This window comes from Myxococcus qinghaiensis, assembly GCF_024198215.1.
GTDB classification, from domain to species: Bacteria; Myxococcota; Myxococcia; order Myxococcales; family Myxococcaceae; genus Myxococcus; species Myxococcus qinghaiensis.
In genome coordinates this window covers 344312-459654 of the sequence record NZ_JAKCFA010000002.1, presented here as the reverse complement: position 1 = coordinate 459654, position 115343 = coordinate 344312, and the positions used below count along the sequence as shown (strand labels likewise).

General features: G+C 69.1%; 95 protein-coding genes (2 of these 95 running past the window's edge). 61 read left to right on the top strand and 34 right to left on the bottom strand.

The genetic code is table 11. The features are described from left to right. Window positions 1-679: the beginning of a pyruvate carboxylase gene (locus tag LZ199_RS04385; RefSeq protein ID WP_253992371.1), read on the bottom strand. The gene continues 2825 nt to the left of window position 1, outside the view; 679 of the gene's 3504 nt are visible here — the first part of the coding sequence; it begins with the start codon at window positions 677-679; its stop codon lies beyond the left edge, outside the window. Between the two features lie 119 nt (window positions 680-798). Here LZ199_RS04385 and LZ199_RS04380 point away from each other — a divergent pair, with 119 nt between their 5' ends. Continuing rightward, the gene (locus tag LZ199_RS04380; RefSeq protein WP_253992370.1) at window positions 799-2169 is read left to right on the top strand and encodes a cytochrome P450; all 1371 of its coding nucleotides are present in this window, start codon (window positions 799-801) and stop codon (window positions 2167-2169) included. 12 nt (window positions 2170-2181) lie between these two features. Here LZ199_RS04380 and LZ199_RS04375 read toward each other — a convergent pair whose 3' ends face one another. After that, a complete protein-coding gene (locus LZ199_RS04375; RefSeq protein WP_253992369.1) occupies window positions 2182-3447 on the bottom strand; it encodes an MFS transporter in 1266 nt (421 codons plus the stop codon). A 280-nt stretch (window positions 3448-3727) separates the two neighbouring features. On the opposite strand from LZ199_RS04375, the gene LZ199_RS04370 reads away from it, so the two are divergent. Next, entirely contained in the window at window positions 3728-5575 is a 1848-nt protein-coding gene (locus tag LZ199_RS04370) for an SBBP repeat-containing protein (RefSeq protein ID WP_253992368.1), read from the top strand. Between the two features lie 43 nt (window positions 5576-5618). Here the strand turns inward: LZ199_RS04370 and LZ199_RS04365 are convergent, their stop codons facing one another. Together LZ199_RS04365 and LZ199_RS46615 are read right to left on the bottom strand one after the other, a co-directional pair. After that, window positions 5619-7055, bottom strand: a complete 1437-nt coding sequence (locus LZ199_RS04365; RefSeq protein ID WP_253992367.1) for a FlgO family outer membrane protein — start codon at window positions 7053-7055, stop codon at window positions 5619-5621. Next, on the bottom strand, window positions 7052-7783 hold the full coding sequence (locus LZ199_RS46615) for a CsgG/HfaB family protein (protein ID WP_253992366.1): 732 nt from the start codon (window positions 7781-7783) through the stop codon (window positions 7052-7054). The genes LZ199_RS04365 and LZ199_RS46615 overlap by 4 nt, the downstream gene beginning before the upstream one ends. Before the next feature lie 84 nt (window positions 7784-7867). On the opposite strand from LZ199_RS46615, the gene LZ199_RS04355 reads away from it, so the two are divergent. The 6 genes from LZ199_RS04355 (at window position 7868) to LZ199_RS04330 (ending at window position 15152) form a co-directional block, all read left to right on the top strand. After that, window positions 7868-9007, top strand: a complete 1140-nt coding sequence (locus LZ199_RS04355; protein ID WP_253992365.1) for a sensor histidine kinase — start codon at window positions 7868-7870, stop codon at window positions 9005-9007. 10 nt (window positions 9008-9017) lie between these two features. Continuing rightward, on the top strand, window positions 9018-9824 hold the full coding sequence (locus tag LZ199_RS04350) for a LytR/AlgR family response regulator transcription factor (RefSeq protein WP_253992364.1): 807 nt from the start codon (window positions 9018-9020) through the stop codon (window positions 9822-9824). A gap of 177 nt (window positions 9825-10001) precedes the next feature. Then, a complete protein-coding gene (locus tag LZ199_RS04345) occupies window positions 10002-10811 on the top strand; it encodes a hypothetical protein (protein WP_253992363.1) in 810 nt (269 codons plus the stop codon). A 77-nt stretch (window positions 10812-10888) separates the two neighbouring features. Then, the gene (locus LZ199_RS04340; RefSeq protein WP_323389231.1) at window positions 10889-11320 is read left to right on the top strand and encodes a WD40 repeat domain-containing protein; all 432 of its coding nucleotides are present in this window, start codon (window positions 10889-10891) and stop codon (window positions 11318-11320) included. Further along, window positions 11304-11531 carry a hypothetical protein gene (locus LZ199_RS04335; RefSeq protein WP_253992361.1) on the top strand — a complete coding sequence of 76 codons (228 nt, stop codon included), beginning with the start codon at window positions 11304-11306 and terminating at the stop codon, window positions 11529-11531. The genes LZ199_RS04340 and LZ199_RS04335 overlap by 17 nt, the downstream gene beginning before the upstream one ends. 126 nt (window positions 11532-11657) lie before the next feature. After that, a complete protein-coding gene (locus LZ199_RS04330; protein WP_253992360.1) occupies window positions 11658-15152 on the top strand; it encodes an Ig-like domain-containing protein in 3495 nt (1164 codons plus the stop codon). A gap of 160 nt (window positions 15153-15312) precedes the next feature. Here LZ199_RS04330 and LZ199_RS04325 read toward each other — a convergent pair whose 3' ends face one another. After that, window positions 15313-16209, bottom strand: coding sequence for a LysR family transcriptional regulator (locus tag LZ199_RS04325; protein ID WP_253992359.1), 897 nt, complete (start codon window positions 16207-16209; stop codon window positions 15313-15315). Window positions 16210-16458: 249 nt separating this feature from the next. Between LZ199_RS04325 and LZ199_RS04320 the strand changes: the two genes are divergently transcribed. Continuing rightward, the gene (locus LZ199_RS04320; protein WP_323389159.1) at window positions 16459-17682 is read left to right on the top strand and encodes an MFS transporter; all 1224 of its coding nucleotides are present in this window, start codon (window positions 16459-16461) and stop codon (window positions 17680-17682) included. A 198-nt stretch (window positions 17683-17880) separates the two neighbouring features. Here the strand turns inward: LZ199_RS04320 and LZ199_RS04315 are convergent, their stop codons facing one another. The 7 genes from LZ199_RS04315 to LZ199_RS04285 form a co-directional block, all read right to left on the bottom strand. Further along, the gene (locus LZ199_RS04315; RefSeq protein WP_253992357.1) at window positions 17881-19227 is read right to left on the bottom strand and encodes a hypothetical protein; all 1347 of its coding nucleotides are present in this window, start codon (window positions 19225-19227) and stop codon (window positions 17881-17883) included. Between the two features lie 266 nt (window positions 19228-19493). Then, complete coding sequence (locus LZ199_RS04310) at window positions 19494-21896, bottom strand: arylsulfatase (RefSeq protein ID WP_323389157.1); 2403 nt, start codon at window positions 21894-21896, stop codon at window positions 19494-19496. 622 nt (window positions 21897-22518) lie between these two features. Further along, window positions 22519-23625, bottom strand: coding sequence for an isopenicillin N synthase family dioxygenase (locus LZ199_RS04305; protein WP_253992356.1), 1107 nt, complete (start codon window positions 23623-23625; stop codon window positions 22519-22521). Between the two features lie 129 nt (window positions 23626-23754). Further along, window positions 23755-24915, bottom strand: a complete 1161-nt coding sequence (gene nrfD / locus LZ199_RS04300; RefSeq protein WP_253992355.1) for an NrfD/PsrC family molybdoenzyme membrane anchor subunit — start codon at window positions 24913-24915, stop codon at window positions 23755-23757. Continuing rightward, on the bottom strand, window positions 24912-25709 hold the full coding sequence (locus LZ199_RS04295; protein ID WP_253992354.1) for a 4Fe-4S dicluster domain-containing protein: 798 nt from the start codon (window positions 25707-25709) through the stop codon (window positions 24912-24914). Before LZ199_RS04295 ends, nrfD begins: the two co-directional genes overlap by 4 nt. Before the next feature lie 3 nt (window positions 25710-25712). Beyond that, window positions 25713-28985, bottom strand: coding sequence for a formate dehydrogenase (gene fdh / locus LZ199_RS04290; protein ID WP_407667163.1), 3273 nt, complete (start codon window positions 28983-28985; stop codon window positions 25713-25715). Between the two features lie 191 nt (window positions 28986-29176). After that, complete coding sequence (locus LZ199_RS04285; protein WP_253992353.1) at window positions 29177-32059, bottom strand: carboxypeptidase regulatory-like domain-containing protein; 2883 nt, start codon at window positions 32057-32059, stop codon at window positions 29177-29179. Window positions 32060-32213: 154 nt separating this feature from the next. Here LZ199_RS04285 and LZ199_RS04280 point away from each other — a divergent pair, with 154 nt between their 5' ends. The 4 genes from LZ199_RS04280 to LZ199_RS04265 all read left to right on the top strand — a co-directional run bounded on the left by LZ199_RS04280 (window position 32214) and on the right by LZ199_RS04265 (window position 36175). Next, the gene (locus tag LZ199_RS04280; protein ID WP_253992352.1) at window positions 32214-32885 is read left to right on the top strand and encodes a phosphoribosylanthranilate isomerase; all 672 of its coding nucleotides are present in this window, start codon (window positions 32214-32216) and stop codon (window positions 32883-32885) included. A gap of 152 nt (window positions 32886-33037) precedes the next feature. Further along, on the top strand, window positions 33038-33982 hold the full coding sequence (locus LZ199_RS04275) for a patatin-like phospholipase family protein (protein WP_253992351.1): 945 nt from the start codon (window positions 33038-33040) through the stop codon (window positions 33980-33982). Between the two features lie 95 nt (window positions 33983-34077). Next, complete coding sequence (locus LZ199_RS04270) at window positions 34078-34890, top strand: hypothetical protein (RefSeq protein WP_253992350.1); 813 nt, start codon at window positions 34078-34080, stop codon at window positions 34888-34890. A 73-nt stretch (window positions 34891-34963) separates the two neighbouring features. Continuing rightward, on the top strand, window positions 34964-36175 hold the full coding sequence (locus LZ199_RS04265) for a proprotein convertase P-domain-containing protein (protein ID WP_253992349.1): 1212 nt from the start codon (window positions 34964-34966) through the stop codon (window positions 36173-36175). A 66-nt stretch (window positions 36176-36241) separates the two neighbouring features. Here the strand turns inward: LZ199_RS04265 and LZ199_RS04260 are convergent, their stop codons facing one another. Then, window positions 36242-36892, bottom strand: a complete 651-nt coding sequence (locus tag LZ199_RS04260) for an NADPH-dependent F420 reductase (protein WP_253992348.1) — start codon at window positions 36890-36892, stop codon at window positions 36242-36244. Window positions 36893-36998: 106 nt separating this feature from the next. On the opposite strand from LZ199_RS04260, the gene LZ199_RS04255 reads away from it, so the two are divergent. Next, window positions 36999-37901 (top strand): LysR family transcriptional regulator, encoded by a 903-nt coding sequence (locus LZ199_RS04255; protein WP_253992347.1) that lies wholly within the window; start codon window positions 36999-37001, stop codon window positions 37899-37901. A 44-nt stretch (window positions 37902-37945) separates the two neighbouring features. Here the strand turns inward: LZ199_RS04255 and LZ199_RS04250 are convergent, their stop codons facing one another. Further along, window positions 37946-38719 (bottom strand): TVP38/TMEM64 family protein, encoded by a 774-nt coding sequence (locus LZ199_RS04250; protein WP_253992346.1) that lies wholly within the window; start codon window positions 38717-38719, stop codon window positions 37946-37948. Between the two features lie 314 nt (window positions 38720-39033). Here LZ199_RS04250 and LZ199_RS04245 point away from each other — a divergent pair, with 314 nt between their 5' ends. The 9 genes from LZ199_RS04245 to LZ199_RS04205 all read left to right on the top strand — a co-directional run bounded on the left by LZ199_RS04245 (window position 39034) and on the right by LZ199_RS04205 (window position 46489). Beyond that, window positions 39034-39498: a general stress protein gene (locus LZ199_RS04245; RefSeq protein ID WP_253992345.1), complete on the top strand. Its 465-nt coding sequence runs from the start codon at window positions 39034-39036 to the stop codon at window positions 39496-39498. Window positions 39499-39535: 37 nt separating this feature from the next. Further along, window positions 39536-39874, top strand: coding sequence for a hypothetical protein (locus LZ199_RS04240; protein ID WP_141648803.1), 339 nt, complete (start codon window positions 39536-39538; stop codon window positions 39872-39874). 32 nt (window positions 39875-39906) lie between these two features. After that, the gene (locus LZ199_RS04235; RefSeq protein WP_253992344.1) at window positions 39907-41127 is read left to right on the top strand and encodes a cation:proton antiporter domain-containing protein; all 1221 of its coding nucleotides are present in this window, start codon (window positions 39907-39909) and stop codon (window positions 41125-41127) included. Then, on the top strand, window positions 41124-42422 hold the full coding sequence (locus LZ199_RS04230) for a cation:proton antiporter (protein WP_253992343.1): 1299 nt from the start codon (window positions 41124-41126) through the stop codon (window positions 42420-42422). Before LZ199_RS04235 ends, LZ199_RS04230 begins: the two co-directional genes overlap by 4 nt. Before the next feature lie 34 nt (window positions 42423-42456). After that, a complete protein-coding gene (locus LZ199_RS04225) occupies window positions 42457-43068 on the top strand; it encodes an L-threonylcarbamoyladenylate synthase (RefSeq protein ID WP_253992342.1) in 612 nt (203 codons plus the stop codon). A 27-nt stretch (window positions 43069-43095) separates the two neighbouring features. After that, window positions 43096-44076 carry a hypothetical protein gene (locus LZ199_RS04220; RefSeq protein ID WP_407667162.1) on the top strand — a complete coding sequence of 327 codons (981 nt, stop codon included), beginning with the start codon at window positions 43096-43098 and terminating at the stop codon, window positions 44074-44076. A gap of 67 nt (window positions 44077-44143) precedes the next feature. Then, window positions 44144-45073, top strand: coding sequence for a site-specific tyrosine recombinase XerD (xerD, locus tag LZ199_RS04215; protein ID WP_253992340.1), 930 nt, complete (start codon window positions 44144-44146; stop codon window positions 45071-45073). A 135-nt stretch (window positions 45074-45208) separates the two neighbouring features. After that, the gene (locus LZ199_RS04210; protein ID WP_253992339.1) at window positions 45209-45829 is read left to right on the top strand and encodes a Uma2 family endonuclease; all 621 of its coding nucleotides are present in this window, start codon (window positions 45209-45211) and stop codon (window positions 45827-45829) included. 51 nt (window positions 45830-45880) lie between these two features. Continuing rightward, entirely contained in the window at window positions 45881-46489 is a 609-nt protein-coding gene (locus LZ199_RS04205; RefSeq protein ID WP_253992338.1) for a Uma2 family endonuclease, read from the top strand. An 11-nt stretch (window positions 46490-46500) separates the two neighbouring features. Here the strand turns inward: LZ199_RS04205 and LZ199_RS04200 are convergent, their stop codons facing one another. Next, window positions 46501-47685: a DUF4388 domain-containing protein gene (locus LZ199_RS04200; RefSeq protein WP_253992337.1), complete on the bottom strand. Its 1185-nt coding sequence runs from the start codon at window positions 47683-47685 to the stop codon at window positions 46501-46503. Window positions 47686-47975: 290 nt separating this feature from the next. On the opposite strand from LZ199_RS04200, the gene trpS reads away from it, so the two are divergent. From trpS to LZ199_RS04170, 6 genes are all read left to right on the top strand, one after another. Continuing rightward, entirely contained in the window at window positions 47976-49025 is a 1050-nt protein-coding gene (trpS, locus tag LZ199_RS04195) for a tryptophan--tRNA ligase (protein WP_253992336.1), read from the top strand. 162 nt (window positions 49026-49187) lie between these two features. Next, complete coding sequence (locus LZ199_RS04190) at window positions 49188-50057, top strand: segregation and condensation protein A (protein WP_253992335.1); 870 nt, start codon at window positions 49188-49190, stop codon at window positions 50055-50057. Then, on the top strand, window positions 50044-51030 hold the full coding sequence (scpB, locus tag LZ199_RS04185) for an SMC-Scp complex subunit ScpB (RefSeq protein WP_253992334.1): 987 nt from the start codon (window positions 50044-50046) through the stop codon (window positions 51028-51030). Before LZ199_RS04190 ends, scpB begins: the two co-directional genes overlap by 14 nt. A gap of 27 nt (window positions 51031-51057) precedes the next feature. Beyond that, the gene (locus tag LZ199_RS04180) at window positions 51058-53568 is read left to right on the top strand and encodes a pseudouridine synthase (protein ID WP_253992333.1); all 2511 of its coding nucleotides are present in this window, start codon (window positions 51058-51060) and stop codon (window positions 53566-53568) included. 84 nt (window positions 53569-53652) lie between these two features. After that, window positions 53653-55776, top strand: a complete 2124-nt coding sequence (locus LZ199_RS04175) for a HEAT repeat domain-containing protein (protein ID WP_253992332.1) — start codon at window positions 53653-53655, stop codon at window positions 55774-55776. Beyond that, a complete protein-coding gene (locus LZ199_RS04170) occupies window positions 55776-58064 on the top strand; it encodes a cyclic nucleotide-binding domain-containing protein (protein ID WP_253992331.1) in 2289 nt (762 codons plus the stop codon). Before LZ199_RS04175 ends, LZ199_RS04170 begins: the two co-directional genes overlap by 1 nt. Before the next feature lie 12 nt (window positions 58065-58076). On the opposite strand, the gene LZ199_RS04165 is transcribed toward LZ199_RS04170, so the two are convergent. Further along, a complete protein-coding gene (locus tag LZ199_RS04165) occupies window positions 58077-58778 on the bottom strand; it encodes a GspE/PulE/PilB domain-containing protein (protein WP_253992330.1) in 702 nt (233 codons plus the stop codon). Between the two features lie 168 nt (window positions 58779-58946). Here LZ199_RS04165 and LZ199_RS04160 point away from each other — a divergent pair, with 168 nt between their 5' ends. Then, a complete protein-coding gene (locus LZ199_RS04160) occupies window positions 58947-59780 on the top strand; it encodes a hypothetical protein (RefSeq protein ID WP_253992329.1) in 834 nt (277 codons plus the stop codon). A 30-nt stretch (window positions 59781-59810) separates the two neighbouring features. Here LZ199_RS04160 and LZ199_RS04155 read toward each other — a convergent pair whose 3' ends face one another. Further along, window positions 59811-61058, bottom strand: coding sequence for an ArsB/NhaD family transporter (locus tag LZ199_RS04155; RefSeq protein ID WP_253992328.1), 1248 nt, complete (start codon window positions 61056-61058; stop codon window positions 59811-59813). Between the two features lie 89 nt (window positions 61059-61147). Here LZ199_RS04155 and LZ199_RS04150 point away from each other — a divergent pair, with 89 nt between their 5' ends. The 3 genes from LZ199_RS04150 (at window position 61148) to LZ199_RS04140 (ending at window position 65797) form a co-directional block, all read left to right on the top strand. Continuing rightward, on the top strand, window positions 61148-63565 hold the full coding sequence (locus LZ199_RS04150; RefSeq protein ID WP_253992327.1) for a DEAD/DEAH box helicase: 2418 nt from the start codon (window positions 61148-61150) through the stop codon (window positions 63563-63565). A gap of 15 nt (window positions 63566-63580) precedes the next feature. Beyond that, a complete protein-coding gene (locus LZ199_RS04145) occupies window positions 63581-65206 on the top strand; it encodes a ribonuclease H-like domain-containing protein (protein ID WP_253992326.1) in 1626 nt (541 codons plus the stop codon). 108 nt (window positions 65207-65314) lie between these two features. Then, window positions 65315-65797, top strand: coding sequence for an FKBP-type peptidyl-prolyl cis-trans isomerase (locus tag LZ199_RS04140; protein ID WP_253992325.1), 483 nt, complete (start codon window positions 65315-65317; stop codon window positions 65795-65797). A 58-nt stretch (window positions 65798-65855) separates the two neighbouring features. Here LZ199_RS04140 and LZ199_RS04135 read toward each other — a convergent pair whose 3' ends face one another. The 3 genes from LZ199_RS04135 to LZ199_RS04125 all read right to left on the bottom strand — a co-directional run bounded on the left by LZ199_RS04135 (window position 65856) and on the right by LZ199_RS04125 (window position 69660). Continuing rightward, window positions 65856-66860: a hypothetical protein gene (locus LZ199_RS04135; RefSeq protein ID WP_253992324.1), complete on the bottom strand. Its 1005-nt coding sequence runs from the start codon at window positions 66858-66860 to the stop codon at window positions 65856-65858. Between the two features lie 59 nt (window positions 66861-66919). Then, window positions 66920-67822 (bottom strand): bile acid:sodium symporter family protein, encoded by a 903-nt coding sequence (locus LZ199_RS04130; RefSeq protein ID WP_253992323.1) that lies wholly within the window; start codon window positions 67820-67822, stop codon window positions 66920-66922. 212 nt (window positions 67823-68034) lie between these two features. Beyond that, window positions 68035-69660, bottom strand: a complete 1626-nt coding sequence (locus LZ199_RS04125) for a M20/M25/M40 family metallo-hydrolase (RefSeq protein WP_253992322.1) — start codon at window positions 69658-69660, stop codon at window positions 68035-68037. Window positions 69661-69806: 146 nt separating this feature from the next. On the opposite strand from LZ199_RS04125, the gene tesB reads away from it, so the two are divergent. The 5 genes from tesB to LZ199_RS04100 all read left to right on the top strand — a co-directional run bounded on the left by tesB (window position 69807) and on the right by LZ199_RS04100 (window position 76760). Next, the gene (tesB, locus tag LZ199_RS04120) at window positions 69807-70679 is read left to right on the top strand and encodes an acyl-CoA thioesterase II (protein ID WP_253992321.1); all 873 of its coding nucleotides are present in this window, start codon (window positions 69807-69809) and stop codon (window positions 70677-70679) included. An 84-nt stretch (window positions 70680-70763) separates the two neighbouring features. Further along, on the top strand, window positions 70764-71462 hold the full coding sequence (locus LZ199_RS04115; RefSeq protein ID WP_253992320.1) for a glutamine amidotransferase-related protein: 699 nt from the start codon (window positions 70764-70766) through the stop codon (window positions 71460-71462). A gap of 304 nt (window positions 71463-71766) precedes the next feature. Then, window positions 71767-72306 (top strand): PDC sensor domain-containing protein, encoded by a 540-nt coding sequence (locus tag LZ199_RS04110; protein WP_253992319.1) that lies wholly within the window; start codon window positions 71767-71769, stop codon window positions 72304-72306. Between the two features lie 20 nt (window positions 72307-72326). Continuing rightward, entirely contained in the window at window positions 72327-74219 is a 1893-nt protein-coding gene (locus LZ199_RS04105) for a methyl-accepting chemotaxis protein (protein ID WP_253992318.1), read from the top strand. 144 nt (window positions 74220-74363) lie between these two features. Continuing rightward, on the top strand, window positions 74364-76760 hold the full coding sequence (locus LZ199_RS04100; protein ID WP_253992317.1) for a gluzincin family metallopeptidase: 2397 nt from the start codon (window positions 74364-74366) through the stop codon (window positions 76758-76760). Between the two features lie 106 nt (window positions 76761-76866). On the opposite strand, the gene LZ199_RS04095 is transcribed toward LZ199_RS04100, so the two are convergent. From LZ199_RS04095 to LZ199_RS04080, 4 genes are all read right to left on the bottom strand, one after another. Further along, window positions 76867-77799, bottom strand: a complete 933-nt coding sequence (locus LZ199_RS04095) for a bifunctional helix-turn-helix transcriptional regulator/GNAT family N-acetyltransferase (protein WP_253992316.1) — start codon at window positions 77797-77799, stop codon at window positions 76867-76869. A gap of 78 nt (window positions 77800-77877) precedes the next feature. Then, the gene (locus tag LZ199_RS04090; RefSeq protein ID WP_253992315.1) at window positions 77878-78867 is read right to left on the bottom strand and encodes a bile acid:sodium symporter family protein; all 990 of its coding nucleotides are present in this window, start codon (window positions 78865-78867) and stop codon (window positions 77878-77880) included. 57 nt (window positions 78868-78924) lie between these two features. Further along, window positions 78925-80022 carry an endonuclease/exonuclease/phosphatase family protein gene (locus tag LZ199_RS04085; RefSeq protein WP_253992314.1) on the bottom strand — a complete coding sequence of 366 codons (1098 nt, stop codon included), beginning with the start codon at window positions 80020-80022 and terminating at the stop codon, window positions 78925-78927. Between the two features lie 115 nt (window positions 80023-80137). Next, on the bottom strand, window positions 80138-81919 hold the full coding sequence (locus tag LZ199_RS04080; RefSeq protein ID WP_253992313.1) for a hypothetical protein: 1782 nt from the start codon (window positions 81917-81919) through the stop codon (window positions 80138-80140). 117 nt (window positions 81920-82036) lie between these two features. Here LZ199_RS04080 and LZ199_RS04075 point away from each other — a divergent pair, with 117 nt between their 5' ends. After that, the gene (locus LZ199_RS04075) at window positions 82037-82807 is read left to right on the top strand and encodes a 3-hydroxybutyrate dehydrogenase (RefSeq protein WP_253992312.1); all 771 of its coding nucleotides are present in this window, start codon (window positions 82037-82039) and stop codon (window positions 82805-82807) included. On the opposite strand, the gene LZ199_RS04070 is transcribed toward LZ199_RS04075, so the two are convergent. The 3 genes from LZ199_RS04070 to LZ199_RS04060 form a co-directional block, all read right to left on the bottom strand. After that, entirely contained in the window at window positions 82761-84119 is a 1359-nt protein-coding gene (locus LZ199_RS04070) for an MFS transporter (RefSeq protein WP_253992311.1), read from the bottom strand. The genes LZ199_RS04075 and LZ199_RS04070 overlap by 47 nt on opposite strands. Before the next feature lie 58 nt (window positions 84120-84177). Next, window positions 84178-85629, bottom strand: a complete 1452-nt coding sequence (locus LZ199_RS04065; protein ID WP_253992310.1) for a hypothetical protein — start codon at window positions 85627-85629, stop codon at window positions 84178-84180. 89 nt (window positions 85630-85718) lie between these two features. Continuing rightward, window positions 85719-87155 (bottom strand): esterase/lipase family protein, encoded by a 1437-nt coding sequence (locus LZ199_RS04060; protein WP_253992309.1) that lies wholly within the window; start codon window positions 87153-87155, stop codon window positions 85719-85721. A 387-nt stretch (window positions 87156-87542) separates the two neighbouring features. On the opposite strand from LZ199_RS04060, the gene LZ199_RS04055 reads away from it, so the two are divergent. Continuing rightward, on the top strand, window positions 87543-88793 hold the full coding sequence (locus LZ199_RS04055) for a threonine aldolase family protein (RefSeq protein ID WP_253992308.1): 1251 nt from the start codon (window positions 87543-87545) through the stop codon (window positions 88791-88793). Window positions 88794-88877: 84 nt separating this feature from the next. After that, window positions 88878-89072, top strand: a complete 195-nt coding sequence (locus LZ199_RS04050; protein WP_253992307.1) for a hypothetical protein — start codon at window positions 88878-88880, stop codon at window positions 89070-89072. A 126-nt stretch (window positions 89073-89198) separates the two neighbouring features. Here the strand turns inward: LZ199_RS04050 and LZ199_RS04045 are convergent, their stop codons facing one another. From LZ199_RS04045 to LZ199_RS04020, 6 genes are all read right to left on the bottom strand, one after another. Further along, window positions 89199-90485, bottom strand: a complete 1287-nt coding sequence (locus LZ199_RS04045) for an MFS transporter (RefSeq protein WP_253992306.1) — start codon at window positions 90483-90485, stop codon at window positions 89199-89201. A 153-nt stretch (window positions 90486-90638) separates the two neighbouring features. Further along, the gene (locus LZ199_RS04040; RefSeq protein ID WP_253992305.1) at window positions 90639-91775 is read right to left on the bottom strand and encodes an ABC transporter permease; all 1137 of its coding nucleotides are present in this window, start codon (window positions 91773-91775) and stop codon (window positions 90639-90641) included. Between the two features lie 17 nt (window positions 91776-91792). Next, window positions 91793-92926, bottom strand: a complete 1134-nt coding sequence (locus LZ199_RS04035) for an ABC transporter permease (RefSeq protein ID WP_253992304.1) — start codon at window positions 92924-92926, stop codon at window positions 91793-91795. Between the two features lie 4 nt (window positions 92927-92930). Beyond that, window positions 92931-93869, bottom strand: coding sequence for an ABC transporter ATP-binding protein (locus LZ199_RS04030; protein ID WP_253992303.1), 939 nt, complete (start codon window positions 93867-93869; stop codon window positions 92931-92933). Continuing rightward, entirely contained in the window at window positions 93866-94627 is a 762-nt protein-coding gene (locus LZ199_RS04025; RefSeq protein WP_253992302.1) for an ABC transporter ATP-binding protein, read from the bottom strand. The genes LZ199_RS04030 and LZ199_RS04025 overlap by 4 nt, the downstream gene beginning before the upstream one ends. After that, window positions 94624-95688 (bottom strand): HlyD family secretion protein, encoded by a 1065-nt coding sequence (locus LZ199_RS04020; RefSeq protein WP_253992301.1) that lies wholly within the window; start codon window positions 95686-95688, stop codon window positions 94624-94626. Before LZ199_RS04020 ends, LZ199_RS04025 begins: the two co-directional genes overlap by 4 nt. 406 nt (window positions 95689-96094) lie before the next feature. Here LZ199_RS04020 and LZ199_RS04015 point away from each other — a divergent pair, with 406 nt between their 5' ends. From LZ199_RS04015 to rtcA, 8 genes are all read left to right on the top strand, one after another. Then, window positions 96095-96340 carry a hypothetical protein gene (locus LZ199_RS04015; protein ID WP_253992300.1) on the top strand — a complete coding sequence of 82 codons (246 nt, stop codon included), beginning with the start codon at window positions 96095-96097 and terminating at the stop codon, window positions 96338-96340. A gap of 73 nt (window positions 96341-96413) precedes the next feature. Further along, a complete protein-coding gene (locus LZ199_RS04010) occupies window positions 96414-97022 on the top strand; it encodes a TetR/AcrR family transcriptional regulator (protein WP_253992299.1) in 609 nt (202 codons plus the stop codon). A 38-nt stretch (window positions 97023-97060) separates the two neighbouring features. Continuing rightward, window positions 97061-98239 (top strand): MBL fold metallo-hydrolase, encoded by a 1179-nt coding sequence (locus LZ199_RS04005; RefSeq protein ID WP_253992298.1) that lies wholly within the window; start codon window positions 97061-97063, stop codon window positions 98237-98239. Continuing rightward, window positions 98236-98946 carry a Rossmann-fold NAD(P)-binding domain-containing protein gene (locus LZ199_RS04000; protein ID WP_253992297.1) on the top strand — a complete coding sequence of 237 codons (711 nt, stop codon included), beginning with the start codon at window positions 98236-98238 and terminating at the stop codon, window positions 98944-98946. Before LZ199_RS04005 ends, LZ199_RS04000 begins: the two co-directional genes overlap by 4 nt. Window positions 98947-98955: 9 nt before the next feature. Next, window positions 98956-100302: a sensor histidine kinase gene (locus LZ199_RS03995; RefSeq protein ID WP_253992296.1), complete on the top strand. Its 1347-nt coding sequence runs from the start codon at window positions 98956-98958 to the stop codon at window positions 100300-100302. Next, window positions 100292-101734, top strand: a complete 1443-nt coding sequence (locus LZ199_RS03990) for a sigma-54-dependent transcriptional regulator (RefSeq protein ID WP_253992295.1) — start codon at window positions 100292-100294, stop codon at window positions 101732-101734. The genes LZ199_RS03995 and LZ199_RS03990 overlap by 11 nt, the downstream gene beginning before the upstream one ends. A 93-nt stretch (window positions 101735-101827) precedes the next feature. After that, window positions 101828-103774, top strand: coding sequence for a CocE/NonD family hydrolase (locus LZ199_RS03985; protein ID WP_253992294.1), 1947 nt, complete (start codon window positions 101828-101830; stop codon window positions 103772-103774). A gap of 129 nt (window positions 103775-103903) precedes the next feature. Continuing rightward, a complete protein-coding gene (gene rtcA, locus LZ199_RS03980; protein ID WP_253992293.1) occupies window positions 103904-104968 on the top strand; it encodes an RNA 3'-terminal phosphate cyclase in 1065 nt (354 codons plus the stop codon). Window positions 104969-104987: 19 nt separating this feature from the next. Here rtcA and LZ199_RS03975 read toward each other — a convergent pair whose 3' ends face one another. Continuing rightward, window positions 104988-105344: a hypothetical protein gene (locus LZ199_RS03975; RefSeq protein ID WP_253992292.1), complete on the bottom strand. Its 357-nt coding sequence runs from the start codon at window positions 105342-105344 to the stop codon at window positions 104988-104990. Between the two features lie 102 nt (window positions 105345-105446). On the opposite strand from LZ199_RS03975, the gene sppA reads away from it, so the two are divergent. From sppA to LZ199_RS03915, 12 genes are all read left to right on the top strand, one after another. Next, window positions 105447-107237 carry a signal peptide peptidase SppA gene (gene sppA, locus LZ199_RS03970; RefSeq protein ID WP_253992291.1) on the top strand — a complete coding sequence of 597 codons (1791 nt, stop codon included), beginning with the start codon at window positions 105447-105449 and terminating at the stop codon, window positions 107235-107237. A gap of 187 nt (window positions 107238-107424) precedes the next feature. After that, complete coding sequence (locus tag LZ199_RS03965) at window positions 107425-107703, top strand: hypothetical protein (RefSeq protein WP_253992290.1); 279 nt, start codon at window positions 107425-107427, stop codon at window positions 107701-107703. A gap of 166 nt (window positions 107704-107869) precedes the next feature. Then, window positions 107870-108700: an ADP-ribosylglycohydrolase family protein gene (locus LZ199_RS03960; protein ID WP_253992289.1), complete on the top strand. Its 831-nt coding sequence runs from the start codon at window positions 107870-107872 to the stop codon at window positions 108698-108700. Between the two features lie 69 nt (window positions 108701-108769). Beyond that, window positions 108770-109372, top strand: coding sequence for a hypothetical protein (locus LZ199_RS03955; protein ID WP_253992288.1), 603 nt, complete (start codon window positions 108770-108772; stop codon window positions 109370-109372). Window positions 109373-109571: 199 nt separating this feature from the next. Next, a complete protein-coding gene (locus LZ199_RS03950) occupies window positions 109572-110660 on the top strand; it encodes an Mrp/NBP35 family ATP-binding protein (protein WP_163867297.1) in 1089 nt (362 codons plus the stop codon). 21 nt (window positions 110661-110681) lie between these two features. Further along, window positions 110682-111197, top strand: coding sequence for a hypothetical protein (locus LZ199_RS03945; RefSeq protein ID WP_253992287.1), 516 nt, complete (start codon window positions 110682-110684; stop codon window positions 111195-111197). A 2-nt stretch (window positions 111198-111199) separates the two neighbouring features. Further along, complete coding sequence (locus LZ199_RS03940; protein WP_253992286.1) at window positions 111200-111637, top strand: hypothetical protein; 438 nt, start codon at window positions 111200-111202, stop codon at window positions 111635-111637. A 69-nt stretch (window positions 111638-111706) separates the two neighbouring features. After that, window positions 111707-112555, top strand: coding sequence for a 3-hydroxyacyl-CoA dehydrogenase family protein (locus tag LZ199_RS03935; RefSeq protein WP_046713803.1), 849 nt, complete (start codon window positions 111707-111709; stop codon window positions 112553-112555). Between the two features lie 27 nt (window positions 112556-112582). Beyond that, a complete protein-coding gene (locus LZ199_RS03930) occupies window positions 112583-113359 on the top strand; it encodes an enoyl-CoA hydratase/isomerase family protein (RefSeq protein WP_253992285.1) in 777 nt (258 codons plus the stop codon). 1 nt (window position 113360) lies between these two features. Next, window positions 113361-114113: a hypothetical protein gene (locus LZ199_RS03925; RefSeq protein WP_253992284.1), complete on the top strand. Its 753-nt coding sequence runs from the start codon at window positions 113361-113363 to the stop codon at window positions 114111-114113. Then, on the top strand, window positions 114110-115252 hold the full coding sequence (locus LZ199_RS03920) for an acyl-CoA dehydrogenase (RefSeq protein ID WP_253992283.1): 1143 nt from the start codon (window positions 114110-114112) through the stop codon (window positions 115250-115252). The genes LZ199_RS03925 and LZ199_RS03920 overlap by 4 nt, the downstream gene beginning before the upstream one ends. Window positions 115253-115257: 5 nt before the next feature. Then, window positions 115258-115343 carry the 5' portion of an AgmX/PglI C-terminal domain-containing protein gene (locus tag LZ199_RS03915; protein ID WP_253992282.1) on the top strand. The gene runs 361 nt beyond the window's last position, so the window shows 86 of its 447 coding nt (coding positions 1-86); it begins with the start codon at window positions 115258-115260; the stop codon falls past the right edge of the window.

Sequence of the window (115343 nt, the reverse complement as noted above, 5' to 3'; positions counted from 1 at the left end):
CTCCCAGGAGCTGCACCTCGATATGGCGCACCCGCTCCAGGAACTTCTCCAGGAACACGGCCGAGGAGCCGAAGGCGCTCTTCGCCTCCGAGCGCGCCGAGTCGAGCGCCGCCGCCAGCTCCTTCTCCTCGCGCACCACGCGCATGCCGCGTCCGCCGCCGCCGTGCGCCGCCTTCACGAGCACCGGGCCGCCGTGCTCCGCGAAGAACTCCCGCGCGCGCTTCAGCACCTGGGCGTCGTCACCCTCCAGCGTCGTCCCCGGCACCGTGGGCACACCCACCTGCTTCGCCAGCGCCTTGGCGGCGACCTTGTCGCCCATGGTCCGCACGACGGCGGAGCTGGGGCCAATGAAGCGGATGCCCCGGCGCTCGCAGGCCTCGGCGAAGTCCGCGTTCTCCGACAGGAAGCCGTAGCCAGGGTGGATGGCGTCCACGCCGGCTCGCTCCGCCACGTCGAGGATTTCGTCGATGCCCAGGTAGGCCTCCACGGGGCGCTTGCCGTGGCCCACGCGGTAGGCCTCGTCGGCCTTGTGCCGGTGCTCGTGCGTCCGGTCCTCGTCGCTGTAGATGGCGACGGTGCGGATTCCAAGCTCGTTGCAGGCGCGAAACACGCGGATGGCGATCTCACCGCGGTTGGCGCACAGCACTTTCTGGATGGGTCTGAGGTCGGTGGAGGCCATGGCTTGGGGAAGGGGATAGGGCGCTTCGCCCTCCCGGCGCAACTGGCCCCTGGCGGGACGTCGGCTTCAAGTCAGTGCAGGGCTTGACGGTGGCAAGGCGACCGGAACAAATCGGGGTCATGGACACCTCTGTTCCCTCGCCCTCCGCGCGCCGCAAGGCCGGCCCTCGGGGATTGCCCGTGCTGGGAAGCTTCTTTCCCATGCTCCAGGAGCCGCTGGCCCTGGCCAACAAGCTCCACGCCGAATACGGCGACGTGTCCCTGGTTCGCGTCTACGGCTATCCGATTGCCTTCCTGAGAAATCCGGTGGACGTGAAGCGGGTGCTCATCGACGAGCCCCAGGCCTTCCCCAAGCCGCGCATCGTCAATCCCTTCAACGGCAACGGGCTCACCGTGAGCCAGGGGGAGCTGTGGAAGCGGCAGCGACACATGGTTCAGCCGATGTTTCACAAGGAGAAGGTCCGGCAGTGGTCGGGCATCTTCAGTGATGAGCTGGCCAAGGCGCTGCAGCGGTGGACGGCCCTGGGCGCCCAGGGCGAATCCTTCGACATGTACACGGAGGCCGCCCGCCTGATGTTCGCGGTGATGTGGCGCACGTGCTTCGACGAGGTCCCCCGCGAGGAGTTCTTCGCGGGCATCATGGACGCCATCGACGTGTTCGGTCGTCGGCGCGGCCCCTGGGGCACGCTGTACTACAAGGTGTTGCCCCGGTTGGATCCGAACATCGACCGCATCGGCATGGCGCTCTGGCTCGTCAACGGGTGGATCTACGCGCGGCTGGGACGGCGGCGCGAGCGCGGGGCGCAGGAGGGGGACATCACGCTCCTGTCCGCGCTGGTGGAGGCGCGGGCCCGGGACACGGGCGAGCCGATGGAAGACACGCAGGTGCGCGACGAAATCGTGAACCTCTTCGGCGCCAGCTTCGAGATGATCGCCACCTCGCTGACGTGGGCCGTGCACGCCTGCACGCAGCACCCGGAGGTGACGCGCGCCATCCGCGAGGAGGTGAGCGCTGTCTGTGGCAGCGAGCCGCCCAAGTACGAGGACGTGGCGAAGCTGCCGTACACGAACCGCGTCGTGCAGGAGATCAACCGGCTGAGCCCGCCCGCCTGGACCATCCTCCGGGAGACGGCGGACGAGGCGGAGGTGGGCGGGGTGCTGCTGCCCAAGGGCACCAACCTCCTCATGTGCCCGTACGCCATCCACCGGCACCCGGACCACTGGAAGGACGCCGACACGTTCGACCCGGACCGCTTCCTGCCGGAGCGCCTGGCGGGCATGCACAAGTGCGCCTACGTGCCCTTCGGGGCGGGCCAGCGCATCTGCGTGGGCCAGCACATGTCCCAGGTGGACACGGTGCAGACGCTGGCCACGCTGCTCCAGCAGTGCGACGTGGAGTACCTGGGGAAGAACCCCGTGGAGTGGCAGACGCGGCTGACCTTCGTGCCCAAGCGAGGCATGCCCATGCGGGTGCGCGCCCGCAAGGGCTGAAGGCCGGACACGTCAGGAGGGCTGGGAGCGCGCGCTGGCCTCGGTGGCCGCGTCCGGCGCGGTCTCCTCGAAGTCGAGGTCTCGGTGGAAGGTCTCCTCGATTCGCGTGAGTGCGAGCAGCGCGAGCCCGAAGCAGATGCTGCCCACGGTGATGGCCGCCATGGGCACGGAGATGTAGCCCTTGAGGACGGCGAAGCCGCTGGCGGCGATGGCCGCGGAGCCTCGCACGAAGTTGGGCACCGTCGTCGCCACCGTGCCGCGGATGTTGGTGCCGAACTGCTCGGCCGCCATCGTCACCAGCACCGCCCAGTAGCCCACCATGATGCCGATGAGGAAGCTCAGGATGTACACCGTGGTGCTGGTGAGCCCCGGGACGAGCCCGTAGACGAGCATCAGCAGGAACCCACCCACCAGGTTCAGCGCCACCGCGCGCTTGCGGCTCTTGAGCCACTGGCTGAACAAGCCCGCGAGCAGGTCGCCAATCGTCAGGCCGATGGAGCCATAGAGGATGGCGTTGCCCGCCGTCACCGTGCCCTGCACGTTGAGGCCTGCGGCCAGCTCCGGCGCGAAGGTGAAGAGGATGCCGGTGGTGAAGTAGATGGGCACGCCAATCAGGATGCAGCAGACGTACTTGAGGAACCGGCCTCCCTGGAGCAGTAGGAAGGGGTTGGCGCGCGACGGGTCCGTCTTCTTGGTGAAGAGCTCCGACTCGGAGACCTTGAAGCGGGCGAACAGCAGCGCCAGGCCCATGATGCCGCCGGTGAAGTAGGCCGTCTTCCAGTGCAGGTGCTGGCCCACGAAGGCCGCCGCCACGATTCCCAGCATGCCGAGCGTGGCGACGATGGTGGTGCCCAGGCCGCGCTTCTCCTTGGGGAGCGACTCGGCGACGAGCGTAATCGCCGCGCCCAGCTCGCCCGCCAGGCCCACGCCGCCCAGGAAGCGGAACACCGCGTAGCTCGTCACGTCCCAGGCGAACGCGTTCGCCAGGTTTGCGAACGAGTAGAGCAGGATGGAGCCGAACATCACCGACAGCCGGCCGCGCTTGTCGGCGAGCACGCCCCACAAGAGGCCGCCCACCATCATCCCCACCATCTGGCAGTTGTAGATGAGGATGCCCTTGGACAGCACCTCCTCCGGACTGGTGATGCCGATGTCCCGGAGCGACGCGGCACGCACCACGCCGAACAGCGTGATGTCGAAGAGGTCGACGAAGTAGCCGAGCCCGGCCACCAGCACCGTCAGGTTCAGGACCGAGCGCAGCTCACGCAGGAATTTCATGGGCGCGATTCAATGGGTTTGGTTCGTCGCGAGCAAGACCGATTCTTTCGACGCAGCGCGTGCAAAACGGGCCGGCTTGCAATGCGCCAGAAAATATGAACCGTGATTCAGGTCTCATCCCCGGGTGAGGCGGTTTCGTCCCTCGCCAGGGCGGTTTCGTCACATCCCGCGCCGGAGTCCGGCCTGGGGTCGGTATCTCCCGTTCCACCGGGGGCCTGGAGTCACGGGCCGCCGGAAGGCCGCGCGCACTTTCGCGCTCGCGGCGCGAGGAGGAGACACCATGAGATTCTTGAACGCGGTACGAGGAATGTTCCTGGCGAGCGCGCTGGCGCTCGTGGGCTGCCAGGGTGGGGAGCCGGGCGATGACGGCCCGACGGAGGCGCCGGGGAGCCAGGAGCAGCAGCTCAACAACTGCGTCAGCCTGGTGCCGGTGATGACCAGCAACGGCGCGCCGTCGGGCTTCGTCACCAGTTCGGGCGTGTACGGCTCGAATCCAGCCGCCTACGAGCCCTGGAAGGCGTTCGACAACGCCACCACCTTCTGGCTCTCCACGGCCAATGTGACGCCCGCGTGGCTGGGCTACGAGTTCGGCAGTGGCGTGATGAAGTCGGTGCGTCGCTACGCCATCAGCTACTCCAACGGCTCCATCACCACGCGCGCCCCGAAGAACTGGACGCTGGAGGGCTCCAACGGCAGCACCTGGGTGGTGGTGGACACGCGCACCAACGTGACGGGCTGGACCAACGAGCGTCGCGAGTACGACGTGGCGCATCCCGGCAACTACAAGAAGTACCGGCTGAATGTGTCGGACGACAACGACTCCCGCGCGGGCATCGTCGTCCTGTCCATTGGCAAGCTGGAGCTGTACCAGTGTGACGCGTTCCCCACGGTGGCGGACGTGTGGACGAAGACGTCCGGCGCTCCGGGGGGCTTCACCCGCATCCATGACCTGGCGGGCGACCCGGCGGGCCGCACCTACTCCACGGGCATGACGACGGTGGGCGTGGAGGGCCAGCCCATGGCGGGCTTGATGGACGGCTTCCTCACGGCGCGCGACTGGAACGGCAACATCAACTTCCACAAGCAGCTCGGCTCGCCGGGCACCGTCACCCTGGGCTACGGCGTCGCTCGCAACCGGACGTTCGAGGAGATCTACGTCGCGGGCTTCACGGACGGCGCGCTGCCTGGGGCCACCAGCAGCGGCGGGCGTGATGCGTTCATCACCCGGTACCGCTACACCGGCGTGTTCGGCTGGACGCGGCAGATTGGCCTTTCGGGGGCGCAGACGGAGGGCTACGGCGTGTCCATCGACTCGTCGGACAACGCCTTCCTGGTGGGCTCCACCAACGGCAACCTGGACGGCAACGTGCGCACCGGCAACTACGATGCGTTCGTCACCAAGTACAACGCCACGGGCGTGAAGCAGTGGACGCGTCTGCTGGGCGTGGCGGGGAAGACGACCCATGCGCGGCGGGCCTCCGCGGACACCTCCGGCAACGTCTACGTCTCCGGCTGGACGGACGGCAACCTGGACGGCCAGACGCTCACGGGCCCTCAGGATGCGTTCATCACCAAGTACGACGCGGATGGCGTGAAGCAGTGGACGCGGCTCGCGGGTGCTCCCGCCACGTCCGTGTGGCTCTACGGCTCCACGGTGGATGTGAACGGCAACGTGTACCTGACGGGCTACAGCGGCGGTGGCATGGACGGCGTGCCCAACGTCACTCCCGCCATCGACGTCTTCATCGCGCGGTTCAACCCGGCGGGCGTCAAGCAGTGGGTGTGGGAGCTGGACTCGGGCTCGGGCTCGTGGGGCATGGGCATCTTCGCCCATGACGACGGCATCTACGTGACGGGCGGCGCGGTGGCGGACGTGACGCTGACGTCCGACACCACGGGCGGCATGGTCCACAACTACGTGGCGAAGGTGAACTACTCCGGCGCGCTCCAGTGGATCAAGCAGCAGCCCACGGCGGTGCTCGGCGGCGTGGAGAAGGACGTGCGCAGCATGGGTGTCGTGGTGGACCAGGACGACAACATGTACGTCGGCGGCTACCTGGACGGGAACTTCGAGGGCAACACGCTGCAGGGTGCCCCCGACTCGTTCCTGACGAAGATCGCCCCGTAGTCAGGGGGCTGGAGGCGCGGCACGCGGTCCGGGTGCCGCGCCTTCATTCCTCGTCGCTTGGGCGGATGCTGAGCACCTGCTCTCGCGCGAAGCTGGCTTGTTCACCCTCGGGGTCGGCGGCGCGGTACGCGGCGAGCCGCTCGCGCGCCTCGGCATGGCGGCGCAGTCGGACGAGCGCGAAGATCTCCGACTCCCGGGCGCCCCGGGTGTGGTGCTTCTCGATGGCGGATGCGCCGTTGCCCCACAGCTCATAGTAGGCGCGGCAGGCCAGCAGGGCCTGGTGGTGGAGGTGACTGGTGCTGGGGGCGAAGCAGCGGTGGTAGTCGAGTTCCCGCCTCACCGTGTCGGTGGGCTTGCCTTGACGCTCGAGGTCCGCGATGCGCTGGGCCGCATGGAGCGCCTCCTTCGCCAGTCGCTCGCGCAGATCCTTGAGGGCTCGCTCCTCGGAGGCTCGCACCAGGGCGGAGGCGCGCATCATGGCGTCGACGGCTTCGGCCAGGACGCTCTGGGGATAGGTCCGCAGGAAGGTGTCTCCGGCGTCCCGCTCGGCTTCCCACTGTTCGAGCTTGCCGAACGCGATGAAGCGAAACCACAAGGCCGTCTCGGCTGGGAGGCGAAGTTGATACAGGGGAAGTCCCAACGGGAGGACTCGCTCGGTGTCCCGGACCAGCGTGCGCCAGCGCCCTCGGGCGTAGTTCGCGTCCAACAACCGCAACGCGGCCGAGGCGCGCTCCTCCGAGGGACGCTTGGGGTCCTGCATCGTGGCCCGCAGCTCCGCGTCGGCAGCCTCGCGGGCGGGGGTGGCGCGCAGGGCGTGCTCGGCCAGCCGCTTCTCCAGACGGGAGAGCTCCTCGCGGGCGTACTCGAAGCCAGGGGAGCCCGCCAGCGTCGCGCGCAGGAGCCACGCGCGCTCGTCCTCGGTGGGGGCCGCGAGCGCCCGTCCATAGGTCTCCAAGGCGAGCACCGCTTCTCGCCCCGAGGGCCGCTTCACGCGCGGCTTCACGGGCGAGCCGAGCAGCCGGGACGCCACCTGGTCCTGCAGCGCGAAGATGCGGTCCACGGGGCCGGTGACCTTCGCCGTGTCCAGCACGACGCCGGTCTCCACGTCGATGAAGCGCGCGTTGATGCGCACCTGCTGCTCCGCGCGCTGGATGCTGCCCAGCACCACGGTGCGGGCTCCGACGAGGCGGCCCACGCGGACCGCCGTCGACTCGGTGGACTGCTGTCGCTCCTGGAGATCCAGCTCCGCGAGGGCGGCGTCGAGCTGCTCGCGCTCCACCAGTTGGATGCGACCGCTGGCGCGCAGGTCGGAGATGAGCGTCTCCGTCATGCCGCGCGCGAGCCAGTCCAGCGAGGTGTCCGTGTTGAGGTTGCGGAACGGCATCACCGCCGCGGGCCCTGGCGGCGGCTTCGTGGGCTCCGCCGCGAGCGCCACGTGGGAGCACGCGAGGAAGAGCAGCAGCCAGCGGGGCGCGGTCATGGTCGCAGTCTCCCGGGCAGGCGGGGCAGCAGCGCGCGCACCTCGGCGGCGAGCGCATCCTGGACCGCGAAGGAGTTGCTCACGGGCCCTTCCACGCGCGCTGTGTCGAGCACCTCGCCGGTCTCCACGTGGACGAACCTCGCGGCGATGCGCAGCACGCCGCCCGCTTGCTGGAAGCCGCCGAGCACCACCACCTCCGCGCCGACGATTCGGCCCAGCCGGGCCCGGGTCTCCGGGTCCACCCGCGCGCCCTGCGTGAAGTCCTGCTCCTCCATCGGCAGGTCCAACTGCCCGCGTTCGATGAGTCGCATCCCGGGCTGGTCGCCTACGTCGGTGACCACCGCTTCGGACAGGGCCAGCTCCAGGGGCGTGAGCGAGGTGTCTCCACTCAGGTTCCGGAACTTCAGCACGCAGACCCGCACGGGGCCGGTGAGGGCAGGGGGCCTGACCTCGGGCAACGGAGGGGTGTTCGCGGTCGGCGCGGCTGGGGCGGGTGTCGTGGGCGCGGGACGGAGCAGGAACGCGGCCACGCCGGGGATGGCGAGTCCCAGGGCCACGAGCAAGGCGGTGCCGATAACCGTGATACGGGCGCCTCGCGCGGGCTGGCTCGGAGGTGCGGTGTCGGGTGAATCGTCCAAGGCGTACAGCGTGCCGGAGCGCACCTGGGACGAGGGAGGAGACGGCGGGCGGGGTTCATCGGGCTCGTGGCCCGGAGTGGTCCTGTTCACGGAGCGCGAGCAGCATAACCGAAGGCGCTGTTTCGCTTCGTGGGGGGCTCTCGAAACCAGGCGCTTCCGCTACGCTGCTTCGCCGTGGCCGCGAGCGATGCCGTGAACCCGGGGGAGGTGACGGACGCTCGAGGCCCGGCGGGGCTCGCCACGCGTGCCCTGTCTCCCGGGCGCCTGTGGCTGCTCGGCATGGCCGTGGGGCTGCTCGCCGCGCTGCCTCATGCGGTGGGGGCGTATGCCCGCGAGCCTTCGGCGTTCGGCTTCAAGCTGGCGCTGGCCATGGTGCCCTACAGCGTCTGGGCGCTCCTGGGGCCCCTGATGCTGGCGACATTCGTCCGGGTGACTCGGGATGCGGCTCCCAGGGTTCGCGACCTGGGCCTGCTGGTGGCCCTCGGCAGTGGCTTCGTGCTGCTGCATGCGCTCCTGCTCGCGCTGGCGCGCTCGTGGCTGGAACAGTGGGATGCGGGCGGCGTGTCGTTCAGCGAGGGGCTGCGAGGGCTCCTCTTGGAGCGAGGGGCGCTGGGGTCCTTCGAGTATCTGCTCTTTCTCGCGGCCTGGGCCGCGTTGAGCGCGGCGCGCCGGGCGCGAGAGCGTGAGCTGGCGGAGTCGCGGTTGGTGGCGCGGCTGGCCGAGTCCCGGCTCCAGGCCCTGCGTGCCCAGTTGGATCCGCACTTCCTCTTCAACACGTTGAACGCCGTGGTGGGCCTGGTGCGCCAGTCACGCAACCCGGAGGCGGTCGACGCGCTCGTGGAGCTGGGGGACCTGCTGCGGGCCAGTCTGGAGGGGCGCGGGGACCATGAGGTGCCCCTGTCCGAGGAGCTGGAGCTGGTTCGTCGCTACCTGGGCATCGAGCAGCTTCGGTTCGGTCGACGGTTGGAGTCGCACCTGGAGCCGGAGGCGGAGACATTGATTGCTCGGGTTCCTTCGCTCGTGCTCCAGCCGCTCGTCGAAAATGCCATCAAGCATGGGACCTCGCGGCGTGTGTCTCGGGGGCATGTGTGGGTGCGGGCCATGCGCCAGGGAGACCGGCTGGTGCTCGAGGTGCGGGACGATGGGCCCGGGCTTCGAGCGGGTGGGGCAGGGGGCACGGGGATTGGCGTGGCCAACACCCGGGCTCGCATTCGCCAGCTCTATGGCGAGCGGTATGGCCTGACGCTGGAGAATGCGCCAGGCGGGGGTGTGATTGCCCGGGTGGAGTTGCCGTTCGTGGTGTTCGAGGCTTGAGGGGGCAACCGTGGAAGGTGGTTGGCGAGTGCTGGTGGTGGATGACGAGCCGTTGGCTCGGGACAACGTGAAGCACCTGCTCGCGCGGGCGCCCGACGTCACGTCCATCCGGGAGTGCGAGGGCGGGCAGGAGGCGGTGGAGGCGATTCTCCGCGAGCGGCCGGACCTGGTCTTCCTGGACGTGCAGATGCCGGAGGTGGATGGCTTCGAGGTGCTGCAAGAGGTGGGGCCGGAGCGGATGCCACCCGTCATCTTCGTGACGGCGTTCGACCGCTACGCGGTGCGGGCATTCGAGGCGAATGCGCTCGACTACCTGCTCAAGCCCTTCAGCGACGTGCGCTTCAACGAGGCGCTGGAGAAGGCGCGCAAGCAGCGGGCGACGGGGAAGGACAGGGCATTGCTGGAGCGACTGTCGGCGTTGCTGGAGACGTACCGGACGCCGGCACCGTCGGGGCAGGAGACGTCTTCCTCCGAGGCGCCGTATCTGGAGCGCATCGCGGTGAAGACGGACGGCAAGGTGTTGCTCATGCCGGTGGCGGAGCTGGACTGGTGCGAGGCGGAGGGCAACTACGTGGTGCTGCACTCGGGAGGCCGCAGCCCGATGCTGCGCGAGACGCTCAACCGCGTGGAGCAGTTGCTGGACCCGAAGTGCTTCGTTCGCGTGCACAGGTCCACGCTGGTGAATGTGAACCGCATCCGGGAGCTGGAGCCCGACGTGGACAAGGGCTGGGTGGTGGTCCTGCGAGATGGGACGCGGCTGCGCTTGAGCCCGGGGCGGAAACCCGCGGTGGAGGCACTGCTGCGGCAGTCGTTCTGAGCCGCGCATCCTCCGCTGACCCATGCCCAGGTTCGTGTGAAACTCGATGCACACCTGTCGTTGGAAGCCTGCCCAGGTGTGCAAGCCGTTGCACCCTCTGCCCGGAGCCGTGACGGGTACACTGAATGCAATGCCCATATCCGGGCCGCTGTCGGCCCCTTCCTGGGAGGCCCGCACATGCGAATGGGTTTCAACGGTATCGGCGGTTGGGTTCTCGGCGGACTCCTCACCCTCGCGGCCTTGCATGACGCTCAAGCCGAGCAACCCTCCGAGGCCGACAAGCCCGTGGCCGTGGTCCTGGGCCGCGAGATTCCCCGCGCGGCGTTGGCTTCGGACGACAAGACGCGTCAGTCCGAGCGCGCGGCGCGGAAGCCGGAGGACTTTGCCCGCTGGGAATCCATGAACGAGGTTCAGCGGCTCATGGGGCTCGTGCTGGGCCCGCTCCTGAAGGACTACGCCCGATACAAGGGCCTGGAGCCCACGAAGCAGGAGGTTCAGGACTACATCAGTGCGTTCTCCCGGCACAAAGAGGAACTCATCGCCCGGGAAAAGGAAGACAACGAACGACGACGCCAGGAACTCCGACGTGTGGACCTGCCGCCCGCGAAGCGCCAGTCGCTTCAGACCGAACTGGAGTCGTCGGAGCAGCTCGTGAAGGCTTTCTCGGAGGAGACGGACGAGGACCCCTCCCTCGCGGCGGAGGAGTCCGAGATGCTGGCCCGCTCGATGGTTCTCTCGTGGAAGCTCCAGCGCGCCCTGCACCGCGAGTACGGAGGCGACATCATCTTCCAGCAGGCGGGCCCGGAGGCGGTGGGGGCCTACCTGCCGTTCCTGGAGGCGCGCATGAAGGCGGGTGACTTCAAGATCCTCGACGAGGCGCTGGGTCGCCGCTTCTGGGACTCCGTGCGCCGGGCACCAGGCATCCGAATGGAGTCCAACACGCTGGAGACGCCGTGGTGGTTGATGCGCCCGGACCGGAAGCGCTGACGCCTGTTGCCTCTCCGTAACTGATGCCCAAGCCTCTCGTGGTAGCGTGAGGCGCGGAGCCAAGGAGGGGCCGGTACATCGCCACCGGAGAGGCGTACGCGACCGTCCGTCTATGGGATGCGGTCACCGGCAAGGAACCCCAGCTCCTGCCTCACGGCGCCTCCGCCGAGAGCCGCACCTATGCCCCCATCTACGCCCTGGCCTTCAGCAATGATGACCAACGGCTCATCACCGTGGCCAGTGACGACCGGCTGCGCGTGTGGGACGTGGCCACCGGCCGGCTGAAGTCCAGCCTCACCATGCGCGCCAACTTCCACCGGTTCAGCTCCGATGCGCGCTTCCTCGCCGCTTGGACCGGAGAGGACGCACGGTTCAATCTCTACTCCGTGTGGGATGTGACTTCGGGGAAGCGGCTCAGGCAGTTCAAAGGCCGGCGCACCCGGGTGAGCGACCTGGCAATCAGCCCTGATGGCCTCCGTGCGGGTGTGGGACGTGAAGACGGGGAGTGAGCTGCCCTCGCTGCGTTACGAAGGGCGGCTCGCCGCACTGGCATTCAGCCCGGATGGTCGTCTGCTGGCGGGCGCTGGGGATGACCACCTCGCGCGAGTGTGGAGCGTGGCTGGAGACACGCAGGTGGCGAAGCGAACCGCCGGAGCCAATCCCAAAGCGAAGAAGCCCGCTCCCATGTGCCCTGCCGTTCTCAAGGCGTCCCTCAAGTAGGGACGTATTCTTCCACCAATCCAAGACAAGTCAGGCTCAGGGTCACCCGTGTTTCCTTGGGTGTGATGGACTGCCACACTGCCGGTGCGCTAGTGGCGTCAGTCCATGACCCCAAGAATGAGTGGCATGGCTGGATTGTGGGTGGCGATGCTCGCCATCGCCGGGTGTGCGAAGGACGGTGAGCAGGAGCTTCGCACGGGGACCGTACGGCAGGCGGTGACGTCGACGGTGTCCGTGTCCGAGGCGGTGGAGTTCACCAGTCAGGGCATCACTCCGAACGGCGCGGCGTACCGCAATAGCCCGCTGATGGGCGTCTTCCAGACCGAGGACTACGAGATTCAAGCGCTGCTGCGCTTCCCGCAGCTCGGCGTGCCCGCCAGGTCCGTGGTTCAGAGCGCGACGCTCCGGTTCGCCGTGGAGACCTATACCGACGACTTCGCGATTCGCGGCTCGTATGTCCAGACGCCCTGGAGCTATCTCGCCGCGGGTCTGGGTTGGCAGTTCCGTGATGACGGCCTCGAGTGGGAGCGGCTGGGCGGAGTGGGGCAGGGGACGGACCTGGTCGCCGGCACGTCGTTCCAGGTCACCACGTTTCCGAGCATCGTCAGCGTGCATGACGTGCCGCTCGACGTGGCCGTGGTGCAGTCGTGGGTCGATGACCCCTCCACCAACCAGGGGGTGATGCTGGCCAACTCGAAGGTCGGCAAGGTGGCCAAGGTGTTCTCCAGCCTGGCGACCCAGCCCGAGCGCCGGCCAGTCCTCACCATCGAGTACACCGCGCCCACGCCGACCAGCGACACCTCGGCTCCCACCGTGGCGATTACTTCGCCCGTCGGTGCCACGACGGTGGACGGTCTGGTCGGAATCACCGTGACGTCCAGCGACAATGTCGGCGTGACGAACGTGCAGCTTCGCATCGACGGCCGCAACCTCTCCTCCTCGCAGCTGAACACCACCCAGTTCCGCAACGGTGACCACGTGCTGACCGCGCACGCGCGCGACGCCGCTGGCAACCTCACCACCTCCGCCCCCGTGCGAATCACCATCGACAACGAGCTCGTCGACACGGGCCCGCCTCAAGTCCAGGTCACCACGCCCATCGCCAACGAGACGGTGAGCGGGCCCTTCACGGTGCGGATGAGCGCGGTGGATGACATTGGCGTCACCCGGGTGCACGTCGAGCTCGACGGCGTCCAGGTGGGCGACGCGGACCTGGCCGCGCCCTGGTCCGTAGCGCTCGACACCGAGACGCTGCAGCCCTACGGCACCCGGCAGTTGAGGGCGGTGGCGCGTGACGCGGCTGGCAACGTCGGTGTCTCGACACCGGTCTCCATCACCGTGAGCGCGCCACCGCCCGACACCAGTCCGCCGCAGGTCCAGATTGTCTCGCCCGCGAGTGGCGTCACAGTGGGTGGCACCCTCCAGATCAAGATCGACGCGCAGGACAACGTGAGGATCGCCGGCGTCCAGTTGAAGGTGAACGGCCAGAACGTCGGGAGCGAGGACCTCACCTATCCCTATTGGATCAGCGTCCACACCACGCAGGTCGGCGATGGCACCTTCCCGGTGACTGCGGTGGCGAGGGACCGCGCTGGCAATCTCACCACGTCGGCGCCCATCACGCTCACCATCGCCAACGGGCCCCCAGTGGGGCTCCCCATCCCGGTGGCGCACCCTCGGCTCTGGTTCACCGCCGCCCGGCTGGCTCGCGCCCAGGCGTACTTCGCGCTGAACCCCTACACACCGGTGTCTGTCGTGCAGGGGCCTGAGCAGGCCATCGATGCCGCGATGCACTCGCTCATCACCAGCACCCCGGCATCGTGCCGCGCCGCGATTGACTGGGCGGTGGCCACCCAGATCCCCATCACCGAGAACACGGTGTCGAGCGACCCGGCGCGCTGGTTCGGCGAGGGCATCATCCTCACCTATGACTGGTGCTACGCCCACCTGCTGCCGGCCGAACGCACGACCTTGGAGACCCGCTGGAACTTCGTCATCCAGGCACTCAATGACAATCCGTGGGGCGGTCTGGGCATGGAGGGCAACAACTACTACACGGGTTATTTCCGCAACTCGCTCCTGTGGGCCATCGCGAGCTGGCATGAGAACCAGCCGTACGCCAACAACCTCCTGCAGTACGCGATGAAGTCGCGTTGGCGGTTCTCGCTGCTGCCGTATCTGGAGGGAGGCGCCGCGGGCGGTGCCCCTCATGAGGGGTCGACGTACGGCCGCCGGACGTTCGGCTACATGACGGTGCCGTTCACCTCGCTCGGCCTGCATGGGCATGACATGTGGAACCAGACGGACTACTTCATGGAGTCGGTCTTCTGGTCCATCTACTCGACCACGCCGGGACTCAGCCGGAGGGGCCAGTTCCAGCTGTTCGAGACGTTCCCGTTCAATGACGACGAGCGCTGGCTGGACCGGTGGGATACCAACAACACCTCGCAGACCACGCTGGGCAGCTACTTCGCGCCGTTGATCGAGGAGTGGTCGGACCAGCCCATCGCGGGCTATGCCAAGCGCTTCCTGGAGCTCACGGGACATCCGATTGACGACCGTCTGGTCCGGTATGTCTACAGCGCCTCGGTGGCGGCGGTGACTTCGAGGGACCTCGCCGAGCTGCCGCTCGACTATCACGCGCGCGGGCTGGGCATGGTGTATGCCAAGACGTCGTGGGCGTCCGATGCGACGATGATCAACCTGCAGTTCGGGCAGACCGCCAACGCGGGGCATGCCCACCGTGACGCCGGCAACTTCCAGTTGTGGCGAGCCGGCGAGTTCCTGGCCCGTGAGACGGTGGGCTATGCGGACTCGATTGTCGGCTACGCGGGTGGCGCGGCGGTCGACACCGAGTCGCCGGTGGCGCACAACACCCTCCTGTTCGAGGGCATGGGCACTGTCGGCTACTACCACCACGTGCCGCAGATGCTTCGGCTCTCGTCGTCGGCGGTGGCCAACTACGCCGCTGTCGACCTCACGGGTGTGTATGACGTGAATGACGAGTGGGCCCACCGCGAGGCGGAGGTCGGCAACCCCTACGCCGGCAGGGTGGTGCGCGAGACGTTGTTCATCCGTCCGCTGGAGACGCTCGTCGTGTTCGACCGGGTGGAGAGCGGTCAGAATGACGCATCGGTGGACAAGACGTTCTTGATCCACTTCCCGTCGAACCCCGTGCTCACGGGCAACACCTGGGCGGCGACCAGTGGAACCCAGGCCCTGCGGGTCAGCACGCTGGTGCCGGCCAGCCCGATCCGGCGGGTCATCGATGAACGCGGTCCGATTCGTCAGGATGGCACCTACCCGTACCGGGTCGGCCAGTTCCGAGGGGAGATTGAAACCAGCGGACAGGTGGTGAGCCACTTCCTGAACGTGGTGCAGGCCAGGGCCGTGACGGGTGGCGCGGACCTCCAGCTCACCCTCAACGAGACGTCGACTTCGTACACGGTGACGATGGTCCACCCGACCCGGGGGAGCGCTGCGGTCACCTTCGAGAAGGGGATTACAAGCTCGGGCGGCAGCTTCGGCTACGCCGCCAGTGGCGCGGTGACGCAGGCGCCGCTGCGCGCTGGCGTCCAGTCGATGACCGTCACTCCGAGCGGGCCGGTGTGGGCGCCCTGATTCGCGCATAGCCGTGGGCTGGGTGCACGTCTTCTATGTGGAGGCGTGCATGCAGTGCTCTCGTCAATGGAGGAGGCCGTTCTCATGGCCTCCTCCTTCCCTGGCATTCGAGTCCGCGCGCTTGGAGCGGACTCTCGCGACGTGCCCGACTTGGGTTGGCTCATACGCCGTGCGTCGCCTCCGCGAGGGCCGCCGGAATCGTCTCTCGCATCAGCTCCACGAACCTGCGCAGTCGCGCTGGATGGAAGCGCGCATACGGGTAGAGCAGGTACATGGGCAGCGGTGCGGCCCGCCAGCGTGGCACCAGTCGCACGAGCCGGCCGCTCACGATGTCCTCTCGGAGCACCCAGGCTGAGGCCACTCCAACGCCGAGCCCGCTCACGGCAGCGCTCCGGAGTGCGTAGAGGCTGTCGGTGCTCATGCGGGGATTGAAGGCGATGGATTGGACCTCGCCGGTGTCCGCGTGGGTCAGTGAGAGTTCGTTGCGATAGAACGTGCGCAGGGAGAGCCACGGTAGTCGTGCCAGCTCGTCGGGATGGGTCGGCACGGGGACGTTCGCGAGCACCGATGGCGCGGCCACGACGATGCGCGGCACATCGGCCACCCGGATGGCCACCACGCTGGGGTCATGCACCTCGCCGACGTGGATCGCGCAGTCGATACCATCCGCGATGAAGTCCACCGCCCGGTCATGCAGCAGCCATTCGACCGACACCCGCGCGTGGCGGTTCAGGTACTGCGTCAGCGGCTCCACCAGCAACTGTTGCCCGAAGGCATGGGGCACGACGACGCGCAGCGTGCCCTCGGGTTCGTCGCTCGCGCCCCGCAGGTCGGCTTCGAACATCTCCCAGTTGGCCAGCAGCTCCTTCGCGCGCTCGTAGCAGCGGGCGCCGTCTTCGGTGAGCTTCATCGCATGCGTGGAGCGTTGAAGCAGCCGAAGCCCCAGCGAGCGTTCGAGCGCCTGAAGCCGCCGGCTCACCGTCGGCTGCGTGGTGCCCAGCTGGGCCGCGGCGGAGGACAGACTCCCGGCGTCGACGATGCGGAGGAAGGTCTGCATCAGCTCGAGCCGGTCGGCCGTGGGCTGTGCGTTCCGACTCGGAGACTCACTCGGTCGACCAGGCTTGGAAGGGCGGGGTTTCATGCGCTGAGCGTATAACCGCTGTGCGGAGTGCGCTACTACCGACCCTCTTCCCCCAGGAACACACTCACCTCGACTCGCACCACAGAGGGGAACACCGTGTCCTTCATTCGTTCCGTACATGCAACCGCTGGAAACGCGCCCCTGCCCGAGGTGGCCTCTGCTTCCGTGGCTCGTCCGTCCCAGCCCCTGACTGGGAGCAGCGGCGACAACGCGCCCCTGTCGCGCCGCCTGCGCCTGTTGCTGGCCGCGAGCGCCGGACTGCCGGTGGCCGCGCTCTACTACGCGCAGCCGATGCTGGGAGTGATGGGGTCCTCCATCGGCGCCTCGGACACCACGGTGGGACTGCTCCCGACGCTCACCCAGCTCGGCTACGCGCTGGGCATCCTGCTGCTGACGCCGCTGGGAGATCGCTTCGACCGGCGTCGCATCATCCTCATCAAGGCGGCCCTGCTGAGCGTGGCGCTGCTGCTGAGCGGCCTGGCCCCCGGCATCGGCCTGCTGCTGGTGGTGAGCTTCGCCGTCGGCCTGACTGCGACCATGGCGCAGGACATCGTGCCCGCCGCGGCGACGCTGGCTCCCGAGCGCGAGCGCGGCAAGACGGTGGGCACGGTGATGACCGGCTTGCTGCTGGGCATCCTGCTGTCACGTGTCGTCAGCGGGGTGGTCGCCGAGCACTTCGGCTGGCGCGCCATGTATCTGATTGCCGCCGCCAGCGTGGCGCTGATCGGCCTGGTGGCGTGGCGGAGCCTGCCGCGCTTCCGCCCGACCAGCACGCTCTCGTATGGCGCACTGCTCGGTTCGCTCGCCACCCTGTGGCGGAGGCACGGCGCCTTGCGCAGGGCGGCGCTGGCGCAGGGCCTGCTCTCGGTGGGCTTCAGCGCGTTCTGGTCCACCCTCGCGGTGATGCTGCATGGCGCGCCGTTCCACCTGGGCAGCGCGGCCGCGGGTGCCTTCGGCCTGGCTGGCGCGGCGGGGGCATTGGGTGCGCCGGTGGCGGGTCGCATCTCGGACCGCTTCGGTCCGGAGGTGGTGACGCGCCTGGGGGCCGGACTGGCCGCGCTCGCGTTCGCCACCATGTTCGCGACGCCGTGGCTGGAGCCGAATGCGCGGCTGTGGCTGCTGGTGGGCAGTGCCATTGGGTTCGACCTGGGCGTCCAGGTGACGCTCGTGGCGCATCAGACGATTGTCTTCGGCATCGACCCCGCGGCGCGCAGCCGCCTCAACGCGGTGCTGTTCGTCACCATGTTCGTCGGCATGGCCATCGGCTCGGCGAGCGGCAGCCTCGTGCTCGCCCGGTGGGGATGGGTGGCGGTGACGGTGCTCGCGACCAGCTCGGCGGTGGCGGCCTTGCTGGTCCGCCTGATGCCGAGTGCCGGCACGGCTCGCTGAGCCAAAAGGGGGGACGCCCGGATTGAGGCCGCGGCGGCACTCATACCGGTGCGACAGGCGGCGCGTCCAACCCCTGGATATCCATCGGCTGGCGGCCTGGGGCCTCGAAAGCCGCCCATGGCACGGCGACTGGCTTTTGGGGCAGGCGCACCGGCGGACCGAACCCGGCGAAGTCGCTCCGCCGGGCCGGCCCGAATGTCACGGGAGACAGGACTGCGCGTAGAGGGGGCTGCTGCAGATGGCGTCGTACACGGCCGCATTGCAGGTGTCGGGGCCGGGGATGACGTTGCAGAGGGTGCCAAAGGGAGGGCCGTAGTTGCCGCAGTTGAACTCGATGCGCTGGCCGTAACGGTAGAGGACGCCCACCGGGACGATGTAGCTGGAGCCGTTGACCAGGCAGATGTCCTGCGTCCCGAGCAGGTCCACCGTGTAGATCTCATTCGGGTTGAAGATGCGGCACCCCACCGTGCAGCGGCTGGGAGGCGGCGGCGGCAGGAATCCGAACATGAACGTCGTGGGCTGCCCGCTGCTCGCGCCGAAGGTGCCCGCGGGCGCCCCGGTGGGGGACAGCGGGCTGCCGGAGCCGTTCCAGTTGCCCTGCCCCAGCGAGTAGGTGCCCACGCCCACCGCCGCCAGCGCGCCCAAAGCCGCGGGCTCGGTGCCAGCGGCTCCGTAGAACATGCGGAAGGAGAGCACGCGCCCCGGGGCCAGCGCGCCCAGCTGGAAGTCGAAGTGCGAGCCCATGTCGCCGGGCCCCAGGTCCACGAACGTGGGTGTCCCCGTGGGGAGCGTTGGGTGGACGGCCAGCGGATCGAGCGAGGTGAAGCCGTTGTTGGACACGCTCAGCACGGAGGGGGCCGTGGCGCCCGCGAAGCTGACGAACTCCGAGAAGGTGTTGGGCAGCACGTCGTAGTCGATGCCGCGCGTGTAGCGCAGGTCCGTCACCGGCGCGGTGCCCATGTTCTCGATGAGCACGTCCACCTGATACAGGAATGGCGTCGCGGGCGACGGGACGTAGCGGTGGGTGACGCGGAACGTGGTGCCCACGCGCACCACCGACATCGCCGTCGTCGTCGTCGCGGTGAAGCTCTCCACGGTGACGTTGGCCGCGCCGCATCCCGCGGAGGTGTGTCCGGTGATGCCCAGGTCCGCGCTCGCCACGCCCCAGCCCTCGCAGGGCGTCCCAGGGGCCGCCGCCTCCGCGTTCGTGGGCAGGTAGCGCAGCCCCACATCCGTGGTGCCGGACGTGCCGCTGGACACGGTGCTCGTGGTGCACGCCACGGTCAGGTGCCCCGCGCTCGCCACACCCAGGCGCACCGTTCCGTTGTCGATGACTCCTGGACACACCGGAGGCGGGTGCGGCGGGATGGCGGCGGCCACGGCTGCCTCCGCCTCCGCGCGCCGGAGGCCCTCCTCGTTCGCGGGATGGATGGGCGTGCCGGCCTTCGTCAGGAGGGGCTCGCCCGCGAGGCTCGCGGTCCCCAGGGTGAGGGTTCCAGCCAGCACGGCCAGCAGGGGTGAACGAAACTTCGGGAAGGGGCGCATCGGGGATCCTCGGGTGGGTGTGGCGCCCGCGGGCAATGCAGCGCGGGTGCCATGGAAGCTCCACCCGGAGCCCTCCGAGCCAGGTGCGCGCGGCGGTAGCGGCGAACGCCACGCCGCGGCCCTGGTCGTGACCACTCGTGCTACAGCGCTCCCGTTCACGTCCGGAAAATGGAGCGACTGCTCATTGGAACCGTTCGCGCCGAAGGACAACCATCATCTGAGGGATAACCCTTACATCGCGGAGCGGTTCCAATCGCGCCCGGCTCCTACTGCCGGGCCATCGCGATCTTGAAGAGCTCCTCGCGCGAGATGAGGTGGTCGAAGTCCTCCTTACCCTTGTCGAGCTGCACCCACTTCACCCGGCCGGTGAACTTGCTGTCGCCGTTGTGGAAGCCTTCGGCCACGGGCGTGCCCGTATCGAGGCCCACGTCGGTCGTCTCGTCGGCGGAGAACACCATCGCCTGGGTGCTCTCCACCCGGCCGCGGCCCGCCTGCTTGCCATCGAGGTACAGCGTCACCTCACCGCCCTTGCCCACGCCTCCGCCGTCGTACTTGAACTCCATTCGGACCTGGTGCGTGCCCGGAGTCAGCTCGCGGTCAGCCTCGACATAGTACCGGCGCAGTCCGCAGTAGTTGTAGCAGTAGGAGATGCGGCCCCCACGCATGTAGAGGCACCAGCCGCCGAAGGCGCCGCCCTGGGTGACGATGATGCCGCTCGCTCCTCCCTCGGGTATCTCCACCTCCGCGGTGACGGAGTGCGACTTGTTCTTGATGTTCAGCATCGAGTTCTCGGTGAGCCGCTGCATGGAACCCGAGAGGATCTGCGAGTCACCCTTGATGAGCTCGGGCCTCCCAGCCAGCTCCGAGTTGAAGCGCTCGTAGCTGCGATCATCCAGCGGCAGCGCGTAGTACTTGGTGGCCTCGATGATGAAGAGCTGCTGCAACTCGCGCAGCTTCTCCGGCTGCTCGGCGGCGAGGTCGCGCGCCTGCGTCCAGTCCTGGGTCGTATCGTAGAGTTCCCAGACGTCGTCCTCGAGGCTCGTCTGCGACGTGGATTCCCACGGGGTGCGGTGCTTCGTCACCGCCGTCCAGCCCTGGTGGTAGATGCCGCGGTTGCCGAACATCTCGAAGTACTGCGTCTCATGTCGCTCCGGCGCCTTCGCGTCGTCGAAGCTGTAGCGCATGCTCACCCCCTGGATGGGGGTCTGCTGCACGCCGTTGACAATCACCGGCTGGGGCAGGGTCGCGGCTTCGAGAATCGTGGGCGCCACGTCGATGACATGGGAGAACTGCGAGCGGACCTCGCCCTTCGCGGAGATGCCATTGGGCCAATGGACGATGCAGGCGTTGCGGGTGCCGCCGTAGTGCGAGGCCACCTGCTTGGTCCACTGGTACGGCGTGTCCATGGCATGCGCCCAGCCCACCGCGTAGTGGTTGTACGCTTCGGGGGTGCCAAGCTTGTGCATGTTCTGGATGAGGTACTCAGGCGTCTCCACTCCCGAGATGTTGTTGAAGATGAAGGTCTCGTTGAGCGTGCCGTTGAGGGTGCCCTCTGCGGAGGCGCCATTGTCGCCGAGGATGTAGTAGACGAGCGTGTCCTCCAGCGCGCCCATCTTCTCCAGCGCGTCGATGAGCCGCCCCACATGGAAGTCCGCGTACTCGAGGAAGCCTGCGTAGACCTCCATCTGCCGCGCGAGCACGGGCCGCAGCTTCTCCGGCATGTCCCCCCAGGCGGGGATCTCCTTGGGGCGTGAGGTGAGCAGGGCATTCTTGGGGATGACGCCGAGCTTCTTCTGCCGCGCGAAGATTTCTTCCCGCAGCCCGTCCCAGCCCGCGTCGAAGCGGCCCTTGTACTTGTCCGCCCACTCCTGAGGCACGTGGTGCGGCGCGTGGGTCGCGCCCGGGGCGAAGTAGACGAAGAAGGGCTTGTCCGGCGCGAGCGCCTTTTGCTGGCGCACCCAGCCCATGGTCCTGTCCGTCAGGTCCTCCATGAAATGGTAGCCCTGTTCCGGCGTGCGATCCGGCTCGACGGGCGCCGTGTTCTCGTAGAGGGCGGGGGCCCACTGGTTCGTCTCCCCACCGATGAAGCCGAAGAAGTACTCGAAGCCGGAGCCCGTGGGCCACCGCTCGAAGGGGCCCACGGGGCTCGTCTCCCAGACGGGCACCTCGTGGCACTTGCCGAACTGCGCCGTGCTGTAGCCGTTGAGCTTGAGGGTTTCGGCCAGCGGCGCGCAGTGATTGGGGCGCACGCAGCTATAGCCGGGCGAGGAGGTGGCGGTTTCGGTGATGCCTCCGAAGCCCACCGCATGGTGGTTGCGCCCGGTGAGGAGTGCGGCGCGCGTGGGTGAGCAGAGCGCCGTGGTGTGGAAGCGGTTGTAGCTCAGGCCCTTGGCCGCCAGGCGCTCCGCGGTGGGCGTGTTGATGACACCGCCGAAGGCGCTGGAGGCCCCGAAGCCCACGTCGTCCAGGAGGATGACGAGGACGTTGGGGGCTCCCTTCGGAGGCCGGAGCTGGACGATGGGAGGGAACTTCGCGCTCGGGTCCCTGGCGCTGAATGGACGCACGCCCTGGTAGGGCTGATCCGGAATGGGGAGGACCTCGCGCTGAACAGATTCATTCGGAGACGGAGTCTTCCCATTGCCCGTCGGATGCTTGCCGTTCTTCTTCATGTGTCCCCCCTGTCGCCAACCCCGCAACCCTGAACCTCCTGAGAATATGAATGGGGGCCTTCCGGCCCATCGCCCCATGGGGCCGGGCAGGTAGGGCATTTCCGACGCTGCCTCCGCGCCCAGGGCACGCGCATGGACCCGTTCGAGAGGGGCAGGACCCCGCTCCCGCAGGCGTGAGCGGCGGTGCGCCGTCAGCCCTCTGCCTCGCGAGGGAAATGACTGAACGCATCATCAGTGGTTTCAGCGAGGTTCTCGGCGACGGATTCAGGCGGAGCTGGCGTCCGCGAGAGCGCAATGCCTACATGTCTTCATGTTCAGTGGGTCGGCTTGCTGCCTGTCTTGCCGGGCGGGCCGTCCCATCTCCCTGGGTTTGGGAGTGCAATGCCTACATGAACGAGCCTTCAGGTATTTTCGCCCCTCTCTCGCGAGGGGGTTGCTTGAAATGGAGTGCAATGCCTACATGAACGAGTCTTCAGGCATTTCCAGTACCCGCCTCGCCCGGGATCCATGCCTCAGACAAGGTCGTTCAACGGGAGCGCGAGAACACCGCGCCCCCGAAACAATCTCTATCAAGACAGGGATTGACTTGTCTGTGATTGGAAAATCACAGACATCAAAAAGACTACTCGCCAGAGCGCTGGCGGTTGAGCCGGTCGTAGTGCCGGTAGCCCAGCTTGTCGAGCGCGTGCGGCGGCGCGAGGCCGATGTCGACCAGCGTCTTGATGTCATACGTGCCCGCGAGGACCGGGGGCGCGTAGCTCCGGATCGCCGTGGGCGTGCGGAACTTCTCCAGCGGGAAGAGGACCTTGCTGGTGTGCACGTGGATGAAGTGCGCGGCGGACTGGCGCTGCCAGCCGGAGACGCCCGGCGCGGTGATGACGTGGGGCGTGGCCAGGAAGGTGCCACCCGTGAGGATCTCCAACTGCTGACCCACCTGCGCCACGATGCAGCCCGCGGGCGCGGTGCCGCGCACCTTGCGGCCCTGCGGCTCCTCGGGCGTCGCGCGCGTGCGCAGGTACAGGCCGCTCTTGTCGTCGGGGCTCGGCGCGGCCTTCCCGCTGGGGTCGAGGAATCGCCCACCGGGCAGCAGCGTCAGGAGGTTGAAGTCCGTGTGCTCCTCGCCCCAGACGATGTCCGTGTTCACCTGCTCTGGCTTGAGCGACAGGTACTGGAGTGCGCGGGTGATGTGCGGCGCCTTCTCGCAGTAGGCCGTGAAGGTGTCCTCAGCGAGCCCCAACGCCATGGCCGAGCCGCGCAGCAACTGAAGGCCTGCCTCGTGGAGCGAGCGGCCCAGGGTCATGATGCCTTCCTGGAAGTACGGAGGCGCATCCGAGGGCCACACGTTCTCCGGATACAGCTCCGGGAACTCCATCGCCGCCACCTCGTCGTTGGGGTAGGGCGCGACGAAGTAGCACTCCTTGAAGTCCGGCTGACCGTTGCCGGCGACGGCGACCTCGGTGTTCGGTGGCGTCCAGCCGCGCTGGTACCAGAGGTCCGCGCGGCCGTAGGGCTTCTTCGCCTCGGCGGGGCGCGCGATGAAGGCGGCGAAGGCGTCGTAGTAGCGGTGGAGCGCCTGCGTGTCGACACCGTGGTTCTTGATGTAGACGAGACCGAAGACACCAAACGCCTCGCGCAGCGCCGTCGCCGCGCGCTCGATGCGGGTCGCATCTCCCGAGGCGAGGTCCGCGAGGTCGACAGTCGGAATGTTCAGAGAAGAGGTCTCGGCCATGATTCCCCTAGGTGTATCGCTCCTCGCGACCAAAGGGGAGGGCCTCGTGGGCTTCCCTCCCGGAGTGCAAATCCTGCGTCCCTTCCCAGGGGAGGGGTCACTCCCGGAGTCGGGCACCGGGCACGCCGTTCAGCGCACCACGGGGAGCGGGAAGCTGAACGGCTTGCCGTCCGAGGCCACGGCATGCGCAGGAACCACCTCGGCCGCGCCGTGGCCCCGGCGCTGGGGCTTGAAGGTGGCCTGCGGGTCTCGGGCGGACGCCTTGCCCCCATGGAAGACGGCGAAGCGGGCCGTCACCGCGCCCACCGTGGTCAGCAGGTCCGCCGCCACCTGTTTCCAGCGCTGCCGCCCCGGGAGCACATCCACCACCAACCCCGCTACGGAACAGGCCCGAGAGGCCTTCCACAGCGCCCCCGACACGCCCTCGTCCAGGGGCCGGGCGACCTCCGGAGCGCGCCGGGCGTCGTGCTCCACCGCATAGCCCATGGCCAGCTCCGCCGTCTTGCCCGCCAGCCGGTAAGGGCGCAGCACCCCCTCCTCACGCGGTGAGTGGGGGAAGAGCGACAGCAGGCTGCCCGCGCTCGCGGTCGCCGAGGCCATGAAGAACGGGGGCAGGGTGCGCCGGGTCGCCTGCCACAGCGGCACCGCCGTGTTGTTCAACAGCACGGCCGTGTAGCCCGCGAGCGGCATCCCCAGCAGCGCCGCCGAGTACCCCGAAATCTTCCCCACCACACCGAGCACCCCGCGCGAGCGTCCCAGCACCAGGCCCACCGTGTTGAGCCCACCCGACAGCGCGAGCACCCAGGAGCCGATGCTCATGGGCGAGGTGGGACGGAATACGCGCAGCATGTTGAGGAAGCGCTCGGGCCGCCCGAGGTCGGCGATCAACAGGCCCGCGCTCACCATGTCGCCCACGGTGCCGAGCTGCCGGCACCGTCTCGCGAGCGGATCCAACTCCTCTTCGCCGAGCACATCGATGACCAGGCCCAGGAGGCTCGCCGCGCCCGCGACGCCTCCGACGAAGAGATAGGCGGGGACGGTGGCAATCCAGACCGGCTGTTTGATGGCGGCGAGCCCGTGGTAGCTGGGCGCGTCGGCCGAAGCCACTTCCGAGCGGGAGGGAATCGACGACGACACCGTGCGCGCGGGGTTCGCCCCGTCCAGATCCTTCACGCGTTGCTGCGCGCCCTCGCCCAGCAGCGTGCCCAGCGCGGGGTTCACGTTGCGCCCATCGCTCCGCTGTTGGAGCTTGTCGAGGAACGACGGCTCCTCCTCCCCGGAGGAACTCATGGGCTTCCCCGTCGACCGAGCAGCACCGCGCCCACGGCCACCGCGGCCATGCCGAGCGCGCCCAGGGCCACCGCGCTCCAGGCCTCCCTGGCCTTCATCGTCGGGACGACGGGGTCGGGCGGCAGGTTGTAGACCTCCGGCTTGTCCACCAGCAGGAAGAAGGCATTGAGCCCGCCCGTCCCGGGCTGGTTCGCCGCGTCCTTGCCGTAGAGATACGCGCTGATGATGCCCTGCTCGTGCAGCTCGCGGACCCGGTTCTCCGCGCGCTCGTGCAGCACGTCCAGGTCTCCGTAGACGATGGACTCCGTGGGGCACGCCTTCGCGCAGGCGGGTGTCATTCCGTCGCCCAGCCGGTCGTAGCAGAGCGTGCACTTCCAGGCGCGCCCGTCATCCGGGCGCCGGTCGATGACTCCGAAGGGACACGCCGTCACGCAATAGCCGCAGCCGTTGCAGACATCCGGCTGCACGTAGACGGTGTCGAATTCGGTGCGGACGATGGCGCCCGTGGGACAGGCCTCCAGACAGCCCGCCCGCTGACAGTGCTTGCAGACGTCCGACACCATCAGCCAGGAGAAGTCGCCCACGCCCGTGGTGTGTCCCGGCAGGGGCACCGGTCGCTCCACGAAGGCCACGTGCCGCCACGTCGAACAGCCCAGGTCCCCAGTCTGGTCATAGGACATCCCCGTGAAGTGGAAGCCGTCGTCGGGGAGCTGATTCCATTGCTTGCAAGCCACCTCGCACGCCTTGCAGCCGATGCACGTCGTCGAGTCGGTGAAGAAACCCTTGCGGCTCATGCGCTATCGCTCCTCGTCCTTTTTCTTCTCCTGCCAGGGCACATGGTCGACCTCACCCGCGCGGAGGCTGTCGCGTCGGTGGAGCTCAAGTCCCTCGGGCAGCGCGGGTTGGGTGGCGCCCGTGGCGGCTCGGGCCCGGGTGGCCTGGCGTCCCTCGACGACGTCGCAGGTGAGGGCCTTGGACTCCTGGATGTCCACATTGGCGTCGGCGACGAAGGGGAGCAGCTCGTTCGCGCCGTCGCCTCGGATGCGCCCCGTCACGCCCCAGTGGTACGGAATGCCCACCTGATGCACGGACGTACCGTTGAGCTTCAGGGGCCTCAGGCGCTCGGTGACGAGCACCCGGCACTCCAGGTCTCCCCGGGCCGTGCGCAGCGTCGCCCAGCCGCCGTTGCTCAGCCCTCGCTCGCGGGCCAGCTCGGGTGACACCTCGCAGAACTGCTCGGGCTGAAGCTCGCTCAGCCACGACAGCCAGCGGCTCATGCCTCCCGCCGTGTGGTGCTCCGTGAGGCGGTAGGTGGTGAGGATGAACGGATAGCGCGGGTCTCCCCAGGCGCGATGATAGGGGTTGCCCCGACGTGGCCACTCCAGTCGCGTCGGGTTGCACTGCTGCCCGTAGAGCGCGTTCTTCACGGGCGACTCCATGGGCTCGTAGTGCGCGGGCAGCGGACCATCCATCATCCCGGCTGGCGCGTAGAGCCACGCCTTGCCGTCGGCCTGCATGATGAACGGGTTGTCACCCGCGAGCGCCTCAACACCCGAGGCACCCGGAGGCGGGCGGTAGTCCGGTGGCAGGTCCACGATGAAGTCCGGCACGTCCTCGCCGGTCCACCGTCGCCGGGCGTCGTCCCACCAGACGTACTTCTTGCGCTCGCTCCAGGGCCGCCCCTCCGGGTCCGCCGACGCGCGGTTGTAGAGGATGCGTCGGTTGGCGGGCCAGGCCCAGCCCCACTCGGGCGCCACCCAGGTCTGCTCGTGCCCGGGCTTGCGGCGCGCGGCCTGGTTGACGCCGTCCGCGTAGGCTCCGGAGTAGATCCAACAGCCGCACGCGGTGGTGCCGTCGTCCTTGAGCGCGGTGAAGCCGCTCACGGGCTGGCCCTCTTTTATCGTGTAGCCGTTGATCTCCCGGAGGACGGCCTCGGCGCTCGGCTCCTCGTGCGTGCCCTTGGTGGGGTAGTCCCACGTCAGCTCTCGGAGCGCCTGGTCCTTCGTCTCGCCTGAGTCCGCGTACAGGGCCTTCAGCCGACGGCCCAGGTGGAAGATGAAGTGAAGCTCGCTGCGCACGTCCTCGCGTGGCTCCACCGCGGCGTGGTGCCACTGGAGCATCCGCTGCGTGTTGGTGAAGGAGCCGTCCTTCTCCGTGTGCGCGGCGGCGGGGAAGAAGAAGACCTCCGTGCGGATGTCCTCCGGCTTCACGTCGCCTCGCTGGATTTCGGGGGCGGTGCGCCAGAACTCCGCCGTCTCGATGAGCGTGAAGTCGCGCACCACCAGCCAGTCGAGCTGACGCAGTCCCTTGCGCTGGAGCGCTCCATTCATGGAGCCCACCGCCGGGTTCTCACCCATGACGAAGTATCCCCGCACGCGGCCGTCGGCCATGTCCGCCACCGTCTGCATGTGCGAGTGGTTGCCGGTGAGGCGGGGCAAGTGACGGAAGCCGTACTCATTCTCCTTCGTCGCCGCGTCACCGAACCACGCCTTCAACAGCGAGACGACGTACTTGGGGAAGTTGCTCCACCAGCCCGTGCCGGAGGTATGGCTCTTCAGGTAGTCGTCAAGATGCGGGGATGGCTGGGCGCTCGGCATCGGCAGGTAGCCGGGCAGCAGGTTGAAGAGGGTGGGGATGTCCGTGGAGCCCTGGATGGACGAGTGCCCGCGCAGCGCCAGGATGCCTCCACCCGGCCGCCCGATGTTGCCGAGCAGGAGCTGGAGGATGGTCGCGGTGCGGATGTACTGAACGCCCACCGAGTGTTGCGTCCACCCCACCGCGTAACAGAGCGCCGTGGTGCGCTCTCGCCCGGAGTTCGCGCAGAGCGCCTCCGCGACCTTCAGGAACTGCTCCTCGGGAACACCGCACACCTTCGCGACGATGGCGGGTGTGTAGCGCTGGAAGTGGCGACGTAGGACCTGGAAGACGCAGCGCGGATGTTGGAGCGTGAAGTCCTTGGGGGCCTCGGTGATTCGCGTGGACTGGGACTCGCCTTCACCGGCGCCCGGCTCCGAATACAGCTCCTTGTGGCCCGCGGCGGGCGTGGGGCCTTCGATGCCCTCGTAGCCCCACGAGGTGACGTCGTACTTGTTCTCCTCGGGCACGAAGCCGCTGAAGAGGCCGTCCAGGTCCTCGGTGTCCTGGAAGTCCTCCCGGAGGAGGTTGGCCGCGTTGGTGTAGTGGGTGACGTACTCCTTGAAGTAGCGCTCGTGCTCCAGGACGTAGCGCACCAGTCCGCCCAGGAACGCGATGTCCGAGCCGACGCGGATGGGAACGTGCTGGTTCGCCATCGCGCTCGTGCGCGTGAAGCGCGGGTCCACGTGGATGATGGTCGCACCCCGGGCCTTGGCCTCCATCACCCACTGGAAGCCCACCGGGTGACACTCGGCCATGTTGGAACCCTGGATGAGGATGCAGTCAGAGTTCCGCAGGTCCTGCTGGAAGGTCGTGGCCCCGCCACGCCCGAGCGTGATGCCCAGACCGGGCACCGTGGACGAATGTCATATTCGAGCCTGGTTCTCCACCTGGACGATTCCCAGCGAGGTGAAGAGCTTCTTGATGAGGTAGTTCTCCTCGTTGTCGAGCGTCGCGCCGCCCAGGTGCGCGATGCCCAGCGTGCGTTGGACGTTCAGCCCGTTGACGTCGGTGTCCTCCCACGTCGTGTCGCGCGTGTGCTTCACGCGCTCGGCTACCATCTCCATGGCCCGCTCGAGCGGGAGGCGCTCCCACTCCGTGCCTCCCGGGCGACGATAGAGGACGTGCTGGACGCGGTGCGTGCCGGTGACGAGCTGGAACGTCGCGGAGCCCTTGGGGCACAGCCGTCCACGTGACACGGGCGAGTCCGTGTCGCCCTCGATGTCGATGATGCGCTCGTCCTTGACGTAGATGTCCTGGCCACAGCCGACGGCGCAGTAGGGACAGACGGATTTGACGACGCGGTCCGCGCGGGCCGTGCGCGGCTGAAGCTCGCGGCTGCGCTCGGTCATCGCCGTCTCACCCAGCGCGGTGAGGTCCCCGCGCAGGAGCTGCCGGAGCACGGGCCAGCGCGACAACAGGTCGAGGACTCCCACGGTGGACCTCCCGAGTCGGGACCGCGAGGTGGCGCGGCTTGCCGAGCATGGTGGAGGTCGAGGCTGCCCGATGCAGCGCTCCACGGGGAGTCCGTGAGAGGGCGTCGTCGGGCTCCGGACGATTGCCGCTGCGGGCTGTCGCGTGGTGGATGGGTGGGGCGCGCGGCCTCACCCTGGAGGGAGGGGTGTGCTCAGGGGGCGCGGGTGAGGGTGATGGGGTAGGTCCGCGTGTCCCGGCGGATGAGGAGCGTGGCGGGACTGCCCGGCGCGCCCAGCTCGCGCTCTCGCGCCTCCCCAGCAGTGAGCACCGTGGCCCCGTCGATGGACTTCACCACGTCCCCCGCCTGGATGGCGTCGCCGTGCAGGCCGGCCGTGACGCCTCGCACGAGCACCTCGTCTCCATCCATGCTGAAGAAGACTCCGAGGCGGCCGGGCTCGACTCGTGGCGGCCCGAGCTTCCAGTCGCCCACGTCCTTCGTCTTGCCCGCGGCCAGCTCCAGCGCCTTCTCCGCGCGCTCCGTCTTCTGACTCCACGCGATGAGCTTGTGCGGACCGGGCGCGATGTCCTCCACGCGGAAGCGACCATCCGCTGCCGTGGGGGGCGAGGTGAGCCCGTCCACGTCCACGAATCCGTCGGCGAGGGGTGCGCCCGTCGCATCGACCAGCCGTCCGGAGATGACGCCTCCGGCCTCGACGACGACGTCGGCCTGGGTCGTCTTGCCCGCGACGCTCTCGGCCACCACCTTGCCTGCCCGTCCGTCCGGCAGCGTCACCGAGACGGCCACCTGTCCCGCTGGAACGTCCTCGACGACGAAGCGATCTCCCGCGAGCTCCAGCTCCTGTCGCGAGAGGAAGTCGTCCTCGCTCTTTGTCGACGACACCACCAGCTTGAAGCCGTCGATGCCGCGTCCGCCTGCCGAGCGCACCGTGCCCGCCAGTCGGCCGCCGGGCTGGAGCTGAATGACCACGGACTTCTGCGCTTCGGGCACGGCGAGCAGGTCACCGCGCCGCCCGCCGTTGGTGGCCCAGAGGTGCAAGGCCTTGGAGCCCAGTGAGTCCGCGACGAGCAGGACCTGTCCCGAGGCATCCGTCATGTCCTCGAGCTGGATTTCATTGCTGCCCGCCTCGCTGCCCATCACGGTCGCCGAGACACTGGGCGCGCCGTTCGGTTCGAGCACCGTGACGGCGAGGGCCCGCTTCGCCTCGCGCACCCGCAGGTCCACGCGCTGCGTCTGGCCTGCGGCCACCTCCACCACCTTCTCCTGGTCTCCGCTCTGGTTGCCCGTCTCGGCGAGCCACGCGGCGACGTGGTACGAGCCCGCGCGAACGCGCATGGACCAGGAGCCGTCCGCCGCCGTGGAGATGAGGTGCGACTCCGTGCGCGCGCTCTTGGCCATCAATGCGTAGACGGTGACGGGGCCCGTGGGCTCGCGGCCGTCCTCCATCTTGACGGTCCCCTCCAGCGTGCCTTCGCTCGACAACCGGATGCGGACCTGGCTCGTCTGCCCGGGGCTCACCATCACCCGCTCGCGCACATGCGTCTGGCTGCCCGGGCGCTTCACGGCCACATGAATCTCCCCGGGCGGGACGTCTTCGAGGGCGAAGGCGCCTTGTGCATCCGTCACCGCCGTGAGGGCCCCTTCAATCGGCGCCATGCGCCAGCGACGCTCAGGCGTGACGTGGATGCCCGCGAGTGGCTTCTCCTGCTCATCCACCACCGTGCCTTCGATTCGACCATTCGCATCCAGCTCCGCGAGCAGCTCGAAGCGCTGCCCGTCCAGCACGGTGATGCCGTCGCGCGTGAGCGAGCGGAAACCCTTGGCCTGGACATTCACGGCGTATGCGCCCGGGGCCAGATTGCCCACCTGGAACCGTCCGTCCGCGCCGGAGAGGGCACCGCCGACCTCCGCGGGCGCCGTGTCGAGCGAGAAGGCGAGGGCGCTCGGAGTGACGGAGATGTTCGCGCCGACGATGGGCTCTCCCGTGCCCTTGCGACGCACGACTCCCGAGAGCGAGGCCGCCGTCCCCAGGCGGATGCGCACGTCGCGCACTGTCATCCCCGCGCCCACCACGACACGCTCGGGGGCCGTGCCCGTCAGGTCTCCGTGACGGGCGACGACGCGATAGACGCCGGGCGGGACGTCGAGGGAGAAGCCACCACCCGCGCTCGACTCGGCTTCGAGCGTCTCGCCCATGCCGGTGGCGGTGACGCGCGCGGCGGGCGCGGGCTTGCCGTCCGGAAGCTCGACGAAGCCCTCGATGAACGCAGCGCCCTCCAGCTCGACGACGAGCCCCGAGCTGGGAACGCGGACCCGTGCGAGTCGTTTGGCCGCATGTCCCGGCGCGAGAGCCTCGAGTTGATACTCACCGGCCGCGAGTCCCTCGGCGCGGAAGGCCCCGCGTGCATCTGCCGAGGTGACGTATCGCTCCTCCTCGGGAACGAAGGCGGTATCCCGCGTGGCCGAGGACAGCAGCGTGCGCGGAGTGAGGATGAGCTGCGTGAGGGGCACGGGCTCCCTGGAGGCGCGCTCCACCACGGTTCCCTCCAGGGCGGCTCCGGCGCCGAGGACCAGTCGAACCTGCGTCCGCGCCTCTCCCCTCGGGCGGGTGAACGCGGCGCGAGCGGCGGCGCGTCCCGAGGACTTCGCGGCGACGAGGTAGTGCCCCGGCCTGGCGGGAAGTCGCAGCGTGCCCGAGTCATCCGTGGTGCCCTTTCCCGCGACGAACCACGCGGGACGCCCCGTCGCCGGGACACGCGGTCCCTGGAGGTACAGGGTGACATGGGCTCCCGCCAGGGGGGCTTTGTCATCGACGACCTCGATGTGCACGGCGCCTTCGTCCTCGCGCATCGGGTCGGTGACGGAGGGCGTGCCCGACTCCTCCGCGGGGGCCTGCCTCGTCGTGGAACTGGAACCCGTCGAGGCTCCCGGAGTCGCCAGGCCCTTCGCCGCCAGAGGTGAATCCGAAGCAGGGGCGGGTGACGCGCTGTCGGGTGTGGGGCTCCCGCGCAACCAGAGGACCGCGACCACGAGGACCGCCACGAGGGCGCCCACGAAGAGTGTCTTTCGGTTCATCTCGTCTCCAGGGGCGACATCCTGGCTCCATACAGCCCGACAATTCCAGTGGTCCACGTCGCGTGAGGTGCGGGGTGCTCGGGCGCGGGGTTGTCGCGGGGCGGCGGTGTCCCCGTGTGATAGCTGTCCGGATGCGTGGGCGCGGAGGATGGAAATGGAACCGGTTCGACAGGTCCGGGTGAAGGTGTGCTGCATCTCCTCGCGGGAGGAGGCGCGGCTGGCGGTGTCGCATGGCGCGTCCGCGCTGGGGCTCGTGTCGAAGATGCCGAGCGGCCCGGGTGTCATCGACGAAGGGCTCATCACGGAGCTGGCCGTTCAGGCGCCCCCGGGCGTGTCCACCTTCTTGCTGACCTGCGAGGAGGACGCCGCGCGTCTCGTCGACCAGGCCCGCCGCACCCGGGTGAATACGGTGCAGGTGGTGGACCGGGTGGGCACCGAGGCCCTTCGTCACCTGCGCGCTTCGCTGCCCTCGGTGAAGCTGGTGCAGGTGGTCCACGTCGTCGACGCCGCTTCCGTGGACGAGGCGTGTGACGTGGCGCGCGAGGTGGATGCGCTGCTGCTCGATTCGGGCAACCCGGCCCTGGCCGTGAAGGAGCTGGGCGGCACCGGACGTGTGCATGACTGGGCCTTGAGCCGGCGCATTCGCGAGAGGGTGTCGGTGCCTGTCTTCCTGGCCGGTGGCCTCAAGTCGGAGAACGTAGGCGAGGCGATTCGAGCCGTGGGTCCCTTCGGGTTGGATGTCTGCAGCGGGCTGCGCACGGACGGCCACCTGGACGAGGAGAAGCTCCATCGCTTCATGCGTGCGGTGCGGGCCGCCGAAGGCTGAATCGCGTGCGAGTCCAGGGCCCACCGCTGGACAGCGGGCCCGGGCTCCAGGGCGATACTGGAATGGAGGGCGCGTGCGTATCTCCTCCCGCTGATGCGTGGGCGCGGGCTTCCCCCCGTGCGGCTCGCGCTCTCCCCCCAGCGAGGTATGCCATGACGGACCGTCCCGCGACGCTCGTGCTCTCAGGTGGTGGTGGCAAGGGCGCCTTCCAGGTGGGCGCCGAGAAGGTCCTGCGCGAGGTGCACGGCTTCCGCTGGGAGCGCGTCTTCGGCGTGTCGGTGGGCGCGCTGAACGCCGCCGTCATCGCCCAGCACGAGTACGAGCGACTCACGAGCCTCTGGTTGAACCTCCGCGAGTCGGACATCTACCGGAAGTTCCCGTGGCTCGTCGTCGCGCTCCGGATAGGACTGCTCAACAAGCTGGGGTTCTACGACAACACGCCCCTGAGAGACCTGGTGGAGCGCAACCTCGACGGCCGGCCCTTCGCCATTCCCGCGCATGTGGGCCGCGTGTCGCTCACCTCGGGGCAGTACGAAGTGGTGTCGAGCGACGCGAGCGACTTCACCGCGGCCGTCTGGCAGAGCGCGACGATGCCCGTCATCTGGGAGCCCATCGGGCAGCACGCCATCGTCGACGGGGGCCTGCGCAACGTCACGCCGCTCGGTGACGCGCTCGCCTATGCGCCCACGGAGATTGTCGTCATCGCCTGCTCGTCGTCCCGCATCGAGCCGATGCGCTACCCCTCCAACATCCTGGACGTGGCCCGACGCAGCCTCACCGACATCACCCTCAACGAAATCCTGATGAACGACGTGGACGTGTTCGTCCGCATCAACGACATGGTGAGGCAGGCCCATGAGCAGGGCACCTCGCTGCTGGCTCCAGATGGCAAGCCGTACGTCTATTGCCGCATCACCGTCATCGAGCCGACGGCGCCCATGGGCGACACGCTCGACTTCTCACCGGAGATGACGCGCATGCGCATGCGCCACGGAGAGGACCGCGCGCGCGCCATCATGCGGCCCACCGGCGTGGGGCCCGGGGAGCGGATGCCTCCACGCATCGCGGCGCAGCTGGCGCCTGTCCTCCATTCGTGAAGAAGCGTGTCGTCGCCGTCCGGGTGTGACGGGCGGGGCGCTCCTCGTTACGATGGCTTCCGCGCCGTGGAGTCCTCGGGCGCGGGAGGCACACGGTGGGCGAGCTTCAGCGGACGGTACAGGCGCCTCCTGGCGCGGAGCACTCCGCGTCCATCGGGCACGAGGACGCCTCGTCCATCGGGCGCATCGAGGCGCTGATTCCCCGGGTCCTGTCCGCCTCCGAGGAGGAGCGGGCACGGCTGGGAGAGGAGCTCAACGCGCTCCTGCTTCGACTTCCCTCGGAGCCCCAGCAGGAGGCGAGCGCCGCGCTGTTGCGAAGGCTCGTGGATGAAGGCGCGTTGGAGGGGTTGGGCACGGAGAAGATGCCCGCGCGCATCGCCGCCACGAAGGCCTTGCTGGACCTGGGCTATCCGAGCGCGCTCCAGGTCGACCCCCAGCACCTGGAGGCCTTGCGCCGCTGGGAACGCGAAGGCACCCGGGTGCCGTGGCTCAGCATCTTGATGACGCTGTTCGTGGTGGTCATCGTGCAGATCGCGGCCATCACCATGGGGGCCGATGCCCATTTCTACGCGAGTCGCAACGCGCTGTTGATTGACCCGGATGTGCTCGCCGGAGTGGCTCAACCGGAGCCGGGCTGGTTCGATGGCTATGTGAGCCTGATGGAGCAGTGGGTCCTCGGGGTGCTGGGCTATCAGTTCCTCGCGGGCGCCGCCGCGTTCCTCTTCACCGCGGCGTTCGCGCGTGGGCCCACGGGCCGGGTGCTGGCTCGCCGCGTCTTTCTTTCGCTCTTCGCGCTCGGGACGTTGGTGGCCGTCCTTCAGCTCCCGGTCGGCCTCTGGCCGGCCCTCGTCACGTTCCTTCCCGCCGTGGGTGCCTTCATCTCGGCCACCCTGCTGAAATCCCGCTGAAAAACACCCCGGACGGGGCGTTTGTGACGTCTCTGTTGGACACAGTGTCGGAGTCCTGGAGTACAGGGGGCTCATGACCTCCAACTTGATGCGGTATCTACCGCTTTCCGTTCTTCCCCTGATGTTGAGCTGTGGTGTTGCTTCCGAGGAGACCGCGCCCGCCGCCGTCATGACGACGCAGGCGCAGGCCCTCGCGACGGGCACCCCCGCGTCCACCGGCGTGCTGGCGTTCCTCAACAGCCGCTCCACGACGCTGGCGGTGCTGGACTTCGAGGTGCCGCTCAACGCGCTCACCGCGCAGGCCATCATCGCGGACCGCAACGGTCCGGATGGCATTGAGTTCACGGCGGATGACCGCCACTACGTCTCCATCGACCAGGTGGATGCGATTCCCCAGGTGGGGCCGGCCGCGCTGGCCACGCTGGAAGGGTATGTCCGCGCGACGGGCCGCGTGGAGATGCCCCTGGACGAGCAGGTGGGCGTCTTCCACGGCGTCGCCTTCAACCTCGCCGAGGCCCGGCGCGTCGTGGCAGCGGCGAACACCGTGAGCCAGGCCGCCCTCCAGAGCACCGTGGGGCTGAGCGCGAACCAGGCGCAGGCCATTGTCGCCGCCCGTCGCATCGACCACATCGTGGAGCTGTCGCGGCTGGCGTTCATGAACGGCGCCGCGCTCCAGGCGCTCAAGAACCATGTCGCCCTGGCTCCGGACGGTGACCCCTGTACGGGCCCGGCGACGTGTCAGGCCGGCCTGTCGTGTGAGGGCCGGGCGTTCGGCGGCCCCATCGCCTACGGCCGCTGCCGGAGCAACCTGCCGATTCCGGGAGACAGCGACAGCTGCTCCGTGATGCGTCCGTGCCAGACGGGCCTGGTGTGCTCGGGCTCCGAGTCCGGCTCGCCCGAGGGCATCTGCCGTCCGGCCTGGATGGCGGGCACCTTCACGAACTACTCGGACCTGGCGCTGCCTGGCTCGACGGTGCAGCTGGTATCGGTGGTCGGCGTGGTGGGCCTCGCCACCGTGCCCGAGGACATCACCGTGGTGCTGGACCTGCTGCACTCCTCGTCGTCCAACCTCGTGCTGACGCTGGAGGACCCGGGTGGTGAGACGGCCCTGCTGTGGAACGGGCCCACCGAAGGCAGGCCCCCGTCCCGCATCCCGGTGACGCGCGGCATCCCCCGCGATGGCACCATCAACGGGAAGTGGAAGCTGCACATCTCCAACCCCGCGGGGGTGGGGAGCGGCACGCTGCGCGAGTGGTCCGTGAAGCTCACCAGCCGCTGGGACTGACGTCGCGTCGTCACCACCGGGAGGCCGTGAAGACTCAGCGCGGCCTCCCGGCCATCGCCGCGAGACTCACTTGCGGACGACGTGAAGGTTGAAGTCGAAGTCGCCGAACGACTGGTAGAGCCGGAGGACGAGCGGAAGCAGTCCCTCCAGGCCCCGGGACGCGGTGATGTCGCCCACGTCGAGCACCCGCTTCCAGCCGAACCCCTCGGTGAGCAGCGACGTCACCAGCTTCTTCGCTCCCGCGTCATCGCCGCAGACGAAGACGTCGTGAGGCGCGGGAAGGCTCGACGGGGAGACCATGATGCTGGCCGTCATGGTGTTGAGCGCCTTCACCACCTTGAGCTCCGGCACCGCGCGCTGGAGCTGCTCGCCCAGCGAGTCCGTGTTGGTGACGGAGAGGGTGGGAGGAAAGCCCTTCGAGAAGTCGAGCGGATTGGAGACATCCACCAGCACCTTGCCGCGCAGGTTCTCCACCCCGGCGGACTTCACCGCGTCGACGGAGGCGGTGCCCAGCGTGCAGTTGAAGAGCAGCTCCGCGAAGGCCGCGGCGTCGGCGAACGTGCCCTGGGATGCGAGTGGCCCGGCCTTCCGCGTCCAGGCCACCGCCTTCTCGTGGTTCGCGGTGCGCGAGCCCATGCGCACCTCGTGGCCCAGGCTCACCAGCTTGGATCCCAGCGTCTCGCCCACCACTCCCGTGCCGAGGATTGCGATCTTCATGACGACCTTTCGTGCTTCGTGGATGGTGCAACCCTAACCGTCAACCCCGGGCGCATCGAGCACGCGGAGGTTGAACCATCGTCAACTCCAGGTTGACAATGGGCCCATGGATTTGTTCGCAGGGGTGATTCCCTTCGTGCACGTGGCGGAGGAGCGCAGCTTCCGGAAGGCGGCGGCGCGGCTCGGCGTCACCACGGCGGCGGTGAGCAAGGCGGTGCGCAAGCTGGAGGAGGACGTGGGCGCGCGGCTGCTGGAGCGCACCTCGCGGCAGGTGGCGCTGACGTCCGAGGGCGAGGCCTTCCTGGAGCGGGCGCGCGAGGCGGTGGCTCAAATGAAGGCCGCGCGGGAGACGGTGTCCCAGGCGCAGCGCGCGCCCAAGGGGCCGCTCACCGTGACGCTGCCCTACATCCTGGGGCCCGTCGTCCTGCCGCCCCTGGCGCGCCTGCAGACGCGCTACCCGCAGCTCACCGTGCACGCGCGGCTGAGTGATCGCTTCAGCCGCATGGTGGACGAGAACATCGACGTCGCCCTGCGCGTGGGCGTGTTGGAGGACTCCAGCCTCGTGGCGCGGCGGCTCTTGAGCACGCGCTGGGTGACGCTCGGCTCACCCGCGTACCTGGCGCGCCATGGCACCCCCGTGCGTCCGGCCGAGTTGGAGCGTCATGTCTGTCTGAAGTTCGTGGACCCTCGGGGCCTCTCGCGAACGTGGACGTTCCGACGCGAGCCCGGCGGGGCGGCCGAGCCGCTGCGGACCGCCCCTGCCATGGACGTGGATCACGGCCCCGCGCTGCTGGAGCTGGCCGCGGCGGGTGCGGGGTTGTGCCAGGTGCTCGACTTCATGCTCGATGCGCGCGTGCGTGAAGGGCGGCTGGTGGAGGTGCTCGCGGACCACGCGGCGGAAGGTCCGCCGGTCCATGCGCTGTGCCTTCCGGGACGCCAGTCCGTGCCTCGCGTCCGCGCCCTGCTGCGGCTCTTGTCCGACGAGCTGCGCGCGGGTGAGCCGACATAGCAAAGGGAACCTGGGATGCCTCGCGGGTGTCCGCGTTGCGGGCCTCACCAGGTGGCGGGGACCCCGCTGCTCTTGGGAGGGCTGGACGGCATCGTCGAGCCCGCCAGGTTTGGAACCGTTGTGTCATCCCGCGCATCTGATTCAGGTGACGAGGGCTCCGGTTCCTCGGTGAGCTCCTTGTAGAAACGACGACCGACGATGACGCCCAGCACCAGCGAGACGACGAGACCGGCGGCGGACACCGCGGTCATCACCGTGCGCCCCTGGGCCAGTCCACTGCCGAACTGCGCGGTGAGAAAGGTTCCGGGAATGGTGCCCAACATCACGCCGGCGACGGTGGGCCAGAAGCGCGCCCCGCTCGCCGCGGCCGCCACCAGCATGACGTCGGTGGGACACAGCGGGTTGATGCACGCCATGAGCGAGAAAAGGAAGTCATGGCGCTTCGCCGCGCGTACCAGCGCCGGATATTTGCCTCCAGCCAGGCGCTTCATTGGCCGAGTCCCCAGCTTGCGTGCCAGCGCGAAGAGCAACATGGCAGACAGGAAGCTGCCCGTTAGTGAATAGAGGGTCGCTGCAAGCGTTCCGAACATCATTCCGCCCACGGCGGTCAACAGCTGCCCCGGCAACAATGTCAGGGGCCGCACGGCCAGGAACGCGATGTAGGCCAGGGGCGCTGCTTTACCCAGAGGGGACAGCAGATCCGCGATGTAGCGCTGATCAATGAAGTCCGGTCCGAGCAGACGGAGCGTCAGCAGTCCACCGACGGACACAAGCATCGGTGCCAGGACTCGGAGCCATGTCTTCGCCACCTGCGCCACGCAACGCCTCCCTCGGGCGCCATTGAGCGCGCGCCGCGGGCATGAAGGTGAGTGCCGGTCCGGGAATCGGCAATGCAGAGGGAATTGTTTTCAACAAGAGAGCGTCCTGCCGGGCATGCCTCCGCACGGAAAGTAAGCAGGGCGAGCTTGAGCAACCGCACGGAATCATTGGGGTTTTGGTGTGGTGGGTCAGGCGAGAACGGCTGGCGGTGTACGGAGCTTGCTTGCATCGGGGCGCTTCCGTCCCAAGGTTTCAGGCAAGGGGCATCGAGGCGCGGGATGGGGGCAGGCAGCCAAAGAGAGGAGAGGGCGCAATGTCGGACAAAGACAACAAGGGCAGCATGACGGTGGCCGAGGCGGGACGTAAGGGTGGCGAGACGGTCCGAAACGAGCGGGGTCGCGAGTTCTACGAGACCATCGGTCGCAAGGGCGGAGCCACGGTGAAGGCCGAGCGGGGTCGCTCCTTCTACGAGGAGATCGGCCGCAAGGGCGGTGAGACGGTCAAGGCCGAGCGCGGCGCGAAGTTCTACGAGGAGATCGGCAAGAAGGGGGGTGACCGCGTCAAGGCCACCCGCGGGCCGAACTTCTACGAGGAGATTGGCCGCAAGGGTGGGCAGAAGGTGAAGAAGCTCATCGAAGAGGGCAAGCGCGCGGCTCGTGCGGCGATGGCGGCCCAGGAAGGCGCGGCTGCACCGGCGCAAGAGGGAGCGGCCCCGTCGACCCCGACGACTCCGGCGGCTCCTTCCGGTGAGACGGCGGGCCCCGGCCAGAACGAGTAGCGTGGCGCCTGGCGCGCGGACCCGGTAAGACGGCCGCGTGTACCTGGTCATCACGTTCCTCGAGCAGATGGAAGGGACCGAGCGAGCCATCCGTCGGCTCCGGGAGTTTGGCATCCCGGAGCCGCTGGTGGTCCGAGCTCGGAGCGCGGCGGCGGCGCTGTCCGCCGAGGTGCCCGTGTTCGCGGGGCTGAGGAGTCTGGCCCTGGGCGCGGACGAAGACCGCGTGTTGCTGGTGAGCATGTTGCCCGCCGTCTCCGCCGAGGAGATGGAGCGGATGATTCAACGTGTGCAACTGGAGATGGATGCGGACGATCCACCCATGGGCCGCCTGGTTGCCCTGCCGGTGATCGCCGCGCCGACGCACCGCCGCTCGTGACGCGAGGGGTGGGGCCGGTGTAAGCAACCCTCGTGCAAGCGCTGCTCGTCTTCCTCGCCATCGCGGCGCTGTCCCTGCTCGCCTCGAGTCCGGCGTTGGATCCAGCGCGCTTCCCGGCGCTGGCGCGGCTGGCGGCGGGGGGCTTCTTGTTCCTGCTCTTCGGCGTGGTGCTGGGCCCGTCGGTGGTGGGGGTGTTGTCCGTGGAGGACCTGTACCTCCTGCGGCCGGCGATGGCGTTGGGGCTGGGCACCGCGGGTGTCATCCTGGGGTTGAACCTGGAGCCCCGGCTGCTGCGGCTGTTGCCCCGGCCGGTGTATTCAGCGGCGCTGGCGCACGCGGGGACGGCGTTCCTCTTCGTGGCGGTGCCGTTGTTCGTGCCCCTGCTGTTGACGTCGCGGCCGTCGTGGCATGCGGCCGTGGGGGCCGCGTCGCTCCTGGGCGCGGCGGCGAGTCTGTCCTCGGGACACTTCGCGGTGCTGGCGTACCGGGGTGGGCGGATGGACCGCGCGCGAGGCCTGGGCGTGGCGCTGCTGACGATGCTGGATGACGCGGTGGGGCTGGTGGTGCTGGCCCTGGCGCTGCTCCTGGGCGCGGCGCCCACCGCGGGCGAGGGGCTGGGGCTGGTGTGCCTGGCGGTGCTGCTGGGCATCCTGTGTGGCGCGCTGCTGGCGTTCCTCACCCACGCGCTGAAGGACCCCGCGGAGCTGACGACGGTGACGCTGGGGATGGTGGCGCTGGTGGGCGGCGCGGCGGCGTACCTGAGGGTGTCCGCGCTGCTGGCGGGCGTGGCGTGCGGGGCGACGCTGGCGCTGGTGGGAGGGCGCACCACGGAGCGGGTGGCGCGGGCGCTGGGCCGGGTGGAGCGGCCGGTGTTCCTGGTGCTGGTGTTCCTGGTCGGCTGCGGCGTGTACACGCGCGACTGGGCGGCGTGGGCGCTAGTGCCGGGCTTCGTGGGACTTCGCTTCCTGGGGAAGGTGGTGGGTGGCACGCTGGCGCAGCGCTTCGCCCGGGGGGTGTTGGAGCTGCCGCCTCGGGTGGGCTACGCGCTGATCGCCCAAGGGGGCCTCGCGCTGTGTCTGGTCGCCGAGTACCAGCTCCTGGTTCCGGGCGGACTGTCTCGCCGCGTGCTGGACGTGGTGGTGGTGGGGGCGGTGGTGAATGAGCTGCTGGCGGGGCAGGCCTTCCGCCAGGTCACCACGCCTTCGGCCCGCGTGCAGCCCGTGCCGCCTCCGGACGTGGGGGTGGCGACATGAAGGGCGCGGTCGTCCGGCTGCTGTTGCTGATGGGGCTGTTGGCCATCATCAGCCGGGCCCAGGTGCTGCGCGCGGACTCGGGCACGCCGGTGACGCTGGCGGCTGGGGCGCTTTTGTTGTGCGGCCTGTTCGCGGGCAAGGTGGCCAAGGGGTTGGGGCTGCCCCGGCTCACGGGCTATCTGCTGGTGGGCGTGGCCGTGGGGCCGTACATGCTCGGCTTCATCCCGGGCGAGGGCGTGAAGGGGCTGGACCTGGTGAAGGGGCTGGCGGTGAGCCTCATCGCGCTGGTGGCGGGCACGGAGCTGCGGCTGGGGCTCATCCGCCGCGTGGGCGCGCGGGTGGCGCTGCTGTGCGCGGCCGTGTGCGGCGTGACGTTCATCGTGTGCTTTGGCGCCACCGTCGCGCTCAAGCCATTGCTGCCCTTCCTGGCGCCCCTGACCCTCCCTCAGGTATTGGCGGTCAGCGCGCTGTTGTCCACGGTGGTGGTGTCGTTCTCGCCCACGGTGACCATCGCCATCGTCCAGGAGACGAGCGCGCGAGGCTCGTTCACCGAGTTCCTGATGGCGCTGGTCATCATCGGCGACCTGTTCGTGATGGTGGCCTTCGCGCTGGCGGCGGGCCTGACGCGAGCGACCTTCGGCGGCGGCCTGGACGTGGCGGGGTTGTTGAGCGGGGTGGGGTGGGAGCTGTTCGGCTCGGTGGCGGTGGGCGGCCTGCTCGCGGTGGTGATGCTCGTCTACATGCGGGGCGTGAAGCAGGAGCTGCCGCTGTTCCTGGTGGGCCTGTCCTTCGCGGCGGCGGAAGGCGGCACGCGGCTGCACCTGTCACCGTTGCTGGTGTCGCTGGCGGCCGGGGCGCTCATCGCCAACCTGGATGAGCGCGAGGGCGAGCGCATCCACCACGCGATTCAGCGGGCGGGCCTGCCGGTGTTCGCGCTCTTCTTCGCGGCGGCGGGCGCGGGGCTGAAGCTGGATGCGCTGGTGACGGTGGGTCCGGCGGCGCTGCTGCTGGTGGTGCTGCGGGGCGGGGCCATCTGGTTCTCCTGCCGACGCTTCGCCCCCTCGGACGACCCGCGCTTGAAGAACTACCTGTGGATGGGACTCATCTCCCAGGCGGGGGTGACGTTTGGCCTGGCGGCGCTGGTGTCGAGGACGTTTCCCTCGTTCGGCCCCCAGGTGGAGGTGCTCATCGTGGCGATGATCACCGCGCACGAATTGGTGGGGCCGGTGCTCACGAGACGTGCACTGACGGCCAGTGGCGAAGTCAGGACGGACGAGGCACAGGGAACCGCGTAGGCTGCCCGCCCACGCAGGAGGCACGAAAGACATCATGGCCGCACCCATCCTCGAGGTGGACATGGAGCACCCCTCAGCGCGCCACATCCAGCGCGCCGTGGAGGTGCTCGAGCGCGGCGGGCTCATCGCCTATCCGACGGACACGTACTACGGCATGGGGTGCGATCTGGGCTCGAAGCGGGCCATCGAGCGGCTCTACCAGCTCAAGGGACGCGACAAGAAGAAGCCCCTGTCCTTCCTGTGCCCGGACCTGTCGGACGTCGCTCGCTACGCCCACGTCAGCAATTTCGCGTACCGAACAATGAAGGGTCTCACCCCTGGTGCGTTTACCTTCATCCTCGAGGCGACGCGATTGGTGCCTGATTTGATGATGAGCCGGCAGAAGCAGGTGGGAATCCGGGTCCCGGATGCCCCCCTGGCCCGCGAGCTGGCTCGCGCGCTGGGGCGCCCTCTGGTGACGACGTCGGTGAACAACACCCAGGGTGAGCCGCTCACGGACGCGCGGGAGATAAAGGAGGAGTTCGGCCATGGGCTGGAGCTCATCCTTGACGGGGGTGTGACGTTGAACGAACCGTCGACAGTGGTTTCACTCATCGGCGATACGCTTGAAATCCTCCGGCAGGGCAAGGGTAGGCTGGAGGACTGAAACTCGAACAAGAAGAGGGGGGCCACCGTGGAATCAGGGGCCGCGGAGCCAGTGCGAACGGACATGCCACAGCACGTCCCTTCGCCAGTGAGGTTGCTATTGCTGCTGTTGTTTCGCCCGGTGGACCTGCACTACAGGCTCCGGGCGGCGGGAATCCTCGCGCCAGGGGGGCGCATCGGCCAGTTGTGGCGGGAGCAGGGTGAGGGTGGACGCGCCGCGGGGCTCTATGTCCGGCGGATGTTGCTGGTGCTGGTGGTGGGCTCGCCCCTGATGACGGGGCTCTTGGGGTTGGGGCTCTACTGCGCCGGCATTCCCCTTCGCGGTGGCTGGGCGGTGTCCGCGTTGTGTTGTTCGGCCGCGGGGCTGGCGCTCGCGCAGGTGTCGGGCCTGGCGGCCGGGGTGATGCTGGGCTCGCTGGCCAGTCTGTCCATGCTGGTGGGGTTGCACGCCACGGCGGCCGGGGCCTTCGGGCCGGTGCTCGGGGGCGGAGCGGGAATCGCGGTGGGGGTGTGTCTGGGCATGGTGTCCGGGCTGTCGGTGGGGAGCATCGCGAGCATCTCCGGAGGTCGAGGTCCCTCCGTGTGGCGGGTGCAGACGGCGGCCATCATCACCAGCGTGGTGCCCATGGTGGTGTGGAGCCGTCAGGCCAATGTGTCCTTCGCGGGCGCGGTGGCGGCGGCGGCGCTGGTGGCCTTCCTGGTGAGCGCGTTCCGGCTGCCGCTGTATGCGCTGGAGGTGCTGGCCTCCGCGGCGGCGTATGCCGTGGAGCGGTGGACGGGGCGTCCGACGCTGCAGTGGGTGCCCGTGCGCCACCACAACCTGAGCTATCTGCCGCACCCGTTCCTGGGCAGGCACCTGGCGCTGGCGGTGCGCTCGCGGCCCGCGGAGGTGCTCGCGGTGGCGGATGCGTGCCTGCGCTCGCCGGGGAACATCCTGGTGGGCTGGCCGTGGGTGGTGCAGGCGCTGGAGCAGGCCTCCACCGAGGGCGCGGGCGGGCCGCGTCCCTGAGTCCGGGGGGGCGTGGCGCGCGGGTCGACAGATTGCCTCCGGGCGGGGCTCCGCTAGCGTGGGGGGCATGGAAGGATTGCTCGACGCGTTCATCGCCTTCATCCGCGCGGAGCGTGGGCTGTCCGGCAAGACGGTGGATGCCTACGCCGCGGACCTCACGGCCTATTTCGAGGACCTGCGCGCGAGGGGCGTGGAGGACGCGACGCGCGTTCGTCAGGAGGACGTGACGGCGCACCTGTCGTCGTTGTCCAGGGGCGGGCTGGGCAAGCGCAGTCAGGCGAGGCACCTGGCCGCGCTCCGGGGCTTCCACCGCTTCCTGGTCGCCGAGCGACTGGCGGACAAGGACCCGACGGAGGACGTGGACACGCCTCGCTCGGCGAAGAAGCTGCCGTCGTTCCTGACGCTGGACGAGGTGGAGCAGCTGCTTGCCGCGCCGGATGAGCGGACGCCGGCGGGGCTGCGCGACAAGGCGATGCTGGAGGTGCTCTACGCCACGGGCCTGCGCGTCAGCGAGCTGTGCGGGCTGGGCGTCAACGACGTGCAGTTGAGCGCGGGCTACCTGGTGGCGAAGGGCAAGGGCGCCAAGGAGCGCGTGGTGCCTCTGGGGCGTGTGGCGGTGGAGAAGACGCAGGAGTACCTGGGCAACTCCCGCCCTGCGATGCTCGGTCGGCGCGAGTCGCGGGCCCTGTTCGTGACACCCCGGGGTTCGGGCTTCACGCGGCAGGGGTTCTGGAAGCTGATCAAGCGGTATGCGCTGAAGGCGGGCATCCTCAAGCCCATCTCCCCCCACAAGCTGCGGCACTCCTTCGCCACGCATCTGGTGGAGCGTGGGGCGGACTTGAGGGCCGTGCAGCAGATGCTCGGGCACGCGGACCTGGCCACCACGCAGATCTACACCCACGTCAACAGCGCTCGCCTGCGCTCCGTCTACGACGAGTTCCATCCGCGCAGCGACGTGTTCGTCCCCAAGCCGAAGAAGCGGAAGACGGCGTCGTAGGTCCACGGATTCCGGGACGTGGCGGGTGGAGTGGACCCGATATGTCAGACCGGGCGTTAGACTGCCTACGTAGCGGGTAGACACCCTCTTGGGTAGGGTGCTACGGATGGAATCCCAGGGGTTCCATCGACGGAGGTGGGCGTGGGGCGGAACAAGGGCAAGAAGCCGGCGACGTACGAGGATATCGAGGCGCTGCCGGTCGGTTGGGTGGGGGAGATTGTCGAAGGCTTGCTGTATGCGTCGCCGCGCCCGGCGATGGCGCATCTGCATGTGGCGTCACGGCTTGGGGCGTTGCTCATGCAGCCCTTCGATTGGGGCCGAGGGGGGCCGGGGGGCTGGTGGTTGCTGAACGAGCCGGAGCTTCATCTGGGGGAGAACGTCGTGGTGCCGGACCTCGCGGCCTGGCGCCGCGAGCGGGTTCCGGAGCCACCCGACCCGGAGACTCCATGGCTCTCGCTGGCTCCCGACTGGATTTGCGAGGTGCTGTCGCCTTCGACGCGAAGCACGGACCGTGTCCGCAAGCTGCCGCTGTACCACCGGAGCGACGTGCGACATGCGTGGCTCATCGACCCGTTGCGGTGTTCCCTCGAAAGCTATCGGAGTGGGAACCGAGGCTGGGAGCGCGTGGGCCTTCATGAGGGGCCCGTCGTGATTCGCGAGGAGCCCTTCGAGGCGGTGCCGCTCGACCTGGGGTTGATCTGGCTGCCACGGCGTGCAGGGAAGGGACACAAGGGGGACGCTGTCATTCTCCCCTGAGGATGCGGTGTCGAGCAGGGGACCTCAGAGGTTCCATCGACGGAGGCGGGCATGGGACAGGGCAAGGGCAGGAAGCCGGCGACGTACGAGGACATCGAAGCGCTGCCGGTGGGGTGGGTGGGGGAGATTGTCGAGGACTTGCTGTATGCGTCGCCACGTCCGGCGGTGAGGCATCTGCACGTGGCATCACGACTCGGGGCATTGCTGGCAATGCCCTTCGAGTTGGGGCCGGGTGGACCGGGTGGCTGGTGGTTCCTGGATGAGCCGGAACTGCACTTCGGGCGAGATGTCCTCGTCCCGGATCTGGCGGGCTGGCGTCGGGAGCGTGTTCCAGAGCCACCGCATGATGTGCCATGGCTGACGCAGGCGCCGGATTGGGTCTGTGAGGTGTTGTCTCCCTCGACGGAGACCCAAGATCGACTCCGCAAGCTGCCCGTCTATCACCGTGAAGGTGTGCGGCATGTGTGGCTCATCGACCCCGTGCGGCGCTCGCTGGAGGTGTATCGCCATGGCTCCGGGGGCTGGGTGCCGGGAGAGCGCTATGAGGGAGACGTCATCGTGCGCGTGGAGCCGTTCGAGGCCGTGGTCCTGGCGCTCGACTTGCTCTGGTTGCCACGTCGTGAGGCGGAGCGCGGGGAGCGCACTCCGTCCTCACGTTGAGTAGGCTCGGCTCAGGGGGCCACGTTGACGACGGGGATTCCGAACGGTTCCGTGCTCGTCCGCCGCGCTTCGGCGGAGGACTCGGCTTCGGGAAGGGGGGCGACATGAATCAGCCCGCTCGCCATCAGCCGGTGCACCGAGCGCGATGCCGCCAGCTCACCCATGGCCGCGGTGCGCAGGGCCTGACGGATGCTCCGGCTGCCGCGCAGCTTCGAGTACAGGTAGAGGTCATCCGCCGTGAGCTGCGACGGGGTGGGGCGGGGAATCGGCTCGAAGACGAGCCGGCCGTCCAGCGCGAACAGCTCGTCGCTCAGGGCCAGCGTCAGGCGCACCTCTGCCTCGCGATACAGCGCGTGGGCCTCGGGCACGGAGCCGCGCTCGAGAATCTGCGCGGCCAGCGCCACCGCGTGGTCGTACTTCCCCGACTCCAGGAAGCGCTTCACCAGGGTCAACAAGTCCGCCAGCTCCGCGGCTTCGCCCACCTTCGGGCCCTTGGCCATCCGGGGAGACAGCGCGCCCCGGCGATACAGGTGGAGGATCCAACGTGCCGCGAACAGCGGGGCCTCCTTCGCTGTCGCCAGCATCTCGCTCAGCGTGGCGCCGCCCGCCGCCAGCTCCAGGAGCTTGTCCTCCTCCTCGGAGAACGTCTCCACCGCGAACTCGCGGAACACCCTGAACGTGGCATCCAGGTGCGGGAAGACATCGCGGAACATCGTCCACTCACGCAGCCGCGTCACCGCGTCCCGGTGGAGACCATTCAGCGAGAGCTTCAGTCCCACGGCGCGGGAGGCAGGGGGCAGCTTCGGCGTGAACTCGACCTCTCCCGACTCCCAGCCGTAGCAGTCGAAGAGGGCCTCGCGCGCCTTGTGCTCCATCGCCTCGATGAGGCGCGGCAGCTCCACGAAGCAGCGCTGCACCAGGAAGGTGCCATACGGCGTGCTGGCACCCTCCGCCGCCTCGAAGGCCGCCGCGGCCCGGGGCGCGTCCAGGATTCGCAGGTTCACCAGCACCTGGGCCAGGTGCTCCCGGGGGTCATTCGAGCTCTCGCCGACGAGGAAGCCGTCCTTCACCTGGAAACAGCGCCGGATGGCGCCTCGCTCCACCCTCAACGTGCCCTCCACTCCGGCACCCGAGAACAGCGGCGGCATCACCATCTGCAGGCGATAGCTGGCGAGACTTCCCTTGAATGACTCCATGCCGGTTCATCCTCCCGAGGTGAGGTTGCTCGCAGGTGAGGCAGTCAGGGTACCGCTCCACCCACCACCACTCAACCGCAAGCCCTTGGAATCCCTCAGGATTTATGTGCGGGTCGGAATTTTTCAGGCTGGGACGCGGCGGGCATTCAGCAGGCAACGGATGCCAGCAGGGCTGAACGGAAGGTTGCAGGGCCGCAGCGGGTGTGCGAACCACCCACGCTCACGCGATACCCGAACACCGATTCAGGTATCTGGACTTTGAACCCCGACTCGCGATTCGGAACCCAGACATGCGGACCCTCTCAGGCGTGCAGTCCTCCGGAAAGCTGCACATCGGCAACTACTACGGCGCCATCCGCCAGTTCGTGCAGCTCCAGGACGTGAGCGAGGCGTACTACTTCATCGCCAACCTGCACGCGCTCACCACGGTGCGAGACGCGAAGCTCGCGCTGGAGCTCACGCGCGAGGCCGCCCTGGCCTATCTGGCGCTCGGGGTGGACCCGAAGAAGGCCGTCCTCTTCCGCCAGAGTGACGTCCGCGAGGTGCTGGAGCTCAACTGGATTCTGGGCACCGTGGTCCCGCACTCGCATCTGGAGCGGGCCCACAGCTACAAGGACAAGGTCGCCCGGGGCATCTCTCCGGACTTCGGCCTCTTCGCCTACCCGGTGCTGATGGCCGCGGACATCCTGCTCTACGGCACGGACACCGTCCCCGTGGGCAAGGATCAGATTCAGCACGTCGAGTTCGCGCGCGACTGGGCCGTGAAGTTCAACACCGAGTACGTGAAGGGCTATGACCCGGCGGACCCCGAGGGCAAGGAGCGCGGGCACACGCCTGGCATCCTCAAGCTGCCCTCCGCCCTCGTGCAGGCGTCCACCCAGACGGTGCCCGGTGTCGACGGCAGGAAGATGTCCAAGTCGTACGGGAACACCATCGACCTGTTCGGCGAAGAGAAGGACATCAAGAAGCGCATCATGTCCATCAAGACGGACTCCACTCCCGTGGAGGCGCCCAAGCCGGTGCCGGGAGCGGAGCGCTCGGCGGACGCGTCCATCGTCAGCGAAGTGCCGCTCTACGACCTGCTCAAGCTGATGCTGCCCGAGTCCGAGTTCGCGGAAGTGGACGCGTCGTGGAGGGCGGGAGGGAAGGGCTACGGGGACTACAAGAAGAAGCTCCTGGAGGCCTACCTGACGACCTTCGGCCCGGCCCGTCGGCGGTACGCCGAGCTGGTGAGCGACCCGGCCGAGCTGGAGCGCATCCTCCAGGACGGGGCGAATCGCGCCCGCCAGGAAGCCTCTGTTTTGATGGACAAGGTTCGCCGCGCGGTGGGCATCCCGTGAGGTCCTGGGCCTGAACGGGTGTTTACCGCCGTTTGTTTGACCCACCTGAAAGCCACTGTTAAGGAGGTGTGTCCCCCGGCTCGCGCTCGAGGCCGGCGGATTTGAGCCCTTGCGTGATGACGAGCCGCCACCGAAAGCCAGAAGGACAGCCAGGTTCCGCCGGTGAGTGACGGCCGTCCCACTTCGGCCGATGAGGGCCACCGCGACGGCGAATTGCCCCTCACCCCGGGCGACGCCTTCCGCGTCGCGCTGCCCAATTTCGAAGGGCCGCTGGACCTGCTGCTCCATCTCATCAAGGAGCATCGGGTCGACATCTTCGACATCCCGCTGGCGCTCATCACCGAGAAGTACCTGGAGCACCTGGAGCGGATGCGGGAGATCAACCTGGACATCGCCGGGGAGTTCCTGGTGATGGCGTCCACGTTGGCCCACTTGAAGAGCCGCATGCTGCTGCCGCGTCAGGACGCGGTGGCCGTGCCCGAGGGCGGCGAGGCCCTGGCAGCGGTGGAGGAGCCGGAGGACCCGCGCGCGGAGCTGGTGCGGCGGCTGCTCGAGTATCAGAAGTACAAGGACGCCGCCGAGCACATGGCCATGCAGGACATCCTCGGCCGAGACGTCTTCGCGCGCAGCGTGCCGGTGGAGGCCGTGCCCATCCCCGAAGAGGAGGTGGGCCTCCAGGAGTTCAGCGTCCTCAAGCTCATCGAGGCGTTGGACCGGGTGCTGGAGCGCCTGCAGCCCAAGGTGCAGCACGAGGTGGTGCGCGAGCGGGTGACGCTCTCGGAGGCCATCCTCCGCATCGCCCAGCGCCTGCACCCCCATGGACAGGTCCTCTTCGAGAGCCTGTTCACCGAGGAAACGACGCCGACGCGCCAGGAAATCGTCATCACCTTCCTGGCCATCCTGGAGATGGTCAAACGCCGGCTCATCCGTGTGGTACAGGACGAGCCGCTCGGCCCCATCCTGTTGTTGCCCAACGGGGACGCCCTGGAGCGCTTGGTCCCCACGGAGGTCGACGAGAGTGACTACCGGTAGGAAAGGCCCCCGTGACTCGGACGAGGAGGTCCCAGTCGCGTCCGGAGGTCCCAGTCCGTTCTCCGAGGAGGAGCTGGCCGCCGTCACCGGGCCCGGGCTGGCGGATGAGCTGGACGAAGTCGAAGCCGCGGCCATCGAGGAGGACCAGGACGGCGTCACGCCGGACCTGGAGACCTCCTTCGAGAAGCTCATCACGAAGAGCCGCAAGCTGTCCACGGACCGCATCCGCACCGTGGTGGAGAGCGTGCTCTTCGTCGCGGAGCGGCCCCTGTCCGTGGACGAGCTGTGGCAGGCCACCGGCATCCAGCAGGAGCTCATCGCCGAGGCCCTCAACCAGCTCTCCGGCGTCCACCGGGACGGCATCAGCGGCATCGTCCTGTACGAAGTGGCGGGGGGCTGGCAGTTCCGCACGGACCCGCACTCGGGCGAGTATGTCCGGCGCTACCTGCGGGTGAAGCCCCAGCGACTCACCCGCGCGGCCGTGGAGACCCTGGCCATCATCGCCTACCGGCAGCCAGTCACCCGGCCGGAGCTGGAGGATATCCGCGGGGTGGATTGCGGCGCCGTCCTCAAGGCGTTGATCGATCGCAAGCTGGTGAAAATCCTGGGCAAACGCGAAGAGGTGGGGCGCCCCATCCTCTATGGGACTACTCGAGAATTCCTGGAGTTCTTCGCCTTGAAGGACCTGTCAGCGCTGCCCACGCTGCGGGAATTCCACGAACTCACGCAGGAGCATCGCGAAATCGTGGAGAAAGAAGTACGACCGGCGCCGGTGGCAGCGGGAACGGTGGAAGCGCTATCGGACCCGGGATTCACGAAGCGGATGGAGAAGAACGCGGCGGCCAGCGAGGCGGCGCTTGAGGACCTGGAACACGCCATCGAGGCGGCTGAGCGGACACAGAAGGCCAGCTCCAGCGTCCTGGACACGCCCCCGAAGCCCGAGACGGGCGCCGAGGGGCCGAAGCCCGAGTGACGGGCAGCAATGGAAGAAGGGGAAGTAATGTCGGCAGAACGACTACAGAAGTACCTGGCCCGCGCGGGAGTTGCTTCGCGCCGGCACGCAGAAGAGCTGATCACCGCGGGCCGAGTGGCCGTGAACAACACGACGGTGACGGAGCTGGGGAGCCGAGTGGAGCCGGGCACGGACCTGGTCTCGGTGGACGGAAAGCTCGTCACCCCCCCTGATGAATCCTCTTACTTCCTGCTCTACAAGCCCGTGGGTGTGGTGACGACGCTGTCGGATCCCCAGGGTCGGCCGACGGTGGCCAACTACCTGGAGGAGACGGGCAAGCGCCTGTTCCCGGTGGGCCGCCTGGACTACGACGCCGAGGGAGCGCTGCTCTTCACGGACGATGGCGCGCTGGCGCACAAGCTGACGCACCCGAGCTTCCAGGTGCCTCGCACGTATCTGGCGAAGGTGAAGGGCGAGCCCGACATCGCCACGCTCGACAAGCTGCGCGGTGGCGTGCGGCTGGAAGACGGCATGGCCACGCCGGTGTCGGTGGGCGTGTTCGAGTCCGCCGAGAAGAACACGTGGTTGAAGATTGTCGTGGCGGAGGGCCGTCCTCACCTCATCAAGCGGCTGTGCGCGGCGGTGGGGCACCCGGTGGTGCGCCTGTTCCGTCCGGCCTACGCGGGGATTGGCGTGGAAGGCTTGCGGCCGGGAGCGCTGCGTGCGCTGAAGAAGGCCGAGGTCGAGCTGCTGAACGACGTGGCCGAGGGCCGTGTCGCGCCTCCGACGGCGGAGCTGCGGCTGCCGCCTCGGCGCCATGGGCGTGCGGCGCCGGGCTTCAATGAGGCGGACGAGGACGAGCTGTCCATGGATGATGACGCTCCCGCGCCTCGGAAGGCGGCGGGTGAGCGTGCGGCTCGCAAGGCTCCGGCGCGTGCCGGGGGCGCGGCGGGGAGTGCGTGGAAGCCCGTGGTGGATGGGGGCTCCGGGCTCGCTCGCTTCGGGCGTGATCGTGGGGCCGCCGCCGAGGGTCGTGGCGCGCGCCGCACGGGTGGCGACGAGGACCGTCCGGCGCGTCGTGCACCGGCGGCTGGGGGCGCTTCGCGCTTCGGTCGTTCGGCCGCGGGTGGCGAGGGTCGCCCCGCGCGCAAGGAGTGGGGCGCGGGTGGTGAGGATTCGCCGCGTTCGCGTGGGCCTCGCGCCGAGGGTGACGCGGGTCGCGGTCCGGCGCGTCGTGCACCGGCGGCTGGAGGCGCTTCGCGCTTCGGTCGTTCGGCCGAGGGCGGCGAGGGTCGTCCCGCGCGCAAGGAGTGGAGCGCGGGTGGGGAGGACAGCCCGCGTCCGCGTCGGAGCGCTGCCGCGGGTGAGGGCCGCCCGGCGCGCAAGGAGTGGAGCGCGGGTGGTGAGTCGAAGCCGCGTTTCGGTGGTGAGGGCAAGCCTCGCTTCGGCGGTGACTCGAAGCCCCGTTTTGGTGGCGAGGGCAAGGGCCGCTTCGGCGACTCGAAGCCGCGCTTCGGCGGTGAGGACAAGCCTCGTTTCGGCGGGGCTTCGAAGCCTCGTTTCGGTGGTGAGGACAAGCCTCGCTTCGGTGGTGAGGACAAGCCGCGCTTCGGCGGGGCCTCGAAGCCGCGCTTCGGTGGTGAGGACAAGCCTCGGTTCGGCGGGGCCTCGAAGCCGCGCTTCGGTGGTGAGGACAAGCCTCGCTTCGGCGGAGCCTCGAAGCCGCGTTTCGGTGGTGAGGGCAAGCCTCGCTTCGGCGGTGCGGGTCGTGGTGATGCCGACGGCGAGAGCCGTCCTCGCTTCGGCGCGGGTGCAGCTCGCGGAGCGGCTCGTCCGGCGCGTGGTGATGCCGACGGTGAGAGCCGTCCTCGCTTCGGTGGCGCTGCCTCGCGTGGCGCGGACCGTGGTGAGTCCGCTGGTGAGGGCCGTCCTCGCTTCGGCGCGGGTGCTTCGCGTGGCGCTGGTGCCGGTGAGGGCAAGCCTCGCTTCGGTGGCGCTGCCTCGCGTGGTGCTGGCCGTGGTGAGTCCGCTGGCGAGGGTCGTCCTCGCTTCGGTGGGGCCGCCTCGCGTGGCGCGGGTGCTGGCGAGGGTCGTCCTCGCTTCGGCGCGGGTGCTTCGCGTGGCGCTGGCGCTGGTGAAGGCCGTCCTCGCTTCGGCGCGGGTGCCGGCGAGGGTCGTCCTCGCTTCGGCGCGGGTGCTTCGCGCGGGGCGGGCCGTCCCGCCTCGGGTGGAGAGGGTCGTCCTGCTCGCCGCGAGTGGAGCGGGGGAGACAAGGGCGCTCCGCGGGGTCGCTCCGATCGCAAGCCTCGTGACTCGGAAGGCCGCGCGCCTCGGGGTCGCAGCGGCGGCTTCGGCGCGAAGCCGGGCGGCAAGGGTCCTCGGGGAGCGGGCGGCCGGTCGGAAGAGCGCGCCTGGAAGCCCTACGACGCCAAGGGTGCCCCCCGTGAGCGGGTCGTCCGCGGCGGCTCCCGGGGCCTCGCCCCCGAAGGCGCCCGCAAGTCCGAGGGGTTCAAGGGACGGGCGGGCTCACCTTCCAAGGGTCCTCGCCGGCCTTACTGACACACACCACAGCGGATTGGGCGGCAGGGGGGTCGTTGATATAACCCCCTGCGACTTTTCCACCGTTCGCCTTACCGGAGACCGATGCGAACCGGCACGCGCTCATTCCTCCTCATGCTGGTCCTGGTCCTCGGTTGCAATGGCAGCCGGGACCAGCTCCTCGCGGATCTCCAGAGTCCTCGTCCGGAGGTCCGCGCCCTGGCGGTGAAGAAGCTCGCCGGGCAAGGCAATCCGGACGACCTCGTCCTCTTCACTCGAGCGGCCAAGGACCTGGCCGCCATCGTCCGCGCCGAGGCCGCCGTCGCGCTGGGGGAGAGTCAGGACCCCCGCGTGGTGGACCTGCTCGGCGAGCTCCTGGAGGACTCCGACGAGGAGGTCCAGGGCCGCGCCGCCATGGCGCTCTCCAAGGTCAAGAACGACAAGGCCAAGGCCTACCTCACGCTCCAGTACGGGCGCCGAGGCCGCGCCACCCGTCAGGTCATCGTCCAGGCCCTGAAGAACGCCAACGTCCCCGGCGCCATGGCGGAGGTCGTCGCCGCCGAGGCCAAGGGGCAGTGGGACCGCAACCTGCTCACGCTCACCGAGGGAGCGCTGCCCGAGCGGGTGGGCGCCGCCGAGGAGCTTGGCAAGAGCGGTCGTCCCGAGGCCGTCAATCGCCTGTTGCCCCTGGTCCGCGACAGTCAGGTCATCCTCGCCGCCGCGGCGGTGCGGGGCCTGGGCGATGCCGGTGACAAGCGCGCGGTGGGCGCCATCGCCCTGCTCCTGGACGAGAGCTTCCCCGAGCTGCGCGAGTCCGCGATCATCGCGCTGATGAAACTGCAGGACCCTGCCGCCGCGCCTCGTCTGCAGGCCGTGGCGGTGGAGAAGAGCGCCGTGAGCCCCATGGCCATGGACGCCATCCTGTCCTTCCCGCGCACGCCGGAGACGGACACCGCGCTGTGCGCCGTCACCCTCGATGGCGCGCCGGCCGAGGCGCTCGCCGCGGGCAGGGCGATGCGCTCACGAGGCGGCTGTCCGCTGGACCCCATCGGAGAGCGCCTGGCACGTCCCGCCACCGCCGCGAGCGGTCTGCAAGCCGTCCTCGGGCTGGGTCCCACGGCGCTGCCGCTGCTGCCGAAGGTGACGCCGTGGCTCAACCAGAACGACGCCACGCTGCGCCTGCTCGCGGTGGAGGCCGTCACCGCCGTGGGCGACGCGTCCGTGGTGCCGCAGCTCCAGAAGCTCTACGAGCAGGAGGCCAAGGGACTGGAGGCACTGCGCACCGACTGGGTCAGCCAGAAGCTGCCGGAGAACTACTCGGCGGAGTTCGACCCGTCGGCGCCGTCCGCTTCTCCGCATGTGCATGGTCAGGCCGGGGACGAGCGGGTGGCTCGCCATGCTTCGCTCTTCGAGCGCGTGAAGGCGCTCAACGCGCAGCGGGCTCGCGCCTCCGGCCGTCCGGTGGTCAAGCCTCGCGTGCCCACGGAGCTGTTCGATGACGTGGAGGCGGAGCGCCTGGTGCCGCTCGCGACGCTGCTGCGCTCATTGGGAACGCTTCGGGCGCCGGGCGCGCTGGAGCTGCTCAAGGGGTACAGCCAGGACTCGAGCATCCCCCTGCGCACCGCCGCGCTGGTGGGCCTGACGCACCTGGGCGCCGAGGGCGTGGCCGTCGCGCGTGAGGGGATGCTGGAGCCCGAGAGAGACCTCCAGAAGGCGCTGGCGCAGGCCCTCGCCGAGTCGGGGCCCGAGGGGCAGGCCGCGCTGGTGGAGCTGCTGCCGAAGATGGGCGGAGAGAAGCTGCTGGTGCTGGATGCGTTGACGCGGGGCTCGGGTGTGCCCGCCTCTGCGTCCGAGGTCCTCCAGACGGTGGTGACGGAAGGGGGCCCGGAGGCCGCGCTCGCGGCGGGGCTGCTCGGGCGCATCCAGTCGAAGGAGGCCGTGCCCACGCTCATCAAGGCCCTGGACGAGACGAACAGCGTCGCGCGCCGGGATGTGCTGCTGGCGCTCGGGACGCTCGGTGACGCGCAGGCGGCGGAGGTGGTGTCGAGGGACTTGTTCCACGACCTGCCGGAGATTCGCTCGGCGGCGGCCACGGCGCTCAAGCGCATGGGGGCGACGAACCAGGGTGAGTCGCTGGATGCGCTCAAGAGCGACTACTTCCGCACCGTGCGGGACGCGGCGGGGGCGGCGCTGGAGAAGGGTGGCACCGCCGCCGGGGGAGCCAGGTGATGGAGGCGCGCAAGCTCAAGGACAGGGCCGCTGAAGCCTTCACCAAGGGCCGCTTCTCCAAAGCCGCGGAGCTGTACGAGGACTTCTGCAAGCTCGACCCGAAGGACCACCAGTCGCGGCTGCGCACGGGGGATGCCTGGGCCAAGGCGGGTGAGCGCGCGCGCGCCATCGCCGCGTACCAGTCCGCCGCCGAGGGCTTCGCGAAGGAGGGCTTCCTCCCGCGCGCCATCGCCGCGAGCAAGCTCATCCTGGAGCTGGACCCCAGCCACCAGGGCGTCCAGCAGATGCTGGCGAACCTGTACGCACGTCGGGGAACGCCGGCGGGGGCACGGGCTCGCGGGCCGATGACGAGCGCACTCTCCGCGCCGCCGCCCCCCGAGCGTCCCGCTCCCGTGGCCGCCGGGTCCGCGCCGGTGCATGCCGAGGCCCCGACGGCGCTGGAGGCAGGGGAGGGCGCCGTCAATCTCTCCGCCGAGCTGCCCGCGGAGCTGGCGCTGTCCGTGGACGACGACGCCCCCACTCCGGGCTCCGTCGAGACATCGGAAGAGGTCGTCCACTCCGTGAGCATGGGGCTCACGGACGCCGACTCCTCCGCTTCCTCGGCCGAGGAGCACGAGGGCTTCGACATCGCGCTGGGCGAGTCGGAGTCGTCACCGTCCGCGAGTGTCGCGGCGATTCCCGTCAGTGCTCCCGTTACGAGTGCTGGGACGCAAGGCTCGCCCACGAGTGTCGGCACGGGTCTCGTCGGAACTCCCGTCTCGAGTGCGAGTGCACCCGGCACATCAGCGACTGTCGGCACAGGTCTCGCCGGGACTTCTGTCACGCGTGCGGATGCGCCCGGCTCTCCCTCGGCTCCCGCCGGGACCCTCGTCACTCCTTCGCCAAGCGCGCCTGCGTCGATTCCCACTGGGACCACCGTCATCAGCGCGCGTGACGGCAACGGCACCTCGCTGCCACCCGGACTCGCGCCACGGGGTGCCACACAGCGGGTTCGTCCTCCCGTGCCGGAGACTCCCGCCGCGTCGAACGTGGACGCGTTGTCCCCGCGCTCGCCGAGCGGCAAGTGGAAGGCGCTCTCTTCACCCATCGGAGAGCTGGGCTCGGCGGATTCGGCTGAGGCGCCTCGGACGCCGATGGTCATCGACCCTCCCTCCGCACCTCCGGGCTTGCGTCCCCGCCGCGCGGAAGCCACGCCTCACGCGGGCGCCACGGCCGTGCCCTTCCGGGAAGTGTCGCGAGAGCTCGGCGCCTCACTGCGCGCGGTGCCGCCGAGCCCGTCGTCCTTCACCGAGCTGGAGATGGAAGCCGACTCCCTGCTCCACGCCGTCGAATTGGCCGCCCAGTCCGGGCTGAATCAGCGCGCCGAGGTCATCGCGGGAGCAGATGAAGAAGAGGTCTTCAGTCTCACCGAGGAAGTCGTCAGCGACGTGCCCTCGCTGGACGCGCTTCCCACCATCCCGCTGTTCTCGGACCTGCCTCGCGACGCCTTCATCGAGCTGTTCGAGCGCTGCCCCTTGCGCCGCTTCACCCTCGGCGAGCGCATCATCGACCAGGGCAGCCACGGCGACGCCTTCTACGTCATCTGCGAAGGACAGGTGCGCGTCTTCCGGACCGAGTCCGGCCGCCGCGTCGACCTGGCCACGCTGGAGGGCGGAGCGTTCTTCGGCGAGATGGCCATCCTGTCCGGAGCCCCGCGCACCGCGTCCGTCGAGGCCGGCACCGAGGACACGCAGTTGCTCGAAATCTCCGCGCTCGTCCTCACCTCGCTCTCGCGAAGTCACCCCCAGGTGGCCGCGGCCCTGAGGAAGTTCGTGCGGCAGCGCCTGCTCACCAACGTGATGAACACCTCGGCGCTGTTCCGCCCCTTCAACCGGAAGGACCGCCGCACCCTGGTGGAGCGCTTCCGCGCCCGCGACATCGAGCGCGGTGAAGTCATCATCCGGGATGGCGACCAGACCGACGGCCTCTACGTCCTGCTATCGGGCGAGGTGGAGGTGCACAAGGACGGGCACCTGCTGACGCGACTGAAGGAAGGGGACCTGTTCGGTGAAATCTCCCTCCTCCAGAAGACGCCGGCCACCGCGACGGTGACGGCCGCGCGCCACACCACGCTGCTGCGGCTGCCGCGCGAGGACTTCGACGCGCTCATCTCCAGCCACCCGCAGATCCTCGTGCTCATCTCCGAGTTGAGCGACGAGCGCCTTCGCCGCACGGAGCAGGTGCTCGGGAGTCATCTCTCCGGCACCTTGAGCTCGCTGGACGGCGAAGAGGAGCTCATCCTGGTCTGAGGTGCGCGGACTTCAGCGCACCTTCGCCAGGTAGTCGTCGCGGGTGACCAGCCCCCGCGTCTCCAGCAGCTCCAGCATGGCTCGCAGCGAGCGCGCCTGCTGCGCGACCATGCGCTCCAGGTCGGAGACCTGCTGCGTGAGGATGTCCACGCGCTGCGCCAGCTCGCTCTCCCTCAAGGGCGCGGGAGTCTGACCGCCGGCCGCCGGGCGCGAGAACCCCGCCGTCTCCACCGGCTCGGAGGGCGGAGCCAGCTCGAAGGTCTGTTCGTCGAGGTTGAACGACAGCGGCGAGGCCGTCGTGGACGTGATTTCGCCATGGTAGTGGCGACGGATGGCGCGCTCGATGGACGACGCGGCGGCCACCACCACCTGGATGCGCTGGCCCGTGTGGAAGGCCAGCTCCTGCAGCGACTCCACGTTGGTGGGGTCCGCCGTGGCCACGGTCAGCAGCTTGTTGGCCGGGTCCGCCGCGGTGGGGAAGACGGTGTAGCGCTCGGCGATGTCCGGGCGCAGCGCCTGGAGCGCCACGGCCGAGGGCGAGATTCCATCCAGCTCCACCGTCGGAATGGAGAGCTGGCGAGACAGCGCGTGGACCATGGAGCTCTCATCCACGAAGCGCATCTGCACCAGCGTCAGGCCCAGCCGGCCGCCCCACTTGCGCTGCTCGGCGAGGGCGGAGCGCAGCTGGGTCTCCGTCAGGAGGCCGGCATCCATGAGGATTTCCCCGAGCCGGCGCTTGCGGCCGGGGGGCGAAGAAGGGGGTGGCACGGAAGAAGGACTCACGCCCCCCAGCATATCAGCGGCCGGGTCGACCGGTCCCCCGGGAGCCAGCCAGCCGGTGGGGAAGGGGCGAGCCCCCCCGCAATGGGGTAAATGTCAGGCATGACGCGAAGCCTCCTCCCGTTTCTCACGCTGGCGCTCTGCGCCGGTTGTGCGTCGCAACGGCTGGCCGGCGCGGACCTGGACCGCGTGCGCCGCCCCGCCTTCATCTCCCGCATCGAAGATGGCGCCGGCCCTCGTAGCTTCGTATTCCGCGAAGACGAGGCATACGGGGACAAGCTCAAGAAACTCGAACCCGTGGAGGCGGACCGGCGGCTCACGGTGAAGCTCCAGCAGGCGGTGACGCGCTTCGAAATCTCGGAGCGGCTGCGAGTGAATACGCTGACGCAGCTCCCCCGCGAGGCGCCGTGGACGGCGACGGTGGACCCGGCGCGCGTGGCCTCCGTGCTGGAGAGCTTCCTCGTGGAGGAGGTCCCGGCGAATGCTCCGGACTACGATTTGGTGACGCCGCTGGGCGCGGACACCATCGTCGAGTTCGTCGTGCAGGAGTACGGCATGCGCAGCAAGAAGGGCCACGCGGGCGCCTTCCTGCGCGGGTACGGGCGGATGTTCACGCTGGATGGGCGCTCGGAGGTCTGGCGGCATCCGTTCGACATCAACCAGGCGGAGACTGACGCCGCGCACCTGGACCCGTTCAAGGTGGGCAAGGACCCCGACCTCTTCCGTCAGGCCATGACGACCATGCTGGACCAGGTGGCGCTCGACTTCGTGAAGGACCTGACGCCGAGAGACAGGCGCGGGGGCGGAAAGCTTCCGGCCCACCCCATCAGCTCCTCGCCGGACACTGTCACGCCGACGGTGGTGGAGCCCCCGAAGACGCCCGAGTCGGACCTGGCCCCGGGTGAGCTGCCGGACCCCGACCCGGACCCGACGTAGCAGGAGCGTCGGAGACCTCCGGGCCGCGCGCTAGAAGAGGGCGTGCTCCGCGAGGAGCACCGCGAGCCCCACCACGAAGCTGACGAGGGTGACGGGCAGGCCCACGCGCAGGTAGCGCAGGAAGCTCATGTCCACCTTCCCGCGCGCCGCCTCGAAGACGATGAGGTTGGCGACGCTGCCCACCAGCGTGAGGTTGCCCGCGAGCGTGGAGCCCAGCGCCAGCACGTGCCAGCCCAGCTCCACGTTCTGCAGCGCGGGCACCCACGAGCGCGCGAGCATCACGAAGGGCACGTTGCTGAAGATGTTGGACGCCACCAGCGTCAGCCCCGCGAAGCCCAGCGTCTCCCGCCATGCGGGCCCCGTCATCAGCGGCGCGAACAGCAGGCGGATGTCCTCCGCCCAGCCGTGCTTGTTCACGCCGTAGACGACGACGAAGAGGCTGGCGAAGAACAGCAGCAACACCCAGTCCACGCGCTCCAGCGCCTCGCGAGGCTCCCGTCGGGACAGCGCCATCACCAGCGCGGCGCCCGCGAGCGCGCTCCAGCTCATGGGCAGGCCCGCGAAGAAGGCCACGACGACGCCCGTCATGACGACGAGGGTCAGCGTGAGCAGCACCCGGTCCACGGGCGGGGGCGGCGGATGGGGCTCGAAGCGCGTGTTCGTCAGCTCCTTGCGGAAGATGAACACGAGCGCGCCCGCGACAATGGCCGTGGACAGCAGGGCGGGCAGGGCCATGTACGCGGCGAAGCTCGCGTAGGAGATTCCCGACGCGCCCTGGATGAGCATGTTCTGCGGGTTGCCGGTGAAGGTGGCCACCGAGCCGCTGTTGCTGCCCATGCAGACGGCGAGCAGGTACGGCACGGGCGGCAGGCGCGCGTCCTCCACCGTGGCGAGGACCAGGGGCGTGAGCATCAAGCACACGGTGTCGTTGACGAGGAACGCGGACAGCAGCCCGGAGATGAACGTCACCGCCACCAGCAGCAGGCGGGGCGTGCGCGCTCGCCGCACCGCCCAGGCGCCCGCGGTGCGGAAGAAGGCCGCCTGGGAGAGATACGCCGCCAGCAGCATCATCCCCAGCAACAGGACGATGGTGTCCGCGTCGATGGCGTGCCGGGCGGGGTCCTCGCTGTGGTTGAAGACCTCGGCGGGAGTGACGACGCCGAGCACCACCATCAGCACGGCGCCCAGCAGCGCGCCGCCAGGACGATCCAACTTGACGAAGGGGAGCCGGGCGCCGGCGATGAAGACGTACGTGAACAGGAAGATGGCGAGGGCCACGGGGCGCGCACCCTAGCCGAGCGCCGTGTCGCGCGCGCGGCCGCGTTCGCGTTGTCCGGCCGGGTACACGCCTGTACAGTGCCCGACCCATGAAGTTCGAGAAGGAAGAAGCGGCCTTCGGTGGCCCCCGCCGCACCCCCTGGAACGCCCCCCGGGGCCTGGACTCCGTGCTGCAGCAGTGGAAGGCGGACAAGGGGCTGGGGCCGTGCTTCTCACTCGACGAAGCCACTCCCGCCCGCGTGGGCTCCTTCGCTCCCATTCCGGACGAGGTGGCTCCCCAGGTCCGCGAGGCCCTCCGCCAGCGCGGCGTCGAGCAGCTCTTCTCCCACCAGGCCGAGGCCTTCCGCCTGGCCCGCTCCGGGAAGAACCTGGTCATTGCTACACCAACGGCTTCCGGCAAGAGCCTTTGCTACAACCTGCCGCTGTTGGACCGCTTCGCGCGGGAGCCGCAGGCGCGGGCCCTGTACCTGTTTCCCACCAAGGCCTTGTCCAGAGACCAGGAAGAGTCCCTGCGCGCGTTCATGCGCGAGGCGGGGCTGTCGCACGGGGCCATCACCTTCGACGGAGACACTCCGGCGGATGCGCGGCGGGCGGCTCGCGAGCGCGGGGGCGTGCTGCTCACCAACCCGGACATGCTGCACACGGGCATCCTCCCGCACCACGCGAGCTGGGCGCGCCTGTTCTCCAATCTGCGCTACGTCGTCATCGACGAGCTGCACACGTACCGCGGCGTCTTCGGCTCGCATCTGGCCAACGTGCTGCGCCGCCTGCGACGCGTGGCGCGCTTCCACGGCTCGGACCCGGTGTTCATCGCGGCGTCGGCCACCATCGGCAATCCGCAGGCGCACGCGCGGCGGATGCTCGGGTGTGACGTGGAGCTCGTCTCGGAGAGTGGGGCGCCGGCCGGCGAGCGCCGGGTGATGGTGTTCAACCCGCCCGTGGTCAACGCGGAGCTGGGCATCCGCGCCAGCTACCTGAAGACGTCGGTGCGCTTGACGGCGGACCTGGTGCGCGCGGGCGTGTCCACGCTGCTGTTCGGCCAGTCGCGCAACAACATCGAGGTGATGCTCAAGTACCTGCGCGACAGGTTCGTCGAGGAGAAGTTGGACCCGGCGCTCATCCAGGGCTACCGGGGCGGCTATCTGCCGGGCACGCGGCGGGCCACGGAGGCGGCGCTTCGCGCGGGCGAGGTGCGCTGTGTCGTCGCCACCAACGCGCTGGAGCTGGGCATCGACATCGGCTCGCTGGACGCGGTGGTCTGCGCGGGCTATCCGGGCTCGGTGGCGGCGCTGATGCAGCGCTTCGGTCGCGCGGGTCGTCGAGGCGCGGGCAGCCTGGCGCTGCTCGTGACGTCGAGCGCCCCGTTGGACCAGTACCTCGCGGCGGACCCGCGCTTCCTCATCGGCGCGCCGGTGGAGCACGCGCGCATCGACCCGGACAACGTGGAGATCCTCGTCCAGCACCTCAAGTGCGCCTCCTTCGAGCTGCCGTTCGAGGAGGGCGAGCCCTTTGGCGACGTGCCGCCGGAGTCGACGGCGGAGGCGCTGGGCTTCCTCGCCCAGCATGAAGTCGTGCATCCCACGGCGGGGGAGGGGGGCCGGCGCGTGTTCCACTGGTCCTCTGATGCGTACCCGGCCAACCACGTGTCCCTGCGCAGCGTGGGTTGGGACAACGTCGTCATCATCGAGCGCGGCACGGACCGGACGCTGGCGGAGATGGACTTCCGCTCGGCGCACACGATGCTGCACGAGCAGGCCATCTATCAGCACGAGGGCGAGCAGTATCAGGTCGAGAAGTTCGACTACGAGAACCACAAGGCCTTCGTCCGCAAGGTGGCGCCGGACTACTTCACGGACGCGATGACCTACGTGCGCGTGAATGTCATTCAAGAGGACCAGAGCGCGCCCATGGGGCCGGAGCTTCATGCCGGCATGGGCGAGGTGAGCGTCATCGAGAAGGTGGTGGGCTACAAGAAGATCAAGTACCACACGCACGAGAACGTCGGTTACGGCGACGTGGCGCTCCCGGAGATGCAGATGCACACCACGTCCCTCTGGCTGACGGTGCCGGAGTCGGTGGTGCGCTCGATGAATGCACCGCGCCCGGCTGTCATCGACGCGCTTCGTGGCGTGGCCACAGCGCTGCGGACGGTGGCTTGCGTGGGGTTGATGATCGACCCGAGGGACGTGGGCAAGACGCTCGGCAGCCGCGACGACGCGGACGGGCCACCGCGCAAGGATGGTGGCGTGGGGTTCGACCCGACCATCTTCCTCTACGACAACGTGCCCGGCGGCGTGGGGCTGGCCGCGCGCCTCTTCGACCAGCGGGACGAGCTGCTCGTGCGCGCGCGGCGGCTGCTGGAGTCGTGCGCCTGCGAGGAGGGCTGCCCCGCCTGCATCGGCCCCGCGTCGGGCGTCATGCCGGGACAGGCTCCGGTGGACCCGCATCCGCGCAAGCGGCTGGGGCTGGAGCTCCTGTCGGTGCTCGGCATCGCGGGCGCGCAGTAGACGGAGGCTCGGCGCGTGGACCTCAAGCGAAAGCTGGCGCGACTGACAGGCGTGGGCCCGGGAGGCAAGCCCGCGACGAATCGCGTGGCCACGCTCCCCGAGCCCACTTCGGAGCCGCGCGCCGAATCCCCTCCGCGAGCCGATGCCCCGTCCACGTCATCCGTCGACGCCCATCCGGCGGATGTGTCGCGCGAGGAGTTCGCTGCCACCGAGGCGCTCGAAGCGCGGAGGCTTCCTCCGCTGTTCCAGCAGGCACTGGATGGTTCAAATCGCGCCACGCCATCGCCGTCCCAGGCGCTGAGGGCTTCGTCGGGCACGGCGTCATCGCTGTCCCAGACGCCGGGTGCCCCGCCTGGCTCCGAGCCCGCGCCTCCGAAGGACCCTCGCATCGAGTCCCTCCGGCGGATGCTCGCGGACTGGTCCGAGCGCCAGGGCCAGACGGCCGCGCGCCGGGGGGCGGCTCCCGCGAAGCCTCGCCCGGGTCCGCTCCCCGTGGTGCCGCAGGAGACGCCGTACGGGACGGTCCACGTATCGGAGACGCTGCTGTCCCCCGAGCATCGGCACGGCTCCGCGCCCGTGGCGGGGGCGCTGGACGTCGAAGGCGAACTGGTCGCCCGCCTCGCGCTGCACGAGGAGCTGGCGGGCGTGGACTTCCAGCGGATGCTCTTCCTGGACACGGAGACGACAGGGCTCGCGGGCGGCACCGGCACCGTGCCCTTCCTCGTGGGGCTCGCGTGGTTCGAGGGCCGCTCGCTGCGCGTCCATCAGCTCTTCCTGCGCAAGCTGGGCGAGGAGGCCCCCATGCTGCGGGTGCTCGCCGCGCGCATGGCCACGTCCTCATGCCTGGTGACGTTCAACGGCAAGAGCTTCGACTGGCCGCTGCTGCGCACGCGCTTCGTGCTCAACCGCGTCGCGACACCGCCGGAGCTGCCCCACCTGGACCTGCTGCACTGCGCGCGCCGCGTCTTCAAGCACCGGGGCGCGGGCACGCGGCTGGTGCACGTGGAAGAACAGGTGCTGGGCCACCGCCGCGTCGACGACGTGGACGGCTCGCTGATTCCGGAGCTGTACTTCCGCTACCTGCGCGGCGGGGACGGCTCCACGCTGACGCCGGTGCTGGAGCACAACGCCAATGACCTGCTCCTGCTGGCCGCGCTCCTGGGCGAACTGGTCCGCAAGTTCAGGGCAGGGGATGGCACCGCGGTGCCCTCCGGTGAAGACCCGAGGGACTTGCTGGGCTTCGCCGGAGTCGCGCTCCGGGCCGGGGACCTCGCCCGGGCGCGGGCCTTCGCCCGGGCGGCGACTCGCGGCGCGGGCACGGTGGGCGTGGAGGCCCATGCCCTGGCGTCACGGCTGGCCCGGATGGCCGGCGAGCCCCAGGTCGCCGTCGAGCACCTGCTCCAGGCGCTGGACTCAGCCCGGGGCTTCCAGGCGGCGACGCTCCACCTGGAGCTGACCAAGCTCTACGAGCACTCCCTCAAGGACCTCGCGAGCGCGCTGCGCCACGCGCGCCTGTCGGCGGCGGCGGAGTTGCCGGATGACCACCGGCGCCGCATCGTTCGTCTGGAGGGCCGCATCGACCGGAGCACGCGAGGCCGCGCGTTGGAGCCAGGCGCCCGGCCCCCGCGCCCCGGCATTTAAGCCCTTGCGTCCGGTTTCGGGCGGGCCGGCTCGCTCCCATGCCCACCCGCAGGTCGACCGAGCACATGATGGGAGCGTTGGACCCCGGCCTGCGCTAAGAGAGGCGCCATGAAAATCACGAAGGACAGTGTCGTCTCCATCGACTTCCGGCTCCACCTTGGCGATGGCGAGATGGTGGACGAGAGCGAGCCTGGAGATCCGCTCGTCTATCTGCAGGGCCACGAGGAGGTCGTCCCCGGTCTGGAGAAGGCCCTGGAGGGCAAGGCCAAGGGGGACACCCTGTCGGTGGTCATCCCCCCCGAGGACGGCTACGGGCCGCATGACCCGGAAGGCGTCGAGGAGGTTCCCAAGAGCGAGTTCCCCGAGGGTCTGGAGCTGACCGAGGGCGGCATCCTCACCGCCACGGACCCCGACGGGGACGAGGTGGACTTCCTCATCAAGCAGATCAAGGGCGACCTCGTGGTGGTGGACTACAACCACCCGCTCGCCGGCAAGACGCTGCACTTCGACGTCACCGTCCGGGATGTCCGCGCCGCGACGGCGGACGAGCTCGAGCACGGCCACGCGCACGGTCCGGACGACGCGCACTGAAGTGCCCGGTGTGGGAGGGAGGGCCCAGAAAGCCCTCCCTTCCCATCCGCGTCTGGGGCTAGCGGCCGCCCATCAGGTCGGAGTTGAAGGAGAAGCCGACGAGCATGTACGGCATGGGCTCCTGACGGCTCGGGTGCTTCAGGTACCAGGCCACCATGCCGAGCAGCGTGGGACGGTTGAACATCGTCCCCTCGTCCGTGTTGAACGCATACGAGGCGACCGGGCCCACGCGCATGTGGCTGTTGTCGACCGTGGAGTTTCCGGAGACGCCCTGGTCCTCGTTGTAGCGGGGCCACACGGCGCTGAAGCGCGCGCCCAGCATCCACCGGCCGGACAGGTAGACGACGTCCGAGTCGTTGGTGAAGACCCAGCCCTTGCCCGCGAGAATCGAGTCCAGCATCGGGTCGTAGAAGGTCGTCTCGCCGTCGCGCAGCTTCAGGTTCCAGTACTCCACGCTGAACTTGGCGCGCACCGCGATGGGGCCCACCTTCGCCTGGAGCGTCGGCTCAATCAGGAAGTGGTGGCCGCTGGTGCTGTAGGCGTTGTCCTCGCCCAAATCCAGCGCGTCATCCGAGAAGTCCTGCAGCGGGTTCGGATACGACTGGAGGAACCCCATGGTGCCCAGGAAGCGCGTGTACTCGTAGCTGGCGCGCACGTTGAACAGGGCGATGGGCTGGATTTCGAACTGGGGGCCCACCTTGAGCGAGGCGGGGTTGGCCTTGATGAGGGCCGCGGCGTTGACGAACGTGTCGCGGAACAGCACCGACTCGCTGTCGAGCAGGCGCTTCTGGATGACCAGGCGGTTCTGCGTCTCCAGGCCAATCGGATTGACCCGGAAGAGGTTGAAGCTCGTCAGGTACAGCCGGACGTTCGGGATGGGGCGGGGTGGGGGAATCGGCGACGGCTCGTTGGCCGGCGTGACCTCCGGTGGCTGAGGCGTCCCAGCCGTGGGGACATCCGACGGCTGGGCGGCGGTGGTGGGCTGCTGCGCGGCCGCGGGAGACACCAGACCCAGGCTCAGGCAGAGCGTGCAAATGGACAGCGATAGACGCTTGAGCATCATCTCGACACTTCCTCGGGTGTGAGGGGGGACCGCGGCGAGGCAGACCGCGGCTCAGGGCTTCAGGGACGACTGGGAGAAGCTGCGGGGCTCGTCTGTTCGTCTGAATGGCGGCGCGTCACCGCGTAGCCGAAGATCGCCGCCGTGAAGTACATGACGATGCTGTAGATGGCGGGAGGGATGGCCATGGTCGCGTTGTTGAGCAGCAGCGGGCTCATGGCGATGGTCATCGCGAGGATGCCGTTGTGGATGCCGATCTCCATGCCGATGGCCACCGCCTGACGTCGCGGCAGGCGGAACACCAGGGGCGTGACGAAGCCGATGGCCATGCTCAGCAGGTTGAAGCTCAGCGCCGCCAGCCCCACCTGCTTGAAGTACAGGCCGATGTTCTCCCGCTCCTGGTAGACGGCGGCGGCGATGACGAAGATGAGGAACCCGACGGACATCAGCCGGATGGGCTTGTCCATCGCCTGGGCGATGCCCGGCTTGCGGGAGCGGATGAGCATCCCGATGCTCACCGGGCCCAGCACGATGATGAAGACCTGGAGCACCTTGGAGAACTGCATGGGGACCGCGCGGTCCTCCCCCATGAAGTGCAGCAGGGACAGGTTGACGATGAGCGGCAGCGTGATGAGCGTCAGCGCGCTGTTGACCGCCGTCAGCGTGATGTTGAGCGCGACGTCACCGCGCGCCAGATGGCTGAACAGGTTCGCCGTGGCGCCTCCGGGAGAGGCCGCCAGCAACATCAGCCCCACCGCGAGTTCCGGTCCCAGTCCGAAGGCATGGGCGATGAGCGCACAGCCGGCGGGAAGCACCAGCATCTGGCACACGAGCCCGACAATCACCGCTCGCGGGTAGACGATGACGCGCTTGAAGTCCGCGAGCGTCAGCGTCAGTCCCAGGCCGAGCATGATGACGGCCAACGACAGTGGAATCAGTACCGCGGTGAATACGTTTGACTGCATTCGCCCCCCGCCAAGTTTCGGGCGTTCCGTCGCCCGCGCCGCGCTGGTGTCTCAATGCAAACAAGCGTGGCGCACTTGGGTGTCTCGCTTCAAGCCACCCCCTCGCGATTTGCGACAGGGTCCTGGCGGGTCATGACGCCCGGCGTCATTCATTTGTCACATCGATGGAAAGCTACACCTGTACGCGTGTTACCCGGCCGTGCGGGGTGGTGTCACGGATTGCTCAGGGGGGTGTCCTGTTTGCCTTCCGGGGTGGTGGCGCGGGCGAAGCGGCGGAAGAAGCTGGTGTCGTTCCATCGCGGCCTTTCGGGGGCGTTGGCCACGGTGCGCGTCAGCTCCGTGAGCAGCTTCACGAACCGGACGGCGGCGTCCTTGTCGATGGGCTGGCGGAGGTCATCCGACGGGGCGTGGTAGTGCCGCGTGTACCACCCCTTGAAGGCGCGCTCCTCGGGGGAGCCCGGCGCGTAGCCGAACTTGAAGGACAGGGCGGGCACGCCCTTGAGGATGAAGGCGTACTGGTCGCTGCGGATGAAGAGCATGCGGTTGGGCTCGGGGTCCTTCAGGAGCTCCACGCCTTGCGCCGTGGCGACCTCCTGGAGGGGCGCGGCCAGGGTGGACTCGTCCTGTCCGTAGGCGACCAGGTGCTTCAAGGGGAACAGCGGCAGGAACATGTCCAGGTTGAAGTTGGCGACGATGGCTTCGGCGGGCACGGTGGGGTGCGCGGCGAAGTATCGCGAGCCGAGCAGGCCCTTCTCCTCGCCCGTCACCAGGACGAAGAGGATGGAGCGCTGGGGCTTCTGGGCCTGGAGCGCGCGGGCGACCTCCAGCACCGCGGCCACGCCCGTCGCGTTGTCCATGGCGCCGTTGTAGATGGCGTCGCCCTGGATGGGGGCTCCCACGCCGACGTGGTCCAGGTGCGCGGTGAGGACGACGTACTCGCGCGCCAGCACCGCGTCACTGCCGGGGAGCAGGCCCACGACGTTCATTGACTTCACGGGGGCCGAGACGCGCTCGGCGTTGGACTGGAGGCGCGAGGGCAGCTCGAAGCGCGGCAGCGGCTGGTTCGCATCCGCGAGCGCGAGCAGCTCCTTGAAGGTGTGCGGGGTGCCGGCGAACAGCACCTCCGCGTGAGCCGGATTGAAGGTGACGCTGACCTGGAGCCCGGAGGACTCGTCCAGGGCCGGGTCGGCGAAGGTCATCGCGGGCTGGAGCCGCGACAGGGCGGTGCGCGCCCAGGGTGTCTCCTCGTGCTTGGGATTCATGAGCACGACGGTGCCGATGGCGCCCGCCTTCTTCAGCGCCTTGACGCGCTCGGCCTGGGAGCTGTGGTGGGCGCGCAGGGGGCCTGGGATGGTCTCCGGGCCGCCGTAGAGGAACACGGCGATCTTCCCCTTCAGGTCCAAGCCCGCGAGCTCATCATGGCCGACCTCGGGGATGGACAGGCCATGGCCCACGAACACCATGGGGGCGTCCACTTGGCGTGTGTCGCCCATGCGCGCGGAGATGAAGGCCTCCTTGCCGATGACGAGCGGCGTGCGCTGGCCCTCGCGCACCAGGGTCAGCTTGGAGCGCGCGTCCACCAGTCGTCGCGACACCAGCTCCACGTCCTGGAGATAGCTGTCGCCCGCGCCGGGCTTGATGCCAAGGGAGGCGAACTGCCGGGCCACGTACGCGGCGGCCTTGCGGTGGCCCTCGCTGCCGGTGTCTCGGCCGCGCAGGCCGTCGTCGGCGAGGACCTGGACGTGGCCCCACCAGCGCTTCACCTCGGGGGAGGGCTCGGCGGCGGGGGCCAGGGCGGGCAGCAGCAACAGCGAGGTCAGCAACACGGAACGGTGCAAGGTCGCGCTCGTGGGCAAGGGGCCTGTCTCCCTAACGACCGGCGGAGCGGGCCATTCCAGCCGTGCCCGCCGGGAGCCGTCCCATGTCGCACGCCAGCCTCACGGAGGGCGAGACAGGCGAGGCTGGCGTCGGCTAGGAGGGGCGCATGAGTCGAGTCCTGACCGAGCTGCTGGAGCTCCTCAAGCTGGAGGCCATCGAGGAGAATCTGTTCCGAGGAAGGAGCCAGGACCTGGGCTTCCGCCAGCTCTTCGGCGGGCAGGTGCTCGGGCAGGCGCTGTCGGCCGCCAGCCAGACGGCGGAGCCGGCGCGGCATGTCCACTCGCTGCACGGTTACTTCCTGCGGCCCGGCGACGCGAGTCTGCCCGTCGTCTACACCGTGGACCGCGTGCGCGACGGCGGCAGCTTCAGCACGCGGCGCATCGTCGCCATCCAGAAGGGTCAGCCCATCTTCACGATGATGGCGTCCTTCCACGGGGACGAGGTCGGCTACGCGCACCAGTCGCCCATGCCGGACGTGCCGCCTCCGGAGAGCCTGCCCACGGACCTGGAGCTGCTCTCGCGCCAGGCGGACCGAATCCCCGCGCGGCTGAGAGAGAAGATCCTCTGCGACAAGCCCATCGAGATGCGACCGGTGGCCTACACGGACCCGTTCAATCCGGTGGCCACCGAGCCGCGCAAGGCGGTGTGGATTCGCGCCGACGGCGAGCTGCCGGATGACCCGCAGGTGCACAAGTACGTGCTGGCGTACGCGTCCGACTTCAACCTCATCAGCACCGTGCTGCTGCCGCACGCGGCCAGCTTCTTCCAGCCGCAAGTCGTTGGCGCGAGCCTGGACCACGCCCTCTGGTTCCATGGCGACTTGAAGGTGAATGACTGGCTGCTCTACGTCATGGACAGCCCGTGGGCGGGCAACGCCCGGGGCCTGGCGCGCGGGTCCGTCTACACGCGCGATGGCCGCCTCGTCGCCTCCGTGGCGCAAGAGGGACTGTTGCGCATCGTCAAGGGCGACAAGCGATAGCGCGCGGTATATCGGCGCACGCGCCCGTGCCCGAGGGAATCCGGGTAGGCTCCCCGCGCGACGGCGGACACGGAGGTCTTCACGATGCGCGCGGTGGTGTACCAGCACGAGGAGCACGAAGGCGTTGGACTCCTGGGGCCCGCGCTCGCCAAGGCGGGCTTCACCCTCGTCAACCGCTTCCGCACCACCGTGCGGCGTGAGGACGTGGACGCCGAACTGTTGGTGGTGATGGGCGGCCCGATGGGCGTCTACGAGGCGGACCAGCACCCGTTCCTGCGAGAGGAGCTGGCCATCCTCCGCGAGCGCCTGGCCAACGAGCGCCCGTGTCTGGGCATCTGCCTGGGCGCGCAGCTCCTCGCGGACGCCGCGGGCGCGGAGGTCTTCGCCGGCAAGAACGGCTTCGAGGTGGGCGTGGGCCCGGTGCGGTGGACCGCGGACGGGCTGAAGGACTCCGTCATCGCTGGCGTGCGTCCGCGCACCGTCGTCGCCCACTGGCACGGAGACACGCACAAGGCCGTGCCCGGCGCCACGCTGCTGGCCTCCACCGACCGCTACGTCCAGCAGGCGTTCCGCCTGGGCGCGTCCTTTGGCTTCCAGTTCCACCTGGAACTCACCGCCAAGGAGATGGGGCGCTGGCTGGAGCTGGGTGCGGAGGACCTCCGTCAGCGCGGCAAGGACCCCGTGGAGCTGAAGACCCAGCTCCCGAAATTGGAATCCGCCGAAAAAGAGAATACCGAGCTACTCCAGCGGCTCGCCGAGCACTTCGCGGAGCAGGTGCGCTGACAGCCCCAGCGCGGCTCGTCGTGGCTTTGAAACATCCGTGGCACGAAGCCTGGGCCGGAATCCGCGAAGGTGAAGCAAGCAGGGGCGAGCTCACGGGCGCCCCCGAGGATTCGTGGCGGTCAGGCTTGTTTTGACCCTGGGTCCGTTTGGCTCCGAGCGGGCGGGTTTGAGCCGGGAGGGGAAGGGCCCCTTTGCCCTCCTGTCTCACGTGAGATGTCTCAGTCATGTATCGTCGGAGCATCCGCCGGCGAAGAGGGGGAAGTTCTGTCTCGCCGATACAGCGCGCGGACGCGTTGAGGTGGGGATGTGGTGTTTCGGCATGGTGCTGACGGTGCTCGCGGGCATGCCCCCGGATGGCGTCGCTCAGCTCGAGAAGGTGGAGCGCCTGATGCCCGCGCTCCAGAGGATGGCCGTGGACCCGGAGGTGGTGCGGGCGGTGCGCGAGCAGAACGCGCGCGGAGCCTCGCTGGCCTCCATTCGCGCGGACGACGACGGGTGGCTGTCCACTCCGGCGATGACTCCCTTCAAGCAGCGCGTGCTGGACGCGGCCTGCTCGCGGGTTCTGGCGCGCCACCGTGAGGTCGTCGGGGTGCGCAAGGTGGCGGAGGCGTTCGTGATGGATCGCCAGGGCGCGCTGGTGGGCGCCACGCGGCGGACGAGCGACTACTGGCAGGGGGACGAAGAGAAGTTCCAGGTCCCGTTCAAGCAGGGGCGGGTGCTGACCGAGCACCCCTTCTTCGACGAGTCCTCCCAGGCCTACGTCATCCAGGTCTCCCTGCCTGTCCGCGACGGCGGCCAGGTCATCGGCGCCGTCACCGTCGGCCTCTCCCTGCTCGACCTCTGAAGCCTCCTCGCGGACCGACCATGCGCTTGCTCGACGCTCTCTCCCTCCGCACCCGACTGACGCTGGCGGTCTGCCTGCTCACCCTCTGCGCGCTGCTGCCGCTCAACGTCCTGGGCCGCATCTTCATCTCCGACAACCTCCAGGCGCAGATCCACGCGACGCTGCGCGTGGAGGCGCAGGGCCTGAGAGACCTGGTCGAATCCACGCTGGCCGAGCGCGAGGCGAACGCCCGGAGCTGGTCCGAGGACGCCATCCTCCGGGGCGCGCTGCTCTTCGACACCTTCGACAAGAGCGACGCGGTGCTCGTCGCCCTGGAGAAGCGGCACCCGTCCTTCGCCGGGCTGGTGCTCTTCACCGAGGAGGGCCGCGCGGTGTCCGCCAGCGAGGAGCGGCTGCGCAAGGCCTACGAGGGCCACGAGGCCGAGGTCCGCGCCACGCCGTGGTTCCGCGCCGCGCTGAATGGACGGATGGACACCGCGGGCTTCACCCAGGTGGATCCATTCTTCGAGCGCGCGGTGCTGCCGTTCGCGGTGCCCGTGCTGAGCCCCATCAGCGGTGCTCGCATCGGCGTGCTCCTGGCCGCCTACGAGTGGAGCCAGGTGGGGGGCGTGGTGGCCCCCGCGCTGGAGCGAGCCCGCGCTCGCGGTCAGCAGAGCTTCGCGCTGGAGGTGCTGGACTCCGAAGGGGCCTCGCTCTTCGACACGCACGAGCGCGACCTCGCGCGGCCCGACGACGTCGTCAGCGTGGAGGCCATCAACGAGCGCACGGCGCGCGACGTGGGCGATGGCTGGCGCTTCGTGGCCACCGTGGACCCGGAGGACGCCTATGCGCCGCTGGTGAAGGCGGCCCGGGTGGCGATCGTCCTGACGGTGCTCTCGCTGCTCGTCGCGGGCGTGGGCGGCTGGCTGCTGGCGCGCGGGGCCACGGGGCCCATCGCCCGGCTGAGCGCGCTGGTGAGCCGCGTGGTGCGCGAGGGCGACCTCACCCAGCAGGTGGAGGTGTCCACCCGCCGCGACGAGGTGGGGCAGCTCGCCTCCGCCTTCTCCCAGATGATGGACCACCTGCGCGAGTCCACGCGCGGCCTCCAGCAGGGCACCAGGGTTCTGGGACAGACGGTGGCGGAGCTGACCGCCGCCGCCGCGCAGCAGGAGCGCACGCTGACGAAGCAGGCCGCCGCCCTGCAGGAGACGCAGGTGACGGCGCAGGAGATAAAGCAGACGTCGCTGATGGCCGCCGAGCGCTCCCAGGCCGTGCTCGGTGTCACGGCGCGCGCTCGCGAGGTGGGGGCGGCCGGCGAGGCCACCGTCGCCGCGAGCCTGGAGGGCTTCGACCAGCTGCGCGAGCAGGTGGGCCGCGTGGCCAGCACCATCTCCGCCCTCAACGAGCGCACCCAGCAGATTGGCGGCATCACCCAGACGGTGAAGGACCTGGCGGACCAATCCAACATGCTCGCCCTCAACGCGGCCATCGAAGCGGTCCGCTCCGGTGAGCACGGCAAGGGCTTCGGCGTGGTGGCGCGCGAGATTCGCAGCCTCGCGGACCAGTCCATCACCTCCACCGGCCGCGTCCGCGAAATCCTCGACGACATCCGCCAGTCCATCCAGGACGCCGTCCGGCAGGCCGAGCAGAGCCAGGGCAGCGCTGAAACCGGACTGACGCAGGTGCGCGCCAGCGGCGACAGCCTCCGCGAGCTCACCGGCATCATCCAGGACAACGCCTCCGCCGCTCAGCAGATCGCCGCCGCCGTGACGCAGCAGAATGCCGGCGTCGCGCAAATCTTCACCGCCGTGACCGACTTGTCCCGGATGATGGAAGAGTCCATGCAGGGATTGCAGAGCTCCCAGCGGATTACCGCGTCGCTGCGCGAGGTCGCGGCCCGCATGGAGACGGTGGCCGCCACGTACCGCGTCTAGTCAATGTCAGCGGTGTAACACTGGTGTGCTTTGCGGGAGCGCACTCAGAGTAAATCAGGATTATGCGCAACCCGGGGATTCCTGGAGCCATTCCGGTTCCCTGGAGTCCCCGTTCCGTTGGTCCTTCATCTGAAGGAGCACCGCATGCGCAGCGTCGTGAAAGCCGCCGTATGTATGGCAGTGATGGCGACGTCCCAGGCGTTCGGGTTCGACCCCGGCGCCCACTCCACCAAGGGCTCACTGGCGACTCAGGCGTTCTTCAAGCCCGAGCTGTCATTGTCCAGCGGTCAGGTGCCTCTGAAAGAGGCCTTGCCCAAGCTGAGCCCCGACGTGGCGAAGGTCTGGGACGACTTCTTCGCTCGTAACGGGAACAACTTCGAGATCTACATCGACTCCGTCACGGGCACCGCCGCGAACATCCAGGGTGCCATCCCGCTCATCCCGGGCAATGGCGTGGGCAACAAGCTGACCCTGGGCAGCCTGGGCAGGCAGCTCGGGCGTTCCGTGGACAAGGTGGATGGCGGCGTCGTCGCCGACCTCGTCTACAAGTTCGTGGAGGCCAACCGCGCCGCGGTGGGCGTGGACATGCTCCAGTTGGGGCAGGCCCGGGTGGACCAAATCACCCCGGACCTCTGGCAGGTCTCCATCGTCCAGCAGCACCAGGGCATCCCCGTCCGCTACGGACGGCTGGCGGCCACCATCAGCCACGGCAACCTGATTCTCCTGGGCACCGAGTCGTGGGCCAACGTCGGAATCGCGCCGCTGCCGCTGGTGGACGCGGACAAGGCGATGGTCGTCGCGCACGAGCGCTTCGGCCTCTACGAGAGCCCGGCCGAGGTCTGGCAGGCGCCCACGTTGGAGGTCGCTCCAGTCGCTGTCCCGGGCGCGGGCTTCGCCAGGGGGATGGCGCACCAGCTGGTGTGGACGTACGGCTTCCAGCTCCAGAACGAGAACGAGCGCTGGAAGGTGACGGTGGATGCCGCCACCGGTGACGTGCTCGCGCTCGAGGACGACAACCACTACTTCGACCAGTCGGTGAAGGGTGGCGTCTACCCGTTCACCAACACGGGCGTGCCCGCGGGGTGCCCGGCGGGTTCGTTCTGCGGCGTCCTGCAGCCCAACTACCCCATGCCCTGGGCCAACGTCGTCCCGGGCGCCTACACGGACGGCTACGGCGTCTACGACTACACGTCCGGGACGACGACCACGACGCTCGCGGGCCGCTACATCCGCATCGTCGACTCGTGCGGCGCCATCAGCGGCAGCGGAGCGGGCAACATCAACTTCGGGAACGGGACCACCACGTGCCCGTCGCCCTCGACCGGCAACACCGCGGCGACCCGCAGCGCGTTCTACGAGCTCAACCGCATCAAGGAGCTGGCCCGTGGCTGGCTGCCCACCAACGCGTGGCTGCAGGCGTCCATGACGGCCAACGTCAACATCAACAACACCTGCAACGCCTTCTGGAACGGCTCCACGGTCAACTTCTACCGCAGCGGCGGTGGGTGCCGGAACACGGGCGAGATTGGCGCCGTGTTCGACCACGAGTGGGGCCACGGCATGGATGACAACGACACGGCCGGCACGCTGAGCAACTCCAGCGAGGCCTACGCCGACATCGCGTCCATGTACCGCCTGCCGTTCAACCCCGCGGCCACCCCCACCAGCGGCCGGTCTCCCGCGTCGTGCGTGGGCTACGGCTTCTTCCAGACCCAAAACCCGGGTTGCGGCATGACGGCGGATGGGACGGGCTACAACGTGAACGAGGCGCAGACGGGGGCCGCATGGTGCGCGACCAACTGCTCGGGTGTCCGTGACGCCGACTACGCGGCCCACAACCCGCCCACGCCCACCACGCCGCAGAACTTCGTCTGCACCCGGTGCTCCTCGGGCACGGGACCGTGCAGCCGTCAGGTGCACTGCGCCGCGTCTCCGGTGCGTCAGGCCGCGTGGGACTTCATCGCCCGCGACCTCCAGTCCGCTCCGTTCAACTACGACTGGAACACGGCGCAGAACATCGGCAACAAGGTGTTCTACCAGGGCAGCGGCAACATCGGCTCGTGGCACGCCTGCAACTGCACCGCGGGCACGTCGGACGGCTGCGCGGCCACCAACGGCTACAAGCAGTGGCTGGCGGCGGATGACGACAACGGCAACATCAACGACGGCACGCCGCACATGACGGCCATCTACGCCGCGTTCAACCGCCACAACATCGCCTGTTCCACGCCGGCGCCGGTGAACAGCGGCTGTAGCGCCGGCCCGACGGCGAAGCCCACCGTCACGGTGACGCCCGGCACGGGGCAGGTCTCCCTGAGCTGGGGCGCCGTCAGCGGCGCCACGCAGTACTGGGTGATGAAGTCCGACGGCATCAATGGCTGCACGTACGGCAAGGCGCGCGTCGCCACCGTGACGGCGACCAGCTACGTCGACAGTGAGGTCCTCACCGGCCACAACACCTGCTACTCCGTGGTGGCCGCGGGCAGCAGCGCCGCCTGCTACGGCGCGGCCAGCACCTGCGCCTGCGTGACGCCGCTGTAGTCCGGCGACTCATGGCGCCTCCCGTCACGGTGGGACTTCGCTCCCACCGCTGACGGGAGACTTCACTTCGAGGCGCCTTCCCTGTCGGGGAGGCCGCCTCGTTCGTTCAGAGCTTCAGCTCCCACGTCTCGCCGATGAGCCCCTCGCCGAACTGGTCGTGCGGCTCCGCGCTGACGCGCTCGAAGCCGGCGCCCTCGTAGACGCGCCGCGCGGCGTGCAGCTGGCTGTCCGTCCACAGCCGCACCTTGCGGTAGCCAGCCTCGCGCGCGAAGGCCACGCACGTGTCCACCAGCCGCGCGCCGATGCCCAGCCCGCGCGCGGAAGGCTCCACCAGCAGCAGGCGCAGCTTCGCCACCGTCTTCGTGTCGCGGACCAGGAACACCGAGCCGACGCTGCGGCCGTTCAGCTCGGCGATCCAGCAGCGCTCCCGGGCGGGCTCCTGCTCCAGGATGAACTTCGCGGCGACGCTGGCGACCAGCGCCTCGAAGCGCTCGTCCCAGCCGTACTCCTGGCTGTAGAGCACGCCGTGCCGCTGGACCACCCAGCCGATGTCTCCCGGCCGGTGGGCGCGCAGCACGACGTTGGCGCCCGACTCCGGGGGCTTGTCGCCCAGCAGGTCCTGGATGGTCTGCATGGCTTCGAGGAGCCGCTGGCGCGCGTCCGCTCGCAAGGGGGAGATGAGCGCGCGGATGGAGTCGTGGGAGCGGCTGTTGAGCCGCTCGAAGGTCTCTTCTCCCTTCTCCGTCAGCTTCACCAGGTGCTGGCGACCGTCCGTCGCGGAGGTCACCTTCTCGATGAGCCCCTGGGTGCTGAAGTTGCGCAAGAGCCGGCTGAGGTAGCCCGGGTCCAACGCCAGCTCCCGGCTCAGCTCCGCGGCGGTGGGCGTCTCACGGTGGAACAGCTCGTAGATGACGCGGGCCTCGGTCAGCGAGAACTCGCTCTTGAGGAGCCCTTCGTCCAGCACGCCAATCTTCTGCGTGTAGAAGCGATTGAAGTGTCGCACCGCCGCCACGCCCTGATCGCGTCGTGTCTGTGCCATTCCGTCCCGGCTCTCCAAGGCGCCGTGCTGCGCTGAATGCATTGTCAGGGATGCCCTGGACTCAGGCAACCGCCAGGCTCAGGCCGTCGGTGGGCGGCTGGCGTAGCGCTCCGCGAGCACCGAGCACACCAGCAGCTGGAGCTGGTGGTAGAACATGAGCGGCAGGACGATGAGCCCCAGGCCCGGGTGCGCGCCGAACAACAGCCGCGCCATGGGGACACCGGAGGCCAGCGTCTTCTTCGAGCCACAGAAGACCGCGGCGATTTCGTCCTCCGTGGAGAACCGCAGCCGCCGCGCCGCCAGCGTGCTCAGCGTCAACACGGTGGCGAGGATGAGCACCGCGCCGCCCAGGATGAGCGCCACGATGGCTCCGCCATGTCGGCTGAAGATGCCGGACGAGACGGAGTCACAGAACGAGGCGTAGACGAGGACGAGGATGAACAGCCGGTCCACGCCGTTGGTGTACTTGCGGTAGCGGGCGAAGAACGCGCCCAGGAGCGGCCTGGCGAGCTGTCCCAGCACCAGCGGCAGGAGCAGCAACAACGACAGCTTGCGGATGGCGTCCGACAGCGAGAGCGACTGCCCGGTGGTGTGCGCGAGCAGCCCGACGATGAGCGGCGTGAGGAAGATGCCGAGCAGGCTGGACAGGCTCGCATCGAAGATGGCCCCGGCCACGTTGCCCCGGGCAGCGCCCGTCATCGCCACGGACGAGGAGATGGTGGACGGCACCGCGCACAGGAACAGGAAGCCGAGCGTCACGTCCTCCGGCACCCAGGCGCCGAAGGCGAGGTTGAGCAGGAGCCAGAGGAGGGGGAACACCCCGAAGGTGAACGACTGCACCAGCACGTGCAGTCGCCACTGGAGCGCCCCGGCCTTGAGCTGCGCCATGGGCATGCCCAGGCCGTGGAGGAAGAACACGGCGAAGATGCCCACGTTGGTGACGACGTCGGCGTGCATCGCGCCGCCGGACCGGCCGAAGTCCGGGAAGAGGAGGGCCAACCCGACGGCCCCGAGCATTCCCAGGAGGAACCAGTCCCGCGCGAGCCGTTTGACGAGGCGTAGAGACATGTGGGGGCTGAATACTCCCTGCCTCGGGAGACCTCCAGCCCCCAGTGTGTCGACGGCTCAGCGGTCCAGCCGGAACTCCACCACCAGGCCCGCGTGGTCTGACGGCCAGAGGCCGGAGGCCGTGCGGTCGTCGAGCAGCGCGCCCACCACCTCGGCGGACTGGGGATTGACGTTGTCGCCGGCGTACAGCACCAGGTCGATGCGCTCGTCGAGCGCGGTGGTGGTGGTGTCGTTCACCGTCTCGCTGAAGCAGCAGGTGAAGCCGTCGCCCGTGCCCACCGTGGTCCACGCATCCGCGAGCCCCGTCGTCGTGTTGACGATGGTGGGATAGCCCGTGGTCACCGCGCCCGGTCCGGTGTTCAGGTCTCCGACGACGATGATCGGCTTGTCGTACGTCTGGACAAGCGCGGCCAGCTCCGCGGCCTGGTTCTCGTTGCCGGGCTGCAACGTCTCCAGGTGCGTGTTGACGAAGGTGAAGCGCGCGCCGTCCACCGTGGCGTCCACCTTGGTGAAGCCGCGCAGGAAGCGAATCGACGCGCCGCCCACGGGCACCTCCTGCGCATAGGCGTAGTTGCCCGTGACGACGTTGGCGATCTGCACGTCGCCGCGCGCCAGGATGACGTCCCGGTCCGTGAGGCGCACGTCCGTGAGGTCCGTGGCGTTGCCGGCGAGCGCCGCGGGCACCTCCGCGTCCGCGTTCTGCACCGTCGCGGCGGCGCGGTAGTTGAGCCCCCGGCTCTGCAGCTCCGCGAGCAGGATGGCCAGGAAGTCGTACGTCACCGTCTGCGCGTTGGGCAGCGGGTTGGAGGAGAAGTCGCTCGGGTTCTGCGTGCGGTAGAGGGACACCTCCTGCAGGCCCACGAGAGCCGGGTTCGCGCCCTGGATTTCATCCGCCAGCGCCTTGGCGCGCTCGGGGAAGTTCGTCGCCTGCACCGTCGTGTAGAGCTGGGCGGCGATGGCGGGGATGTCCTGCGGTGCCTGCGCCGTGGCGAGCAGCTCGATGTTGCCGCCCAGGTAGAGGTTGCGGGTCATCACCTTGAACTGGGCGGTGCCGGGTTCGACGGAGTCGTCGGTGTCGTCGTCATTGCAGGAAACGAGGAACAGCGGAGCGCACGCGAGCAGCGGCGCGATACGGAGGAGGCGAAGTGGAGTCATGGGCCCGGACGGGGACAGGGGTGGAGTGGGGCGAATCCGGCCCTGTTCCCCCGCGTCGGGCAAAAGGAATCCCAGAGCGGCGTCGGCTCATGCACAGCCGTCCATGTCCGACTGTTCAGAGCCGCGCTGGCCCTTGGCTGTAAGGCAGAGACAGATGTTCGCCGGGAGGCGGAAGCGTGATTGCGCGCAGTCCGTCTCCGCTCCACGTGACGAAGCAGAGCTCGGTCGACTCCAGGGCCTTTCCGAAGTCGAAGTGCGCGCGCATGAAGCCCGCGTCATTCGACTCCAGCACCGTGATGTTCAGGTCCCCCAGCCGCAGCTTCGTGCCGACAGGCGGAGGCGTGTCCCGGTTGACCAGCTCCCAGAAGCCCGGGTGTCGCGGCGCGCCGCTCACGACCAGGTCGAAGGCCTCTGGGGAGGTCCGCTCGATGACGTGGTCATGCGGCGCGGCGCTGAGCAGCCGGTAGAGGCGCGGAGCCCGCCCCTGGAGCAGCATGGCGGCGGGCACGTAGAGGGAGACGCTCGGGTCCGAGGCGGCCACCATGACCAGGGTCCCCTCGCACGGAGGAGCCTCGCGGGCGATGCGCCACTGCGCGTCCGCGATTCGCCCCAGCGCGACGCCCAGTCCCACGCGGAACAGCGGCCCCAGTACGACATGGCCCAGCACCAGGACGACGACGGCCGCGCGGAGCAGGAGCTGGTGGCGGCGGGGGAGTGAGGCCTCGCGCGCCGCAGCCCAACCCCGGACGATGAGCACCGCCGCGAGCGCGCTGCCCGCGAGCAGCGGCACCATGAGGACGCGCCCGCCGATGACGCCCGCCGCGCCGGGAATCGTGGCGGCCAGCCCTCCGGGCAACAGCCAGCGCAGCGTGGCGCGCTCCTGCTCGGACAGGTGTGGCCGGAGCGCGCGCAACATCAGCAACGCGCCCGCGGTGGTGAGCGCGCCCCAGGCCGCGAAGCCGGAGTGCAGGGCGGGCGTGCCGGTGGCGGCGTCGGAGGGCGTGGCCACCACCAGCTCCCCCGCGAGGATGCACACGCGCTGGAGGAGGGTGGCGAGGAAGGCCCCGGGCGCGCCGATGGGGTCCAGGTAGCCGCCGCTGCCGCGCGCGCCATAGCCCTGGCTCGCGTAGAAGCCGAGATAGAGCATGGCGAGGACCGCGAAGGGCAGAAGCTCGACCGTGGCCCGACGCCAGCCCTCGCGTCGGCCGAACACTTCATAGGCGCCCAGCAGCGCCACCGAGCCGAGCGCCGCCTCTCCGGAGAGGAGCGCGGCCACCATCAGCAGCGGCGCGAGGACGCGGCCCGGCTTCCAGCCTTCCTCACGGGCGCGCACGTGCGAGGCCACGGCGAGCAGTCCCAGCAGCGCGGAGATGAGGGGATGGCGCGAGGCGAGCCAGGCCACGGGGAACAGGTGCGCGGCGGCCACCGCGTAGAGGACGGTGGCGAGCGCCGCCACGGAGGGCGGCAACAGGCGCCGGTGAAACCACCCCACCAGCGTCACCAGCCCCAGGAACCAGGCGAGGCTGTGCAGGTGGGCGGGGAAGGGGGCGTCGTCGAAGAGCCACGCGTCCAGGCTGAGCAGCGCGCTGGGCACCGGGCGGAAGAAGCGCACCACCAGCGAGTCGGAGGCCCACCAGGGCAACAGCCCGGACTCCCTCAAGCGCATCGGGTCCGAGCGCGGGCCTCCCACGAACTCGTAGAGCGTCAGCGGTCCCCAGTCACCCATGGAGGACAGGCGCCCGGAGAGGACGAGCCGGTGCACCAGGTCATCGAGCAGCAGTCCCACGTTCAAGGACGGCAGCGAGACGAGGATGCCCAGTCCCAGCGCCAGCACGAGCGAGCGGGGCCAGCGCCACCAGGCTCCGGTGGTCCCCGCGCGAGATGGACGTTCCGTCATGGAGGTCTCCACCTTCGCCTGAATGCGTCATCCGCATCAAGGCGGGGTGCGGCATGCGAAGCCCGCGTGAGCGGCGTTGCCCCGGACGGCGCGTTCCGTCACCATGGACACATGAACATGAATTCACCTTCAGTTCGGTGCGCGGTCGTCACGGGAGCGGCGAACGGAATCGGTCTCGCGGTGGCGGAGTCGATGGCCGCCCAGGGGATGAAGGTGTTGCTGGCGGACCTGGACGAGGTGGCCGGTGCCCAGGCGGCGGCGCGGCTGCCGGGGGCCTTGTTCCAGCGCACGGACGTGTCCTCGCGCGAGGACTGCAAGGCGCTGGTGGGGCGGGCGGAGCGGGAGTGGGGGCGGCTGGACATCCTGGTCAACAACGCGGGCGTGCAGCACGTGGCGCCGGTGGAGGAGTTCCCCGAGGAGAAATGGGAGCAGCTCATCCGCATCATGCTGGTGGGGCCCTTCGTGCTGACGCGGCACGCACTGCCGCTGATGTATGCCCGGAAGTGGGGGCGCATCATCAACGTGTCCTCGCTCCACGGGCTGGTCGCCTCGCCGTACAAGTCCGCGTACGTGTCCGCGAAGCACGGGTTGATGGGCCTGACGAAGACGGTGGCGCTGGAGGCCGCGGACCGGGGCGTCACGGTGAACGCCGTGTGCCCCAGCTACGTGCGCACGCCCCTGGTGGAGAAGCAGATCGCCGACCAGGCGCGCGTCCATGGCCTCACCGAAGCGGAGGTCGTGGAGAAGATCATGCTCGCGCCCGCGGCGGTGAAGCGACTGCTGGAGCCGGCGGAGGTCGCCGCCTACGTCGGCTTCCTGTGCTCGGACGCCGCCGGGGGAATCACGGGGTCCGCGCAGGTGATGGACTGTGGCTGGACGGCTCGCTGAGCGCGGCTCCCGCGGGAGGCGCGTCCGTGAGGTGGGCGCGGTAGGTCTCCGCCGACAGCCAGACGGAGACGAGGGTGACGACGGCCAGGGCCACCATGTAGAGCGACACCGGCCAGGCCTGTCCTCCCGACTGAGTCAGGAGCGCGGTGGCGATGACGGGTGACAGCCCCCCGGCGAACACCGACGCCAACTGGTAGCCGAGCGACGCCGCGCTGTAGCGCACGCGGGTGCCGAACAGCTCCGAGAAGAAGCTGGCCTGCGGGCCGTACATGGCCGCGTGGGCGATGATGCCCAGCGTAATCGCCAGCCAGATGAGCCCCGTCTCCTTCGTGTCGAGCAGCCAGAAGAAGGGGAACGCCATCAACCCGCAGCCCAGCGCGCCGGCCAGGTAGACGGGACGGCGGCCGAAGCGGTCCGACGCCGCGCCGAAGGCGGGAATCGCCACCAGGTGCACGGACGTCGCGATGAGCACGCCGTTGAGCAGCGTGGTGCGAGGCAGTCCCAGCCGCTCCGTCCCGTAGGAGAGGACGAACGTGGTGATGATGTAGAAGAAGCCGTTCTCCGCGAAGCGCGCCCCCATGGCGAGGAGGATCTGCCGGGGATACTGACGGAGCGCTTCCATCACCGGCATGCTCTCGGCGGCCTCCGTCTTGGGACGCGCCTTGAAGACGGGCGACTCCGCGACCTTGAGCCGGATGAACACGCCCATGCCGATGAGCACCGCGCTCAACAGGAAGGGCACGCGCCAGCCCCACGCGAGGAACGCGGCGTCCGGCATCCGCGAGAAGTAGCTGAACACCGCTGTGGCCACGAGCAGGCCCGCGGGGGCGCCCATCTGCGGCCAGCTTCCGTAGAACCCCCGGCGATGCGCGGGGGCGTGCTCCACCGCCATCAGCACCGCGCCGCCCCACTCGCCGCCGAGCCCGAAGCCCTGGATGAGCCGCAGCAGCACGAGCAGCGCGGGAGCCCAGGGGCCCACGGTTTCATACGTGGGCAACAGCCCCACCGCGAAGGTGGCCACGCCCATCAGCATCAGCGTGGCGCTGAGCATCGCCTTGCGGCCCAGCTTGTCTCCATAGTGGCCGAAGACGACGCCGCCCAGGGGGCGGGCGATGAAGCCCACGGCGAAGGTGCCGAAGGCGGCCATCGTCCCGGTGAGCGGGTCGAACGACGGGAAGAAGAGGCGGTTGAACACCAGCGCCGCCGCCGTCCCGTAGAGGAAGAAGTCGTACCACTCGATGGCGGTGCCGATGAAGCTGGCCACCGCCACCTTCAGGATGGAGTCCCGCTGCTCTTGCGCCGGTGCTTCCATGGGGGGCTGCTCCTCTGGGCTGGACATCGGGCTCAAGTGGGCGTGCGTCGGCGAGGGGCTAGAGCTGGAGGCGGAGCGTCAGGAAGTAGGACGCGTCAATCTCGTCGTCGACGCCGTCCTGCTTCTTCTGGTAGCGCGCGTACCGGCCGCCAATCGCCACGTCCTCGGTGAACCAGTAGGTGCCGCCGATGTTGAGGAACGTCTGCGTGGTGCGGGTGACGGGCTCACGAGCGGGCGCGTCTTGAGTGGCCGCGACGAAGGACGGCGAGCGGTCCGCGACGCGGTTGAACTGCACGCCGATGCCCGAGCGCCCGTGGAGGTTGACGTCCACGCCCGCGCCCAGGCTGGTGGCGGTGTACCGGGTGCCGAGCAACTGGTCGGCGAAGCCCGGCGTGCTGTTCGTCACGTCATTGGTGACGCGCGCGAAGTTGAAGAACGGGGTGATGAAGAGGGGGATGCCCACGTTGGCGTGCAGCTTGAAGAGCAGGTTGCCGCGCAGGTTGTTGCCGTGCAGCAGCGGGTCCGTGCGCGACGTCGTCTGGTAGTTCACGTCGAAGACCTGGGCCATGGCCTTCGCCTCGAACAGCTCGTGCGAGTACGACAGCGAGGGACTGAGGACCTGGAAGTGCAGGTCGTCATCGGGCTGGCCGTTGCGGTAGTTGGCCAGGGGGCGCTCCCAGAAGCGGCTGCCACCGCCGAACGAGCCTCCCACCTGGTAGGAGCTGGACGTGCTCAGCGGATTGGCCGCGGTGAAGCCCATGCCCAGACGGAAGCCGTTCCACTCGTAGGCGGCCTGCGCGCCCTGGCCCCGGTTGAAGCCGCTGTAGAGCAGCGGATCTCTCGTGTACTTGTCCGCGAGCAGCGTGTCGGCGATGTGCGTGGAGATGAAGTCCACGCTGGCCGGGTCCACGATGATGCCGGCCTCCAGCGTGACGTCCCAGCGCTGGAGCCGGATGACCTGGTCTCTCACGCTGAAGGAGGCGGTGCCTTCCCACACGCCGGAGCCGTGCGCGCGGATGTTGCGCTCGAACTCGCTGCGGAAGGAGACGTACTGCCCCAGGCGGCCCTCGAAGCCGAAGCGGGTGAGGGCCACCGTCGTCGCGCGGCTCTCCCGGTTGCGGTTGAGCGTCTGGATGAGGTTCTCCACGTGGAGGCCGCCCGCGAGCGCGAGCACGGGCTTCACGTAGAACGTCTCGTTGCCCACGGCCAGGCTCGGCCGGGTGGCGGGCGGCGGGCGGGTGTCGACGACCTCGGTGGTGCCCGCCATCTCCTCGGGGTTCTTGGCCGCTTCTTTCGCCGTGGGCTTCTCGGCGGCGAGCTCTCCGGCGGACGTCGCGTCGGTGGTGGCCTGGGGCGCGGGCGCTTCGGGAGGCGCGGGCGTGGGCGTGGGCTCCGCCTGGGTCACGGCGGGAGGAGAGGAGGGCGCTGAGTCAGTGCTCTGGGCCCAGGCCGCTGGCGAGGTTCCGAGGGCCAGGACGCAGAGGGACGCGGTGAAGGGAAGTCGCTTCATGGGGGGCTCGAAGAGGAGGGCGGGAAAGGCTCGGACCGGCGCGCGGTGAGGAGGCCGCGCGCCGGTCCGACTGGGGGGAGAGGAGGGGGTTACTCGCCCAGGTAGCGCAGCGTCAGGTCGAGCCCCGCGTTCGAGCGGAGCGAGCCGAAGTGGTTGGCGATGAAGCCTCGGTTGAAGTAGCCGCTCGTGTCGTAGTCATTGAGCGTGGTCAGCGTGTTCGTCACGCAGCCCTCCATCTCGATGCGCGAGGCCGCCTCGGACACGTAGAAGTCCTGATAGTTGGTGCCCTGCTCCTTGTCCGTCATCGTGAGCGTGTAGTACTTCACGACGTTGTCCCCGCACTGGCCCGTCTTGCCGAAGGCGTAGTCACCGTCCGCGCAGGGCGTGGCGAACAAGTCCCGGGGACCGTTGAGCGGCTTGTGGAAGTACGTCTGGGAGTAGTTGGAGCGGCTGCCCATCTCGCAGACGATGGTGCCGCGCATGGTGGTGTTGGTGTTGCAGAGCGAGCTGGGCGGGTCATACGTGGACACGCCGTGGTTGGCGCCCGAGCCGAGGATGACGTGGCTCACCTGGGGGAAGGGGTTGATGGAACCCGCCAGGCCGGAGCGCCACTCCACGTACAGCCGGCGCAGGGCGTCGCGCGCCACCGTCACGCCGAGCGAGTGCGCGATGAGCGCCACCTTCCGGTTGGGCTGGTCCTTCATCACCGCCTTGATGAGCGACTGGAGGATGGGCGTGGACCAGCCGTGGTCGATGTTGCCCGCGGCGTTCTGGGTGGCGTTGTTGGTGGACGGGTCGATGCCCGGGACGATGTCCGTGCGGAAGTCCACGGCGATGACGCGATAGCGCTGGGCGATGAGCGTCTCCGCCAACTGCGCGCGGGCGACGGTGTCCCCGGTGAACTGGACGTTCTCCGTGGCGGTGTTGACCGTCGTGCCCGGCGGCAGGATGAACTTCTCCCACGTGTGGGGCCGGGTGGAGTTGCCGTGGACGAGGATGACGATGGGCTTCGTCGTGTCCTCGTTGGGCTGGGCGTATTCCTTCGCGGCACAGGGGAAGCCCGGAATCTTGGCTACGTCTCCGTCGATGAACCCGGTGGCGCTGTTGGGACCTCCGAAGGCGGTGTTGCCCGTCCACTTGCCGTCGTTGTTGCCGTCCTTGTAGGGCGTGGTGCCGGCGGTGTTCGTCTTGTCGTAGTAGAGGTTGTCCACGGAGCAGCCCGGATGGTTCGACAGGGGCCGGTACTTGCCGTCATAGGCGCGGTAGGTCTCCTGCGTCTGCGGTACCGCCGTGGTGATCTCCTTCATCTCCTCGGGGTCGCCAATGGACCACGTCGCGATGTCGATGCTCGCCGCTTGAACTTCGGACGTCTTCGCGGCGATGCGCTCACGGCACGCCTTCACGGCGGCGGGGACCTCCGTGTCCGGCCCTGGGCCTCCGTCGGCCGGCTCCTGGTCCGAGCACGCCGTTCCGACCAGACCGACAACAGCCACCACCGCGCGGAAAACCCTGCGACGCGTTGCCATGTGTAGCTCCGTTGCAATCGCTAGCTGATGTTGTGTGGAGAGGCGCTGGCACGTCTTTCCGTGACAGCACGGCGATCCGTACCAAACGGGTGGTCCCGGCGGCAAATGAAGTTGAAGGGTGATTCACATTTCTGGTCATCCGAACATGAATACTGAATCAGTATTGCAGTGCGTCAGGCGCTGGAGGCCTTTGGAGATGTGGTCGGATATTGCGTTGCGTCAGGGATTGGGGGCGGGCGGTGAGGGGGAGACACACAGCGGCAGGGATTGAAACAACGTGTCCGGACTCGGGATGGGGTGTGTCGGAGGCGGGAATCGAATGAGTCGAGGCGGGGTGGGGGCTACGCTCGCGGGAGGGCGACGTCTGGCCCCTGGTTGAGGATTTCCATGTCCCGTCATCAGTTCAGTCGGAGTGAGTTCCTGTCGTTGACCAGCCTGCTCGCGGGGAGTGCGCTCTGGAGTGCCCCGGCGGGTGCCGCGGCGCCCGCGCCGACGAAGGCTCCGGCTCGGCAGGCTCCGAAGGAGACGAAGGGGTTCCCGGCGGAGCCCACGCGCGCGGAGGTGGAGGAGGTCCGCCGGGCCTGTCGTGGCTCTCTCACGGGGGTGCACGCGTCGGATGACCCGGGCGCGGAGCTCGTCGCCGTGGGCGAGTGGATGCGGCGCCAGGGCGTGAAGGGGGACTTCTACGGCGACAGCGAGTTCATCGACGGCTTCGAGAAGAAGGTCGCGGGGATGTTGGGCTTCGAGGCGGGCTGCTACATGCCCACCGGCACCATGGCGCAGCTCAGCGCGCTGCGAATCTATGCGGACGCGTTGAAGAACCGGAACTTCGGCGTCCACCCGTCGTCACACCATGTGTTGCACGAGGACAGCGCGCACGTGGTGTTGCATGGGCTGCATGACGTCATCGTCTCTCCCTGGACGCGGCCGTTGCTGGCCAGGGACGTGCTCGAGTCGCCGGAGCCGCTCGGCGTCGTGAGCGTCGAGCTGCCGGTGCGGTGGCTGGGCGGTCAGCTCCAGACGTGGGAGCAGTTGGAGGAGCTGAAGAAGACGTGCCGGGAGAAGGGCGTGAAGCTCCACATGGACGGGGCGCGGCTGTGGGAGTGCCAGCCCTTCTACAACCGGCCCTTTCCGGAGATCTGCAAGGGCTTCGACTCCGTCTACGTGTCCTTCTACAAGCGGGTGGGCGCGCTGGGCGGGGCGATGCTGGTGGGAGGCCGCGACTTCATCCGAGAGGCGCGCATCTGGCGGCACCGGCATGGAGGGAACCTCTTCCACCTGACGCCCTACGTGGCCTCCGCGGCCATGCGGCTGGACGCGGCGGTGGCGCGAGTCCCCGCGCAGGTGAAGCGCGCGAAGGCGCTGACCGAGGCCCTGGCGGCTGACAGCCGCCTCACCGTGCTGCCGCGTCCGGTGCAGACGAACATGTTCCGTGTGTTCGTGCGCGGAGACGCGAAGGCGCTCTCACTGCGCGCCTTCTACGTGGCGCGGGACACGGGCGTCTGGCTGGGAGGCTTCAGTCCCACGCGGGTGCCCGGCGTCGTCGAGACGGAGCTTCAGGTGAGCGAGGGCCTGGACAACGTCTCCGATGCGGACGTCGTTCGTGCCTACCGGAGGTTCCTCGACGAGGCGACGTGAGGGAGGGCGGTTGGTCGCCAGGCTGCTTGTCCGTCGGGTGGCCGCCGCCATTGCGGAGGGCGGACGCTGCGTTAACTCAAAGGTATGACCGAAGCACTTCCCACCACGCGCGACTTCATGATTCCCGAGGGTTGCCCCGTCTGTGCGGCGGACCTGCCGGTACGTGTCACGGCGGCGGGTCCCAGCGGCGTCTGCAAGCACTGCGGATGGCTGGGGCGGCCCCTCATCACCGTGACCCACAAGGGACTGAGCGTCAGCTACGAGGGCGCGCAGGCCTGAGCGACACAGGTCATCCGGGGGCGCGCGCCAAGGCCGCGCCCGGATGGCCCGAGTCCACGGGCGCGATGAGTTGGCGCCCTCGGGCAGGCGCCAGCCGTGACTCTGGGCGCCGCGTGAGCTCGAGGCTCAGCCCGCCTGGGCCGTGGGAGTCTCCGCCGGCTGTGGCTCGGCCGGAGTGGGGCGTCCCGCGGTCTCCAGCCGATCCACCTTCCGCAGCTCGGGGAAGCCCCAGGCCCAGATGGCGACGATGGCCAGTGTGCCCACGGCTCCCGTGACGACGGCCGGAATCGCGCCCACGTGCTCCGCGAGCCAGCCCGCGCGGAACTCGCCCAGCTCGTTGGAAGCGCCGATGCACATCATGTTCACCGCGCCCACTCGGCCGCGCATCTCGTCCGGCGTGGCCATCAGCTCCAGCGTGTGGCGCACCACCACGCTCACCATGTCGGCGGCGCCCGCGATGGCCAGCGCCACCAGGGACAGCGGCAGGGACTTGCTCATGCCGAACACGAGCGTTGCCGCGCCGAAGATGGCCACCGCCGTGAACATCTTCCAGCCCGCCCGGCCAGCCAGGGGACGCATCGCCAGCATGACGGCCACCACCGCCGCGCCCGCGGCCGGCGCGCACCGCAAGAGTCCCAGTCCCCAGGGCCCCGTGTGCAGCACGTCCCGCGCGTAGATGGGCAGCAGCGCCACCGCGCCACCCAGCAACACGGCGAAGAGGTCCAGCGTGATGCTCCCCAGGAGCAACCGCTGCCGACGCACGAAGCCCAGGCCCGCCACCAGCGTGGAGAAGGACAGCGGCTGCGACGAGGCCCGGCCGGTCCGCACCTTCAACGAGAGAATCCACACCACCGTCAGCGCGCAGAGCGACGCGGAGCCCAGATACGCCCCGGTGGCTCCCGCCCAGCCGTAGAGGACTCCGCCGACCGCCGGGCCCGCGATGGTGGCCACCTGCCACGTGGTGGAGTTCACGGCGACCGCGCGCGTCAGCTCGTCCTTCGGCACCAGGTGCGGTGTGAGCGCTCCGCCAGCGGGGGCGTAGAACGCGCGGGCCGTTCCGAAGAGGACCAGGACTCCGTAAACGAAGCGCACGTCCGTGATGTGGCCCAGGGAGAAGGACAGCAGCGCGAGGCTGCACAGCAACATCACGCTCTGGCAGATGGCCAGGATGATGCGGCGATCAAACCGGTCGGCGACCTGTCCGCCAATCAGACAGAAGGCGAGGAAGGGCACGAACTGGGCAAGGCCCGTGTAGCCCAGGGCCAGGGCGCTGCCCGTCACTTCATAGACCTGCCAGCCGATGGCCACGGACTCGATCTGCATGGCGAGCACCGCGCAGAGCCGGGCGATCTGGTACGTGCGGAAGTCACGGTGACGGAAGACGGAGAGGGAAGGGGCGGCGGTCTCTGACATGCTGGAGCGGGGCTGTAACGCACGCCCGCCGGCCTTTCCAGTCACAGTGTGAGGACGCGGAGGGAGAGCACTCGGGCCGCCTGCCTCCTGTTCGCCGGTCCCCACGGCGGGCGCGTCCTGGACTACGGTAGCGCCCCCCTTTCGAGGTGTGACTCAGGCAGACGTCTTCTGGAAGCGGCGCGAGGCCACGGCCATCATCATGAAGCCGAAGACGGCGAGCGCGAGCACCTGCCGCCACAAGTCACCCAGTCCCGCTTCCTTGAGCAGCGCGCCGCGCAAGACCTCCACGTAGTAGCGCACGGGGTTCAGGTACGTCAGCCACGCCAGCCAGTCCGGCATCGCCCGGATGGGGCTCATCACCCCGGACAGGAGCACCGCGGGCAGCACGAAGAGGAACCCCCCGACGAACGCCTGCTGCTGCGTGCGGCTCACCGTCGCGATGAGCAGGCCCACGCCCAGGGTGGACAGCAGGTAGAAGAGGGTGGCCACCGCGACGAGCGTGAGGCTTCCGCGCAGGGGAACCTTGAAGACCCAGGCGCCCACGCTCAGCGCGAGCCCCACGTCCACCAGGCCAATCAACAGGAACGGCGTCACCTTGCCCGCCATCAGGATGCCAGGGCGCAGCGGTGTCACCTGGAGCTGCTCCAGCGTCCCCGTCTCGCGCTCACGGGAGAGGCCCATGGCCATGATGACCGTGGTGACGATGAGCAGCAGCATCGCGGCGATGCCCGGCACCACGTACACGGACGTGGACAGCTCCGGGTTGTAGAGCACGCGTGGCATCAGCTCCACCGGCGAGCGGGGCGGCGTCTCGCCCCGGGCCTGTGCCTGCGCTTGTGCCAGTTGCATCGCCCTGAGCACCGCGTACTGCGCCACCGCGTTCGCCGCGACGGACGAGCGCGTCGGGTCCGAGCCATCCACCAGCGCCTGCACCTGCGCGCCCTCGCCCCGCAGCAGGTCCTTCTGGAAGTCCCGAGGGAAGATGAGCGCCACGGAGGCCTCCCCGCGTTCCAAGGCCTCCTCGGCGGCGAGCTCGTCGGAGACCTCGGCCTTCGAGTCGAGCGTGTCCCCGGCGAGCTGGGAGCGCGCGTAGTCGCGGCTCTCCGCCGTCTTGTCCCGGTCCACCACCACCGTGGGGACATGGCGCACGTCGAAGTTCACCGCGAAGCCGAGCAGGAAGAGCTGCATCAGCGGAGCCAGCGTGATGAGCGCCATGACCCGGCGGTCTCTCGCGGTCTGGCGCACCTCCTTCACCACCACCGCGCGGTACTGCACCACCAGCGGATGCATGTTCGCCCAGCCTCCCTTCAGTCCAGTCGACGCTGGAAGCGGCGGGTCGCCACCACCAACATGAGGGCCGCGAACAGGGCCAGGGCCACCAGCTGCGGCCACAGGACGTCCAGGCCATTGCCGCGCAGGAGCACCCCGCGCAGCGTCGCCACGTAGTACCGCGCGGGAATCAACGTGCTGATGAGCTTGAGCGGCGTCGGCAGGTTCTCGATGGGGAAGATGAAGCCCGACAGCAGCATCGACGGCAGCACGGACGTCATCGTCGCCACCTGCGTCGCAACCACCTGGTTGCGCGTCACCACCGAGATGAGCAGCCCCTGTCCGAGCATCCCCACCAGGAACAGGACCGAGCCCAGGCTCAGGGCGACGAGGCTTCCTCGCACCGGAACGTCGAACACCCACGCGCCCACCGTGAGCACCAGCAATACCTGGAGCAGGCCGATGCCCAGGTAGGGCAGCAGCTTGCCCACGACAATCTCCAGCCGGCCCACGGGCGTCGCGAAGAGCTGCTCCATGGAGCCTCGCTCCCACTCGCGCGCCACCGTCAGCGCGGTGATGAGTACCGCGACGATGGCCAGGAGATACGCCGCCAGGCCCGGCACCAGGAACATCGCCGAGCGCGCATCCGGATTGAACAGCGTGCGCACGCGTGCTTCCAGCGGAGGCGCGGCCACTCGCACCGGACCTCCCAGCTTCCGGCCCGCCATCTCCACCAGGGCCTGGGCCTTGGCGAGCGCCTGCGTGGCCGAGTTTCCGTCCGCGCCGTCCACCAGCAACTGGACCTGGGCGCCTCCGCGCTTCACGTCCTCGGCGAACCCCTTCTTGATGAGGAGCACGCTCATCGCGGTGCCCTTGCGCAGCGCCCCGACTGCTTCGTCCGGCGACGTGCCGTCCTGGACGACCACGAACTCCTGGGACGCGGTGACCTGGCGCACCAGCTCTCGCGACAGGTCCGTGCGGTCCTGGTCCACGACGGCCAGCTCCAGGTGGTCCACGTCGAAGCTGATGCCGAAGCCGAACAGCACCAGCATCACCACCGGCATCGCCAGGGCCAGGTAGAGGGTGCGGATGTCGCGCCGGATGTGCAGCACCTCCTTGCCCGCCATCGCGAGGATGCGACCCACCCTGTGATTCACACGTGTCGAGGCCATGGGCTCAGTCATCTCCCCGCTGCGCTCGGGCCGTGAGCGCCAGGAACACGTCATCCAGCGTGGGCGCCGAGTCCTCCAGCTCCAGCGGGTCCACGCCGCGCGCCCGCAGCCAGTCCGCCAGGGCCTCCGCGGGCAGGCGCTCCGGGTCCACGCGCACGGTGGCGCCAGAGCCGAAGCGGCTCACGTCCAGCACGCCCGCCATGCCGCGCAGCGAGTCCAGCGCCGGGGCGAGGCGCGGGCCTCGCACCTCCAGCACCCGGCCCGGAGCGTGCGTCCGCTTCAGCCCCGCTGGCGTGTCCAGCGCCACCAGCTTCCCGTCCACCATGATGCCGATGCGGGCGCAGTTCTCCGCCTCGTCCATGTAGTGCGTGGTGACGAAGACGGTGGTGCCGCGCGAGGCGAGGTATCGAATCAGCTCCCAGAAGGAGCGGCGCTGTATCGGGTCCACGCCCGCGGTGGGCTCGTCCAGGAAGACGATGCGAGGCCGGTGCAGCACCGCGCTCGCCAGCGCCACGCGCTGCTGCAGTCCTCCGGGCAGCGCCCCCGTCACCTCGTCCTGCACGGCGCCGAGCTGCATCCGCTCTACCATCTCCCCGATGCGCGTCTCCAGCTCCCGGCCATAGGCGCCGTAGGCGGAGGCGAAGAACTCCAGGTTCGCCCTCACGCTCAGGTCCAGGTACAGCGAGAACTTCTGGGACATGTAGCCGATGCCGGCCTTCACGCGCTCGGGCTCCTTGTCCACGTCGAAGCCCGCGACGCGCGCGCCACCCCCGGTGGGCTTCAGCAGGCCGCACAGCATCCGGATGGTGGTGGACTTGCCCGCGCCGTTGGCGCCCAGGTATCCGAAGATTTCGCCCGTGCCCACCTCGAAGCTCACGTCGTCCACGGCCGTGAAGCTCCCGAAGCGCCGCGTCAGGTGCTGCACCTCGATGGCCGGAGTCATGCGGCCCTCCCGCCGTCGCGCTTCTCGACGAGGGCCAGGAAGACCGCCTCGAAGTTGTTGGCCGCCGCCCCGTGCTGGCGCGCCAGCTCCCGAGGGTCTCCCTCCGCGATGAGCTCTCCTGAGTAGAGCAGGCCCACCCGGTGGCACCGCGCCGCCTCGTCCATGTACGGCGTGGACACCAGCAGCGTCATGCCCTCGTGGACCAGGCCATACAGCAGCTCCCACAGCTCGCGGCGGCTCACCGGGTCCACGCCGTTGGTGGGCTCGTCCAGGAGCAGCACGCGGGGCCGGTGGAGCAGGGCGCACGCCAGCGCCAGCTTCTTGTACATGCCGCCCGACAGCGCATCCGCGCGCCGGTCCGTGAAGCGGCCCAGTCGGGTGATATCCAGCAGGCGCTCGCGTCGCTCGGCGAAGTCCTGCTTCGAGAGGCCGAACAGCCGCGAGAAGAAGCGCAGGTTCTCGTCGACGCTCAAGTCTCCGTAGAGCGTGTTCCGCTGCGGCACCAGCCCCAGGGACTCGCGCACGGAGGAGCGCGTATTCGCCGGGTCCTCGCCGAGCATCCTCACGTGCCCCGCGTCGGGGAGCAGCAGTCCCGCCATCAACCGGATGGCCGTCGTCTTCCCCGCGCCGTCCGGCCCCACCAGCCCGTAGACCTCTCCGGTGTGGACGGCCAGCGACACGCCCTTCAGCGCCTGCGCCGCTCCGAAGGCACGACGCACGTCCTCCAGCGACACGTCCACCTCGGGGCGGGTGCTCACGGCCGTTGCTCCGCCACCGCCGCGTCGTTCGCCGGCCCCAGCGTGATATCCACGGGCATGCCCGGAAGCAGCACGCCTTCGGGCGCGTCGATGTGCACCTCGACGGGGTAGACGAGTCGGTCCCTGTCGCCGCGCGTCTGCACGTTGCGAGGGGTGAAGGCGGCCTCGCGCGCCACGGTGACGACGCGCGCATTGAACGTGCGGTCGGGATACGCGTCCGCGCGCACCGTGGCGGACTGCCCCGGCTTCGCCGCCGCCAGCTCCGCGTTGGGCAGGTAGAAGGTCGCCTTCGGCCGGTGCGTGTCCACCAGTCGCGCGACGACGGCGCCCGGCAGGGCCAGCTCGCCCACCTCCAAGGGCAGCGTCTCCACCGTGCCGCTCAGCGGCGCGCGCAGCTCGCACTCCGCCACCGACACCTGGGCCCGGCGCACCGTGGCCTCCGCGGCCTGGATGGCGCGCAGCGCGGACTCGGCCTGCTGGATGCTGGCACGCTCCTGCTCCGTCGCGGCGCGGGCCTGGCGGGATGCCGCCGTGCTCGCATGTCTCGCCGCCGCGAGCTGCTGCTCCAGGGACTGGGCCTGCGCGCGCGCCTGGTCCAACGAGGCCGCGGTCGTCGCGTCTCCCATCTGCTGGAGACGGTCCGCCTGTCGCTGGGCCAGTCCATGCTGGTCCGCCAGCGAGGCGATCTGCGCCTGGCTTCCCTCGGCCTGCGCGGCCACGGCCTCGCTGCTTCGTCCCGCGGCCACCGCCACCGCGCGCGCACCGTCTGCTTGCGCCTGCGCCATGGCCAGTCGCGCGGTGGCTTCACTCAGCCCCGCCTCGGGCTCCGTGCAGTCCAGGGTGACGAGCACCGCGTTCTTCTCCACGCGCGCGCCTTCCTCCACATGCCGCGTCACCACTCGCGCATTGAGCCGGGCCCGCACATCCACCGCCGTGCCCTCCACCACGCCCGAGCCTCCCGCGGGTCCCTCCGCGGCCCGCCGGTCCTTCAGGATGCGCACCCCCAACAAAGTGGCGAGCACCACCACCAGGACCACGAACACCACGACGGCACGTCGCATGGAGCCTCTCCTCGATGCCGCGGCTTCCCCCCGCGGTGACGCCCGGCCTGATGGCAAGGCCCATGCCAGCACTCGCACGCCGAGAGCGCCCGCATGGGTGTCGGAGGCCCGCGCGGCACCCCTGCCGGAAACCCGGCACCCCGCCGGAAGGCCGACACCCGTCACGTGGCGCTGACCGCGCTCCTCGCCTTGGAGGAGAAGGTGCGCATGCCCCATGAGAGGGGCGCCCTTCCGAGGAGAGGAGGGGCTTTCACCACGGCATCTTCATGCTTCTTCACGGGTTCGTTCGAACCCGCCATGGCACCTTGCGCCTGCCTTCCTCGGAGGATGGGGAGGGTGGCACCGCCATTGCTCATGAACCGCGCGCCACATCCCGTGCGCATCTCGTTGAAGGCGAAGAGGCCCCATGCTGCTCGACATGTACCTGTACTTCTGCCTGCCGCTCACCCGCCCGATCCAGCAGGGGCCCAAGGCCAAGGCCGCGCCCCGACGGAGGCGACCGAGCGTCCGCGCCGTCGCGCCCTCCCGGCCCGCTCCCCGGCGCGGCGTGAAGGCCGTGGCCGCCAAGACGGACAAGCCCTCCACCGGGGCCCGCCGGCCGGCGAAGCGCTCGCTGCGGGTGCTCGACGGAGGCCGCGCCGGCCTGCGCTGAGTCGAAGTTCCAGCCTCGCGCGCGGGGTTGATTGAATTGACAATCTGGGTCCATCTTGTCAAATCTGTCCAAGATGGGTACCGAGCTGAAATCTCCCGAGAAACCGCCGGACGACGCACGGCGGAGCCGGCTGCTGGACGCGGCGCTCAGTGTCTTCCTGCGCTACGGCTTCCGGAAGACGTCCATGGACCAGGTGGCCCGCGCCGCCGACGTGTCCCGCCAGGGGCTGTACCTGCACTTCGCGACGAAGGAAGAGCTCTTCCAGGCGACGTTGCAGCACGCGATGGAGGCCTCGCTGCGGAGCGCCAGCGAGGGGTTGTCGGATGTCTCCCTGCCGCTGGAAGAGCGGCTGGTGCGGGGCTTCGACGCCTGGGTGGGTCGCTACGTCGGCATGGTGGGCGCGGACGCCAAGGACCTGACGGAGGTCCTGAGCTCCATGGGGCTGGGCGAGGAGGCCGCGCGCTACGAGGCCCTGTTCCAGGAGGCGGTGGTGAAGGTGCTGCGGGCCTCCGGACTGGTGGCCGCGTACAAGTCCACCGGCCTCACCGCGCGGCAGCTCACCGACACGCTCTACGCGACGGCGCGCGGGCTCAAGTACCTCAGCGGTACGCGTGAGGCATTCGTTCAAGGCATCGGCGTCGCGGTCCGCGCGCTGTGCATGCCCCTGGGAGCATCCCGATGAAGACGCGAGGTTTACGGCGTGTGCTGCGCCGTGGAGCAATGGGCTTGGGCGCGGTGCTGGCGGTGGGCATCCTCGTGCTCGTCGTGGACGGCTATACGGGCTTCGGCAAGAAGGCGACGGGGGCCCGGCGGGAGCGGATGGAGCGCTCGCCCCAGTGGAAGGACGGGCACTTCGACAACCCCCAGCCGCTGGTGAACCACTTCGGGGAGATGATGTCGGGGATATTCGACGCCAGTCCCCACACCAGTCCCGGGGAGCCGCTGGCGGTGGAGGCCATCAACCCCCAGCGCTTCCTGACGCCGCCCGCGACGGGGCTGCGGGTGACGTGGATGGGGCACTCCTCTCAGCTGGTGGAGATCGACGGGCATCGCATCCTGACGGACCCGGTATGGAGCGACCGCGTCTCGCCGTATTCCTGGGTGGGCCCCAAGCGGTGGTTCGCGCCGCCCATCGCCCTGGAGGATGTACCTCCCATCGACGCGGTGGTCGTCTCGCATGACCACTACGACCACCTGGACCGCCCGACGCTCCTGGCGCTGAGGGACTCCGCGAAGCACTCCAAGGTGGTGTTCATCGTGCCGCTCGGCGTGGGTGCGCACCTGGAGTACTGGGGCATTCCGGCGGAGCGAATCGTGGAGCTGGACTGGTGGGAGCGCACGCGCGTCGGAGATATGGAGATTGTCGCCACCCCCGCGCGCCATGCCTCCGGGCGCTTCCTGTTCGACAAGGACTCCACGCTCTGGGCCGGCTACGCGCTCATCGGCTCCAAGCACCGGGCGTTCTACTCCGGCGACACGGGCCTGTTCCCGGCCATGCGGGACATCGGCGAGCGCCTGGGGCCCTTCGATGTGACGATGATTGAGACGGGCCAGTACCACCGCGCCTGGCCGGACTGGCACATCGGTCCCGAGCAGGCAGTGCTGGCACACCAGATGCTACGTGGAAAGGTCATGATTCCGGTGCACTGGGCCCTCTTCGGGCTCGCCTACCACGGGTGGACGGAGCCGGCCGAGCGGGCCCGCGCCGAGGCCGAGCGCCTCTCCGTGACGTTGCTGCTGCCCAGGCCTGGACAGAGCGTGGAGCCGGAGGTCGAAGCGGCGGGTGTTCGGGAGCGATGGTGGCCGGAGCTGGCGTGGGAGACCGCGGCGCAACATCCCATCCTCTCCACGGGCATGGGGGCGCCCGTGACGGCGAACCAGCCTGGAGGTCAGCCATGAAGGTCATCCTCTTCGGCGCGACGGGCATGGTGGGGCAGGGGGTACTGCGCGAGTGCCTGCTGTCGCCCGACGTGGAGCAGGTGCTCGCGGTGGGCCGCGCGGAGACGGGGCAGAAGCACGCGAAGCTGCGCGAGCTGTTGCTCAAGGACTTCCTGGACGCCTCCTCGGAGTCCTCGCTCGACGGCTATGATGCCTGCTTCTTCTGCCTGGGCGTGTCGTCGGCGGGGATGAAGGAGGAGGACTACCGGCGGGTGACGTACGACTTGACGCTGTCGGCGGCGCAGGTGCTGGTGCGGACGAACCCGAGGATGACCTTCATCTACGTCTCGGGCGCGGGGACGGACAGCACGGAGAAGGGGCGCTCGATGTGGGCCCGCGTCAAGGGGCGCACGGAGAACGCGCTGGCCGCGATGCCGTTCCGCGCGGTGTACCTGTTCCGACCGGGCATCATCCGGCCGATGCACGGCATCGAGTCGAAGACGCGAGTCTACCGGGTCCTCTACAAGGTGCTCAGCCCGCTGTACCCGGTGCTCAAGGCCGTGGCTCCGAAGTTCGTGACGACCACGGAGGCGGTGGGGCTGGCGATGCTGGCCACCGCCGAGCTGGGAGCGCCGAAGAAGGTGCTCGAGAACGACGACATCAACGAGCTGGCCCGCCGCTATTTGGAGCGTCGGGCGGGCACCCGGGCCGAGCACGCCTCGGCCTGACAGGGCGACATGGAACCGCGAACCCGCCGCAGCTACGAAGCCCTTCGGCTCAAGCACATCGGCCGCATCTTCGGCCGCATGGTGCGCTTGCGCGCGTATGGCGGCATGTTGCTGATGGTGGCTGTGTCGGCTGCGACGCTCGCGGATGGCGCGCCCTGGCGCCGCATCTGGCTGCCCGTCCAGGTGGTGTTGGCCCTGTCGTTCTTCTTCTTCGAGCTGCGCCGTTACGAGCGAGAGGGGCTCACGGAGCGCAGCATCGCCGGCAACCTGATGGTGGGAATCGTCCTGGAGCAGAGCCTGACGTGGGGCACGGGAGGACTGGCCAGTCCGCTGCTGCCGCTCGTCCTCCCGCTGGCCTTCGTGGGTGCCGCGGTGCTTCCGCCCCGTCAGCGGCTCGCGTTGATGGGAGCGGAGCTGGGGCTCTTGTCCCTCTTGTCGGCGGCACACGTGTTCGGGTGGACTCCACCCCTGCACCTGTCGTTCTTGGGAGAGCCTTCTCGGGAGACGCTCATCGCGGTGGCGGTGTTCATCCTGCTCCTGGTGGTGGCGGCCAACATCGTGGGCGCAGCCATCCGGGGCACCTTCGAGGACATGCTGGCGGAGTCCTTCCACCAGCGCGACGAGCTGTTCGCCACGCATCGCGCCCACGCTCGCACGCTGGAGTCCTTGTCGGGGGAGATTGCCCACGAGCTGAAGAATCCCCTCGCCACGGTGAAGGGGCTCACGCAGCTCATGCGGCGCGAGCCCGGGCGCGCGCAACCCCAGGAGCGGTTGGAGGTGCTGGCGGGCGAGGTGACTCGCATGCAGGACATCCTGGAGGAGTTCCTCAACTTCTCGCGTCCGCTGGTGCCGTTGTCGGTCAGCGAGGTGGACCTGGGCGCGCTGTGCGACGAGGCCTTGGTGCTGCACGAGGGGCTCGCCGCCGAGCACGGCGTCCGACTGGCCCGGGGCGGCGAGGGGCAGGTGGTCGCCGTGTGTGATCCTCGCAAGGTGAAGCAGGTGGTGATGAACCTGCTCCACAACGCCATCGACGCGAGTCCCCGAGGAGGCCAGGTGGTGGTGGACGTCGAGTCCGGGAGCGTGGGCGACGTGCGCGTCGTCATCCGGGATTCGGGAGCGGGGCTGTCCCCGGAGGTGTCCGCGCGGGCCTTCGACGCGGGTGTCACCACGAAGTCGAAGGGCTCCGGGCTCGGGTTGACGGTGGCGCGTGCGCTGGCGCGGCAGCATGGCGGTGAAGTGACGCTTCGCAACGAGGCGTCCGGAGGCTGTGTGGCGGAGCTGATGTTGCCGCGCGAGCTTCCGGCGGACACCCTGGGTCCGGTGCGAGACGTCCGTGAGGTGGTCCATGCGCGGTGAGTCGGGCGCGGTGTCTCGCGTGCTGGTGGTGGACGATGACGCGGGCGTGCGCTTCACGCTGAGGGAGATGTTGCGCAGCCTGTCCGGCGTGGAGGTGGAGCAGGCGGAGGACGGCGAGGCCGCGTTGGAGAAGCTGGCGTCGCGCCCGTTCGAGCTGGTCATCACCGACCTGCGCATGCCTCGGATGGACGGCATGGAGCTGGTGCGCCGGGTCAGCGCGGTGCCCCACGCGCCGCGCATCATCGTCATCACCGCGCATGGCTCGGAGCGCTTCGCCGTGGAGGCGGTGAAGGCGGGCGCCTATGACTACTTCCGCAAGCCCTTCGACGTGGACGAGCTGCTCGCCGTCGTCACGCGCGCCCTGGAGTCCGTGCGGCTCCGCCATGAGAACGAGCGACTGACGGGGGAGCTGAACCTGTCGCGCTCCATGGTTTTCTCCTCGGAGCCCATGGGTCGGCTGGCGCAGCTGGTTCAACGCGCGGGCTCTCGCGACGTGACGGTGCTCATCACCGGGGAGAGCGGCACCGGCAAGGAGCGCGTGGCGGAGGCACTGGTGCGCGCGTCGCCGCGAGCGAACGGGCCCTATCTGCGCTTCAACTGCGCGGCCCTCACCGAGGAGCTCGCGGAGGCGGAGCTGTTCGGCCACTCGAAGGGCGCCTTCACCGGAGCGCATCGGGTCCGCCCGGGGCTGTTTCGCGAGGCGGACGGCGGGACGCTGCTGCTGGACGAAGTCGGCGAGCTGGCGCCTCCGCTCCAGGCCAAGCTGTTGCGCGTGCTCCAGGAGAGCGAGGTCCGCCCGGTGGGAGAAGACCGACCGGTGAAGGTGGACGTCCGCATCCTGGCCGCCACGCACCGCGACTTGCGCAAGCGCGCGGCGGAAGGGCAGTTCCGCGAGGACCTCTACTACCGGCTCAACGTGGTGCAGCTCCGCGTGCCGCCGCTGCGAGAGCGCCCCGAGGACATCCCCGTGCTGGCGCGGATGTTCCTGGACCGCTTCAGCGACAGGTTCCACACGGGCCCGTTGAAGATACCGGAGGGCTTCGTCGACCGGCTGATGGCGCTGCCCTGGCCGGGCAATGTCCGCGAGCTGGAGAACACCCTGGAGAGCCTGGTGGCCCTGTCGAGCGATGGCGAGCTGGACCTGTCCCTCCTGCCGACGTCCGAGCCCCGCTCTACGGCCGCCACGTCCACGGGGCCCATGGCCGAGGGTGCCCGGAGCGAGGAGGGGGAGGCCACCCCCACGGGCACGGGGCTCAAGGAGCGCGTCGAGGCCTATGAGCGGGGGCTCGTGCTCGACGCACTGCGCATCGAGGGCGGAAACCGCAGCGGCGCGGCGCGGCGGCTGGGCATCGGCCGGGCCACCCTGCACGACAAGCTGCGCAAGTACGGGCTGGACAGCGCCCCGGATGAAGGCGGAGAAGGCCGGGGCTGACGTCCCCCTCGGGCTCGGGAACAAACGGCGATACGGGCCGTTCGGGGGCGGTTGTGTCCCCCCACGATGTCGCGTCCCATTACTGGAGCGTGCATGTCCCCCGTGTCCCGCCGTCTCGCGGCGCTGCTTTGGTTGTCCCTCGCAAGTCCCGCCGTCGCCCAGACGCCACCGCCCACTCCGTCGAAGGCCCCCGGTGCCTCGACGCCGGAGCGCACGGAGCGCATCCGCTCGCGCTACACCAAGTTCGAGTACCGCATCCCCATGCGGGACGGCGTGAAGCTCTTCACCTCCGTCTACATCCCCGTCGATGCCTCTCCCGCGAAGCGCTATCCCATCCTGCTGGTGCGCACGCCCTACAGCGTCGCGCCCTATGGGCTGGACCGCTACAAGACGCAGCTCGGACCGAGCGAGGCCTACGAGAAGGAGGGCTTCATCTTCGTGTTCCAGGACGTGCGCGGCCGGCTCATGTCCGAGGGCGACTTCGTCAACGTGCGCCCCATCAACCCGAAGAAGGGCGCGAAGGACACGGACGAGAGCACCGACACGTACGACACCATCGACTGGCTGGTGGCGCGCGTGCCGAACAACAACGGCAAGGTGGGGCAGTGGGGCATCTCCTATCCCGGCTTCTACGCCTCCGCGGGCGCCATCAGCGGCCACCCGGCGCTCAAGGCGGTGTCTCCGCAGGCGCCCATCGCTGACTGGTTCTGGGACGACATGCACCGGCACGGTGCGTTCAACCTGTCGCTCGCGTTCAACTTCTTCTCGGGGTTCGGCAAGCCCCGGCCGGCGCCCACGGACAACGAGGACTGGTCGCGCTTCGAATACGGCACGCCGGACGGCTACGAGTTCTTCATGGACCTGGGGCCGCTGAGCAACGCGGAGACGAAGTACTTCAAGGGCGACGTCGCGTTCTGGAAGGACGTCACGGCGCATCCCAACTACGACGCCTTCTGGCAGGCGCGGAATCTCCTGCCGCACCTGAAGGGCCTGAAGGCGGCGATGATGGTGGTGGGCGGCTGGTACGACACCGAGGACCTGTACGGCCCGCTGCGGACGTACGCCGCCATCGAGAAGCAGAACCCGGGCGTGGCGAACACGCTGGTGATGGGCCCGTGGCAGCACGGCGGCTGGGTGGGCACCGAGGGCTCCAGCCTGGGTGACGCCGAGTTCGGCTTCCGCACCTCGGACATGTACCAGGAGCTGGGCCTGGCCTTCTTCAAGCAGCACCTCAAGGGGGGCGAGAAGGCGGCGGTGCCGGAGGCGCTGGTGTTCGAGACGGGCGCCAACCGCTGGCGCCAGTTGGAGAGCTGGCCGCCGAAGGGGCTGCGTGAGACGCGGCTGTTCTTCCAGCCCAAGGGTGGGCTGTCCCAGAAGGCGCCCACGGGCACCACGGAGTCGTTCGCGGAGTACATCAGCGACCCGGCCAAGCCGGTGCCGTACACGCAGGAGATCACCACGCGCTGGAGCAAGGACTACATGGCGGAGGACCAGCGCTTCGTCGCGAGCCGACCGGACGTGCTGGTGTTCGAGACCGAGCCCCTGGAGCAGGACCTCACGCTGGCGGGCCCGCTGGAGGCGGACCTGTGGGTTTCCACGACGGGCTCGGACGCGGACTGGGTGGTGAAGCTGGTGGACGTGAATCCCGGCAAGCCGCGCGGCTGGAGTCGGAGCGACGCGGAGAAGGGCGCGAAGAACCGGGGTGGCCAGCAGACGCTGGTGCGCGGAGAGCCGTTCCGCGGGCGCTTCCGCGACAGCTACAGCGAGCCCAAGGCCTTCAAGCCCGGTGAGGTGACGAAGGTGCGCTTCACCATCAACGACGTCTTCCACACGTTCCAGAAGGGGCACCGGGTGATGTTCCAGGTCCAGTCGAGCTGGTTCCCGTTCATCGACCGCAACCCGCAGACGTACGTGCCCAACATCTTCGAGGCGAAGGAGGCGGACTTCACGCGCGCCTTCCACCGCGTGTACCACTCCGCGGCGCACCCCAGCTCCATCAAGGTGGGTGTGCTGCCGGCGCTGGACGCCCAGGGCAACTAAAGGTGGTGCGAGTGAGCGCGGCGGTGCATCTGTCAGGCACCGTCCGCTCGCGCGCGAAGGGCGGGTGACGGGGCGGGACTTCCTTCCCGTTCCTGTTACGTTTCGCCCGCACGGAGGGAGGGGAGGGTCATGAAGGGCACCGAGAGCGGGCCGGTGCGGCTCGATGGGAGTGAGGGTGAGGGGGGAGGGCAGATCCTCCGCTCGGCGTTGTCGCTGTCACTCATCACCGGACGGCCGTTTCACATCACCCACCTGCGCTCGCGGCGGGAGCCTCCGGGGTTGAGGCCCCAGCACCTGGCCTGTGTGCGCGGCGCCGAGGCCCTGGGTGGTACCAGCGAGGGCGCCACGGTGGGCGCCTCCGAGCTGTCCTTCACGCCGGGCCCCGTGCGCGCGGGCGACTACCTGCTGGAGGTCGGCACCGCGGGCAGCACGCCGCTCATCTTCCAGTGCCTCGTCTATCCGCTGGCCCTGGCCGGGGGTGGAAAGCTCACGCTCCGGGGAGGCACGCACCTGCCGCACAGCCCCAGCTTCCACTACGTCGCCACGGTGTGGCAGCCGGTGGCCCACGCGTACGGGCTCCCCGTGCACCTCACCATGACGCAGGCGGGGTTCTATCCGGAGGGCGCGGGGGAGATGGTGGCCCACGTCTTTCCGCCGCAGGAGCCGCCCCGGCTGGTGGAGCTGCCCGCGCGGGGGATGCTGCGCGAGGTGCACGTCTCGTCCTTCGTGGGAGGCCTGCCGTTCGCCATCGCGGAGCGGCAGTCGCGCGCCGCCGTGGCGGTGCTGCGGGAGCGGGGCATCCTGGCCGAGGCGGAGAACCGCCCGTTGCCGGTGAGCCGCTCGCTGGGCACGGTGACGTTCGTGCTGGCGCAGTTCGAGCACACCATCGCCGGCTTCACCGCGCTGGGAGAGAAGGGACGGCCCGCCGAGGACGTGGGGCGCGAGGCCGGCGAGGCCCTGGCGCGCTTCATGGAGACGGGGGGCGCGCTGGACGAGTCGCTGGCGGATCAGATCCTGCTGCCGGCGGCGCTGCTGGCCGCGGGGCGCCTGGGGCCGGTGACGCCGGGCACCACGCGCTTCACCGCGGCTCGGGTGTCGGACCACCTCACCACCCATGCCCGCGTCGTCGAGCGCTTCCTGCCGGTGAAGGTCCGGGTGGAGGCGGGCGGCGCGGTGGAGGTGGCCCCGGCTTGAGGGCCGGGGTGGGGGTGGCTCAGGCCGGCTCGTCGTTGTCGCGGCTGGAGTTGTTGCCGAAGGTGTTCTGGTTGCCCATCTCCTTCGAGGTGGACCGGAAGGCGCGGAACCCGAAGGGGATGGCGACGAGGAACACCAGGCCGGCGAGGCCCACGGCCTTCCAGGGGAAGGGCTGCGCCTTCACCTGGATGTCCTTGCCATAGTTGTTGAGGTTGTTGCCCATGGCGCGCTGCTTGGCGGCCTCGCGCTCCTCGGCGGTGAGCTCACGAGGGGCGTTGAATTCCTGGACCGGTTTGCGCGGCTGAGCCAGTGCCGCTCCGCCGCCGGTCGCGAGCGCGAGGACCAGGAGGAGTCGGGCAAGGGAGGGATTTCGCATGAGGGGGGAGGCTATCACGACCCAACGGGAGTGCTGAACAGGGCTTGCACCGGGAGAGCGTGTCCAGTACGCGCCAGGGGGCCCACATCCACCCCGGACGCCATGCTGCGCCTGCCCTTCATCGCCCTCGCCAACCTGTTGCTGCTCCTGCGAACCCTGTTGGGTGCGCCCTTCCGCCTGTTCGCGGCCAGTCACAGGCCCGCCTATGTGCGCTTCCGGCTTGCGGGGGACCCTCCGTACCGGGAGCAGCGCAAGCCCCGGTTTTCGCTGGGGGGAGGCTCGCGTCCGGAGCCCGCGGACGTCACCTCGCTGGAGCGGTTCGGCGAGGCCCTGAGGCTGCTCGCGAAGGACCCCAGGGTGAAGGGAATCCTCCTGGAGGTGGAGGAGCTGGGGTTGCCGGGGGCCAAGCGCGACGCGGTGGTGGCGCTGCTGGCGGAGTTCCGGGCGGCGGGCAAGCGGGTGGTGTCCTGGGCGGTGATGGTGGACACGGACACGTACCCGGTGCTCTGCGCGGCGGACGAGGTGCTCCTGGCCCCCATGGGGCGGTTGGAGCTGGTGGGGTACTCGGCGGAGTCCACGGCGCTGGGCGAGGGGTTGTCTCGGATTGGCATCCGGCCGCAGTTCATCCGGCGGGGTGACTACAAGACGGCGCCGGAGCTCTTCACGCATCCGGAGGTGTCGGACATCCAGCGGCGCACGGTGGAGTCCTTCCTGGACGAGCGCTACGCGACGCTGGTCGACGCGGTGTCGGTGGCGCGGCGCAAGACGCCCGAGGAGGTGAGGGCGCTCATCGACCAGGGCCCCTACAGCGGACCTCGGGCGAAGGCGGCGGGGCTGGTGGACGCGCTGGTGGACGAGTCGGACCTGCCGCTGCACCTGGGGTTGGTGAAGGTGGAGGCGGGGAAGGAGCCAGCGGACGTGGAGGACACGGAGTTGGAGGCGCTGGACACGTATCTGGAGACGGTGCCGTTCCCGCCGGTGAAGTGGCGGCGGTTGAAGCGGAAGCCTCGGCTCGCGCTGGTGCCGGTGTCGGGGATGATTGTGCCGGGGAAGGGGAACGCGGGCGGGCGGCTCGCGACGGTGGATGCGGTGGTGAAGGGGTTGCGGGCGGCGGGGCGGGACAAGCGCACGAAGGCGGTGCTGCTGTATGTGAACAGCCCGGGTGGGGCGGCGATTGCTTCCGAGCAGATTCTGGAGGCGGTGCAGCGGGTGGCGCGCAAGAAGCCGGTGCTCGCGTACATGGACCAGGTGTGCGCCAGTGCGGGCTACATGGTGGCGCTGGGGGCGAAGGAGCTGTGGAGCGCCCCGCATGCGGTGGTGGGGTCCATCGGTGTGTTCGCGGGCAAGTTCGACACGTCCGGGCTGATGAACATGCTGGGCATCCACAAGACGCTGATTACGCGCGGGGCGAACGCGGGGCTGCTGTCGTTCTCGCGAGGCTTCACCGAGGGTGAGCGGGCGGCGCTGGAGGCGGACATCGAGGAGATGTACCAGTCCTTCCTGGGGCACGTGGCGAAGGCGCGGGGGCGGACGAAGGAGGAGATCCACGCGCTGGCGGAGGGCCGGGTGTACTCGGGGCTGCGCGCCAAGGACGTGGGGTTGGTGGACAGGATTGGTGGGTTCGAGGAGGCGTGTCGGTATGCGCTGTCCCTGGCGAAGGTCGCGCCTGGGGACTTCGAGCTGAAGACGTATGGGGCCGCGGAGCGGCGGATGTCGCTGCTGCGGTTGTTGATGGGCGCGGCGCAACCCCAGACGTACTCGCTGTGCTCCGTGTCGTGGAACCTGGCCGGGCAGGAGCGGGAGACGTTGGCGTCACTGGCGGATGAGACGCGGTGGAGTGCGTGGCTGCGCGAGTTGTCACGCGAGGCTCGTGGCGAGGGAGAGTCGCCGTAGTGGTCGAGTGTGAACGCCACGGGCTTGGGGAACCGCCTCCGGGAGAAATGCCATGAATCATCGGGACGCCTCTTGGGAGGACACTCCACGGTGCCGGCAGTGCAATGGGGAGTTCGAGTTCGTTAAGGCGCAAGGTCCCGTAGAGACGTATCGATGCGTGTCTTGCGGTATGGAGATGGTCGGGATCATGTCCCCTCCGATTGAGGAATTTATCAAATTCCTTGGGCCACGAGGAAAGCTGAGGGTGCGCTGGGGCGGGAAGTCAGCAGGCGCAAAAGAGGCGCACGCGTTGCGCCAGTTGGCGCCCGAACTCCAGGCCAGGTCTGTTCCGGAAGTCCTGGCTCTGCTGAGAAGCAAGAGCGAATGGGTCTTTGAGGAGCTAACTCAAGGCCAAGCGAAGGAGCTGGGGCAGCGGGCGACTGCCCTGGGCCTGGAAGTCAGCACGGAGTTTCCAGATGCCCAGTGAGCTGGCGAAGTGGGCGTAGCTCCCTGGCTTCCGCTCTCACCGGCAATGGTCCGGGCCTTCGGATGAAGAGAATCTGGCGAACAGTCGTGAGGAGCGGGCAAGTCAGGCTGGGTGGGGGAGCGCCGTAAAGGGGCCATCCGGAGTTGACCTGACGGTAGGAGCATTCTTGCTGCTTGAGCTGGCGATTGGCGACGCCTATGGCGCGGGGTTCGAATACGCGCCGGAGATGACGAAGTACAACGACCTGTCGCGCTATGTTCAGCATCCCCGGCATCTGGGGACGCTGCCTGGCATGTACACGGACGATACGCAGATGAGCCTCGCGATTGCCGAGGCGCTCATCGACGATGAACCCTGGAGGCCGCTCAACCTCGCCACGCGGTTCGTTCAGGTGTACCAGCGCGATCCTCGCGAAGGGTATGCCCGAAGCTTCCAGGAGTTCTTGGAGACCGTGCGGGATGGGCATGACTTCCTGGCTCGAATTCACGGAGACAGTGACAAGAGCGGTGCGGCGATGCGCGCCGGGCCCTTGGGCGTGTTGGGCTCGTCCAGTGAGATCATCAAGCGCTGCACGACTCAGGCGGCCATCACCCATGACACCCCGGATGGCATCCACGCCGCATGTGCCTCGGCACTGATGGTGCACTACTGCCTGTACGGAATCGGGCCCAAGGCGGAAGTGGGGGAGTACCTCCAGGAACTGGTCCCAGGGCAGTGGATCCTGCCCTGGGAGGGCAAGGTCAACGCGAAGGGCTGGATGAGCGTTCGCGCGGCGATCACGGCCCTGGCGCGCAATGCGTCCATGAGTGCGCTGCTCAAGGACTGTGTCTCGTTTGGCGGAGACGTGGACACGGTCGCCTCAATGGCATTGGCTGCGGGCTCCTGCTGCCAGGAGATTGCCCAGGATCTGCCGCAGCACCTGATCGACGGGCTGGAGAATGGCCCCTATGGTCGGGACTACCTTCACGCGTTGGATGAACGGCTCATGGCTCGCTGATCCGCCTCGCGATTGAGCTCTTGAGGGACGCGGCGTCTTGGCTCGTCCCCGTGCTACCTTCCGCGCTCCATGAAGCGGACCGTCCTCATTGGTAGCCTCCTCCTGGCCCCGGCCTGCGCCACCACGTCGCGGGAGCCCGTCTCCGTCGCGGAGTCCTACGCCCGCGCCCTGGACGAAGGCCGTCTCCAGGACGCCTACGCCCTCACCACCGATGGCCCGGAAGGGCTGGTCGCCTTCCTGGAGCGCTATTCCGACGAGACCACCCGCCGCGAACGCGCCGCCGCCGTCCGCGCCGGTGCCGCCGTCCTCGAAGCCCGCGCTCCCTCGCTCACCCTGGCTCGCGCCGGTGAGGACTGGCGCGTCGTCGAGGCCCGCCCTGCCGATGTCCCCCGTGCCGCTCTCCGCCGCTTCCTGGACGCCTCGGACGCCAAGGACTGGAAGACGGTCTGGAGCCTGCTCGCCGCGCCCTTGCGTGCCCGCTACACCCCCGAGCGACTCCAAGAGGACTTCGAGCGCGAGCCCCTCGCCAAGGAGCGCCTGCGCCGCGCCCGACTCGCGCTCAACACCCACGTCCGGGTCGGCGCCGGTGAGGCCGTCTTCCCCCTCGGCGACGAGCGGGCTGTCCTCCTCGTCCTCGAAGACGGCGAATACCGGATCTCCGCGCTCGAATAGGCCCACGGGCCCCTTCGCGCAGCGGCCCTGATGGACACCTTCAGCCCGCCAACACCCTCCAGCCCTCCAGGCCGTCGACAGGGTGCGTCCGGGTCCACCCCGCGTTAAACGACGTTGACAGTCCCCCCGGGGCTGGCATGTTCCGCGCCCGCTGAGGGGCGCCCCAAGCGCCCGTTTTCCAAAGGTTTCAGGTGTCCCGATGAGCGTTTCCGAGGCCAGCATCCTCGCGGCGATGTCCAAGGTGATCGATCCCGAGCTGCACGTGGATCTGGTGAAGGCGGGGATGGTGAAGGACATCCGCGTCAGCGGCGACACGGTCAAACTCAAGATCGAACTCACCACGCCCGCCTGCCCCATGAAGGCCAAGATCCAGGCCGACTCGGAAGCCGCGCTCAAGGCCGTCCCCGGCCTCAAGTCCTTCGACATCGAGTGGGGCGCCCAGGTCCGCGCCTCCGGCGGTGGCGCTCCGCCCCCCGGCGGCCTGCTCCCCAAGGTGAAGAACATCATCCTCGTCGGCGCCGGCAAGGGCGGGGTGGGCAAGAGCACCGTCGCCGTCAACCTGGCCGCCGCCCTCGCGCAGCACGGCGCCAAGGTCGGCCTGCTCGACGCCGACTTCTACGGCCCCTCCATCCCCCTCATGACGGGCCTGGGCGACAAGAAGCCCGTCAGCCCCGACGGCAAGTCGCTGGATCCGCTCATCGCCCACGGCATGAAGGTCATGTCCATCGGCTTCCTCGTGGAGGCCGACCAGGCCCTCATCTGGCGCGGCCCCATGCTCCACGGCGCCCTGATGCAGCTCGTGCGCGACGTGAACTGGGGCGAGCTCGACTACCTGGTGCTGGACCTGCCCCCGGGCACCGGTGACGTGGCCCTGTCGCTGTCCCAGTCCATCCGCGCCGCCGGGGCCGTGCTCGTCACGACGCCGCAGGACGTGGCCCTGGCCGACGTCGTCCGCGCCAAGCAGATGTTCGACAAGGTCCACATCCCCGTGCTGGGCATTGTCGAGAACATGTCCCAGTTCGTCTGCCCGAACTGCTCGCACGTCACCCCCATCTTCAACCATGGCGGGGGCCGCAAGGCCGCGGAGATGTTCGGCATTCCCTTCCTCGGAGAGGTTCCGCTGGACTTGAAGGTGCGTGTGTCGGGAGACTCGGGCGTACCGGTGGTCATCGGCGCCAAGGACAGCCTGGAGGCCAAGGCCTTCCAGGAGGTCGCTCGCAACATCGCGGGTCGAGTGTCCGCACAGGGCGCCAAGAGCATGCCGCTGCCGGTGGTGCAGGCCCGCTGACAACCACCCAGGAGACGCTGCATGCCCCCAGCCGGCAATGACGACTTCCCCGACGACCCGTTGATCGACGAGGACCGCTCCGGCCGAGAGGGCCGCTCCGGTCCCGCGGGCTTCGTTCCGGAGTTCGTCCGTCGCATGGCTGTCGCCGGCCTGGGCGCCCTCTTCATGACCGAGGAGGGCATCCGCAACCTGGCGGGGCAGCTCAAGCTCCCCAAGGAAGCCCTCGGCTTCATCCTCTCCCAGGCGGAGAAGACCAAGGACGAAGTCACCGGCGCCGTCACCGAGGAGCTCCGCCGCTTCCTCCAGTCCGAGAAGCTGCGCGACGAGTTCCTCAAGCTCGTCTCCGGCATGACGCTGGAGATCAAGGCCCAGGTCCGACTCGTCCCGCCGGACAAGGCCGAGAAGATGGGCTCCGACGAGCCCGAGAGCCCCGAGCCTCGTCCCAAGAAGGAGAAGACCGCCGCCCCCACCGCGCGCGTCGTCATCTCCGAGCTCAACGCCCGCCGCCCCGGCTCCAAGCGTTCCAAGAAGGAGTAGTGGTGGCGGACACGCCTCCTCCCGAGACAGCCCCGCCGGCTCCTGTCCGCAAGGGCTGGCGCTCGTCCCCGCTGGCGAAGCGCCTGCCGCTGCTGCTGCTCCTCGGCCTGGGCGTGTTCATCTGGCAGATCACCGGCGTCCCCGAGCGGGAGCTGGTCATCCAACCCGATGGCGACGGCTGGAGTCAGGCCCGCGCCCTGGACCTCCAGGTGTTGGACCCGGAGGGCGCGGTCCTCAAGCGCGAGGAGCGCTTCTTCGGCGACACCGGCGCACCTCCAGAGTTGAGCTTCAAGGTGGACCTGCCCGAGGGCTCCTTCCGGACCCTGTTCTTCGTGAAGCTCGCGGGCCGCGAGGAGCGGGTGCGCGTCGACGAGCCGCTCACGGTGGGGGAGGAGCGCTACATCGTTCGCCGGCTCCAGTTGCCAGCCGCGACTCGTTGACCGCCCTGGGGGCGTGGGCTATGGGCGCACCACGTCATTCACATTCCGACCGAGGGGTTCGAGAGCACCATGGCAACGGAGCACATCGTCGTCGTCGGCGCCGGGCAGATGGGCGCGGGAATCGCGCAGGTGGCATTGCAGGCGGGTCTGCGCGTCACGCTGGCGGACGTGTCCAAGGAAGGTCTCGCCAAGGGTGCTGACCGCATCCGCGCGGGCCTGAAGAAGCTGGTGGAGAAGGGCAAGCTGGACGCCGCGAAGCAGCAGGCCGCCGAGGCCAATCTCGCCACCCTCACCAACGTCACCGAGGCGAAGGACGTCGACTTCGCGATTGAAGCCGTGACGGAGAACGAGGACCTCAAGCGCCGCATCTTCCAGGACCTGGACGCGGTCGTCCGGCCGGGCGGCATCCTCGCCACCAACACCTCGTCCATCCCCATCACCCGCATCGCCGCGTCCACGAAGCGCCCCGAGTTCGTCATCGGCATGCACTTCATGAACCCCGTGCCGGTGATGCAGCTGGTGGAGCTCATCCGTGGCGCCGCCACGTCGGATGAGACCTACGCCACCACGCGCGCCCTCTCCGAGCGCATGGGCAAGACGACCGTCGTCTCGAAGGACTTCCCGGGCTTCATCGTCAACCGCATCCTCATCCCGATGCTGAACGAAGCCTGCTACGCGCTGATGGAGGGCCTGGGCTCCGCGGAGGACATCGACACCGCGATGAAGCTGGGCACCAACCAGCCCATGGGCCCGCTCCAGCTCGCCGACTTCATCGGTCTGGACACGGTGCTCTACATCGCCGAGGTGCTGCACAAGGGCCTGGGTGACTCGAAGTACCGCCCGTGCCCGCTGCTGCGCCAGTACGTCGACGCCGGCTGGTACGGCAAGAAGAGCGGTCGCGGCTTCTACAAGTACTAGGCACCACCCTCCCGAGGAGCCTCGAACATGACCTACGAGAACATCCGGCTGGAGCACGACGGCGCGGTCGCCACCCTGACCATCGACCGTCCCAAGGCGCTCAACGCCCTCAACAACAAGACGCTGCAGGAGTTCGAGGCCGCGGTGAAGTCGCTCGGCGCCGACACGCGCGTGCTCATCGTCACCGGCGGGGGCGAGAAGGCCTTCGTCGCGGGCGCCGACATCGCGGAGATGTCCGCGCTCGAGGAGCCCCAGGCTCAAGAGTTCGCCGCCCTGGGCCACCGCGCCTTCGCGCTGCTGGAGTCGCTGTCCATCCCCACCATCGCGGCGGTGAACGGCTTCGCGCTCGGCGGTGGCTGTGAGCTGGCCCTGGCGTGTGACTTCATCTACGCCTCCGAGAAGGCCCAGCTCGGCCTCCCCGAAGTGGGCCTGGGCGTCATCCCCGGCTTCGGCGGCACCCAGCGCCTCACCCGCGCGGTGGGCCGTGCCCGAGCGAAGGAGCTCGTCTTCACGGGCGCGCGCATCGACGCGGCGAAGGCGAAGGAGATCGGCCTGGTGCTGGAGGTGTTGCCGGCCGCTGAGCTGCTCGCGCACTGCCGCTCCGTCGCGGCGAAGATGATCAAGAACGGCCCCCTGGCCATCGCCAAGGCCAAGCGCGTCATCGAGCAGGGCGCGGACAAGGACCTGGGCGAGGCCAACACGCTGGAGCGCCAGGGCTTCGCGGAGCTGTTCGGCTCGGACGACCAGCGCGAGGGCATGAAGGCGTTCCTCGAGAAGCGTCCCGCCGTCTTCACTGGCAAGTGAAGTGAATCACGCGCTCGCGGTCGGGAGTCTCCTCACGGTCCTCCTGGCCGCGACGCCGGCCCGCTGCGAGCCTGTCTCCGAGCCCGTCGTTGAACCCGCGCCCGAAGCTCCGCAAGCTCCGGACGACGAGACCGGACGGGCTCCGGCCCTGGTCTCCTGGAAGCGCTCGCTGTGCATCTACACGGGCTGCTTCCTGGAGCTGTTCATCCCCGATGTCCGCTACCAGTGGGGACAGGGCTCGAGGGAGCACTGGGTCCTGTCCTGGCCCATCCACCCGTGGGCCTTCCCGGCGTGGGACATCCCCGGGCCCACCCTCATCCTGTCGCCCTTCGTGGAGCCCCAGGTGCGCCTGTCGCCCGCGGCCTTCCGGCTGCTCGCGGGGGCGCGGGTGTATGCGTTTCCGGACAGCGCCCGGCTGGGTGTGCTCGCGGAAGGGGCGGGGCTGTGGGGCCAGGATGGCTCAGGGGGCTTGGCGGGCCTGGGCCTCACCTACGACTTGATTGAACGCGGTCCGAACACGAAGCCCTGGACGGTGTCCGTGGTGATTCGTCGGGCCTGGACGGGGGAGGGGGCTCGGATGGACCTCTCCCTGGACGTCACGGTGCCACTGAACATGTTCCTGGGCTCACCCCTGGATTCCAGGGGGCCCGGCGGGCGGTCGTCGGCTAATCGGCACGGCAACCCTCGCTTGGGGGCTGGCGGAGCGTCTTCGCTATTCCCTGGGAGCACCCCCCGTAATATGGAGCCCTCATGAACTTCGAGCTGACCGATGTCCAGCGCGAGATCCAGCGGATGTGCCGCGAGTTCGCCGCCAAGGAACTGACCCCCAACGCCCGGAAGTGGGACGAGCACCACTCCTGGCCCACGGATGCGGTGAAGAAGCTCGCCGAGCTGTCGCTGCTCGGCGTGGCCGTCTCCGAGAAGTACGGCGGCGCCGGTCTGGACAACGTCTGTTACGCGCTCGCCATGGAGGAGATCAGCCGAGGCTGTGCCTCCACCGGCGTCATCATGAGCGTGAACAACTCGCTCTATTGCGACCCGGTGTCGAAGTTCGGCACCGAGGCCCAGAAGGAAGAGTTCCTCGCGCCGTTCGCCCGGGGCGACAAGCTCGGCTGCTTCGGCCTGACGGAGCCCGAGGCCGGCAGCGACGCCGCCGCCCAGCAGACCATCGCGGTGCGCCGGGGCGACGAGTTCGTCATCAACGGCTCCAAGAACTGGATCACCAACGGCCCCAAGGCCGACGCCATCGTCCTGTTCACGATGACCAACAAGGAGGCGGGCAACAAGGGCATCACCGCCTTCCTGGTGCCCACCAACACCCCCGGCTTCACCCGCGCCGAGCCCGACAAGAAGATGGGCATCAGCGCCGCTTGGTCCTGCTCCATGTTCTTCGAGGACATGCGCGTGCCGGCCAAGAACATCCTGGGCAAGGAGGGCGAGGGCTTCAAGGTCGCCATGTCCACGCTGGACGGTGGCCGCATCGGCATTGCCTCGCAGGCGCTGGGCATCGCACGTGCGGCGTACGAGGAGGCGGTGCGCTACTCGGGTGAGCGCAAGTCCTTCGGCAAGCCCATCCGCGAGCACCAGGCCATCCAGTTCATGATCGCCGACATGGCCATGGAGATCGACGCGGCCCGCCTGCTGGTGTGGCGCGCGGCGCTGCTCAAGGACAAGGGCGTGCGCCACAGCGCGGAGAGCGCGATGGCGAAGCTGTACGCCAGCGAGATGGCCAGCCGGGTGGCGAACAAGGCCCTCCAGGTGCACGGCGGCATGGGCTACAGCAAGGAGATGGACGCCGAGCGCCACGTGCGTGACGCGCGCATCACGGAGATCTACGAGGGGACGAGCGAGATTCAGCGCATCGTCATCTCCGCCAACGTCCTGAAGGAGTAGGCACCATGAAGAGGGCACTGCTTCCCGTTCTGATCCTGGCCTCGGCCACCGCGTTCGCGGAGAGCGTTCCGCCGAAGAAGCCCGAGGGCGG

Excerpts from the sequence above, each read along its gene's own strand:
- LZ199_RS03955 (WP_253992288.1), top strand. The coding sequence starts at position 108,770 with ATGAAGCGGACCGTCCTCATTGGTAGCCTCCTCCTGGCCCCGGCCTGC.
- LZ199_RS04140 (WP_253992325.1), top strand. The coding sequence starts at position 65,315 with ATGAAAATCACGAAGGACAGTGTCGTCTCCATCGACTTCCGGCTCCAC.
- LZ199_RS03995 (WP_253992296.1), top strand. The coding sequence starts at position 98,956 with ATGGAACCGCGAACCCGCCGCAGCTACGAAGCCCTTCGGCTCAAGCAC.
- LZ199_RS04110 (WP_253992319.1), top strand. The coding sequence starts at position 71,767 with ATGTGGTGTTTCGGCATGGTGCTGACGGTGCTCGCGGGCATGCCCCCG.
- LZ199_RS04200 (WP_253992337.1), bottom strand. The coding sequence starts at position 47,685 with ATGGAGTCATTCAAGGGAAGTCTCGCCAGCTATCGCCTGCAGATGGTG.
- LZ199_RS03935 (WP_046713803.1), top strand. The coding sequence starts at position 111,707 with ATGGCAACGGAGCACATCGTCGTCGTCGGCGCCGGGCAGATGGGCGCG.
- LZ199_RS04090 (WP_253992315.1), bottom strand. The coding sequence starts at position 78,867 with ATGTCTCTACGCCTCGTCAAACGGCTCGCGCGGGACTGGTTCCTCCTG.
- LZ199_RS04380 (WP_253992370.1), top strand. The coding sequence starts at position 799 with ATGGACACCTCTGTTCCCTCGCCCTCCGCGCGCCGCAAGGCCGGCCCT.
- LZ199_RS04100 (WP_253992317.1), top strand. The coding sequence starts at position 74,364 with ATGCGCAGCGTCGTGAAAGCCGCCGTATGTATGGCAGTGATGGCGACG.
- LZ199_RS04345 (WP_253992363.1), top strand. The coding sequence starts at position 10,002 with ATGCGAATGGGTTTCAACGGTATCGGCGGTTGGGTTCTCGGCGGACTC.
- xerD (WP_253992340.1), top strand. The coding sequence starts at position 44,144 with ATGGAAGGATTGCTCGACGCGTTCATCGCCTTCATCCGCGCGGAGCGT.
- LZ199_RS04040 (WP_253992305.1), bottom strand. The coding sequence starts at position 91,775 with ATGCATCCGCTGGTGGTGCAGTACCGCGCGGTGGTGGTGAAGGAGGTG.
- LZ199_RS04005 (WP_253992298.1), top strand. The coding sequence starts at position 97,061 with ATGGGCTTGGGCGCGGTGCTGGCGGTGGGCATCCTCGTGCTCGTCGTG.
- LZ199_RS04000 (WP_253992297.1), top strand. The coding sequence starts at position 98,236 with ATGAAGGTCATCCTCTTCGGCGCGACGGGCATGGTGGGGCAGGGGGTA.
- LZ199_RS03965 (WP_253992290.1), top strand. The coding sequence starts at position 107,425 with ATGTCCCCTCCGATTGAGGAATTTATCAAATTCCTTGGGCCACGAGGA.
- LZ199_RS04265 (WP_253992349.1), top strand. The coding sequence starts at position 34,964 with ATGACCTCCAACTTGATGCGGTATCTACCGCTTTCCGTTCTTCCCCTG.
- LZ199_RS04055 (WP_253992308.1), top strand. The coding sequence starts at position 87,543 with ATGTCCCGTCATCAGTTCAGTCGGAGTGAGTTCCTGTCGTTGACCAGC.
- LZ199_RS03920 (WP_253992283.1), top strand. The coding sequence starts at position 114,110 with ATGAACTTCGAGCTGACCGATGTCCAGCGCGAGATCCAGCGGATGTGC.
- LZ199_RS03930 (WP_253992285.1), top strand. The coding sequence starts at position 112,583 with ATGACCTACGAGAACATCCGGCTGGAGCACGACGGCGCGGTCGCCACC.
- LZ199_RS04365 (WP_253992367.1), bottom strand. The coding sequence starts at position 7,055 with ATGACCGCGCCCCGCTGGCTGCTGCTCTTCCTCGCGTGCTCCCACGTG.
- LZ199_RS04170 (WP_253992331.1), top strand. The coding sequence starts at position 55,776 with ATGGAGGCGCGCAAGCTCAAGGACAGGGCCGCTGAAGCCTTCACCAAG.
- LZ199_RS04035 (WP_253992304.1), bottom strand. The coding sequence starts at position 92,926 with ATGGCCTCGACACGTGTGAATCACAGGGTGGGTCGCATCCTCGCGATG.
- LZ199_RS04230 (WP_253992343.1), top strand. The coding sequence starts at position 41,124 with ATGAAGGGCGCGGTCGTCCGGCTGCTGTTGCTGATGGGGCTGTTGGCC.
- LZ199_RS04115 (WP_253992320.1), top strand. The coding sequence starts at position 70,764 with ATGCGCGCGGTGGTGTACCAGCACGAGGAGCACGAAGGCGTTGGACTC.
- LZ199_RS04205 (WP_253992338.1), top strand. The coding sequence starts at position 45,881 with ATGGGACAGGGCAAGGGCAGGAAGCCGGCGACGTACGAGGACATCGAA.
- LZ199_RS04130 (WP_253992323.1), bottom strand. The coding sequence starts at position 67,822 with ATGCAGTCAAACGTATTCACCGCGGTACTGATTCCACTGTCGTTGGCC.
- LZ199_RS04315 (WP_253992357.1), bottom strand. The coding sequence starts at position 19,227 with ATGCGCCCCTTCCCGAAGTTTCGTTCACCCCTGCTGGCCGTGCTGGCT.
- LZ199_RS04175 (WP_253992332.1), top strand. The coding sequence starts at position 53,653 with ATGCGAACCGGCACGCGCTCATTCCTCCTCATGCTGGTCCTGGTCCTC.
- LZ199_RS04075 (WP_253992312.1), top strand. The coding sequence starts at position 82,037 with ATGAATTCACCTTCAGTTCGGTGCGCGGTCGTCACGGGAGCGGCGAAC.
- LZ199_RS04060 (WP_253992309.1), bottom strand. The coding sequence starts at position 87,155 with ATGGCAACGCGTCGCAGGGTTTTCCGCGCGGTGGTGGCTGTTGTCGGT.
- LZ199_RS04065 (WP_253992310.1), bottom strand. The coding sequence starts at position 85,629 with ATGAAGCGACTTCCCTTCACCGCGTCCCTCTGCGTCCTGGCCCTCGGA.
- LZ199_RS04325 (WP_253992359.1), bottom strand. The coding sequence starts at position 16,209 with ATGCAGACCTTCCTCCGCATCGTCGACGCCGGGAGTCTGTCCTCCGCC.
- LZ199_RS04260 (WP_253992348.1), bottom strand. The coding sequence starts at position 36,892 with ATGAAGATCGCAATCCTCGGCACGGGAGTGGTGGGCGAGACGCTGGGA.
- LZ199_RS04015 (WP_253992300.1), top strand. The coding sequence starts at position 96,095 with ATGCTGCTCGACATGTACCTGTACTTCTGCCTGCCGCTCACCCGCCCG.
- LZ199_RS04245 (WP_253992345.1), top strand. The coding sequence starts at position 39,034 with ATGTCGGACAAAGACAACAAGGGCAGCATGACGGTGGCCGAGGCGGGA.
- LZ199_RS04255 (WP_253992347.1), top strand. The coding sequence starts at position 36,999 with ATGGATTTGTTCGCAGGGGTGATTCCCTTCGTGCACGTGGCGGAGGAG.
- LZ199_RS04105 (WP_253992318.1), top strand. The coding sequence starts at position 72,327 with ATGCGCTTGCTCGACGCTCTCTCCCTCCGCACCCGACTGACGCTGGCG.
- nrfD (WP_253992355.1), bottom strand. The coding sequence starts at position 24,915 with ATGAGTTCCTCCGGGGAGGAGGAGCCGTCGTTCCTCGACAAGCTCCAA.
- LZ199_RS04050 (WP_253992307.1), top strand. The coding sequence starts at position 88,878 with ATGACCGAAGCACTTCCCACCACGCGCGACTTCATGATTCCCGAGGGT.
- LZ199_RS04285 (WP_253992353.1), bottom strand. The coding sequence starts at position 32,059 with ATGAACCGAAAGACACTCTTCGTGGGCGCCCTCGTGGCGGTCCTCGTG.
- LZ199_RS04295 (WP_253992354.1), bottom strand. The coding sequence starts at position 25,709 with ATGAGCCGCAAGGGTTTCTTCACCGACTCGACGACGTGCATCGGCTGC.
- LZ199_RS04135 (WP_253992324.1), bottom strand. The coding sequence starts at position 66,860 with ATGATGCTCAAGCGTCTATCGCTGTCCATTTGCACGCTCTGCCTGAGC.
- LZ199_RS03945 (WP_253992287.1), top strand. The coding sequence starts at position 110,682 with ATGCCCCCAGCCGGCAATGACGACTTCCCCGACGACCCGTTGATCGAC.
- LZ199_RS04020 (WP_253992301.1), bottom strand. The coding sequence starts at position 95,688 with ATGCGACGTGCCGTCGTGGTGTTCGTGGTCCTGGTGGTGGTGCTCGCC.
- LZ199_RS04150 (WP_253992327.1), top strand. The coding sequence starts at position 61,148 with ATGAAGTTCGAGAAGGAAGAAGCGGCCTTCGGTGGCCCCCGCCGCACC.
- LZ199_RS04045 (WP_253992306.1), bottom strand. The coding sequence starts at position 90,485 with ATGTCAGAGACCGCCGCCCCTTCCCTCTCCGTCTTCCGTCACCGTGAC.
- tesB (WP_253992321.1), top strand. The coding sequence starts at position 69,807 with ATGAGTCGAGTCCTGACCGAGCTGCTGGAGCTCCTCAAGCTGGAGGCC.
- LZ199_RS04370 (WP_253992368.1), top strand. The coding sequence starts at position 3,728 with ATGAGATTCTTGAACGCGGTACGAGGAATGTTCCTGGCGAGCGCGCTG.
- LZ199_RS04095 (WP_253992316.1), bottom strand. The coding sequence starts at position 77,799 with ATGGCACAGACACGACGCGATCAGGGCGTGGCGGCGGTGCGACACTTC.
- trpS (WP_253992336.1), top strand. The coding sequence starts at position 47,976 with ATGCGGACCCTCTCAGGCGTGCAGTCCTCCGGAAAGCTGCACATCGGC.
- LZ199_RS04375 (WP_253992369.1), bottom strand. The coding sequence starts at position 3,447 with ATGAAATTCCTGCGTGAGCTGCGCTCGGTCCTGAACCTGACGGTGCTG.
- LZ199_RS04225 (WP_253992342.1), top strand. The coding sequence starts at position 42,457 with ATGGCCGCACCCATCCTCGAGGTGGACATGGAGCACCCCTCAGCGCGC.
- LZ199_RS04305 (WP_253992356.1), bottom strand. The coding sequence starts at position 23,625 with ATGGCCGAGACCTCTTCTCTGAACATTCCGACTGTCGACCTCGCGGAC.
- LZ199_RS04160 (WP_253992329.1), top strand. The coding sequence starts at position 58,947 with ATGACGCGAAGCCTCCTCCCGTTTCTCACGCTGGCGCTCTGCGCCGGT.
- LZ199_RS03985 (WP_253992294.1), top strand. The coding sequence starts at position 101,828 with ATGTCCCCCGTGTCCCGCCGTCTCGCGGCGCTGCTTTGGTTGTCCCTC.
- LZ199_RS04280 (WP_253992352.1), top strand. The coding sequence starts at position 32,214 with ATGGAACCGGTTCGACAGGTCCGGGTGAAGGTGTGCTGCATCTCCTCG.
- LZ199_RS03990 (WP_253992295.1), top strand. The coding sequence starts at position 100,292 with ATGCGCGGTGAGTCGGGCGCGGTGTCTCGCGTGCTGGTGGTGGACGAT.
- LZ199_RS04070 (WP_253992311.1), bottom strand. The coding sequence starts at position 84,119 with ATGGAAGCACCGGCGCAAGAGCAGCGGGACTCCATCCTGAAGGTGGCG.
- LZ199_RS04275 (WP_253992351.1), top strand. The coding sequence starts at position 33,038 with ATGACGGACCGTCCCGCGACGCTCGTGCTCTCAGGTGGTGGTGGCAAG.
- LZ199_RS04030 (WP_253992303.1), bottom strand. The coding sequence starts at position 93,869 with ATGACTCCGGCCATCGAGGTGCAGCACCTGACGCGGCGCTTCGGGAGC.
- LZ199_RS04180 (WP_253992333.1), top strand. The coding sequence starts at position 51,058 with ATGTCGGCAGAACGACTACAGAAGTACCTGGCCCGCGCGGGAGTTGCT.
- sppA (WP_253992291.1), top strand. The coding sequence starts at position 105,447 with ATGCTGCGCCTGCCCTTCATCGCCCTCGCCAACCTGTTGCTGCTCCTG.
- rtcA (WP_253992293.1), top strand. The coding sequence starts at position 103,904 with ATGAAGGGCACCGAGAGCGGGCCGGTGCGGCTCGATGGGAGTGAGGGT.
- LZ199_RS04085 (WP_253992314.1), bottom strand. The coding sequence starts at position 80,022 with ATGACTCCACTTCGCCTCCTCCGTATCGCGCCGCTGCTCGCGTGCGCT.
- LZ199_RS04010 (WP_253992299.1), top strand. The coding sequence starts at position 96,414 with ATGGGTACCGAGCTGAAATCTCCCGAGAAACCGCCGGACGACGCACGG.
- LZ199_RS04310 (WP_323389157.1), bottom strand. The coding sequence starts at position 21,896 with ATGAAGAAGAACGGCAAGCATCCGACGGGCAATGGGAAGACTCCGTCT.
- LZ199_RS03950 (WP_163867297.1), top strand. The coding sequence starts at position 109,572 with ATGAGCGTTTCCGAGGCCAGCATCCTCGCGGCGATGTCCAAGGTGATC.
- LZ199_RS03975 (WP_253992292.1), bottom strand. The coding sequence starts at position 105,344 with ATGCGAAATCCCTCCCTTGCCCGACTCCTCCTGGTCCTCGCGCTCGCG.
- LZ199_RS04080 (WP_253992313.1), bottom strand. The coding sequence starts at position 81,919 with ATGACGGAACGTCCATCTCGCGCGGGGACCACCGGAGCCTGGTGGCGC.
- LZ199_RS04165 (WP_253992330.1), bottom strand. The coding sequence starts at position 58,778 with ATGGATGCCGGCCTCCTGACGGAGACCCAGCTGCGCTCCGCCCTCGCC.
- LZ199_RS04330 (WP_253992360.1), top strand. The coding sequence starts at position 11,658 with ATGGCTGGATTGTGGGTGGCGATGCTCGCCATCGCCGGGTGTGCGAAG.